Genomic DNA, 114,631 nt, shown 5'->3' on the forward strand with positions numbered 1-114,631 from the left:
GTGGAGGCGTTTGTCGTCCGCGTCGATCAGTTGCAGCGCCAGATCGAGCGGATCGCCGAGGTGCGCTTCGGCGAGGTTGAAGATCATCGTCTGCACCGTGAATAGCGAATGGCCGCCAGCGCGGTAGGCCTCGTCGATGCCGATCTTGCGGAAGAACGCGTCCGACTGGTCCCCGAAGACGAGGAGATAACAGGATTCGCTCATGTGCCCGTTGTAGTCGACCCATTCGCGCGGGACGGTCGGGCGGATCAGGCGCAGCGGGGCAGGGATCAGCTCGCCGGGCTGGAAGGGCTCGGCTGCCACGCCTTCGAGCGGGGTGGTGAGGCCGTGGGTCTTGTCATCACTTATGGGCGGCATGGTCCGGCTCCCTTGGGGCGCTCTTGCGGCCCTGCCAAGCGCAAACGCCGAGCGTGTCGCCCTGTGGCAGCGCGGCAGGTTGGACAAGGCCCGGCAGCAGCCGGGCGTGTCCCTGCGCGCAGACCAGCGTCTTGCCGCTCTGGCCAGAAACATCGAGCAGGAGCTGGTCCCAGTGGCGATACTGCACGTCGTGGCCTTCGCCCGGATAGCGGCGGAAAGTGACCTTGCCCGCGACCTTGCCGGCCCAGAATTCGCCTTGCGCGGGCGGGACCAGCTTGTCTGCCTCGCCGTAGTAGAAGAACGCCGGGGCCGGAAAGGCCGCTACGGGCGCGGGAGCTTTGCAGAAGCTGCGGTACTCGCGGGCTACCGCGCGCGCGTCTCCGCGCTGTCCCGCGATGAAATAGGCGTGGGCGCCTTCATCCGCCGCGCGGTCGATAAAGCCGGGGACTCTGGCCGCGACACCATCCGTCGGCATGGCCCAGAATTCGCGCGGAGCACCGACCTGCTTTGCCAGCATGCCCTCCAGCGCGGCGGGATCGGCGGTGCAGACCGGGTTGCTCGCCGGTGCGGAGGCGATGGCCGCGAGCATGTGCCACGAGGTGATCCGCTCCGGCATGGCCGCGGCGATGTGTCCGGCATAGGCCCCGCCGCCGGAGATCGCGACAAGTGCAAACTTGCCGATGCCAAGATGGCCGAGCACTTGCTGCACCTCGCTGGTGTAGTCGGCGAAGGTCCACGCCGGGTCATAGCCGGTGTCGCCAAGGCCATTGCGCTCGACAGCCACGATCCGCACCTTGAGGCGGCGGCGCAGGGTATCGAGGAAGGCGACCAGTTCGGGCGCACGGGCGCTGGTTCCCACACCGCCGATGAACAGCATCGGGCGCCAGCCCGCCTCGCCGGTATCGGTGTAATGGACCGTCCGGCCCTCGCGGGTCTTGAAGCCCTCTACAGGCGTGCCGATCGGATCGAACCGGTCTGGAAAAGCGATGGGCTTCGCGGCCGCCGGAGCGGCCAGCACGATCAGCAGCAGCGCCAGGATGCGGCGGATCACCGCACCGGCTCCGTTTCGAGATTGCGGTCGAGCTCGGGGATCATCGCCAGTTCTCTGGTCAGATCGAGATTGCGGCAGAGCAGGAGGTAGACGGCGGCCGAGACGGGCAGGCCGACCAACATCGACACATCCGCCCCGCCCAGCGCGCGCGCCACCGGGCCGACAAAGAGCTCGGTCTTGAAGAAGGGGATCATCGCCACGAAGCCCACTGCATAGGCGGTGAGCCCGCGCCAGTTCCAGCGGCCGTAGATGCCGTCGGCCATGAACATGGCGCGGATCGAATAGTGCCCTTTCCGCACGAAGAAGAAGTCCGCAAGGTTGATCGCGGTCCACGGCGTGAAGAGGTAGACGAGCACGCCAAGAAACGCCTCGAACCCGTGCAGCACGTTGCCGCCCATGCCGAGCGAGAGCGAGAGCGAGGCGATGAGACAGACGACGAGCGCGGCAAGGCGGGCAGGTGCGCCGAGCGGAATGGGCTTCACGCTGTCGATCACGCTGAGCAGGGTGAGCGAGGAGCCGTAGAGATTGAGCGAAGTGATCGTGATCAGGCCGAAGAAGCTGGCAGCGAGCATGAACAAGCCGAACCCGCCGAACATCGCGTCCGCGCTGCGGCGAAGCGCCACGACGATATCGGGATCGGTGAAGGTTGCCCCGGCGAAGGCTCCCACCAGCATCATCCAGGTGCCGCCGATGAACGCGCCGCAGAAGGTCCACAGGAAAGCGGATTTGATGCCGACTTCGCGCGGGAGATAGCGCGAATAGTCCGATACGTAGATCGACCAGCTGAGCTGATAGCCCGCCGCCGCGAAGAACTGGACAAGGAACAGCGTGGGCTTGAATTCCCCGGGCTTCAGCAGCGCGCCAAGATCGAAGGCGGTGAAGAAGCCGACCGTATAAACCGCGAGCGCGGCCAGCATGATGTAAGCGAGCACGCGCTGGGTGCTGTGGATCACGTCATAGCCGATCCCTGCCACCAGCGCGGCCACCAGCCCGAAACCGATGATCGCGGGTGCCTCGGGCAGGCCGACGAGTTCCTTCAGGGTGCTGGCCGCCAGCGACTGGTTGAGCGCGTTGAAGCCGATGTAGGTGAACAGCGCCACGATCCACACCAGCAGCGCGCCGATATAGCCGAACTGCGGGCGTGACTGGATCATCTGCGGTAGGCCGAGGTGCGGCCCTTGCGTGCAGTGCAGCGCCATCAGCACCGTGCCCAGCGCGCAGCCACCGATCACCGCAAGGCTCGACCAGAACAGGTCGAGCCCGCCCACCACGCTGATCGCGCCGGTGGCAAGCGTGGCAAGGTGTGCATCGCCCATGAACCACACCGGCCACAAGTGATGCACCTTGCCGCGCCGTTCGGCGAGGGGGATGTAATCGATCGAACGGCTTTCAACCAAGGCCATGCGGTATGCGTCTCCCCCCGAAGTGCTGTGCGGCGCTAGCCCGGCATCCTGATCTGGCGGCCCATGCCTTCCGGCGCAGGCAACTGGGCCTGTCCTTCGACAAGTGCGCTGGCGGCCTGCTGCATGGCTTCTGGCGCGGGGACCGATTTCTCGGCCGCTGCATTGACATGGACCAGCATGTGCTCGGCCGTCGCGATCACGACAGCGTCGGGGCCGCGCACCATTTCGTGGAACAGGTGGAGCCGCTTGCCATCGCAGCCCAGCACGCGGGTGCGCACTTCAACGCCGTCACCCAGCCGCGCCTGCCCGAGGTGGCGGATATGCGTTTCGACCGTGTACCAAGAATGGCCCGCCGCGACGTAATCCGCACCCGCGCCGATGGCGGCGAGGACGACATCCGTCGCATCGCCGAACAGCTTGAGGTAGCAGTATTCGGTCAGGTGCTCGTTGTAGTCGATCCATTCGGGCTGAACGGCGCATGCGATGGTGAGCATCCGCCCGTCGCCCATCAGCGAACCGATGGCTGGGGCAGCGCCTGCCTTCTCCGCCACCAGCCGCGCCCGGTGCGCGCGCGCGACCTGACCCGAAGCGAAATCGTTGCGTTCCAGCGCGTGGGTGAGGTCGACAAGGCAATCGTCGCGCAGCTTTTCATAGGTGCGCAAGTCGATCCCGCCGGCCTGCTCGTCGCTCTGGCGGGAAATGGTCTCGATCAACTCATCGGTCAGCTTGGGGCCGATCAGCTTGGTCCAGGGCCATTCCATCGACGGGCCAAACTGGTGGAGGAAGTGGCGCATTCCTTCCTCTCCGCCCGCCAGCCGGTATACGAGGAACGTGCCCATGAACGACCAGCGCATGCCCGCGCCGAACCGCACGGCGTCGTCGATCTCGGAGGCGGTCGCGATGCCGTCGTTGATCAGCCACAGTGCCTCCCGCCAGACGGCCTCCAGCAGGCGGTCGGCAATGAAGCCGTCGATTTCCTTGCGTACGTGAAGGACCTTCATGCCTATCCGCGTGTAGACGGCGGCGGCGATGTCCTTGGTCTGCTGGCTGGTCTGGTCCCCGCCGCAGATCTCGACGAGCGGCAGAAGGTAGACCGGATTGAACGGATGGCCGACCACCAGCCGGTCAGGCCGCGCCATGCCCGATTGCAGCTTGGTGGGGAGCAGTCCCGAGGTGGATGAGCCGATCACCGCATGGGCAGGCATCGCCGCGTCCATTTCCGTCAGTAGACGGATCTTGAGATCCTCGCGCTCGGGCAGGCTTTCCTGAATGAAATCAGCTTCGCGCACCGCGTCCTGAAGGCTGGCTGCGAAGGTGACGGTGCCTTCGGCGGGCAGCGCATTGCCGAACAGGCGGGTGAGCGCGCGGCGCGCATTGGCGATCACCGCCGTGGTCTTGCGCTCGATCTCGGGATCAGGATCGTAGATCGAAACATCGATCCCGTTGAGCACGAAGCGGGCGGCCCAACCGGCACCGATCACGCCGCCGCCGACGATGCCGACCCGGTTGATCTCTGGGCGAATGTCAGAGGTCATCGTCGGTCCCTCAGCGCTTCTGCAGCTTGAGCTTTGTGCGCACTTCGGCGGGCGTCAGGATCCGCGCACCCATGCCGGTCAGGATCTGCACTGCACGCTCTGTGAGCTGGCCGTTTGTGGCAAGCTGCCCCCGCCCGAGATAGAGGTTGTCCTCCAGCCCCACGCGCACGTTGCCGCCCGCAAGCGCTGCCATGGCGACGAACGGCAGCTGGTTCCGCCCGATCGAGAAGCCGCTGAACACGGCACCCGGCGGCAACTGGTGCACCATCGCCATCGTCGTCAGCGGATCGTCCGGCGCGCCATAGGGGATGCCCATGCACAGCTGGATCATCACCGGATCATCGAGCAGCCCGTCACGAATCAGCTCCTTCACGAACACGAGATGCCCGGTGTCGAACACTTCAAGCTCGGGCCGCACGCCAAGGCGCTGCACTTCGGCAGCCATCGTGCGCAGCATGCCGGGCGTGTTGGTCATCACATAATCGGCTTCGGCAAAGTTCATCGTGCCGCAATCGAGCGTGCAGATCTCGGGCAGCAGTTCCTGCACATGGAGCAGCCGCTCCATCGGGCCGACCATGTCGGTGCCGGCTTCATCAAGCGGGAAGGGATTTTCGCCCGGTCCGAACACGATATCGCCGCCCATACCGGCGGTGAGGTTGATCACCACGTCGGTGTCCGACGCGCGGATGCGTTCGACCACTTCGCGGTAGAGCGCCACATCGCGGCTGCCCTTGCCGAATCCTGGGCCGGTTTCGGGATCGCGGACGTGAATGTGCGCGATCGCGGCGCCTGCCTTCGCTGCCTCGATCGCCGCATCGGCGATCTGCGCGGGGGTGATGGGCAGGCCCGGATGCTTGTCGGCGGTGCTGCCCGAGCCGGTCACGGCGCAGGTGATGAACGTCTCGAAATTCATGGGGCTCCCTCTTTCATCCCTGCGCGCGACCTTAGTGGCGGCGCACCGGATTGGAATGCCGAAATAGGCATAGCTGCAAACAAGTGAGGAATGCCGCGCCCGGTCAGTTGCCGCGATACGTGGAGTAGCCGAAGGGGCTGACGGCGACCGGCACGTGATAGTGCGCCCCTGCATCGGTGACGCTGAAGGTGATCACGATTTCCGGAAAGAACGGCACGGAGGGCCCGGCAGCATAGCGGGTCATGTCGAACTGCAGCCGATAGGTGCCGGGGATAAAGCTTTCGCTCGGGCCGAAGCTGCGCACGCGTCCGTTGGCATCGGTGCTCGCCTCGGCAACCTTGGCCCATGCCCCGGCGGCATCGCGCCGCACCAGCGTGACCGGAACATTGGCGCCGCCGTTTCCTCGCGCCAGATCGAGGATGTGGGTGGAGATTTCGGCGGCGGACGAGGGCGAGGCGCCAAATGTGGTGGCGAACAGCAGGATCGGGGTGAGGCGGTTCATGATGGTGTTCCAGTCCTTTCGCATCTCAAACTCGCAGCAGGCGCGCGATTGCGCTGAGGAGGTCGCGGGTAAAGGCCTTGGCGGCAGCGGCTTCGGTCACCGCGTTGAAGGCGTGGATCGCGCCGGGGTAGGAGTGAAGCTCCACCGGCACGCCCGCCTTCACCAGACGCAGCGCGTAATCCAGGTCCTCGTCGAGGAACAGGTCGAGGCTGCCGGTGCCGATCCATGTTGGCGGGAGGCCTGCAAGGTCATCGGCGAGCGAAGGCGAAAACCAGCCCTTGTGCGCATCGTCAGCGGCGTAGTCGCCGCGCAGGGCTTCCCAGCCGAAGCGGTTGTGCGCACGGGTCCAGACGAATTCGCCGGTGGTCGGGTTGCCATAAGGGCAGGGATCGCTGCCGGTGCGGTGATCGAGCATCGGATAGGTGAGGATTTGCGCGGCGAGCTCCGGGCCGCCAAGATCGCGCGCCATGAGCGCGGTCGCCGCCGCAAGCCCGCCGCCAGCGCTTTCCCCGGTGATGCCGATGCGCGTGGCATCGATGCCGAGTTCGTCGGCGCTGGAAGCCAGCCACTTGAGCGCGGCGTAGCAATCCTGCTGCGGGGCGGGAAAGGGGTGCTCGGGCGCAAGGCGGTATTCGACCGAGGCGACAGGTATGCCGAGCGCTGCCGCGATGCCGGAAGGCCCCTGCTGCATCGAGCGCGCGGAGCCGATGACCATGCCGCCACCGTGGACATGAAGCAGGGCAGCGCGGCCTTTCGTTCCGGGGGCCTGATCGTACCAATAGACCTCCAGCGGACCGCCTTCGCCCTCGATCACCTTGACCTCCGCCGCGATGGGAGGCGCGCCGACGAAGGCGAAGCGGCCTTCGGATTCGATGCGGATGGTGGGCAAAGCCTCGCGCGTGAAGGCATTGTCGGGCAGCAGATCGATCAGCGGCAGGAGTTCCGGATCGACCAGATGGCGGGTGTTCATGCAGGCATCCTCGTACGGTTGGCTTTGCGCTCTCGCCCTCTTCATTGCGGGGCGGCTGGCACTCGGCAAGGGCAAACTGCAGGTGCAAGGCGCCCTCGCGTTTCGCACCGTGGCGCAGCGCATCGCGGCGGTTGTTTTTGCGCGGGCCGGGGCGCACAACCGGCATGTGGCCGGGAGGCGCCACGTCCGGGAGAGACCATGACGACCGTTCGCGAGGCGACTTTCGCCCTGCTTGAAGCCTATGGAATGACGACGATCTTCGGCAATCCGGGATCGACCGAGTTGCCGATGTTCCGCGATTTTCCGGAGCATTTCCGCTACGTGCTGGGTCTGCAGGAATCCGTCGTGCTCGCGATGGCCGATGGCTATGCACAGGCCACTCGCAACGCAGCGCTGGTCAATCTGCACAGTTCGGCTGGCACCGGGCACGCGCTCGGCAACCTCTTCACCGCCTACAAGAACCAGACGCCGCTGGTGGTGACCGCCGGCCAGCAGGCGCGCTCGATCCTGCCCTACGAGCCGTTCCTCTTCGCCCAGCAGGCGACCGAGTTTCCCAAGCCGTTCGTGAAGTGGGCCTGCGAGCCGGCGCGGGCGGAAGACGTGCCTGCCGCAATCGCGCGCGCGTATCATGTCGCGATGGAGCCGCCATGGGGCCCCACGTTCGTCTCGGTGCCCATCGACGATTGGGATCAGCCCTGCGAGCCCATCCCCGCGCGCCGCATGTTCGCGCGCAATCCCGGCGATCCGGCAGCGCTCGCGGAAGTGGCGGCAGCGCTGGCGAAGGCCGCGAGCCCGGTTATCGTGGTGGGTGCGGGGGCCGGACGTGACGGGGCTTGGGATCAGGTCATCGCGCTCGCCGAGCGCCACGGTGCTGGCGTATGGGTCGCGCCGCTAGCCTCGCAGTGCAGCTTTCCCGAAAACCACCCGCTGTTCCGGGGCTTCCTGACCGCCGGGCGCGAGGCGATCGTCGAGAGCCTTGCCGCGCACGATCTGATCCTCGTGCTGGGGGGGCCAATGTCGCTCTACCATGTCGAGGGGTTCGGGCCGCATGTGCCGGAGGGCGCAAGCCTCTGGTTCATTGGTGATAATCCGGTCCATTCGGCATGGCTGCCCGAAGGCAATGCCGTGGTGGCCAATTGCCGGCTTGCGCTGGATACGCTGCTCGCCGCCGCCGCGCCGGTGCGGCGCGATGTGCCGCCGCCGACTGCGCCGCTGCCGAGGCTGGATGGCAGCGTGATGACCGATGCCTACGTGCTGCAACAGATCGCTGCGCTGCGCCCTGCGGGCTCGATCATCGTGGAGGAAGCCGCGTCCAGTCGTGGCGCGATGCACGAACGCCTGCCGATCACCGAACCTGACACGTTTTACACGACGGCCAGCGGCGGTCTCGGCTACGGCCTCCCCGCCGCAATCGGCACCGCACTTGCACGCCGCGGCGACAAGGTCGTCGCGGTGCTGGGTGACGGCGCCAGCATGTACGCGATCCAGGGCCTTCATGCCGCGGCGCAGCTGGGCACGCCGGTCAGCTTCGTGATCATCAAGAACGGCCGTTACGAGGCGCTCCACAGCTTCGGCCGCAAGTTCGGCATGCAATCGCTGCCGGGTACGCAGCTGCCGCATCTCGATTTCTGCGCGCTAGCGCAGGCGCAGGGCGTGGCAGCGCGGCGGGCGGACACGGCGGCGGCACTCGACGAGGCGCTGGCGTGGTCGTTTGCGGCTGATGTCCCGACCCTCGTGGCGGCCGTCGTCGACTAATTGAGGGAGAGTGCCATGTCAGTGCCTAGTGGAGCGTTCATTCAGGTCTGCCACGTGGTGGACAACCTCGAGGCCGCCTGCGCGCGCTACAACAAGCTCTTCGGCATGGGTCCGTTCATCGGGGGCGGGCAGGGCGTGCTTTCGGACCATGTCTATCGCGGTGCGCCGGCAGAGCCGATCCGCATCCGCGGCGTGTTCGTGCAGAGCGGTGACCTCAATATCGAGCTTGTGGAGCTCGTTTCCACCGGCCCGAGCGCGTTCCACGACATGTATCCGAACGGTCAGCAGGGCATCCACCACATGGCGATGTTCTGCGAGGACTACGAGGGCACGCGCGACCGCTATGTCGCGGCGGGGATGCCGGTGGCGAGCGAGTTCGTGGTCAGCTTCGGTGCGCAGATCTGCTATATCGATGCGCGCGCCACGATGGGCCACATGATCGAACTCTATCCCGAGAGCGAGATCATTCGCGGGATGTATGCAAGGGCCCGCCATGAGTCCGAAAACTGGGACGGCAAGCAGCTGATCATCCCCTGGTAGGGCTGCCAGTCGTCATTCCTGCCAGCAGCCTTCGGCCAGAAAGCGCGCCATGCGGGCCTCGTCGGCGCTGACATCCAGCCCCTGCGCGCGCAGCCAATCGTCGCTGTAGAACGTGGAGGCATAGCGCTCCCCGGAATCGCACAGGATCGAGACGATGGCCCCGTCCTCGCTGCGCGCCGCCATCTCGCCCGCGATACGCGCGCAGGCGACTAGGTTGGTGCCGGTGGAGCCGCCGACCCGCCGCCCGAGATGGCGGGAGAGCGCGCGGGCCGCGCCAATCGAGGCGCTGTCGCTGACCACTTCCGCACGGTCGATCACGCTGGGTACGAACGAGGCTTCGACACGCGGCCGGCCGATACCCTCGACATGGCACGGCTCGCCGCTGCCGGCGTGTCGCGTGCGGTCGAACCAGTGGCGGTGGAAGGCGGACGATTCCGGATCGGCAAGGCACAGGCGCGAGGGGTGGCGATAGTAGCGCAGGAAGCGGCCGATGGTGGCCGAAGTGCCGCCGGTCCCCGCGCCGCAGACGATCCAGGTCGGCACTGGATGCGGTTCGCGGCGCATCTGCTTGAAGATGCTCTCGGCAATGTTGTTGTTGCCGCGCCAGTCGGTTGCGCGTTCGGCAAAGGTGAACTGGTCCATGTGGTGTCCGCCGCATTCGGCGGCGATGCGGGAGGCGACCGCGTGGACGGTGCCGGGATCGGTGACGGGATGGCAGGTGCCGCCCAGCGCTTCGATCGCCGCGATCTTCTCGCGCGCCGTCCGCTCGGGGATCACCGCCACGAAGGGCAGGCCAAGCATGCGCGCGAAATAGGCTTCGGACACCGCAGTCGAACCCGATGAAGCCTCGACCACCGTCGTTTCCGGCCCGATCCATCCGCTGCACAGCGCGTGGAGGAACAGCGAGCGGGCGAGCCGGTGCTTGAGGCTGCCGGTCGGGTGGCTGCTCTCGTCCTTGAGGTAGATCGCAATGCCCGGCAGTGCGGCAAGCGGCACCGGGAGCAGGTGCGTATCGGCAGATCGCGCATAATCGGCCTCGATGCGGCCGATCGCCCAGTGGACCCAGGATTGATGGGCCGACGGCTGATCCTGCCGCGCTTTGGGCATGGTTTGCGGGGCGTGCATTCTCGTTCCTTCTGCCAGTTCCAGCGCGGGCTGGCTTGGGCGAGGGAGCTTAGGCGAGGGGTGGGGGCGGCTCAAGGCCGGTGGCGGCTTTCCACGCCGCGCGCAGCGTTTCCGGATCGCCCGCGCCGAAGACATGGCGGTCTGGCCGCACGAGCACAGCTTCGGCGTCGTGCCTGTCTAGCCAGCTTCCCAGCTTTTCGGCAAAGGGGGCGAGGGCTTCTCCAGCAAGCTCGCTGCGGCTTATCAGCCAGGCGCCAGGGCCAAGGCGGTCATCCAGTTTCGCCCCGTCGCGCGCGATGGACTGCGGGAAGTAGCGGCCAGCCCCCGGGCTGCCCGCGAGGATCGCGCCTGCCGAAATCGGCGGATAATCGGGCGGCGTGGTGGGCAGCTTGCCCAGCGCGCGGCCGATGCGCATCTTCGTGTCGCGCAAGAAGGCGCCCCAGCGGCTGGTGGTGCAGACCATGCGGCCCATCATGATCGCCATCGCGATGGTCGCGCGCAGGTTGGGTTCGCGCTCGGGCTGGTAGCTGTCCAGCAGGCTTTCCGGCGCACCGTCCTTGATCACCGCGGCGAGCTTCCACGCGAGATTGGCGGCATCGCGCAGGCCCGAACACATGCCCTGTCCGGCAAACGGCGGGGTCTGATGCGCGGCATCGCCGGCCAGGCAGACGCGGCCTTTGCGCCAGACGCGGGCAATGCGGGCGCGGAAGGTATAGACCGCCTTGCGCTCGATGCGCACCGCACCTTCGACATTCCACGGCTTCATCAGCCCCGCAATGAAGGCATCCTCGCTCACCTGTTCGGGCGTTTCGCCCGGCAGGATCATGAATTCCCAGCGATGCCGCCCTTCGCCCATCAGCACGCAAGTCGTCGGGCGCTTGGGATCGCAGATCTGAAGATTGGCCGTGGGCAGCCGCGAGGGATCGTCGACCAGAACATCGACCACCAGCCAGGGTTCCTCGAGATCGAGATCGTCGAAGGCAATGCCCATGGCCTTGCGCACCGGCGAACGCGCGCCGTCCGCGCCGATCAGCCAGCGCGTGCGGATCGTGCGCAGGCCGTCAGGTGTGGCGATCTCAGCCGTCACGCCCTCGGCATTCTCGGCAAAGGCGCCGAGCTCCCAGCCGCCGTGAAGCGCCGCTTCTGGACAGGTGGCGAGGCTGGAGCGCAGCGCCCGCTCGACCGAGGGCTGGTGGATCATGTTGGCGCCCGGCCAGCCGCCGGGGCCAGTGCGGTCGGAGCCTTCGAAGCACAACAGAACCTCGCCCCGCGAATTGCGGAATTCGTAACGCGAGGCGCGGCGGCTGGTGGCCATGACGGCATCGGCTGCACCGGCTTCCTGCAGGATGCGCATGCCTTCGTGGTCGATGTGCGCCGCGCGGGGGAGCGGGTAAATCTCCGCTTCCCTCTCCGCGACGATCACCTTCACGCCGCGCTGTGCGAGGAGGATCGCCAGCGTGACGCCGGTCGGCCCGCCGCCGGCAATCAGGACGTCGCAATCGAAGGCCATGGCCTTACCCTTCCGCGATCATGGTGCCTTCGATGTGGCCGAGACCGTCGATCTCGCAGCGCACGACATCGCCCGCCTGCAGGAACCGGCGCGGGTCCATCGCGGCTCCGACACCGCCGGGGGTGCCGGTGAAGAGGCAGTCGCCGGGCTCCAGCGTCATGCCGACGGAGAGGTGCTCGACTTGCTGGCAGATGTTGAAGACGAGGTGTGACGTATTGGAATCCTGCCGCTTTTCACCATTCACAAAGCAGCGCAGGCCGAGCGCGTGGGGATCGCCCACTTCATCGGCGGTGACGATCCACGGGCCCATCGGGGCGTGGGTGTCAAAGCTCTTGCCCAGCGACCACTGCGGCGAGGCATGCTGCCACATGCGTTCGGTCACATCGTTGCCGACGCAGTAGCCGAAGATCGCGGCAGAGGCGTCAGCGGCGGACACATGCTTGCCGCCCTTGCCGATCACCGCGACAAGTTCGACTTCATAGTCGGTGGTCATTTGGTCCTTGGCGATCTCGATCCCGGCATAGGGGGCATTCACGCTGGTCTGCGCCTTGGTGAACCACACCTGCCGTTCCGGTGTCTTCATATTGGATTCAGCAATATGGTCAGCATAGTTGAGGCCGATTGCGAAGATTTTGCCCGGCCGCTGGACTGGTGCTTCGAGCGTTACATCGGCCAGCGGAATGCCGCCCCCTGCGGCTGCCTTTACGGCCAGATCGTCCTTCACTGCATCCCAATCGCGGATCAGGTCGATCATCGTTCCGTCGATACCGGTGTCGATGACCTTGTCGTCCACGACGATCCCGGTGCGGGTGCGGCCGGCGGCGGTAAAAGTGGCGAGCTTCATGTGGGGGTTCCTTCGGGTTTGCGGCGGAAAAGGCGAGCCAGGCGCAGGCGCAGCGCCATGAGGAAGCCGACGAGGCCGGCCGGCGGAGCAAGGCGACCGGCCTGCATGGGATGCGGCGAGCCCCACTGTACTGCAAGCAGCGCCTGAAAAGTCTGCTTCTGCGGCGGATCGGCGGCGGTGAAGAGGTCGCCGTCGGTCCAGTGCTCAAGCTCGTTGCCGAACGGATCGATCCAGTAATCGAAGATCTGGCTGCCCATGATGTGGCGGCCCACGCCCCATGCCGGTTTGCGGCCCGCCGATTTGAGGTGCTGGTGGCCGAGCATGAGATCATCGAGGTTGGCGACTTCGAACGCTGCGTGAAGCAGCCCCGGCGGGCCGGGCAGTTCGGCGAGGAACAGGGTGTGGTGATCGCTGGGCACATCGCCGCGATCGCAGCGCAGGAAGGCGCCCAGAGGGACGCCTTTCGCCGCCTCCACTTCGTCCGAAGTGATCAGGCCGAAGCGCGCCTTGTACCACGCCTCAGACTTACGGAAATCGCGGACGCGCAGGACGGCATGGCCAATGCGCTGGATATGGGCCGGCGCGTTCCTGAGCCGCAAAGGTGCGCGAAGGCGAGGCTTGGCCGCCGCCGTATTGCGCGGCGGATCGGTGAAGGGCGGTGCGGGGGGGCGGACGTCCTGTCCGGCTACGACTTCGACCCGGTGGCCGTCCGGATCGACCAGCCGAACGACATGGCCGCCCCCGGGCTCCTCCAGCGCCTCGACAGGCACGCCTTCGGCGCTCGCAAGCGTCTCCAGATCGGCGAGGGAGGCAGCGCGCAGGCCCACGGCAAGGAAGCGCGCCTCACCGGGCTCGGTCACATGGACGAAGGCCCGGCCATCGCAGCCGCGCCCATAGAGCCGTCCGCCCTCCTCGAAAGTCTCGAAGCCGAAGTCGTTCAGAAAGCCGCGCATCATGGCGAGATCGGGCGCGGCGAAGCGGACGTGTGCAACGTCCACTATTCTGATGATCGGCGCGATCACCGTCATGGCGTTCTCTCCCGGCTGGCTCGCGCATGGGCTCCACGCGAGTCGCAGTTGACTATATGGTCAAATAACTTGCTTTTGACCATATAGTCAAGTATACAGGGGCATGGCATCGCATCCCGCCCCTTCGCCCCCAACGCTGTCCCCCAGGGCTGCACGCACCCGCAGCGCGCTGATCGCCGCCGGCTTTGAACTGCTGGCCGAAAAGCCGATCGATGCAATACCGATCGATGAAGTCGTGGCGCGGGCGGGTGTGGCAAAGGGAAGCTTCTTCAACCACTTCGCGGACAAAGCTGCCTTCGCTTCTGCGATTGGCGACGAGGTACGGCTTGAACTTGAGGGGCGCATCACTGCGGCCAATGACGGCATTGCTGATCCGCTCGTCCGGATTGCCGGCGGCATGCGCACCGGCGCGATCTTCGCGCTGGCCGAGCCCAAGCGCACGATCGTGCTGCTGCGCAGCCACGCGAACTCGACGCTCAGCAGCCACCCGCTCAATCGCGGACTGGCGGGCGACATGGCTGCGGCCATCGCTGGCGGACTGGTGCGCGAAGAGGCCCGGGAGGGCGGCGTGCTCTATTGGCTGGGCCTGTGTCAGGTGCTCATGGCGAACCTGGTGGAGCAGCAGCCCAGCCCTGAAGCCGCGCGCAGGGCGCTCGGCGCGATGCTGGTTCTGGGGCTCACCGGGCTCGGTGCGACGCCGGAGCGCGCAAGGGAGATTGCCGTGGCGGCCTGCCGGGGGCTCTAGGCAGGCTCGGCTTTGGCCACATCGCGCAGCACCACGGTCAGGTGCACCTTGAGCACCTCAGCCGGATCGGCGTTGGCAAGCCCGCGCGCAATGTCGAGCGGGGCATGCCAGTAGTCACCCGCGGCGACCGGATAGGTTTCATCACCCAAGGTCGCGAGGCCGCGGCCCGAGATGACGTAGTAGAATTCCTCGTAGGCGCCGGTCCCGTTGCGATCATCGGCATAGTGGACATGGCTGCCCTCGGCCGCGCCGGGTGGAATTTCCAGAATCAGGAAGCGCGTCGGCGCGCCCTTGCCCTCAAAACGGAAGTGTCGGACGATGACGCTGCCGGGGCCGCCGCGCATGTGCTCCAGGGTTTCGCGGGCCTCACGGTCGCTCTCGATCGGACCTTCCGGCATCCTACATCGAACCGAGCTTCATGAAGAACGACCAGCGATCCTGGCGCAGTTCGTCTGCTGTCATCGAGGTGAGGTCCTGCAGTTCGGCCCGCAGCGCGATGCCGAGGCGCTTGATCGTTTCGGCATGGTTGCGGTGTGCGCCGCCGACCGGTTCGTAGATCACGCGGTGGATCACGCCGAGTTGCATGAGATCGGGCGCGGTCATCTTCATGGCCTCGGCCGCATCAGGCGCGCGATCATTGCCGCGCCACAGGATCGAGGCGCAGCCTTCGGGCGAGATGACCGAATAGACCGAATGTTCGAGCATCAGCACTCGGTTGGCCGAGGCGAGCGCGACTGCGCCGCCCGAGCCGCCTTCACCGACGATCACGGCAACCAGCGGCACGCCGATTTCAAGGCATTTCTCGGTGCTGCGCGCGATGGCCTCGGCCTGCCCGCGCGCTTCCGCATCGACGCCGGGGAAGGCACCGGGGGTATCGACCAGCGTGATGACTGGCAGGCCGAAGCGGTCGGCAATTTCCATCAGGCGGATCGCCTTGCGATAGCCTTCGGGCCGGGCCATGCCGAAATTGTGCCTGAGGCGCGTGGCGGTGTCCTCGCCCTTGGCATGGCCGATGACCATGACTGCGCGCCCACCAAGCCGCGCGAAGCCGCCGATGATGGCCTGATCATTGCCATAAAGCCGGTCGCCGCCCAGCGGCAGGAATTCCTCGAACAGGCCCTGCATATAGTGGATGAAGTGCGGCCGGGAGGGATGGCGCGCCACTTGCGTGCGCTGCCAGGGCGTCAGGCGTGCGTAGAGATCGGCGAGCTGGCGATGCGCCCGCTCGTCGAGCATCAAGGCTTCCGCCTCGCCGCTTCCGCTCTCGCGCAGCGCAGCAGCGCGCTTCGCGAGAGCTTCGATCGGCTTTTCGAACGACAGGTATTCCATCAAACCGTCCCGGTCACACTGTCATCGACATCCCGCGATAGATGCGCGCACGATAGCGTGAATCCTCGGCATCGGGGAGGGGGGTGCCGACAAGCAGCACGGCGCGGGCAAACCGGCGGACCTCTTCGATATGCTCGTCAAGGTCGCGCGGTTCTTCCGAGCGAACGCGGCGGGTGAGGTTGATCTGGTTGACCGGCGCGCCGTGGACCAGACGCTCGTTCTCCACCGCAAGCGTGGCGGTGAACGAGTGCAGCGTCGTCTTGATGAAGTTGGCGAGCGCGAAGGCCGGGCTCTTGTCACCCATCGGCACGTCGGGCGAGACGAGGACAAGCTGGCAATCATCATAGAGCGAGGCCTTGCGGGCGACGCGGAAATGATTGGTCAGATTGTCGCCCACCAGCCCGCGGAATTCCTCCGGCGTGAGCAGCGCATCGGTCGCGAACAGCCGGTTCGGCAGCGGCTGCATGGGGGTCGAGACGATCGTGGTGGGATGGCCCCACTGGCGGAGCGCCTCGTCCATCGCGGCCTCGATGCCGCCTTCAAGTCCGACGTATTCAAGCGGCGGGTTCTCGATATCGTCGAGCTGGTCCTTCAGCGCGGTGAAGGCGCCTTCGGTCCCGGTCATCATCACCACGCGCGCGACATGGCAATCGGCGATGAACTGGCGCGCGGTCTCGGCGAGATAGTCTGTGAGGTGCTCACCGATCATCCACACGGTGCGGCCGCGCATCTGATCTAGCCGTTCCTGCTTGGGGCTTCCGAACAGCTCGCGCTCGGTGGTCGAACGTTCGACGCTGAGGCCGCCCGAGGGCATGAACGTTTCGCCCGAGACGGCGCGGTCGGCGAGGAAGAACACCGTCGCCTGCGCCACGTCGGTCTCGGTCGGCATCTTGCCGAGGAAGAGCTGCGAGAGCACGCCGGTGCCGACCTTCTTGGCCTCGACCGCGATCTTGTCGCCGGGGAGGAAGGGCTCGTCTTCCGGCGGCGTCTTGAGCAGCCAATCGCGGTTTGCCTCTGGCGTATCGGGCCGCTCGCCCCATTCCGGAGAATCGAGGAAGTAGCCGGCCCCGCGCAGGCGCGAAACGAGCTTGGCGGCGATATCCGGCGTCATCAGATACCGGTCCCAGGTGCACACACCGTCACCCTCGCGCGCGCAGGCCAGCGCCAGCTCGCGGATTTCGCGCGGATTGTTGGTGTCGTGCGACATGCGCACGGTATCGTTGCGCGCGAGGCGGCTGAGCAGGGCCTCCACGCGCACCCCGCGCCGGAGCGACTTCACCGCTGCAGCATGGATCGCGTTGAGACGCTTGTTGGCAAGGATCAGCTTGCCGCGCCGCTCGAACAGGCCGGGCTTGCCGCCGGTGCCGGCAAGGCGGTCGCCATCGACGGGGCCGGGGGCAATCGCGTTGAACTGCACTTCGGGCCCGAGATAGCGGGCCATCGATTCCACCATCGCGCGCTGGCCGGACTTGGAGACGGCATAGTCGGCGCGGTTTGGATAGGCCACGGCGAGGTACTTCTCGCCGCCGAAGTATGACGAGACGTTGAGCACGTAGCCCGACCCTTGCGCCTTCATGATCGGCACGACGTGGTGCATCAGCACGAAGTTCGAAGTGAGGTTGGCGTCGAGCGTGTAGTTCCAGGCATCGAGGCTCATGTCGACGACCATCTCTTCCGCGCCCGCAACGCCGGCGTTGTTGATCAGATAGTCGATTCGCCCGAAAGCCTTGATCGTGGCATCCACCGCGGCCTTGAGGCTGTCGAGATTGCTGACGTCCATGCCCGCCATGGTCTGCACGCGGCGCTCGACCCCGGCGAAGCCGATGTCCTCCAGCTCGCTGACGATGCGCGCGCGGGCGACCGCAAGCTCGCTTTCGCGGCGCGCCACCATCATGACCTTGCCGCCCGCGAGCGCGAGGAGCCGCGCGACCTGGCCGCCGATCCCCGCCGAACCGCCGGTGATCAGCGCCACCTTGCCGAGGTGCAGGCCGGTGATGTTCTCGCTGAAGCCCGCCATTGCCTTGCGCGCGCCGGTCGCCTCGCCAATGCTCTTTGGTACGTAGAGCGTGACTTCGGCGATCTTGCTTTCCTTGATCAGCACGCGTGCGGCGTGCCCGGCGGCGAAGCGGGTGTTCTCGCTTTCCGCATTGGAGAAGCGCACGATCTGGTTGCCCCATTCGCCCTGACGGCGGCGGCCGTGGGCGACATCGATCTCGCTCTCATCGCGCCAGATTCGGATCAGCTGCTCGATCGCAGCGCGCAGCACGTTGGCGTAGACGTTGTCCTTGCCGTCGCTGGCGTTCGACATGAAGATGAAGCGCGGCGGCTGCAGCAGCGAGCCGTGGCGCTTCCAGTAGCGGCTGAGAGTGCGGGCAAGCGCCATCGCGCCGACGAGTTCGACATCCATGAAGGTGTCGATCATGTCGTCCTCGGCATCGACGAGGCGGCCGCCGAACTCGCCCGGGCTGAACACAGGCAGGAAGATCGCGCCGGTGATCGGCGTGTTATTCTCGGTGTAAGCGGCAAGCGCGGCCTCGATCGTGGCGGGCTCGGTGCGGTTGAAGCGCACGATGGTGAGCGCCTCGCCAATGCCTTCCGCCTTGGCGCGGGCCTGCGCAATGGCGACGTCGGCCTGCCGCGGCACGCCGAGCAGCACGTTGGTGCCGCAATTGATCTGGATCTTGGCGATCTCGAGCGCCTCCTCCCAGCCTTCACCCGCCGCGATGAGGATCGCAAGGCCCGCGCCATCCATCGAGCGCATGGTCGGGCGCGCGAGGTAGGTCGAGCGCTCTTCCTTGCGCACGGTCATGCCGTGGGTCACTTCGAAATCGTGGCCGTTGTAGGCGGCGGATTCGTCGCTGCCGAGGAACACGCAGGTCGTCGCGATATCGTCCGGCACCGGGAAAGTCTTGGCCTTGGGCGCGCCGCCTGTGCTGCGCTCCAACGACATCATGTCGAAGAACGTGTTCGCGGTGGTGCCCTGCTCGTCGCCGCGCATCGTGTCCATCGCGGCGAAGACGGTGCGGATCCGCTCGCTCTCGATGGGGCCGGGGAAGACGAGATTGACGCGGATGCCGCGCGGCCCGAGCTCGAGCGAAAGCTCGCGCGACCAGGCGTTCATCGCCGCCTTGGGGACGACATAGGCCGCGCGCGCATAGTAGGGCGTGCGCGAGAAGATCGTCGAGACGTTGATGATCGAGCCGCCCTCGGGCATCGCCGCAGCGACGGTGCGGGCAAGGTTCCACGCGACGCCGAAGATGTTGCGCATCGCGGCGGGGACGGTCTCGGTATCGGTCGAGCCGCGCTTCTGGAGGCCGGCAAGCTCTTCCTCGTCAAACGGAAGCTGCTCGATTGGCTGCTTGGGGCCAGCCGAACCTGCATTGTTGACGAGGATGTCGATGCGGCCGAACCGCTTGACGACATCGGCCACGCCATCACGCACGGACTGCGGATTGCCGCCGTCGAGAATGACCGTGGCAAGGCGCGTGGCATCGACGCCACTGGCCGCGCGCATGGCCTCGGCAGCCGCCTCAAGGCGGGCCTGGGTGCGACCAGTCATGACGACGGTGGCGCCCTCGGCGAGGTAGTGGCGCACGATATAGCCGCCGAGATTGCCGGCAGCGCCGGTCACAAGTGCGATCTTGCCTGCCAGCCTGCCAGAGGCGAATTGCGCTGCGAGCGGCGCGGTGGCGATAGTCTTTGCCTTGGCCATGTCACTCTCCTGAAGAATGCGCGCGAAGTGCTGCGCCGGTTTGAGGTGGTACTGGGCCTGGGGAGGGCAGCTGGAAGTGGGAACCGCGCTAGTGCGGCGCGGTCGATCGTTGCGGTCGGTCAGCCATTGGCGGCCTCCGCTTCCTGAACCGCCCAGGCTTCAAGCAGCGCATCGCGGCTGCGCAGGCCCATGGCGGGGAGGGCGTGGTTGACGACGTAAGTCGCACCAGAGTGGCGGTTGTCCCACATCGACTGGTGGGCTTCGGGCAGGCCGTCCCACGCGACAACCTCGGGCTCGGTGACTTCGAGCAGCCCTGCCGCGATCATGTCGTTCATGCGCGCGACTTCGAAGGCATTGCAGAGGTGCGTGCCGAGGATCGACGCGGTGGGCATGAGGATCTTGCGCTGGCGGGTCCAGACCTGCGGCGCATAGAACGTGAAGGGGCTGCCGGTAAGGTCTTCGGCGAAGACGACGCGGCCGGTAAAGGGCTTCACCAGCGAGGTCGAGACGCCGAGCGTGTCCTGTCCAATGCGTTCGAACACCAGATCCGGCGCGCCGCGCGGGTTATCGGGCGAGCGCAGGATCTTGCCGATGGCCGAGCCGAACGGCTTCATCACGCGGTCCTGATAGTCGCGCACAGCCGCCTTGAAGACCTCGATATCGGCCTTGGCATCGGGCAGGCGCGGCATCGTATCGGGCCAGAGGAAGTTGTCGCCCTCGCGCCGACGGATGCTTTCGAGGCTGACGATGCCTTCGATGGCATCTTCAAGGCCGAGCGAGCCGAGGAATTCGCGCTGGCCGTCGGTGGTGGTGGCGACGACGCTGCGGGCGTTGAAGCGGCGCGCGGCTTCGATGATTTCGAGGCCCATGTCATCAAGCAGCGCGTCGGAGCCGGGACCGTAGTAGATCAGCACCGCTTCGCCGCCGCGCAGTGCGGCACGGCGCAGCATCTCTTCCGGGCTCGCCTTGCCGGGCTTGCCCATGAAGCTGAAGTGATAGCCCGAGGACGCGCCGTAGAAGGCCAGCGTGCCGTTTTCCGCCAGAAGCTGGAAGCTGCGCGGGAAGGCCGTCTCGCCGGCATGGCTGACGACGTAGTCCGCCAGCTTGCCGCCGTTGAGCGCCTTGTATTCCTCGACCAATGATGCACCGGCGGATTCCCAGGCGCGCGCGGCCTCGGCGTCTTCCGGCACCGTGGTGTAGAGATCGGCGAAGCGCGGGTCCTTGCGGTTGATCGCGCCGACTGCACCTTGCTGGCCGGTGATGAACGCGGCGCGGTCAGGGCTGGAGACGAGGCCCGTCACCTGCAGGCCCGTACGCACGGACGAGCGCAGGGCATCGAGCCCGGTGCCGGTGGCGGCGCCTTCGACAAAGAGCGTGCGGCCGGGTGCGATCTGCAGCGTGGTGAACAGGCAGCGCGAGATCGTGCCGAGGTTCAGCACATAGCTCCCCGCCTGCTCCAGCGTCAGGTTCGGCGGCACCTTGTGCATCTGCGGCGCCTGAACCGTCAGGAACTGCGCGTGGCTGCCCGTTTCGGTCTCGTAGCCTTGGATCGAGAAGTCCGCGTACATCGGATCGTTGCCGACCGCGGGCGAGAGCAGATCGTTGGTGCCCGAATAGACGGTGACGAGATCGCCGACCTTCACGCGGCCTTCCGAGCGCGTCTCGCTGCCGAGCGCGGCGACGAGCGCAATGCCGCCCGAGCCGGTGATCTGGACGTCTTCCTCGTGGCTATCGAAGGGCGACACGGGAATGCCCGTTAGCGCCCAGATATCGTTGAAGTTGACCTCGCTGGTCAGCATGTAGAGCAGCGCTTCGTTGGGCGCAGGCTCTGGCACCTTGACGATCAGCTCGCGCTCGTGCGTCGAGGGCGGGCCGAAGCGCGGGGCGCCGGTATCGGGATCGCGGGCGATGCCGAAAGCATACTGATAAGGCGGGATTGCGGTGATGCCGGGGTAGAACGGCGCACCCACCGGGAGCAGATCGCCATTGGCTTCCAGCTCAGCCGCGCGCGTCTCATGCTCGGCGTCGATCCACACGCCGTCGCGCCGCACTGGGAGCGGGGGCGCGACCTTGTCCATGAACTGGCGGATGCCGGTCTTGCCGCCTTCGGGATCGATGATGGCTTCGGCGAACAGTGCTGCCTCACGGGCGAGACCAGCGGACATGCCGGAGGCAAGGCCGGTACGCACCGCATCGAGCGCGCGGGCACCCGCTGTGCCGCGTCCTGCCCAATCGAGCTGGCGCAGGATGCGCTGCAGGAAATCGTCCTCAAGCACGGTATCGAGATCGACTGTGGAGGGCTTCTCCCACAGCACGGTCGCTTCCTCGCGCGCGGCGAAGGCTTTGCCCAGCGGGCTTTCCGCGCCGCGCTTCACCCATTCACGCACCATGGCGTGGGCTTCGGCAAGCGCATCGTGGTGGCCTTCGGCCAGCGCATCGACGAGACCAATCTCCTGTGCCTGCGCCGCATCGATGCTGCGCCCGCCGAGGATGAGATCGAGCGCATCGCGTACGCCGGTTGCACCGTGGCGGTCTGCCAAGAGGCGCGGCAGGCGCTGTGTGCCGCCATAGCCCGGCAGCAGGCGCAAGCGGATTTCGGGCTGGCCGAAGCGCGCGGTGGTTTCGGCCACGCGGACGTGGCACGCCAGCGCGAACTCCATTCCGCCACCGAGCGCGACGCCCTGAACCGCCGCAATGCACGGCTTGCCCATCATCTCGATCTTGCGGAAGGCGAGCTGCGCGTTGTTGGGCAGGACCAGCGCTTCGTCGTGGCTGTGGATTTCCTCCAGCATCTGCCGGATATCCGCGCCCGCAACGAACGAGGACGTGCCTTCGCCGGTGAAGACGACCGCGACGACATCGTCCTTGCGGCTGAGGTGCTCCACCACGATCACCAATTCGTCGATCGCGCGTTCGTTGAGTGCGTTGACCGGCGAATTGGTGACGGTGACAGTGGCGACCCGCTTACCGGGGGCTACTGCATTGTACTGGATCAGGAAGTAGCGGTAGCGCTCGAACAGCGATTGCTCCTCCGAAAGCCGCTGCTGGCGCTGCCAGGCGTCAATCGCGGTCTTGAGTTCGGTCAGGCTTTCCGGGTTGCGCAGGGTGGTGACGTCACCCAGTTCGCCGCCCTCGACGAGCGCGCGGACCATGCGGCGCATGTACTTGCCCGAACGCGTTTCGGGGAACTGGCTGACCTCGATGAAGTCCGCCGGCACCGCGACCGCGCCCTTCTCGGTGCGGACGAGGTTGAACAGGCGCTGGCGGTCTTCCTCGGTCAGCTTGCGGCCCGCGACGGGAACTACGAAGGCGAGCGGGGTCAGCCCCTTCTCGCGGTGCGGCGCGCCGACGACGAGGACGTTGCCGACCGGCGAATTGGGATCGAGCGCCTTGTCGCGCAGCACAGCGCCTTCGATTTCCTCGGTGCCCATGCGGTGGCCCGAGACGTTGATGACGTCATCCGAGCGGCCGTGGAACGAGAATGAGCCATCGGGATGGGCAATGGCGAAATCGCCCTGCGTATAGGCCCATGCGCCCTGCCAGCGGCTCCAGTAGCCGGACTCCCAGCGTCCGGCGTCGCCCTTCCATTCGCCTTGAACGGTGCCGTCCTTGACGTTGAAGTTCAGGGCATCGCCCCAGATCGTGCGGGCCAGATAGGGGTAGGGGGCGGCGATGACGATCTCGCCCTTTTCGCCCGGTTCGGCGCGACGCCAGGCGACACCTTCGCTACCGGAGCGGGTAAACGGGCTCTTGCCGGGCGTTGCGGCTTCGTCTTCCACCCAGACTTCGCCGACGATCCACGGCAGCGGGAAGGCGTGCGCATCGGCCTTGAGCGGGAAATCGGCGTTGCCGTAGAAATGCGTCCAGGCAATGCCGCCGTGCTCGGTCGCCCAGTAGCTGTTGATGTATTGCCGGGTCACATGCTCCATGCCGAAGGCCTGCACGGAGGGACTGGTGGGCTCGGCGCAGAAGGTCGCGACACGAAGCGCGCTCATGTCATAGCGCTGCACATCCGCGAGGTTCGACGGATCGGACATGATCGATTTGAGGAAGGTGACGCCCGCCTTGAAGATCGTGATCTTGTGGCGCTCGATCATCGAGGCGAAGCGGCCCGCATGGGGGAACACCGGTGAGCCTTCGGAGACGACCGTGGTGACGCGGCTGAGCAGCGAGGCGGAAATCTGGTAGCTCTGCCCGGTGATCCAGCCCGGATCGGCGACCACGAACATCGTGTCACCCGGACGCGCATCGAAGGCGACCCGCATCGATTCCGCGATGCCGGCGGTGTAGCCGCCGTGAACGTGGACGATGCCCTTGGGTTTACCGGTCGAGCCCGAGGTGTAGATGAAGAACAGCGGATATTCGGAATCGACCGGAAGCGGCTTCGAGCTGGCCCAGATCGCCCGGACAAACTCTGCGTCAGGCAGCGCCATCAGCGCGTCTTCGCTCGCAAGGTTCGCTTTTTCGAGGATGGTTTCGAGCGCTGCGTCGGTCAGCTCGTGGCTCCACCGATCGCGCTCGGTGCGCCAGACGATATCGGGCTGTGCGGTGTGGCGCACGACAATCACGGTATCGACGCGCGGCGGCAGGGTGACGAGGCTGGAGGCAATCGCAAGGCGCACGCGCGCGGCATCGCTCGCGCCGATGCGACCGGATTCGCCGAGCTTGATCAGCGCACGGCCAACACCGCGCATGACGTCGGAACGTTCGACGGTGACTTCACCGGCAAGCGTGTCGGCAACGGTATCGGTGATGACCGCCGCGTCCGCCGCATCAAGGCCGAGGTCGGTGGCGGCAAGAACGGCAAGCGCGGTGCTCACCGGCACGTAGTTGTCGAGCGCCGGGTCGGTATAGGCCGTCTTGAAGGCGGCAACCTGCGCGTTGCGGTAGCTGCCGTCAGAGGTGACGATGACGCGCGCGCCGGCGTCTGCAATGCGGTCCGACAGGGTCTTGTCGCTGAAGCCGCCGAAAACGGCTGTATAGACGATGCCCAGCCGCTTGGCCGCCTCGGTCCAGAAGATCTGGGGCACGATGCTCGGCATGTTGAGCGCAATGCGATCGCCTGCCTTGAGGCCGAGGCTTTCCAAGGCGACGGCGCACTTGGCGACTTCGAGCAGCAAGCGCTTGCGGCTCACGGTGAAGGTATCGACCGGCGCGCCGCGCCCGCCATCTGCCGCCATGTCCCAGCGGTCGCCCTCGAAGATCAGCGCGGCTTCGGCGCCGTGTCCCGAAAGGACATGACGGTCGATCTCGTTGAACGCGGCATTTGTGCGCGCGCCGGTGAACCAGCGCCAGTGGGGCGGGGTGCTGTCGTCGAACGCCTTGGTCCAGGGAGCGAAGGTTGCCGGGAGTTCGGGGGTGACGGGCGCGCCGGTGGCGGCATCCCATCCTGCCCAGGCGCCTGCATCGTCCTTGGTGAGCCACGCGCCGTCAGGCCCGCAATTGGCAACGAACCAGTGGATGCGCCGCGCGGCGATGTCGCCGTGGAATGCGCCGGGATCGGCGAGTGCAGCAGCGCGCATGGCTTCCCAATCCGCGCGGGTACGCACCGGATTGATTTCGGCCTGCGGGGCCCTCTCGATAACTTGGCCCTCGGTCATGACCGAATCGCCTCTCCCTTTTTGGTGTTGAACCGACAGGGAGCCTCAACATCGCAGTCTTGGCAATATCATCACTCGGGCACACGCGAACGCGCAAGAAACTACGAAAATCTGGACTGAATGCGAAATATCGTTTGTTTCTCGCACCATGCCCGAAACAGGGGAGTTGAGTACGATGGTTCGCGGGCGCGACCATGAAACATCCAAATGGGTTAATTGTTTGAGGTTGCGACAAGCCCTTCGATAAGGGTTATCCACAGGATAAGTGGCGCAATTTTTCCCGAATGTAACTTTCCGTTATCCCTTCGCCGACCCGCCCACTCCGACCGTCACGCACCGAAATCGATGATTGCGGTTAGAAATGGCCCTCAGGAAATGCCCCTTGGGGCATGTGCGGTGAACCGGGCGAATTACGCCGTCTGTTGCAGCATAGACGCACATTTGCGCGGTTTCAGCGGGCGGAAAGTCCGAGCTCAGCTTCCATCATGCGGCGCATCTCGAACTTCTGCGCCTTGCCCGTGACAGTCATCGCGAAGCTTTCGACCACGCGGACATGGCGGGGGACCTTGTAGTGCGCGATGCGGCCGCGGCAGTGGCCAAGGATGTCGTCCGGCCCAAGCGCGGCACCTGCGCGGGCGATCACCCAGGCGCAGACTTCCTCGCCGTACTTCTCGTCGCTCACGCCGAAGACCTGGGCGTCGGCCACATGCGGGTGGGTGAGGAGGAACTCCTCGATCTCACGCGGGTAGATGTTCTCACCGCCGCGAATGATCATGTCCTTGATGCGGCCGGTGATGCGCACATAACCTTGGGCGTCCATCGTGGCGAGATCGCCTGAATGCATCCAGCCATCGGCGTCGATTGCCTCGGCGGTCTTGGCCGGATCGTCCCAGTAGCCGAGCATGACGGCATAGCCGCGCGAGCAGTATTCGCCCTGCTCGCCGATCGGCAGGGTCTGCCCATCCGGCCCGACGATCTTCGCTTCGGCATGGGGATGGACACGCCCGACAGTGCCGACGCGCTCTTCCAGCGGATCGTTGCGAGCGGTCTGCGTGGTCAGCGGACTCGTTTCGGTCATGCCGTAGCCGATGGTAACCTCGCGCATGCAGAGCCGGTCGATCACCTGCCGCATCACCGTTACGGGACAGGGGGAGCCTGCCATGATGCCGGTGCGCAGGGTGGAGACATCGGTCGTATCCAGCGCAGGCTGGCCGAGCACCGCGATGAACATTGTCGGCACGCCATAAAGCGCGGTGCAGCCCTCGGCTTCCACGGCCTGCAGAACGGCCGCCGGATCAAACGCCTCACCGGGATAGACCATCGCCGCGCCGCTGGTCAGCGCCGCCATATTGCCCAGCACCATGCCGAAACAGTGGTAGAGCGGCACCGGAATGCAGATACGGTCCGCCTCCGTCAGCGCGATGGTCTGCGCAGTGAAGTAGCCGTTGCCCAGGATATTGCGGTGGGTGAGCGTGGCGCCCTTGGGAAAACCGGTCGTGCCGCTCGTGAACTGGATATTGATCGCGTCATCAGCACCCAGGCCAGCGCCCGCTGCGGCAAGCTCGTCTGCATCGGCTGTTGTGTCGAGCGTATCCCACGGCAGGAAACCTTCATGCGCGTCTGCGCCGATGGTCACGATATGCCGCAGATGGGGCAGCTTGGCCGGGCCGATCTCACGCAGCATCGCAAGGTAATCGCTGGTCTTGAAGCGCACCGCGGTGACGAGCAGGCTGCAGCCGACCTTGTTGAGCGCGTATTCGATTTCGTTGACCCGGTAGGCCGGGTTGATTGTGACGAGGATCGCCCCGATCCGCGCGGTGGCAAACTGGATCACCGTCCATTCCGCGCAGTTGGGGGCCCAGATGCCGACACGGTCTCCCGCCGTGACCCCGAGCCGTAGCAGCCCCGTCGCGACGCGGTCTACCGCCGCATCGAGCTCGCTCCAGGTCCAGCGCAGACCCTGATGGCGCGATACAAGGGCCAGGCCATCGGCCCAGCGCTCCGCCGCGTGGCGCAGCGCCGTGCCGATGGTGGTATCGAGCAGGGGTACCTCGGTCGGCCCCTTGGCATAGGACAAACCGAGCACGCCCGCTGTCCTCAGAACTTAACACCTGCGGTTACGCCGTACATCCGCGGATTGCCGATGTGGTTGTAATCGAGCCCGAAGCCGGTGAGATCGATGCGCGAAGTGAAGTAGAACTTGTTGCCCAGATTGCGCGCCCAGGCCGAGAGGCTGTAGCGCCCGTCATTGCTGTTCCAATCGATGTGGCCGCCGAAGAGTGCGTAGGATTCCTGGCGAAGGCGCGGGATGTTGATGTTTTCGAAGAACTGGCTCGCCTGATAGGCCACTTCGGGGTGGACCGAGAACGCGCCGAAGCCGCCCTGTACCACGGTCCAGTCGAAGCTGGCGTTGAAGGTCAGCGAAGGCGCATTGGAGAGTCGGTTGCCGGAGACGTTGACGCCGCTGACGATGCCTTCCTTGATCTTCGTCGAAAGCAGGCCAAGCCCGCCGTGGAAGGTGAAGGTATCGCTGGGCCGCACGGTCAGCTCGGCCTCGGCGCCGTAGAGCTCGGACTTGGGAATGTTGAGCAGCTGCTGCGAGGCATCGGCCGGGTTCACGTTGATGAACTGCTGGTTCTTGTAGGTGTAGTAGAACGCAGCCATGTTGAGCGTGATGCGGCGATCCCAGAACTGGGTCTTTGCACCGGCCTCGAACGCGGTGACCTGTTCGGCCTTGGCGACGCCGAGTTCGGTCGGCGTGAAGAAGGCCTGCGCGTTGAAGCTGGGCGCACGGTAGCCGCGACTGACGCTGGCGTAGAGCAGATCGCCGCTTGCCAGCTTGTAATCCAGCCCGATCTTGCCCGAGAGGTTGTTCTGCTTGAAGCGCAAGTTCGAGAGCGGGATGAGGTTCGCGACGAAGCTGTCGTCAACGCCCAGCGCATCGGACGAGAAGCCGGTCTGCTCGCCATCATCATGGGTATAGCGCAGGCCGCCGCGCACGGTCAGTGCATCGGTGAGCTTGTACTTGAGATCGGTGTAGAGCGCGAAGCTCTTCTTGACCTGATCGAACTGGTTGCGGACCTTGCAGGCCACCGGCAGGGCATCAGCGCAGTCCTGCGCGTTGATCACGCCGTCCTCGTTCGCGTCGGTGCCGTTGAACACTTCCAGCGTGGTCTGGTTGTAGACCTTCTCCCGGTTGAAATAGGCGCCGAGGATGAAATCGAAAGGCCCGCCGGTATTGCTGGTCAGGCGCAGGTCCTGCGCAAACTGGCTGGCCCGGTCGAAGTAGGGCACTTCGAGGTTCTGCGCGCGGATGCCGTCGGTGTCTTCCTTGAAGAACAGCGTGCCCTTGTCATAGCTGGTGATGCTGGTCACCGCGAGGGTATCCGATACCTCGTAGTTCACGGTGAGCGCGACTGAAGTCGTGACCGCGCGGCGCTTGTCGCGCACGTTGGAATCGATCTGGAACTTGTCGAGGCCGGGGCGGTTCACGGCTTCGGGCTGGGCGTAAATCCCGTAGTTCTGCGGGTTCTGGAAGCTGTGCGAGGCGCGCAGCGTGATCTTCAGCTTGTCTGTGGGTTCAAGCTTGAGCGTGCCGCGCAGGCCCCACTCATCGGTGCTGGCGAGATCGGGAAAGCCGGGGTTGACGTTCTTGAACCAGCCATCGGCCTTGGCATAGGTGCCTGCAATGCGCAGCGCGGCCTTCTCGCCCAGCGGCACGTTGACCGCGCCGTTGAGATCGACGCGGTTGTAGTTGCCGTAGCCGGCGTTGAAATAGCCGCTGGTTTCGCCGAGCTTGGCATCGCGGCTGATCAGGTTGACCGCGCCGCCGGTGGTGTTCTTGCCGTAAAGCGTGCCCTGCGGCCCGCGCAGCACCTCGACGCGCTCGATATCGTAGAGCGCGATGCCGAGGAACGCGAAGTTGCCCTTGTAGACTTCGTCGTAATAGGTCGCGACCGGGCTCGACTGGTTGAGGCTGAAGTCCGACATCGAGACGCCGCGCAGCGCGAAGATCGGGGTGTTGTCACCCACGGTCGAGGTCAGCTGGAGGTTGGCGACCTTGTTGACGAGGCTGTCTACGCTGGTGATGCGCGACTTGGACAGCGCTTCGCCGCCGATTGCCGAAACCGAAATCGGCACGGACTGCAGGTTTTCCGAACGCTTGGCGGCGGTCACGACGATTTCGCCGGAGTCTTGCGCCTCGGTGCCGGTCGTCGCCTGCGCGGCCTGCTGAGCGTGGGCGGGTTGCACCGCCAGCATCAACGCCATCGGCGCGGCCAGCGCGGCGCTGGAAAGAAATACAGTCCTCATGGGTTTTCCCTCGCTTCTTTTCAAACTTCGCTGATTATTGTGATTGATGCTCATGCGTCTTGGCAAAACCGGCCACCAGACGCGCTCTCATGGCGGCGCGTTCCAGGCGGAGCGGGTTTTGGCGCAGGCGCCCGATTTCCTCGGCCGTGTAGGGCTGGAAATTCTGCGGCACATGCGCCGGATCGAACCGGAACAAGGTCCAGTTGACGAGATTGGCCAGGCGGTCATCGGGCAGATCGACCGTGGCGACACCCGGCACGCGGCCGATGAATTCGCGCCCGCCCGGCACGCTGAGGAAGCGCGCGACGATGCCGCGCATCGGCGGGTTCGAATGGTCATCGCCGCCACCATCCGGGCGATGGCAACCCTGGCACTTGAGTTGATAGTCGGTGCGGGCCTGATAGGCATCGCGCACGCCGGGAATGGCCGCCTCATCCGCTTTCACTGCCGCGCTTGCCGCCAATCCAAGGCCAAGCGGAAGGCCAGTGAGAAGGGCAAGGCGGCCGGGCTTCATTGGCCGCCCGCAGCGGCGTGGAGCTTGCCGACATCTTGCGCTGAAAGCGAAGCGCCGCCCGCCCGGATTGTCGCCACTTCGGCTTCGGCGAAGGGCCTGAAGGCGGGTCCGGTCTTGGCAATCTCGGTACCGACATGGTTGAGCACCGCCGCCACCGAAGCATCATCGAGCGTCGCCTGCGCGGGCATCACCCCGGCATAGGGCTTGCCGCCGACCTTGATCGGGCCGCTGACTCCGCGCGTGACGACGAGCGCGAGATAGCGGCGCCCGGCATCGCTTGATGCCATGACGCGGAAGTCCTCGCCAAGCGGCGGGAAAACGCCGGGCACGCCTGCACCGGTCTTGGTGTGGCAAGCTGCGCACCGGCCATAGATCGCCGCGCCATCTGCAGCCGCGTGGACCGGCAGCGTCAGGCCTGCAAGCGCCGCAGCGCCGCCAGCGACGAGGGCGAGGGCGGCCGCGCGTTTCACTTGGCCGCCGGTAGCGCTACGCCGATGACCGCCGCCACCGAGCAATTGTAGACCGAGCTCTCCGAGCCGAGGCACCAGTTGTAATCGTTGTTCGATTGCGGCCGGACCTGCGGGCGATCACCTTCGTTGCGGTTGCACAGGCACTGCCCGCAAGAGGAGGTGCCGCAGCAATCGTTGTAGCTGATGACATAGGCGCGGCCATCGGCTGGGTTGGTGCAGGTGCCGATCCAGGTGATGGGCGACATTTCGGTGCCCGGCGGGCAGGTGTTGACCGAGCCGCCGCAGCATGAGCAGAGGAACCCGTCGATGGCGCAGTAGCGCCAGTAATCGCAAGAAGACTGATCGCCCGGATCCTGTTCTAGACCGGAGACAACGGCAGGCCGGGCAGCGCCTGCGCCGTGTGCGCCGTGCGGCGCTTCCGGGGCCGGGGTTGCCGCGCGGGCAACGGGCAGGAGCGGGATGGAGGCCGCGCCGGTCATCCCCGCGCCCAGAAAGGCGAGCAGCGAACGGCGCGAAGTGCCACGGGCAATCCCGCGCGCGAGGTTTTCAGTGAGCTTGTCGAAACGCGCCATGGGTCAGGCCTCCTGATGGTTGTGCGCCTGGCGGCGAGAGAGAAATTCCTGGATCGAGGCGACGCCCCGTTCCTTTGCCTCGAACAGGCTTTCCAGATGTTCGCGGCTATTGATGAGGCCGAGTGAGGCGACGCGGCCTTCCTCGTCGAGAAGCACGGCATAGGGCAACTTGGAAACGCCAAACGCGCGGCCCAGCGCTTCGGACAGAACCATCGGCAGTGCCTCCAGCCCGTGTTCGCGCGCCATTGCTAGATAGCCAGACTTGCTGCCGTCGCCCGCCAACACGATATCGAGCCAGCCAGCCTCGGCGCGCGCGGCGCTACGCACCACGGGGAGCAGCGATTTGCACATCGGGCAATCGGGCGAGGCGAAGAACAGAAGCTGACTGCGACCATCGCGCGTCCCGCCAATGGCAACGCCTGCGCCGTTCACGTCTGCCAGCGTCATCGGTGTGGCCTTTTCGCCCACCGCCACTTTCTGGTGCAGCGTAAGCGCGCCGGCCGGGGCGATGCGTTCGTGGAGGATGCCGACCTGACGCGCGAGCGCGGCGATCAGCAGGGCTTGGCCGATGACCGCCGCCCACAGGAGGATCTGGCTTGTCAGCATCAGGCTGCTTTCCATAGCGGCGCCGGGATCGCGAGAAGTTCGCTGGCGCCAAGGTAGAGTGCAAGGAGCCCGGCCGCCGCGAACGGGGCATCGAGCGTTAGCGGCGCGTCCGGAAACAGGGCAACGCCTGCGGCCAGCAGCGCGAGGCCGCCCGCGCGCAGCACTTGCGCCGTGCTGACGGGCTTGGGGCGCGCTGCAAGATCGCACCCGCAATCGAGCGTTTCGCCGCGGCGGCGGGCAAGGGCGAGGGCATATGTGCCCCAGACCAGCGCCGCGATGACCGCGCCGGCAAGGCGCAGCGGCGCTGCCAGCAGGCAGGCGGCTGCCACAAGTTCCAGCGTCCCGGCAAGTACCAGCAGCAGCTGGCCCGGAACCGCGCCGACGCCAACGAGCCGCGCGGTCGCCTCAGCCAGCCGATCACGGGCCAGAACCTTGTGCAAGGCCGAGGCCGCGAGCAGGCCCGCGCAGAAGAGGACCAATGCGGCCATCAGGGCACCTGGATCACGATCGGATTGGCCGCGACGGTGGCCCCAAGCGTGCGCACGAACGCGCCGGTCGCCGCATCATAGATGTCGATCGCGCCGCCGGCCTGTGCGACCACGAGATGCGGTGTCGCCTCACGCGTCACGGCAATGGCGACAGACTGGCCCTTCAGCGCAATCCGCATGGTGCGGGCCTTCTTGGCCGGATCGACCACCCACACTTCGCTGCCGCCGTCCTTGTGGCTGCCTTCTTTGCCGTAGGGGCTCATCAGCACATAGAGCTTGCCCGCGGCATCGGCGTTGATGACCTGCCAGCCGCCGGGACGCCATTCCGGCGATCCGCCATCGGCTGTGCCGACGCTGAAGCTGCCGGGGAGGGGCTTGGCCACCGTCCCGGAGAGGTCGAAGCCCTGGATCATTCCATGAAAGCTGACGAACCACGCTGTCGTGCCGACCATGGCCGGGGTGCCGAACAGCGCCTGGTTGTCGATATCCTGCACCTTGGCCACCGACTTCGACGAAGCGGCGGCGCCATTGGCATCGAGCGCCACGCTGAACAGCGAGCCATCGGCGCAGAGGCTGGTGAAGCCGCGCTCACCGGTGGGATAGATCTGCGAACAGCCGGGCAGATCGATCTCGCCCAGCACCTTGCGCGCGGCCAGATCGACCACGGTGACGGATTGGGCTGGCGTGAAGTTGGCCACGAGTGCCCATTTGCCGCCGTTGGTCAGCTGGAACAGGTGCGGATAAGTAACCGATTGCTGGCGCTTGCCGCCGGGCAGCACGATCTCGCCCTTGGGCTGCAGCGTCGAGGCATCCCAGATGGTGATCGCGTCGGTGCGCTCACCGCGTGTCAGGCGGGTGTAGAACGTCTCGGCGGTGTAGAGTTCGCCGCGATCCTTCGCGATGAGGAAGTTGGCAAACTGCGACGCGCGGACGAGGCCCTTGAGCGGCTGGACCGTATCGGCCGTATCAACCACCGCGATGCGGCCATCGATGATCGCGTTGAAGTGGAAATCGTGGATCGTGACCCAGCTTTGCGGCCATGTGGCAGGCAGCTTTGCGACGCTGGGGAGGGTTTCTTCGGCCAGTGGCTGCGGGAAACGGTTTTCTGCCGCCGTGACGGGTCAGGCCAGAACAGCGGAGAGGCACAGCGCAGATGCGAAAACGGGTGCGATCAATCGCATTCTATTTCCCTTTCAAAACGGGCGGACCCCGCTGTCCCGTCTGCAAAATGGCCCAAGCAGCATAAAATTGTCAACTGTCCTAAATTGGACGATGGACATAAATTCAACCTGGGTTAGGATGTTCACATGGCACTTCGCCATGCCGGAGACTGATATGGACGGTATCCCGAAGCTGGTGACCGACCTCATGATGCCCGATCGCGACGGCGGATATGCCAAGGGGTATGAGACCCGCGAACTCATCCTGCGCACCTCGCTGCATATCCTGATCGAAGAGGGCTACCGCGCCATGTCGATGCGCCGGATCGCGGCGGCTTGCGGCATGCGCCTCGGCAATCTCACCTATCACTACCCGACGCGCGAGGATCTCGTGCGGGAATTGCTCAATGCGGTGATCAGCAGTTACGAGGTCGAGTTCGGCGCGATTGTCCATGCCCCTGGCCTCGCGCCCGAGGAGCGTCTCACGCGGCTGTGCAGTCTCATCATCGAGGATATCGGCAGCAAGAAGACGACGCGCCTGTTTCCCGAGCTTTGGGCGCTCGCGAACCACGATGCCTTCGTCTACGAACGCGTCCACGAACTGTATGACCGCGCCCGCGCGCCACTGGTCGAAATCATCGCGGAAATGCGCCCCGATCTGCCGGAAGTGGCGCGTCTTGACCTTGCGCTGTTCATCTCCGCCTCCATGGAGGGGCTTACCGTTTTCGCCGGGTATCAGATGCCGTTTGCGCAGCGGATGCCGGCGGTGGAGCGTATCGCGGTTCGCTCCTTCATCGATATCGTGCGCAGCTTCGATCCGGCCTAGGCGACGCTGCCCTCAAGGATCTGCAGCGTCTTGAGGTCCGAGTGGAAATCGAGCGCATAATCACCGCCCTCGCGCCCGATCCCCGAAATGCCGATCCCGCCGAACGGCGCGGTAAGATCGCGCACCAGGAAGGTGTTCACCCACACCGTGCCCCCGCGCACGGCCCGGCCAACGCGCTGGGCACGCTCTTCGCTGCCGGTGTAGACGATGCCGGAGAGGCCATAGGCGGTCGAATTGGCGAGCATCACACCTTCGGCTTCGTCCTTGAACGTCTGGAAGGTGAGGACGGGGCCGAAGACTTCGCTCTGGACGACTTCGCTCTGGTTGTCCTTCGGCACGATCAGCGTCGGCTCGATCCAGTTCGCGCCCTCCTTCCAGCGTTTGCCGCCGCGCACGATGGTATCGCCCGCCGCCCGGGCGCGGTCGATGAAACCCAGCACGCGCTCCGCATGGACGGGATGGATCAGCGCGGACATGGTGGTTGCTGGATCGCGGCTGTCGCCCATCACATGCACGTCGGTGTAGGCGTGGAATTTCGCGAGGAATTCGTCCTTCACGCTGTCCTCGACAATGATCCGCGTGCCAGCCATGCAGACCTGCCCGCTGTCATCAAACTGGCCCGCCGCCTTCTTTGCCGCCGCATCGATATCGGCGTCCGCGAACACGAGCAGCGGCGATTTGCCGCCCAGCTCAGCGGTGAAGGGGACGATGTTCTCCGCCGCCGCCTTGCCGATGATCCTTGCTGTCGGCACGGAGCCGGTGAAGCTGATGCGCTTGATGCGCGGATCGGACGTCAGCGCATTGCCAAGCTCTGCGCCAAGGCCCTGCACGATGTTGAACACGCCCGCTGGAAAGCCCGCTTCCGCGATCAGGTCCGCCAGCACCGATGCGGAGAGCGGCGACCAGTCGGCGGGCTTCAGGATGACCGTATTGCCCGCCGCGAGCGCGGGCGCGCACTTCCACGTGGAGAGCATGAACGGCGCATTCCAAGGGGTAATGATCAGCGCAGGGCCTGCCGGCATGCGGATCACGCGGTTGAGCGTACCGCGCGAGGACCACACGCGTTCCTCATGCGCCGTCGCCAGATCGGCATAGTTGCGGAAATTCGCCGCGCCGCGCAGGATCACCCGCAGGCGCAGGCTTTCCAGCAGCATGCCCATGTCGAGGCATTCGATCGTGGCCAGCTTTTCGACATTGGCCTCGATCAGGTCCGCCAGCCGATGCAGATATGCGCCCCGTTCAGCCGCGGTCAGTGCTGCCCAGACTGGAAATGCTGCGCTCGCCGCTTCTGCAGCAAGGGCCGCCGTCTGCGCATCGCCGCGCGCCATATCGGCCAGCTTGCGGTCCCACTCGAACGGACAGCGCGTCTCGAACGTTTCAGCCGAGCTGACCCGCTTGCCGCCGATAAAATGGTCGGGCGAGACGGCAAAGCCGCCGATATCGATGCGTTCGCGCATGGCGCTTCCCGTCAGATGTAGTGGAGGTAGTAGGCGAGCTGCTCTTCGGCCGACTTGCCTTCGAGAATGCGCACTTCCTCGCGTTTGATGGCGATGAAGTTGTCGACCAGTTCCTGCCCGATCGCGCCGGACAGCACGGTGTCCGCCTCGAGCGCATCGAGCGCAGAGCCGAGATCGTGCGGGGTGTGCCGATCGGTGCTGATCGTCTCCAACCCGTCGTTCACTTCCTCCGGCGGCAATTCGTAGCCGTTGTCGAGACCCAGCAAGCCCGCCTGCAGCATCGCCGCCATCGCGAAATAGGGGCTGGCGGCGCAGTCTGCCATGCGGTGCTCGATGCGCGCGGCGGGGCCGGTCTCTGCCGAAACGCGCACGGTTACGCTGCGGTGATCGATGCCCCAGTTAGCCCAATAGCCGGAAAGGCTGGCGGGCTGGAGCCGGGCATAGCTCTGGGTGAGCGGCGCCATGATCGCGGACAGCGCCTCATGGTGTTGCAGCATTCCTGCGATCGCGCCCTGCATCGTGGGCGAAAGCGAGCCGCTCGCCACATCGTTCGCAAAGGCATTGCTGCCGTCCGCCTGCGTGAAGCTGAGGTTGAAATGGAGCCCGCTGCCGCTCTTTTCGGCGAAGGGCTTGGGCAGGAACGAGAGCAGGTAGCCGCGCTTGTAAAGCACTTCGCGCGCCATCTGGCGGAAGAGGAAGGCATCGTCCGCCGCCTTCATCGCATCGGCATAGCGCAGGGTAAGCTCGAACTGCGGCGCATCGAATTCGGCATTGATGGATTCGATGGGGATGCCGCAGGCCGCCGCCGTCGCCCAGACTTCCTCGATCAGGCCGGCCGGATCGGCGAACGGGCCGGTGCCGTAAACGAACCCGCCCGGCGTGTCATAGGGCACCCAGGAGCCGTCCGGTCCGCGCTGGAAGACATAGGCTTCCATCTCGATGCCCACCATCGGATCGAGCCCGCGCGCCCGCCACGCCTCGATCGCGCGGGCGAGCGCAGAACGACCGCACAGCGCGAACGGCTCGCCCTTGAACCGCAGCGCGCCCAGCGCGATCTGCGTATTTGCCTCCCACGAGGGGCGCATGTCCGCCGGATCGAAGGTCACTTCCATATCGGGCAGACCCGTCAGCAGCCCGCCGCCCGGTGCTGCCACCAGCGCCTTGTCATAAGTCACCGCAAAGGTGCCGACGCACATGCGCGCATGGCCCTTGGCTGCCTCGCTCATCGGCACATATTTGCCGCGCGCGAGATTGAGCTGGTCGGCGAAGAGAATCCGGCATCTTTCGAAGGCTTTGGGTTCGAAGCTCTCGGCGCGCACCTGGCTGGGTTCGATCCTGGACATGCGGTTCATCTCTCTCCCCTTCAGCGCGCTTTTACGCGTACCGGCAGATGCTTTATGCCGTGAATGAAATTGCTGCGCAAAAAGGCATGATCGCGCACTTGTTCGATGGCGGTCAGGCGCTTGGCCAGTTCCTGCATGACGATAGCGACTTCAAGCTTGGCAAGCCACATGCCGAGGCAGATATGCGGGCCGCCCTGGCCGAACGAGAGGAACGGATTGCGCTCGCGCGTCAGGTCGATGCGGTAGGGATCGGCAATCGCCGTCTCGTCGCGGTTGCCTGAAATGAACCACAGCAGCACCTTGTCGCCTTCGCGCACCTGTTTGTCATGGAAGGTGAAATCGCGCGTCGCGGTGCGGCGGAAATGGGTTGTGGGCGAGGCGTAACGGATCATTTCGTCTGCAGCCGCTTCCCAGCTGTGAAATTCGCCGCGCTGCAACTGGCCAAGCAGCGCCGGATCATTCGCCAGCGCATGGATCGTGGCGGAGATCGAGTAGCGCGTCGTGTCATTCCCCGCCGCCACCAGCAGGCAGAAGAAGTTGCGGAACTCGTCGCGCGACATTTGCGCGCCGCTGTTGGTCGGCTCGCGCACCAGATTGAGCACGCCGATCTGTTCGCCCGCATCCATCCGATCGAGCAGCTTGTTGGCATAGTCGAACAAGTCCATCGCCGCCGGCGAGCGGAACGGGAGCATGCGGTAGGCATCGCTATCGAGCTGGTCGACGACGAAATCGGTGTAGTCCGGATCCGCATTGGAAATCAGCGCATCGCCCTTTTCGACGAGCCACGGACCGTCTTCCTGCGGCACGCCCATGATCTGCGCGAGCATCTGCATGGGCAGGCGCCGCGCGATCCGGTCCACCGCGTCGAACTCGCCTTCCTCAAGCGCGACATCGAGCAGTTCGGTCACGATCTTGCGGATCTGGTCCTCGAACTGGGCAACGGTGCCTTTGGCAAAGGCCTTGGAAACCAGCGCGCGAAAACCCCGGTGGTGCGGCGCGTCGGTTTCCTGAAAGGTCTTGCGCGCCTCGACTTCCTCCATGGTCTGGTCTTCCATGCGGATCCCGCGCGCTGAGGAGAGGAGATCGGCCTGCCGGTTGAGCTCGAGCAGATCGGCATGGCGCGTTACCGACCAGAAGCCCTTTTCGCCGCTCGCCATTTCGGACCACGCCATGGGAGTTTCGCGGCGCATGCGCGCGAAAGTTTCGAAGGGTGCGCCGTCGTTGAAGGCATCGAGCGAGGACAGATCGACGTGCGCGTCAGCCTGGCGCGAGAATGCAAATGGCATGGGAACCTCTCCTGTTCGATTGCCGTGCTAGTCCCACCTTGGGCCGAGGGACTTGGCATAACCGGACAGAGTGCGCTGTGTCCGGCTTGGGGGCCTTCTTGTCCGCGCGCAGCAGGCCTATTGAGCGCTCATTGCAGCACAAGGAACCGCAACATGGGTGAGATCATCGGAGCAGGGCTCGTTGCACACGCGCCGACCATCATGATGTCCGAGGCGGACCGCTATGAGCTCAACGAGGGCAAGGAAATCAGCCTCGTGCCCGGATTGCGGCGGCTGAAGAGCGAAGTGCTTGATGTGCTGAAGCCCGATGTAATCGTGCTGTTCGATACGCACTGGTTCACCATCGTGGAGTTCTGCATCGCCGCGCACGCGCGCCGGACGGGGCTCTTCACATCGGACGAACTGCCGCGCGGCATGAAGCAGATTCCCTACGATATTCCGGGCTGCCCCGAACTCGCTGCCGCAATGGCGCAGCGCGCGACCGAGCACGGGGTGCGTACCACGGCGAACGATGACCCCTACCTCCCGATGCACTATCCCACGGTCAATCTCTCGACCTTCCTGCAAGGCGAGGAAAAGTGGATTTCGGTCAGCCACGCCTATTCGGCTGAGCCGCACAATTTCCTCGGCGTCGGCGCAGGGATCGGGCAGGCGATCCGCGAATCCGACAAGCGCGTGGTGCTCATTGCCAGCGGCTCGATGAGCCATCGCTTCTGGCCCTTCGACCAGATCGCGCAGCACGAAGCCTCCGATCCCATCCACATTTCCTCATCCGAAGCGCGCGAGGCGGATCTTGAGCGGTTGCGCTGGTTTGCCGAGGGCAACCATGCCGCCGTGATCGACACGATGCCCGACTACCTGCGCCACGCGCCTGAGGCCCGCTTCGGCCACTACCTGATGATGGCGGCAGCATGCGGCGGGCACGAGTGGAAGGCGAAAGGGCGGCAGTTTTCGGACTATGAGAACGCGACCGGGACCAGCCAGGTGCATGTGTGGTTTGATATGTAGGGTTTGCCGTTTGGCGCCGCGCACCCCCACCCGGCCTCCCCCGACCGGGGGAGGGGAAGAAGGAGTGCGGCTGTTGGATTTGGCGGCGCGGCGTTGTGCTGTTCGGGCAATGGGGAGCGATCGCGCGACCGGTGCGGCACCTGCACAGGTGCTGCGGGAGGGGCGTCGTATTCCGCCGGGTGCGAGTGGCCGGACTGCGGAAGAGGTCCGGCGCAGCCATTTGTGTCGATCATGGCCCGGGACCGGGGTAGCGGCTCGCAGGCGTGCCGGTCTTTGCTCGCGTCCGGCAGAAGCGGGACGGGAGCCATGATCCTGTGCTGGCGCGGTAAGTGCCTGGCCAAGGACTTTGGGGAAACCACCCCACCTTGAACCCGCAGCCCGCACCGGTCGCGTTGGCCTGTTACGGCCAAAGGAGCGAGGGCGAGGCCGGCCAAGCCTGCTCCCGATCTGGGCGGGGCTTATAACCTATATGGTTCATTTTGTCAAGGGTTGTGTGCCTCCGGGATCGCGGCGCACCTCCACACACCTTCGTCATTACCGCGAAGGCGGGAATCCAGAGCCCCAAACGCCGCGCTTGCCGCTCTGGATTCCCGCCTTCGCGGGAATGACGAAGATTTGGATGCTAGCGGATTGGTCGATTAAAGCACCTTGGCCTCGATCCACGCGAGGATTTCCGCGCGGCGGGTGCGGTTGTCCAACACATCCTCGTCAACGCCAAGCTGCCAGGCGAGACCGGAATTTGCCGGATCAGTCGCCAGCGCCGCCAGCTTCTCGCGATAGACCACCAGTTCAGCCATATCGGCAAAGAACCCCTGCGCGACCATGTCCTCGGCATAGAGCGTGTAGAGCTGGACAAGCTGCCCGAGATCGAACTCCGGGTGATACTGCACCGCCCAGACTTCGCTGTTGGCCAGCGGGATCACCGCCGCCTGAATTTCGCTGTGCGCGTTGGACGCCAGCAGCGTCGCCGTCTCGGGCAGGCGGATCACTTCGTCATAATGGATGCAGGGCGCATCGAACACCGGCGCCTTGCCCTTGAACATCGGGTGCGCGCGGCCAGCCTCATTGAGCAGGATCTTGCGCGCAAAACCCACTTCGCGGCCCTTCGGGTTGAAGGCGACTTCGCCGCCCGCAGCGACCGCCGCTATCTGCAAACCCCAGCACGATCCGAAGATCGGCAGGCCCGCCTCCGCCGCCTCGACCAGCAGCGCGATCTGGTTGGTTACGGCAAACTCGGCATCATAGGCATGGAGTGCCGAGCCGGTCACGACGAAGCCTGCGTAGTCGGACCACGTGCGCCCACCGGGGATCGTCTCGCCCTCATCCGCACCGTTCAGCACGTCGAGTGCAATATCCGGATAATGCGCGGCAATCGCCTCGATATAGATCTCGCTCGAGGTGCGCACGCCGAGTTCATGGGCGCGGGCGCGCTTGGGCGCGGTGTTGCCTTCAAGCAGCAGCAGTCGGGTCATGGTCTGTCCTGAAAATCAGTGCGCCGTGCCGGCCAGGTTCGTCCGGAACGCTTGCGGGGAAAGTCCGCTCCAACGGTGGAAAGCACGGGTGAAGTTGCTGTGTTCGGCATAACCCAGCCTTAGCGCGATCTGCGCGATCGACAAATCGGGCCGCACGCGGAATTCGAACACGGCCTGCCGCATCCGGCATTCATCTAGCACTTGCTGGAACGATGAGCCTTGCTCGGTCAGCTTTCGGCGCAAGGTCCGGCTCGACATTCCCATCTCGCGGGCAAAGCGTTCCTGCTCGATGGCGCAGGAATTGAGATCGCGCAGCACCATCTGGCTCAACCGGTCGACCAGCGGGGTCTCGCGCCGCTTGGTCACGATCGAGCGCGTAAGCTGGCGCACGTCGGCCACCGGCGGATTGGCCTGCGCCGGAAGTGCGAGGTCGAGCAGCGCGGCGGGAAAGCGGATCTGATTGGTATCCGCGCCGAAAGTGCAGGGCGCGCAGACCACCTTGCCAATATCGCCGCGCATTTCGTGGCTTTCCGCCTCGAATGCGAACTCGATCTTGTCCCAATGCCCGCCCAAGTGGCCATGGAGCCCGCGCTTCAGGATCTGGCTGACGATGCCCAGCGTGAACATGGCATCATGGTGGCGCGGCCAGATATCGGGATCGAGGATGCGGTAGCTGACCGAGGCCATGTCGTCCTCAAGCCCCAGGCGGATATCCGTGCAGTCCTGCAGCAGCGAAAAGTAGTCCACCAGCCGCCGCAAGGCCGAACCCACGCGGCCTGCCGAGTTGATCGCATCGCCCAGCGGCCCGAGCGCGGCGAGATCGTAGTTGCCCCCCGCCAGCCACGGGATTGCCACATCGCGGGTGCGGGCGACAACGGCTTCCGAGAAGCGGACAAATTCCGCCAGCGGCATGGATTCCGGCGGCATTGAATCCGGCGGCGGGCCATCGCCCAGCACGGGCGCGGCGGCGCGGTCTTCCAGAAAGCTCTCCCAGCCGTTCATTGCGGCGGCGCGTACGGTCGCTGGTGCCATGCTGTCTCCCCGGGGGCACGCGTAGGCGTGTTCTTGTGATGCGAGGCTAAGCGATTCGCAGCTTACGGATATTGATCCAAATCATCAAATCATGATCAAAAAAGTCGTGGGCGAGGGCATGGACGCGGCGGCCGGAATGTCCGATCCTGCCAAGCGGGCGCGCCCCTGCCATGCAAGGGCACCGGGGATAGACGGGGAGACAAACGGCAGATGGCGAACGCAACGCCCGCGCGGCGCGACATTGACGTCAATGGCTGGCCGGCGATCCTCTGCGCGGTGATCCTCGGCACGATCGGCGTCCTCTCGTTCATCATCCAGCCGGGCGTGGTGCAGGGCTATGTCACGCAGCTTCATGTGGACGAGGCGACTGCGGTCAACCTCGCGGGCGTCGAGATGCTGGGGGTCGCGCTGGCGACGATTTTCATGGCATTGTGGGGCACGCGGATCAACTGGCGCTGGGTTGTGGCGGCAGGACTGGTCGTTGCAGCGCTCGGCAACTTTGCCTCGCTCGGTGCCCCGCAGGGCGGCCCCTTCGAGATTGCGCGCTTTGTCACGGGGCTCGGCGAGGGGACGATCACCTCGATCAGCTTCACCTTCGTCGGCGTGACCATTCGCGCCGAACGCAACCTCGCACTCTATCTCACGTTGCTGCTCACCTATGGCGCTTTCGGGCTGTGGTATCTCCCGGAATTCCTGGGCAGCCATGGCCTTGACGGCATGTTCATCGGTTTCGCGGTGCTCTCGCTGGCTTCGCTCGCGACCCTGCCGTTCCTGCCGCACGCCTATTCGCCCGAGGAAATGGTCAATCCCGAAGCCCGCCAACTGGCGACGCCGATGCTGGTCGTCGCACTGGCCGGGGTGCTGGCCTACAACATCGCGCAAGGGATCGCCTGGGCGGTCCTGTTCCTCGTCGGCATCGGCGCAGGGCTGGCCGAGCAGTCTGTGGCAGATGCGCTGTTCCTCTCGCAGATCCTCGCCGTTGGCGGCGCGCTCGCTTCGGTGTTTCTGGCGGGCCGCATCAGCCGCAATGGTGCCATCGCGTTCGGCATCCTTGCTGGTGCGGCGAGCATCACGCTGCTGATCGGCAAGCCCACGCTGATGCTCTTCGTGGTCGGTGTCTGCGGCTTCAACGTGCTATGGAACTTCGTGCTGCCGTTCATCCTTGGCCGCGTCTGCGATTTCGATGAAAGCGGGCGGATGATGTCGTTCGCGATCATGATGCAGATGATCGGCCTCGGCGGCGGTCCGCTGATCGCGGCGCAGCTGCTTGATGGCAGCGGCTACCGCTCGGCAGAATTGCTTTGCGTGGCGCTGTTCATCGTAAGCTATGCACTGTTGCTGGTTCCCATTCGCAAGCATCAGGCGCTATCCGCGCTGCCAACCTGATTCCGTTTCAAGAGGAGCTCATGCGTGTTTGAAACCGTGCCCGAAGGCACCGGCCTTGCTGTCCATAACCCGGCGACCGGCGCGCTGATCGCCACCGTGCGCGACTATGCACCCGCCGAGATCGCCGCGATCATCGATGCCGCCGATGCCGCACGCCCCGCCTGGGCAGCCGAAACAGCCAAGGCGCGCGCAGCCGTGCTCCGCCGCTGGTACGGCCTCATCATGGAGCGGCAGGAGGAACTCGCCGCGCTCATCACCGCCGAATGCGGCAAGCCGCTCGCCGAAGCGCGCGGCGAGGTGGCCTATGGTGCCTCGTTCATCGAGTGGTTCGCCGAAGAAGCCAAGCGCGCCTATGGCGAAACGGTGCCGACCTTCGCAGCCGGCAAGCGCGTCCTCACCATCAAGCAGCCAGTTGGCACTTGCGCCGCGATCACGCCGTGGAATTTCCCCATCGCGATGATCACCCGCAAGGTTGGCCCCGCGCTCGCCGCGGGCTGCTCGATCGTGGTCAAGCCCGCCGAGGCGACGCCGCTGTCTGCCCTCGCGCTGGAAACACTGGCGCGTGAGGCAGGGGTGCCCGCAGACCTGTTCCGCGTCACCCCCTCCAACGATCCGGCGGGCGTCGGCACCTTGTTCTGCCGCCATCCCAAGGTGCGCAAACTAAGCTTCACCGGCTCGACCCGCGTCGGCAAGATCCTGATGGCGCAGGCGGCGGAAAACGTCACCCGGCTCAGCCTCGAACTCGGCGGCAATGCGCCGTTCATCGTGTTCGATGATGCGGATCTCGATGCCGCCGCCGATGGCCTGATGGCCTCCAAGTTCCGCAATGCCGGGCAAACCTGCGTCTGCGCCAACCGCGTGCTGGTGCAGGACGGCGTCTACGATGCCTTTGTCGAGAAGGTGCGCGCGAAGGTTGCCGCGCTGGTTGTCGGCGATGGTGCGGCCCCCGGCACGACCATCGGCCCGCTGATCAATGCGGCCGCGGTGGACAAGGTCGAAAGCCTTGTCGCCGACGCGCTGGCGAGCGGCGCCACCGCGCTGATGGGCGGCAACCGCTCGAACGCCGGGCCCGGCTTTTTCGAGCCGACGCTCCTCTCCGGCGTGCGCGGCGACATGGCGATTGCCAGCTCCGAAATCTTCGGCCCCGTGGTGCCGCTGATCCGCTTCGCCGAAGAGGATGACGCCGTTCGCCAAGCCAATGACACACCCTTTGGTCTCGCCGCCTACTTCTACGCGCGCGATCTGGGCCGCGTCTGGCGTGTGATGGAAGCGCTCGAATACGGCATGGTCGGCGTGAATGATGGCATCATCTCGACCGAAGTTGCGCCGTTCGGCGGCATCAAGCAGTCCGGCCTTGGCCGCGAAGGTTCGCGCCATGGCCTCGATGAATATCTCGAACTCAAATACTGCCTCATGGGGGGAATTGGCCGATGACCAACAATCAGGACCTCTGGGCCCGCCGCGAAGCCGCCGTGCCGCGCGGGGTCTCCTCGATCCACTCGCGCTTCTTCGAGCGCGGCGTGAATGCCGAAGCGTTTGACGCTGACGGCAACCGCTATATCGACTTCGCGACCGGCATCGCGGTGTGCAACACCGGCCATTCCGACCCGCGCATCGTCGATGCCGTGAAGCGCCAGCTTGACCAGTTCTCGCACTGCTCGTTTCAGGTGACGCCGTACGAGAGCTACATTTCGCTGGCCGAGCAGCTCAACGCGGCGGCGCCCATCGAAGGCCCGGTCAAGACGATTTTCCTGACCACTGGCGCGGAAGCGCTGGAAAACGCGGTGAAGATCGCGCGCATGGCGACCGGGCGGCGCGGCATCATCACCTTCCAGGGCGGCTATCACGGCCGCACGCTGCTCACGCTGGCGATGACCGGCAAGGTGCTTCCCTACAAGGCCGGGTTCGGCCCGCTGCCCGGTGATGTGTTCCACACCCGCTTCCCGATCCCCTACCACGGCTTTGACGAAAAGCAGGCCGTAGCCGCGCTCGAAGCGCTGTTCGCCTCGACGATCGAGCCCGCCGCAGTCGCCGCCATCGTGCTCGAGCCGGTGCTGGGCGAGGGCGGGTTCTACACCGCCTCCTACGCTTTCTTCCGAGCCCTGCGCGATATCTGCGACAAGCACGGCATCCTGCTGATTGCCGACGAGGTGCAATCGGGCTTCGCGCGGACGGGCCGCCTCTTCGCGATGGACTGGGTGCGTGAGGCGACTGGCGTGACGCCCGATATCATGACCATCGCCAAGGCCATGGCGGGCGGCTTCCCGATCTCGGGCGTGATGGGCCGCGCCGATATCATGGACGCACCCGATGCTGGCGGCCTCGGCGGCACCTATGGCGGCTCGCCGCTCGGCTGCGTGGCGGGGCTGGAAGTGCTCAAGATCATCGCCGAAGATGGGCTTTGCGAACGCGCGGTCACCATCGGCAACACGATCAAGGGCACCCTGCGCGCGCTGCAGCAGGGCGGCATGCGCGTGATCGGCGATGTGCGCGGCCCCGGTGCGATGATCGCAATGGAGCTTGTCCACGATGGCGATCCGGACCGGCCCAATCCTGAGCTGACCAAGGCGATCGTCCAGGAAGGCGCGAAGGACGGCCTGCTGCTGCTCTCCTGCGGGATGCGCGGCAATGTCGTGCGCTTCCTGCCGGCACTGACCATGCCCGATGATCTGCTGAACGAAGCCATGGACCGGCTGACCGGCCTGATGCGACGCGTGGCTGGATAACCAAATTGGAAATAGGGACTGGCCCTATTTTTGCGCCCTATTTTTGCGCGGCGCCTTCGCCCTTCCGGTAGCGCCCCGGCGGAATGCCGAAATGGCGGGCGAAGGCGCGGGTGAAGCTCGCGCTCTCGGCAAAGCCAACGTCGAGTGCGATCATGCTGACATTGCGGCGGCTGGTGCGCAGCAGGCGTGCGGCGGTTTCCATGCGGTGTTCGTGCACCAGCTTGCGCCAGCCGGTGCCCTCTGCGGTCAGGCGGCGGTGCAAGGTGGGCACGGAAAGGTCCAGCCGCCGTGCCGCTTCGGCAAGGTCGGGCGGTGCATCGAGCGGTGCCTGCTCGATCATCGCGCGGACCTGTTCCGCCAGCGATGCCGCCGTCCCGCGACCGGCCAACCGTTGGAGATGTTCCTCGAGGATCGGATGGAGGCTCGGGCTCAGCACCCGGCCGCGCGCATCGAGATAGCGCCCATCCATCGCAATCGCGTTGCAGTCCTGCTCGAAGAACACGTCGCAGCCGAAGAAGTCGCGGTAGCGCGCGTAGTCTCCCACCCGTTCGTGCTCGAAGCGCACCTCGCGCAGCTCGATCTCGCCGCCGGTGAATTGCCGCGCAAGGCTGACCATCGCGCCTATCGAGTATTCCGCATCCTGCCGCCGCCGGGTGAGCGACTGGTCGAGCACGCCGTAGGAAAACGTCGCCCAGCCGCCTTCATCAGCGAAGTGGTTCCGGCTCGCCTGCTGCATGGTTGCAAGGTGGCGGGTAAAGCTGGTGAACGCGGTGCGCAGGTCTGGCGCGCTGAGGAACAGGAAGCTGAGCGGGCCGAGGCTGTCCGATCCGGATAGCCGCCCCGCATGCAGCCCGAAGTGCGGGTTGCGCACCAGCTCCGCCGCGTCCTCGAAGAACGAGACGAAGCTTGCGAGCGGGATCAGCCCGTCCGGATCTTCCAGCACCTCACGCGTCACGCCGATGCGCGCCAGCAGCCCCGCCGCCGAATGGCCGGTCAGCTCGACACAATTGGCCACGTGGCGCAGGAACTGCGCGGCGATCTGGGGCTCGGCCATGCGGCCTAGCCTATCAGCCGCACCCGTGCCAGCATAGCGCTGTCACTTTGTCTCGAGCGCCGACTCATAGAACGCCGCGCCCTGGCCGCCCGCTGCGCGCTTGCCGCGGAATTCCCAGTCGCCGCCCATCGCGGTGGAGATCACTTCTTCGGACTCGGTCGGCTGCGCGCCGCAATCGTCGCGGATCGGGGTGGGGCCATGGACGATGGTGTTGGTGAGTTTGCCGAGCCCTTCGACTTCGACCTCCACCACATCACCCGGCTGCACCGGGCGGCTGTTGGCAGGCGTGCCCGAAAGCAGCACGTCGCCCGGCTCCAGCGTGATCGTGCGGGCAATATCCGCGACGAGGTAGTGCATGTCCCACTCCATCTCGCTGGTATTGCCGTCCTGCCGAACTTCGCCGTTGACGATGGTGCGGATCTGCTTGTTGCGGAAATCCCAGCCGGTGACGAGGCCAGGGCCGATCGGGCAGAGCGTGTCAGACCCCTTCACCCGCAGCATCGAGCCTGCATCAGTGTCGCGGAAATCGTGGAGGCCGTAGTCGTTGGCGACCGAGTAGCCGAGGATGTAGTCGGCGGCCTCATCCGGCGAGATGTTGCGGCAGCTCTTGCCGATGACGATGGCGATTTCGCCTTCGTAGTTGAGGTACTTGCAGCGTTCGGGGCGCACGACCGCGCCCTTGTGGGTGTTGAGCGCGGTCAGCGGCTTCTGGAAGTAGGTCGGCGCGGCGGGGAGCTTGGTGATGAACTCCTTGACCCGGCTGATGTAGTTCAGATGGACGCAGATGATCTTGCTCGGGTTGCAGGGCGCTAGATGTACCGCTTCGTCGACGCCCACGCTGCGCCCGTCCTTGGTGACAAGTTCGTCGCCGTGGCGCGTGGTCAGGATGGGATAGCCATCGAGCAGGATGCGGCGGTATTCGGTGGTCATCGTGAGGCCCTCGTTTCCATTTGTGATAAGCCTTAGCGTCCTCACGCGCCACAGGCATTGGCCGCTGCGGCCAAGCTTGGCGGGGCGGGGGCGCTAGAAGCGAGTGACAGCATCGAGACGAGGTAATGATGAGCGACCTGAAGGGCCTGTTCTATCCCCGCACGCCGAGCGGCAAGGCGAGCATCGTACCGCCGGTGCCGTGGCACTATTCGGGCGAGCTCATCACGCTGGAATACCGCACCGACCCTGCGAAGATCGCGGCGCTGCTGCCCGAGGGCTTCACGCTGGCCGAGGAAGACCCCGGCGCTGTCGCGGCGATCTGGGCGGATTGGCAATCGACCTCCGACGATCCCTTGCAGATCCTTGATCCGGTGCGGGTGCAGTACAAGGAGATGTTCATCGTGGTGCGGTGCCAGTTCCAGGGCAAGACCTGGTCGCGCTGCGTCTATATCTGGGTGGACAAGGAATTCGCGATGCTGCGCGGCCAGCATCAGGGGTATCCCAAGAAGCTCGGCTCGATCCAGATGAGCCGTCCGGTCTACGTCGGCAAGGCTGGCCCGCGCTTGCAGCCGGGCGGAACCTTCGGTGTGACGCTGGCGGCGTTCGACCGGCGGCTGGCCGAGGGGCGCTTCACCATCACCGAGGCGGCGGAGAAGCCCGGCTTCGTCAACGGCTTGCCAATGGTCCACAACCGCTGGATGCCCGCGATCGAGACCGACGGAACCCAGAGCCTCGACGAAGTGGTCACCATGTCGAGCTACGACGTGGACTTCGGCCGCTGCTTCAAGGGCGATTTCGACCTCACGTACTTCGATTCGCCGGTCGAGGAATTGCTCGATATCACGCCGCAGGAGAAGATTGCCGGGTACTGGCACGAGGTCGGCGTTTCGTGGCGGGCAGGCACCACGCTGGCGCGGAACAACCTCGTCTGATCACCGGACCACCGCACCTCCCTTGATCACCAGCTTGATGCGGGTGAGCGCGGAAAGATCGCGCGTCGGGTCGCCCTCGACAGCAATCAGATCGGCGAGCAGGCCGAGCTTGACCGCACCGCGATCGGTAAGGTGGAAGGCCTGCGCATTGCCCGAGGTGGCGGCGATGAGGACGGCGGCGGGGCTCATCCCGGCGGCGGCCATCGCGGTCATTTCGCGCACGTTCTCGCCGTGGGCGAAGACGCCGACATCGCCGCCCATGCAGATCGGAACCCCGGCGGCGAGCGCGGCGCGGAAGGCGGTACGGCCCTCGGCGACGCCGGCGGGCGGGTGTTCGGGATCGGTCCAGCCGCGGTAGCGCGCGATGGCTTCCCCGGCGGCGAGCGTGGGGCAAAAGGCGATGCGCTTGGCGGCCATGGCCTTGAACACGGCGGGCGTGCCTTCATCGCCGTGCTCGATGGTATCGACCCCGGCATTGATGGCGCGGCGCATGCCTTCCGCCGTTACGGCATGGACCGCGACCGTGCGGCCCGCATCGTGCGCGGCGGCGGTGGCGGCGTCCATTTCGGCCTGGCTGAAGGTGGGCAGGCTCGGCTCGCCCGGGCGGTAGTGGTAATCGGCATAGAGCTTCACGACGTCTGCGCCCGCCGCGATCTGATTGCGGACGGCGCGGACAACGCCCTCCACACCGCTCGCTTCCTCGGCGCCCTGCGGGACGGCGACGCCGGGTTCGAAGCCCTTGGGGCCATAGGCGCCCTGCGCGACAATGGCGCGGGTGGCGACGAGGAGGCGGGGGCCGGGGGTGAGGCCGCTGTCGATGGCTTTCTTGAGGCCGACATCGGCATAGCCCGCGCCTTCGGTGCCGAGATCACGCTCCGTGGTGAAGCCCGCGCGCAGCGTGGTTTCGGCGGCCTTGGCGGCGCGGATGGTGCGCAGGGCGAGGGACTCGTGGAGCACCTGATCGTCCCACGGGGTTTCATTGTAGGGGTGGAGAAACAAGTGGCCGTGGCCCTCGATCAGGCCGGGCATGAGGGTCTGGCCGGGGAGGTCGATGGTGGCGGTGCCCGGCGGCACGGTGAGGTTGGGGCCGACGGCGGCGATCCTGTCGCCCTCAACCAGCACCTGCCAGCCGGGATGGGGCGCGGGATCGGTGCCATCGAACACAGCTGCGGGGCGGAGCAGGGTGCGTTGCGGTTCGGCAGCGCCTGCGGCGACGGGGAAGGCGAGGACAAGCGCAAGCGCGGTGGAGAGAAGGGCCTTCATGCGCGGTGCGCTCCGTTTGAATTCAGGTCAGGTTGACACAGTTGACACAGTCCAGAGGCGAAACTCCCGGGGGCATTTCCGGCGGGGGCGCTGGCGGCTGGACGGGCCGAGCGGGTGGCGGAATTGCGGGGGTTTCTGCTCATGTGCGGAGTGTATCGCAGAGCGGGCCTGTAGGACAGGGGCGCCGGGCAGGCTTTGCTGTCCTGCCTATGGGGGTGAGGTCGGCTTTGCGGTGTTTTTCTGCAAATGCTGCCGTTCTGTAGGCGACCGCAAAGCGGACGTTCGTCAAACCCTCTCCAGACCCAAGAAGCGGACGCATCTCGCTGAAATTGGGATGCGGTTATGGGATCAAGACTGTGTTCTATATTAATGCAAACTGATACCTTTGCACGCCCAAGGCAATGAGACCGTCATTCGTCGGCCTCATCCCGTTCGTCAATCTCGGTCCATGAAAGCCCGCTCAAAATCTCCCATGCTGCTAGGAAATGATCATGGGCCATGTAACCAAATTTCGGAAGGTCATCAGAGAAATAAAAGTCGTCCATGCCAGTCCGATAGCAATGCGCCATATAGTCCGTAAAAATGGTCCGCAGAAGACCGCTTAGCTTGATATGCATGTTGTGGCAGATGACAGCTTCGATCATGCTGGTCTTGAAGCCCAGCCAATCAGGCACGCTGATTTCGGGACGAATGGCAACGCCATTCTCGCTGATAAAGAACTGTTGAAACGCGTCCTGCATGATGCGTATTGCTTGCCCCATAAACGCCGAATGCAGGCTTTCCAGCCAATATTCATTGTCAGCCACTTGATCGACGATGGCTTGGACAGCATCCAAACGCGACTGATCGGATGCGCCGAAAACGGTCCCGTCCGAGGATGAGGCTCGAAGCGGGTTGAATGGATTTACAACGCACAGAACAAGTGTGTTTGGATATGGGAAAGCTGGGCAGGCTTCGGCCCAATACTGCCGGGCATATACCAAGCCATGCAGCCCGTCGGCCTCAAGCCGTTGAGCAATTAGGCTGGTCATCGTTTTGAACGCCTCTTGCGTGTAGTGCGGCGGCGCACCTCCAGGCTCGCCAGCATCAATCCACCCATCAATCAGTGGGAACGATGCCGTCACAACAGTCATTGAGCTGTCGGCAAGGATGTTGTTTTCGACCCAGCGATAATAGAGATCGCTTGGGTAATACGCTTTAAGCCTGATTTTCTCGCCGTCAATTTTCGGAATGAACGCAAGCGTGTTCTTGTCGTTAATTATTAGCTCTTGGGCCAGAGCGTCTCTCACGCCTCTTCCTTCCATCGGAGCTATCAGAATTGTTTGCAGGCTCGACTCGGACAGCGGCGGAAATAGGGTGCAGAAATGATTGGCGTAGCCCAAAAGTTCGGTGAAAGCCTGCCGTTCTGTCTGGTCTGATTTTTTCAGTTCGATGATGACTAAATCGCCGGAGTCTGCGATGCTCCCGAGTAGGTCAACGCGGGTTGTCGAGTCATTATGTCGGACCAGCCGAACCTCTTTCCCATCCAATTGAAGGGTTTCGAGATTCTCGATCATCTTATTTATTTTGGTTTCGGTCCGATGTTGCAATAACTGAGCAATGCTGGGGAAGCTGTCTGGCGGCAAGGCAACCGGCTGCCGCGTTTCAACGATCAAGGAATGGATATCGGACCTGTGATGGTCGAATAGCAAATCCCTCATTTCGTTTTCGGTCATGTTTGGCCTGTGGCTGATAATTTGGGATTTAAAAAGCTTCGGCGTCAGAATACTGCCCTGTCTATCAAAATCGCAGACAGGTTATCCGCCCGCTTAGCTTCAGGTCGACTTGCAGAAGGAAGGGCAGATTGCCGAACTTCGCAATCAAAGAACCGCCATTCTGAAAACCACCCAATTGCTGCCACCTGCACTCCCCAAGGCTGTCCCCGTTAGCTGCCATTGCACGAGAACCACGGATGGCCCGGTGCGGGAATTGGGGGAGGGCTGCGAATGAAAACACAAGCCCCGTGTCGAGCACGGGGCGACGGGGAGAGATGACGATGGCGGGGGAGGTCTGGACTTCCGCCCTTAGTGCCTGTGGACCGCACCTTGAAGCGGGGTGACAAATTCGGCGGGGGCGGTTAGCTGATCGAGGTGACCGTACTAGAACTCCAGAAGCCCGCCGAATCCCTCATCGAGCCCACTGCCGCTGCGCCGATTGATCCGCGGCAGCTCGCGCGCGATTTGCAGGCCTTCCGCGATCCGGTCCCCATACGCAGCGGGTGGGAACTGGCGATCACGCTGGTGCCGTTCATGGCCTTGTTTGCGCTGATCGCGATGGCGGTGAAGGCGGGCTATTGGCTGGCACTGGCGGCGACTCCGCTGGCCGGGCTGTTTCTGCTGCGGCTGTTCATCATCCAGCATGATTGCGGGCACGGTGCCTTCTTGCGCAACCGCACCAGCAACGACTGGATCGGTCGCGCGCTGGGCGTGTTGACCCTTACGCCCTATGATTGCTGGCGGCGCTCGCATGCGCTGCACCACGCGGGCACCGGCAATCTCGAAGCACGCGGCTTCGGCGATGTGGATATGCTGACGGTGCGCGAGTATCGGGAGCGTAGCTGGCTGGGACGGTTCGCATATCGGCTCTATCGTCATCCGGCGGTGCTGCTGGGACTGGGGCCAGCCTATCTGTTCCTGCTGCGCCACCGGTTGCCGATCGGCCTGATGAACGAAGGCTGGACTTATTGGGTGAGCGCCATGGCCACCAATGCGGTGACCGCGCTGGTGCTGGCCTTGCCGCTCTATTTTTTCGGGTTTGGTGTGACGGCCCTGGTATTCTTCCCTGTGCTGCTGTGTGCGGCATCGCTGGGGGTCTGGCTGTTTTATGTGCAGCATCAGTTCGAGGACGCGTACTGGAAGCAGCGGGCGGACTGGTCGTTCTACGATGCTGCATTGATGGGCAGTTCGTACCTTGAATTGCCACGCATTCTTGGCTGGTTTACGGGGTATATCGGGATCCACCATGTCCATCATCTATCGAGCCAGATCCCCTTCTATCGCTTGCCTGAAGTGCTGAAACAGCATCCGGCCTTGCGCGATCTGAACCGGTTCAACGCGTTGCAGGCGTGCGCGACACTGCGGCTGGCGCTGTGGGACGAGGACCGGCGCGGGATGGTTTCGTTTCGCGAGGCGGCGGGCTCTGTGTGATCCGCGAGCGCTGCGCGGCTGCCCACCCCAGTCCCCTCCCGCAGGCGGGAGGGGCTTTTTCGTACTAGCGCTGCTTAAGGAAGCGGCCCGTCCGGCAGGCCGAGCGCGGCGCGGTCTGCGGTCGCGCCGGCAAGGTCTATGCCAGCAAGGGCCGCGCGGGCCTGCGCATCAAGGAGGCGGACGCGGGCGTCGGTTGCAGCCTCTTCACGCATGTTGAGCAGGAAGAAATCGCTCGCGCCGAGATCGAAGCGGCGGCGTTCGGCGGCGGCGAGGTCGTCGGCGAGGCGGGCTTCATCATCTGCAAGGCGGGCGGTCTTGGCGGCACCGTCGACGGCGATACCGATGCCCTTGACTTCGACCGCGATCTGTTCGCGCACGAGCTGCTGGCGGGTGCGCAGGCCATCAATTTCGGCGCGGGCCTCGGCGATCTTGCCCTTGGCGCTGCGGCGCTGGAGCGGGACGGTGAGGCGCACGCCGACGATGGCTTCCTCGCCATCGCGCGATTTGCCGCCGGGGCCGGTCCTGCCCAGATCGTAGGATAGCTCGCCGCGCAGATCGAGGCGCGGTTTCAGCTCGTTTTCGGCGAGCGCGAGCTTGAGTTCGGACTGGGCGAGGCGGGCGCTGATTGTCTGGACATCGGGGCGGTCAATCGGCTGGCCGGGGCGCGTGGGGCGGAAGCCGGGGAGCGAGGCTGGCAGGCGTTCGGGGCCGGGGAGGATGCGCTCGCCATTCTCGTCACGGTAGAAGAACGAGAGCGCGTTGGCGGCGGCGCCGAATTCCTGTTCGGACCGGACGACGAGCGCGCGGCGGCGGACGATGTTGGTATCCGCCTCGGTGAGGAGGATGGCAGGGCGCGCGCCGAGCTGGACCTGACGGGCGATGCCCGCGCGGCGCTGCTCGGCGAGATCGAGGAGGGCCTGATAGGCCTTGAGGCGCAGGCCGGCGGCGACCCAGTTCTGGTAATTGGCGGCGGCGCGCGCCTGGACGCCGATCGCGACCATCTCGCGCTCGAGGCGCGCAGCATCGATATCGCGTGCGGCCATGGCAATGCGGCCGCGGCGCTCGTCGATCGCGCGGTCGCGCATGAGCGAGAACAGGCCGCCGATTTTCAGTTCGCCGAGGCGGTCGGTGTAGGCCTTGTCCTCGTAGATCGGGAAGGTGCCGCTGCTGACGCGGTAGCCGCCGTAGATCGAGCCGCCGTTGTCGGTGAGGGGGCGGGTGGCCTTTCCTTCGAGATACGTGCCTGAATAGTAACCGAGCACTCGGCTTGCCGCATCGACATCGAACACGGTGTCGAACGCGCCTTCGGCGGAGAGCGCGCGGCCTTCCGCCTGGCGGACGCGGGCCATCGCCTCAACGATCTGGGGCGCCTGCGCGGCGGAACTCGCCAGGATTTCGCCCAGCGTGAGGGGACCGGACGCGGGGCTCGCCGCCGGTGCCGGATCGGCGGGCAGCTGCGCGGCGAGCGGCCATGCGCAGCCGAGCGCAAGCGCGGCGAGGACAGGTCGGATCAGGCGCATGTTAGCGGGCCCCTGTCACTTGGGCTTGCCCGCCTTGCGCACGGTGGCATCGTCGTCCTTCGAGACGCTGTCTCCATCGCCGCCCTTGGCATCCTTGCCGCTGATCGAGGCCTTGATGTCCTTGCTGAATTCGAGCGGGAAATCGTTGAGCTGACGCCACAGTTCGTAGCCGACAGAGACAGTCTCCATCTGGATCCAGCCGCGCACCTTGGCGCCGAGCTTGGTGAAGCGCAGGTCGGGCCAGGGGCGCTTGCCGGGTGCGGGATCGATGAGGACGCGGAACAGGCCGCCCGAGCCGGAGGTGGGATCGACGGCGCGCACGCGGCCATCGAAGATGCCCTGCGCGACCGAGGGCCAGCCGCTGAACTGGATCGCCGGCCAGCCTTCGAATTCGAGGCGAACCTGCTGGCCGGGGCGCACCAGCGCGATATCGCGGCCATCGATGTAGAGCGCGACGGCGCGGGTCGCGGTTTCGGGCGCGATGGTGGCGAGCACCGAGCCGGGCGAGACGACGCCGCCGCTGAGGCCGGCGTTGACGGTCTGCACCCGGCCGGCGCGCGGCGCACGCACGAGCTGGCTGGACTGGCGGGCAAGCTGCACGTCGATGCGCTGGAGCTTGGCGCGCGATTCCGCGAGCTTGGCGCCGCCTTCGGCAACCTTGATCTGCGCGAGTTCGACATCGCGCCGGGCGATCAGGCCTTCGCGGAACAGCGCTTGCGCACGGTTCACATCGAGCATGGCGGTGGCGCGCGACTGGGTGACCGAGCCGATTTCCGCTTCGATCTGCGCGCGTTCGGCGGCGAGACGGGTGAGGTAATCAGGATCGAGATCGACCACGCGGGCGATGGGCTGCCCGGCTGCGACCAGTTCGCCGTCCTTGACGTACCATTCGGTGATGCGCCCGCTGACGAGCGCGGAGACGTCTGCCGAGCGGTCATCGGGATTGAGCGCGACGACGAGGCCATCGCCATTGGCGGTCTGCACCCAGGGCACGAAGGCCATGACCAGCGCGGCGGCGGTGATCGCGAGCGCGACCATCCACGCGGTGATGACCACCACGCGCGGCGCCTTCATGCCGGCGAGCGTGGGGAAATGTTCGAGGTGTTCAAGCCGATAGGGCACGTGCGGCCTCCCGTTCTTTCACATGGGCCTGCAGTTCGGCGGCGGAGGCAAAGCGGAGCTGTTCCTGCTTGCCGAGCCAGAGCCAGCCATCGAGCGCTAACGAGCCGGGGCGCGATGTGCACAGCATCACGGTGGTGCCGGCGGCCTTGAGCCGTTCGAGCACGCCGAACAGCTGCGCGGGCGGCATGACATCGAACACCGGCGCGAGCACGAGCACCTTGGGGCAGGCAAGCAGCGCGTTGGCGAGCTTGAGTTCCATGACCTCGCCCACGGTGAGCGGCCAGCCCGAATTGGCAAGCGGCGTGTCGAGCCCATCGGGCAGGCTGGCGATGCGTTCGCTGAGGCCGACTGCATCGAGCGCATCGAGGATGCTTTCCGAGGTTGCATCGGAGATCGCGAGATTGAGGTACTCGCGGATGGTGACCTCGACGATCGTTGGCCGGTCAAGCACGATGATTTCGGAGCGCAACATGTACATGTTGAGCCCGCCAAGATCCGAGCCGCCGACAGTGACAAGGCCGTGATCGGGCGCGACATGGCGCTTGAGAAGCATCGAAAGCGTGCGCTCCACCCCGGCTTCGGGAACGGTGACGACGCGCTCGCCGGCGTGAAGCGAGAAGTTGAGGTGCGTTTCGCCGAGCTTGACGTCGCGCAGCGCAATCGCGCCGTCGCGCGGGCCCTGGGTGCTGGGGATCGGCAGCTTTTCCTGCGTGATGCCATAGAGCAGCGAGAGTTCCTCGCAGCTGGCGACGAGATCGTAGAACGTATCAAGGTACCAGCCGAGCTGGCCGACCCCGTAGAACACGCTGGAGAGAATGAGCTCGGCGCCGACGAGCTGGCCGATGGTGAGCTCGCCCGCAAGGATCAGGTTGCCGCCCAGCGCAAGGAGCGCGGCCGAGGCAGTGGCGTAGAGCGTGAAGAACGCCAGCGTCTGCGCAAAGCTGTAGCGGAAGTAGCCCTTGTGCTTGGCGATGTAGTTGGCGGTCATCGCCTCCGACCGGTCCATCGCGAAGCCGACATGGCGGCTCGACTTGTAGAATCCGTTGGAGCCGCCGACGCTTTCGAGCCAGCGCGCGGTATCGTGCTTGGCGTGGCTCAAGGCGACCGCGCTAGTCATCGAGCCGCGTGACCACAGCAGCCAGATCACGAGGAGCGCGAGCAGCAGCACCACGTTGAAGGCGAGGAAGAACGGGTGATAGAAGCTGGTGACGATCAGGCCGACCGCCGATTGCAGCACGATGGTGAAGCCGCCGATCAGCAGGCTCGGCACCGATTTCTGCACGACGGTGAGATCGAAGAAGCGGTTGAACAGATCTGCCCGCCGCGCATCGCCGAAGAAGGGATCGCGCGCATGGACTGCGCGGATCGTGATCTCGGCAACGATGCGGGCAAACAGGCGCCGCTCGAACAGCGTCATGATGTAGACGCGCAGCGCCGAAAGCATCGCGACGACGAAGAGGAGTGTGAAGAGGAGGACAGCGAGCGTCCACAACTGCGCGGGCAGTGCGGTGTAGGCGACGCTGTTGATGAGCAGCTGAACTGAAATGGGCGTTGCGAGCGACAGCAAGCCGATGGCTATGCCGTATACCGCTGCCAATCGCAGATAGCCGGCATCTGGCCCGATGATTTCGGCCAGCCAGCGTATTGCATCGCGCAGTTCGACCCGCGTTGGTGCAGCCATGAAATTCCCTGAGAGCTCTGATTTTCCGAAACGGTGATGCCTTTCTAAGCCATTGTGCAGCGCAGCGCCAATTACAACTCTTGTCTGGAGACTATAACCTGTGGTTATGGTCTGCCATGACGACTATCCGCCAGTTGCAGTATCTCGTCGCGCTTGCGGACGAAGGCTCGTTCGCCGAGGCAGCGCGGATCAGCCATGTGTCGCAGCCGGCGCTGAGCCAGCAGGTCAAGGCGCTGGAGGAGCGGCTGGGGGTGCGGCTGCTTGACCGGTCCACCACCGGCGCGATCCTGACGCCGATCGGGCGGAGCATCGTTTCGAAGGCGCGCGGGATCCTGGGCGAAGTGCGCGGGATCGAGGAACTGGCGCGCAGCGCCGCGACGGGCCTCACCGGAACCTTGCGTCTGGGGACGACGCCGACGCTGGGGCCCTATCTGCTCTCGCCGATCATCGCCGACCTCCACCGCGCGGCACCGGGCCTCAGGCTCTATGTGCGCGAGGGGATCCCCGACGAGCAGGCGCTGCAGGTCTCGCGCGGGGAGCTTGATGTGATGCTGGGGCCGCTACCGATCCGTGGCGACGATCTCGAGATCGAGCCCTTGTTCCGTGAGCCGCTCGATCTGGTGGCGGCAGTGGACAGCCCGCTGGCGCGCGGTCCGGTGGAGTCTTCGGCACTGGCGGGGCAAGTGCTGCTATCGCTTGATACGCGGCATCACCTGCACCGCGAAACGCGCGAGATTGCCGAGACCCATGGCATGGCGCTGAGCCCGGACTACGAAGGCACGAGCCTTGATAGCCTGCACATGATGGCGGCCTCGGGCCTTGGCCTCACGGTGCTGCCGCGGCTCTATTTGCAGAGCGACGTGGGCGGACTTTCGGGGCTGAGCGTCGTCGATGTGGAAGGCTGGAAGGCGCACCGGTCGGTGGCGCTGGCCTGGCGGCGGGGGACTAGCATGGAAGCGGCGTTTCGCGTGATTGCGGAACATGTGCAGCGTTCGGCGCGGCGGATGCTCGAGCGCGAGCTGGGTTGAGCCGCTCTGGATTCCCGCCTTCGCGGGAATGACGAGGATCAGGGGGCGGTGCTTGCGGCCTGCCAGCCGCCGCCGAGGGCCTTGAACACGCTGATCTGGGCGTCGGCGCGGTCCGCTTCGGCCTGGGCGAGCGCGGCGCGGGTCTGGGCGCGCTGGCGTTCGGCGTCGAGGAGTTGCAGGAAGCTGTCCGCGCCGTAGTCGAAGCGGGTGCGCGAAAGGCGGGCGGCATCGCTGCTGGCGATCATCGCGCGGCGCAGCGCATCCTCGCGGCTGGTGGCACCGCCGGCGCGGGCGAGGGCCTGTTCGGCTTCCTTGAGCGCGTTGAGAACAGCGGCATCGAAGCGGGCGAGCGAGCCTTGTGCGATCGCCTCGCTCTGCCGGACGCGGGCGCGCGCGGCGCCGTTCAGCGGGAAGTTCCAGCTGATCAGCGGGCCGACCGAGTAGCCGACCGAGCCTGAATTGCCGAGATTGCTGAAGCGCGTGGCGCCGAGCGAGACGCTGCCGAGCAAGCTGATCGAGGGATAGAGCGCGGCGGTGGCGACGCCGATGCGCGCGGTATCGGCGGCCAGCGTGCGTTCGGCCTGGCGCACATCGGGGCGGCGCGCGAGGAGGGCCTGACCATCGCCGACGGGGAGCGGTTCGTTTGCTGCGGGCACGGTGCGGCACTTGGCCGCCGCGCTGTCCAGGATCGCGGCGGGGGGATCGCCGGTGAGGACCGCAAGGGCATAGAGTGCGGAGCGGCGCTCGGCTTCGAACACGGGCACCTGCGCGCGGGCCTGCTCGACAAGGACAGTGGCCTGATCCACTTCGCTGCGCGTGCCTCTGCCGGCGGAAAGACGGCGCTCGGTGAGTTCGAGCGTGCGGGCCTGAAGCGCCTCGGTCTCGCGTGCGACGTCGGCCTGTTCGCCGAAACCGCAGGCTGAAGCATAGGCGCGCGCCGTTTCAGCGGCGACCGCCACGCGCGCGGCATCGACGGCAGCCTGCGCGGAAGCCGCATCGGCGCGCGCGGCTTCGATCGAACGGCTCACCCCGCCGAAGAGATCGGCTTCGTAGGACGCATCGAAGCCTACCGTGAAGAAATCGTTGGTGATCGCGCGGCCGAAGGCGGGGATGACCTGGCGGCTATGGCTGTATTGCGCGCTGGTGGTCGAGGTGGGCAGGCGCGCGGCTCCCACTTCGGAGAGCGCTGCGCGGGCGCGCTGGAGATTGGCGGCGGCGACGCGCAGATCGGTGTTCTTTGCCAGCGCCTGCATGACGAGCCGGTCGAGCTCCGGATCCTTGAACAACTGCCACCACTGGTCCGGTAGCGGCGAGGGCGTGACCGTGCCGTTTTCGAGCGCTTCGGTGAGGCGCACTTGTTCGGGCGGCAGCGCGGCGGGGCGCTTGTAGTCTGGCCCCACGGCGCAGGCGGCAAGGAGCAGCGCCGGGATCAGCGCGGCGAGACGCTTCATGCCTCGCTCTCCGGAGCGGCTGGAAGCTCGTCAACTGGCTTGGGCTTGCGGCGCAGCATGGCGCCGACCCGTTCGCCGAAATTGCGGCTGATGATGTAGAACGACGGGGTGAAGAGGAGGCCGAAGCCGGTCACCCCGATCATCCCGAAGAACACTGCGATACCGAGCGCCTGGCGCATCTCCGCACCGGGGCCGGTGGCGATGACGAGCGGCAGGGTGCCGAGGATGAAGGCGATCGAGGTCATCAGGATCGGGCGCAGGCGCTGGTGCGCGGCGCGTTCGGCGGCGGCGCGGGCCTCAAGACCATCATCCTCGCCCTGCCGCGCGAACTCGACGATGAGGATCGCGTTCTTGGCGGCGAGGCCGATCAGCACGACGAGGCCGATCTGGGTGAGGATGTTGTTGTCACGCCCCATGATGCCGACACCGACGATGGCAGCGAGCAGGCACATCGGCACGATCAGGATCACCGCCAGCGGCAGCACGAGGCTTTCATACTGCGCGGCGAGCAGGAGGAACACGAAGATCACCGCGAGGCCGAAGACGAGGCTGCCGGTGTTGCCCGCCTGCTGCTGCTGGAAGGCCAGTTCGGTCCATTCATAGGTGAACCCGGCGGGCAGGTTGGCCTTGGCTAGCTTGTCCATGGTGGTGAGCGACTGGCCCGAGGAGAAGCCGCGCGTGGTATCGCCCTGCAATTCAGCGGCGGGATAGAGGTTGAACCGCACGACGCGGTAGGGGCCGCTGTCGTTCTTGAGCGTCATTACCGCAGCGAGCGGGACCATCGTGCCCGAGGCCGAGCGGGTCTTGAGCCGCAGGATATCGCCGATATCGTCGCGGTAGGGCGCGTCTGCCTCCGCCGTCACGCGGAAGGTGCGGCCGAGGAAGTTGAAGTCGTTGACGTACGTGCTGCCCAGATAAGTGCCGAGCGTGGAGAACACGCGCTCGACCGGCACGCCGATCTGCTCGGCGCGTTCGCGGTCGATGTCAGCCTTGAGGCGCGGGGTCTTGGTGTTGAAGGTGGTGAAGACCGAATTGAGGCCGGGTTCCTGATTGGCGGCCATCATCATCTTGAAGGCGGCACCTTCGAGCGCGGCGTAGCCTGCGCCCGAGCGGTCCTCGATCATCATCTTGAAGCCGCCGCCAGTGCCGATGCCGCGCACGGGCGGGGGCGGCACGACGAGGACGTTACCCGCGGTGATCGCGCCGTAGGCCTTGCGCAATTCGTTCGCGACCTGATCCGACGAGGCGGTGCGGTGGTCGAAATCCTTGAGCGTGATGAAGATCGCGCCAGCGTTCGGCGCGGTGGTGAAGGTCGCGCCGTCGAAGCCGGCAAACGCGATGGTGGTCTTCACCGCCGGATTTTCTCGCGCGATCTTGGCGGCCGCTTGCACGATCTCGTCGGTGCGCTGGAGCGAGGCGCCCGGCGGCAGCTGGACGACGCCGATCAGGTAGCTCTGGTCCTGCGCGGGGATGAATCCGGTCGGCGTTGCATAGAAGCGCCAGCCGGCGATGGCAAGGAGCAGCACATAGGCGATGCCGATCATGCCGAGCGCACGCACCAGCCGCGCGGTCAGCTTGCCATAGCGCACAGACAGGCGTTCGAAGCGGTTGTTGAAGCCGCGAGCAAAGCGCACCGGCAGGCCGCGCCAGCCTGCCGGGGGTGCGGTTTCCTCGTGGCTCTTGGGCTTGAGGATCAGCGCGGCGAGCGCCGGCGAAAGGGTGAGCGAGACGAAGGCGGAAATCGCGGTGGCGCTGACGATGGTGAGCGCAAACTGCTTGTAGAACGCGCCCGAGATGCCGGGGATGAAGGCGGTGGGGATGAACACCCCGCACAGCACCAGCGCAATGGCGATGAGGGCGCCGGAAACCTCGTCCATCGTCTTGTGCGCGGCGGCGCGGGGGGCGAGGCCCTCTTCCATCAGGCGCTCGATGTTCTCGACCACGACGATGGCGTCGTCGACGACGATGCCGATGGCGAGAACGAGGCCGAATAGCGAGAGGTTGTTGAGCGAAAAGCCGAACGCCGCCATCGCCGCGAAGCTGCCGACCAGCGAGACCGGGATCGCGATGATCGGGATGATCGAGGCGCGCCAGCTCTGCAGGAACACCAGCACGACCAGCGCGACGAGCACGATCGCCTCGAACAGTGTCTCTTCCACGGCGGCGATCGAGGCGCTGATGTATTCGGTCGGGTGGTAGGGGATGGAGTAGATCAGGCCGGGCGGGAAGGCCTTCGACAGCGCTTCCATTTCCGCCTCGACCGCAGCGGCGGTCTTGAGCGCGTTGGAGCCGGGGAGCTGGGTGACGGCGACGCCGATCGACGGGTAGTTGTCGCGATAGGCGTTGGTGCCGTAATCCTGCGCGCCGAGCTCGATGCGGGCGATATCACTCAGGCGGGTAAGGCGGCCATCATCAGAGCGCTTGATGATGATATCGCCGAACTCTTCGGTTGTGGTGAGGCGTCCGGTGGTCTGGATGCCGAGCTGGAAGGCGGTGCCGCCCTGGTTGAACGGCGGCTGGCCGACCGAGCCGGCGGCAACCTGCGCGTTCTGGGCGCGGATCGCGGCGATGATCTCGTCAACCGTGAGATTGCGGCTGGCGGCAGCATCGGGATCGATCCACACGCGCATGTTGTAATCGCGCCCGCCGATGATGCGCACGCCGCCGACGCCGGGCACGCGGCTCAGCCGGTCGACCACCTGCAGGGTTGCATAGTTGGCGACGTATTGCTGGCTGAGCGACTTGTCCGGCGAATAAAGGTTCATCACCATGAGCAGGTCGGGCGAGTTCTTGCGCACCGTCACGCCGATCTGGCGGACTTCCTCGGGCAGGCGCGGCTCTGCCGTGGCGACGCGGTTCTGCACCAGCACCTGCGCCTGATCGACATTGGTGCCAGCCTTGAAGGTGACGGTGATCGAGACATTGCCGTCGCCCGTGGAGGACGACTGCATGTAGATCATGTTCTCGACGCCGTTGATCGATTCCTCGAGCGGGGCGGCGATGGTTTCGGCCAGGGTTTCGGCGGTTGCGCCGGGGTAGTTGGCCGAGACGACGACGGTGGGCGGGGCGATTTCCGGATACTGGCCGACAGGCAGCGAGGGATAGGCGATTCCCCCGATGATGACGATCAGGATCGACAGCACCGCCGCGAAGATCGGACGGTCGATAAAGAAATGCGGCAGGCGCATTACTTGGCCGTTGCCTCGGCCGCAGCAGGTGCCTTGATGGCGTTGGAAGCAGGCGAATCCGCCGCCGCGCGGGGCTTCAGCGGGATGACCTTGGCATCGACGTCCATGCCCGGCTGGAGCCGCGCGAGGCCATCGAGAATGACTTTCTCGCTGGGCGCCAGGCCTGTCTTGATCACGCGCAGGCCTTCGACGAGCGGACCGGTTTCGACGTTGCGCTGGACGGTCTTGCCATCCTTGCCGACGACATAGACGAAGCGGCGGGTCTGGTCAGTGACGATGGATTCATCGGGCACCAGCAGCGCGCTGTAGGTGCCCGACCCCAGCAGGCGGGCGCGGCCGAACATGCCGGGGACGAGGAAGCCGGTGGGATTGTCGACTTCGGCAAAGGCGCGGATCGTGCCCGAATTGCGGTCGATCGCGTTGTCGACGAACTTCATCAACCCGTGCCAGCGATAGTTCGTTTCATCCGCCAGCTTGATGTCGACCGGATTGGGAGCATAGCGCGAGGATTCGCGCTCGCCCGATTGGGCCTGGCGGACATATTTGAGGTAGAAGGTTTCCGCGCCTTCGAACGCGAAGCGGATCGGATTGACGGTGACGACGCGGGTCAGCACCGTCTGCCCGGCGGCAACATAGGTGCCGATCGAAACGCGCTTGTCCGAGATGCGGCCGCTGATCGGTGACCGGATCGTGGTGAAGGACAGATCGAGCGACTTCGCCTCAAGGTTGGCGCGGGCCGCCCCGGCTGCGGCCACGGCGCTGCGCAGATTGGCTTCCTTGGTCTCGAACTCCTCGCGGCTGATCGCCTGCGCATCGACGAGTTTCTGCGCGCGGGCCAGCTCGGTGCGGGCATTGGTGACGAGCGCCTGCGCCTTGGCGAGATCGGCGCGGGCCTGCTGCGCGGCGGCGCGGTAGGGGCGCGGATCGATGGTGAAGAGCACCTGGCCCTTGGACACCTCCACGCCTTCGCGGAAGTTCACGCTATCGACCGCGCCGGAAATACGCGGACGGATCTCCACATCCTGGACCGCCTCGAACCGGCCTACATAGTCATCCCAGTCCACGACCTGACGCTTGAGCGGCACGGCAACCGAGACATGAGGCTTGGGCGGCGGAGGCGGGGCTGAGGGGGAGCAGGCGGCGAGCGCCGCAGTTGCGAAAAGCGGGGGGAGGATGATTCGGCGCACGCCTTCAAAGTATGGGCATGCCGGTTACAGCGCAACCGTTGCTGCGGTGCAGCGAGGACCCCCAGCGGGTGGAGCAATTCCGACATACTTGGGGAGGGGCCGTGTTGCCAGTGGCGCAGGCTGAAATCCGTTGCTAAAAGCGACCTATTGCGACACGCAACGCAGTGATTGCTTCCAGGGGAGTGGTAAATCGTGGCTATCGAGGCAAAGGTTAACGGAAAGCCGGTCAGCTTCGCGGTCGAGCCGGATACGCCGCTGCTCTGGGCCATCCGCGAGGAGCTGGGGATGACCGGCACCAAGTTCGGGTGCGGGATCGCAGCCTGCGGTGCATGCAGCGTGCATGTTGACGGCGAAATCACCCGATCGTGCAGCGTGCCTGTAAGCGATGTGGCCGGGAAATCGATTACCACGATCGAGGGGCTCTCCGGGGCAGAGGGCACGTTGACGGCCTTGCAGCAGGCGTGGATCGCGCATCAGGTGCCGCAGTGCGGGTACTGCCAATCGGGCCAGATCATGGCGGCGGCGGCGCTGCTCGCCAAGACGCCCAAGCCTACCGACGCCGATATCGATGCGGCGATGACCAATATCTGCCGCTGCGGGACCTATCCCCGCATCCGCGCGGCGATCCACGATGTGGCCGGCACGGCCGCGGCTCCGGCCACCGTTGCCACGCCCGCGACCACCCCCGCAACCCCCGCCTGAGGAGCAAGCACATGGGCATGATCCGCAGAACATTCCTGATTGGCGGCGCGGCACTGGTTGGCGGCGGCATCTTCGCAGTCCAGTATGGCGATAGCTCGGCCAAGTCGCAGGCGGCAAAGCTGACCGACGGCACTGGTGGACACAATTTCGGCACCTGGCTGCGCATCGGCGAGGACGACACCGTCACCATCTATTCGCCGCACACCGATATCGGGCAGGGTTCGAACACCGGCCTTGCGCAGATGCTGGCCGAAGAACTGGATGCTGATTGGAGCAAGCTTTCGGTCGTCTCCGCGCCGGCGGAATCGGCGTTCGCCAACGTGGTGCTGGGCAAGGGCTTCCTTTCCGAAATGAGCGGCTATCCTGGAATCATCGGCGCGATGCCGATGTCGCTGCTGGGCATGGTCGCGCGCCAGCTCAACCTGCAGATCACCGGCGGCTCTTCGGCGCTGCGCTTCACCGGGCAGCAGGGGCTGCGCGTGCTCGGCGCGGGCACGCGTCAGGCGCTGATCGAGACGGCAGCGGGGCGCATGGGCGTTCCGGCTGGCGAGCTGACGACGGCTGACGGCAAGGTGCTCCACGCCAAGTCCGGCAAGTCGCTGCGCTATGGCGAACTGGCGGCGGAGGCGGCGACGCGGAGTCTTTCCACCAAGGTGGCGCTGAAGGACCCCAAAGACTTCAAGCACATGGGCAAGTCGGTCCCGCGCTTCGACATTCCGGCCAAGGTCAACGGCACCGCACAATACGGCATGGACGTGGTGAAGCCCGGCATGCGGGTGGCGACGGTGATCGCCGCGCCGGTGCGCGGCGGCAAGCTGCTCTCGGTCGATCCGGCACCGGCCATGGCGATTGGCGGCGTCGAGAAGGTGATCAGCCTTGAAAGCGCCGTCGTGGTCGTTGCCAAGGGCTACTGGCAGGCGCTGAAGGGCGCCCGCGCGCTGGCGCCCAAGTTCAGCGACGGCGGCCATGGGCTCATCACCACGGCCACGATCTTCGCCGAGCAGGACAAGCTGCGCGCCGAGGGCAAGCCGACCAAGACCGCAGGCGAAGGCGATGTCGATGCCGCGCTCAAGGCTGACGGCGTGAAACTGCTCGATGCCGACTACAAGATGCCCTTCCTCCACCACGCGATGATGGAGCCCTTTGCGCTGACGGCGCATTACAAGGACGGGCACCTCGATCTGTGGGGCGGGATGCAGGACCCGCTGGGCGCAAAGGCGGCAGCGGCCACCGCGGCGGGCCTCGGCGCGGACAAGGTGACGTTCCATCCCATGCTGATCGGTGGCAGTTTCGGCCGCCGTCTGCCGATGTACATGGAGATCGTCGATCAGGTGGCGCGCGTTGCCATGCAGGTGCCGTTCCCGGTCAAGCTGATCTGGTCGCGCGAGGAGGAAGTGTCGCAGGGCGCATACCGTCCGCAAAGCTCGGCGAAGTTGACCGCAGCGCTCGGGGCCGATGGCAAGATCACGGCGTGGCGCAACGATTTCGCGCAGCCGGAAGACGGCCTGCGCGAAGTGCCGTTCTTCTATGATGTGCCGGCTGTGGCGCGGCGGCATTTCAAGCAGGTTTCCAACCAGACCGTCGGCGCATGGCGTTCGGTCAACGCCACGCAGCACGGTTTCACGACCGAGAGCTTCATGGACGAGCTTGCGCATCTGGCGGGCGCCGATCCGGTGGAATTCCGCCTCAAGCACTTGAAGCCCGGGCGGCATCGGACCGTGCTGGAAGAAGTGGCGAAGCGCAGCGGCTGGGGCTCACCGCTCGAGCCGGGCCGCGCGCGCGGGGTTGCGGTGGTCGAATGCTTCAACACGATCGTCGGGCAGGTGATCGAGGCTTCGCTCGCCGAGGACGGTACGCCCAAGGTGCACAAGGCGTGGGCCGTGGTCGATTGCGGCACAGTGGTGAACCCGACCGCCGCCGAAGGGCAGATCCTCGGCGGGCTGGTGATGGGGCTTTCGTCCGGCATCGGCGAGGCGATCACGGTGGACAAGGGCGCGGTGCAACAAAGCAACTTCAGCGACTATGAAGTGCTGAAGCTGGCCAATGCGCCGACGGTCGACGTCCACTTCATCAACAGCGGCGCGGAAATGGGCGGGATCGGCGAGCCGGGCCTGCCGCCTGCGACGCCTGCGCTGGCGAACGCGCTGTTTGCGCTGACGGGCAAGCGGGTGCGCAGTCTGCCGATCAGGGATCAGGCGAAGGCTTGAGGGGACGGTTAGCGGGACCCCGGCGCAAGTCCGGGTGTGCCGCTCCCTCCGTTCGTCATTCCCGCGAAGGCGGGAATCCAGGGCGGTTGGCGCTATGGTATGCCGCTCTGGATTCCCGCCTTCGCGGGAATGACGAGGGTGGGGAGGTTGTCCCTCACGGCGCGATTTTCACCTTGCCATCGGGCGTGTTCCAGCCTCGGATCGCAATGCTGGCAGGCTTGGCGCTGGCTGGCACCCGCACCGTGATCATGCGTGCTTCGCCTGGTATCAGCGAAACGTAGTTGTCCTCGAAATAGGCGGGCAGGACGCGCGCACCGGCCTTGTCGAGGACGGTGAGCTTGATCGCGAGCGCGGGGGTCTTGCCGGTGTTGGCGAGGGTGAGTGTCAACGGTCGGTCGGCGCCTTGCAGCTGGCCCGATTGCGCTTTCATGCTGATGGCGGCAGCGGGCATTGAGCCGAGTTCGCGGTAGGCAGATGGATCGCGGCCGCGCCAGTAGAGGTTGCGGCTGAGGACGGCGCCCTTCGCATCGATCAGTTCGAGCGCGACGAGGACCATGCCGCCCTTGTCCATCAGTGGGGCTAGATCGACCGTGCCTGCGGGTGTGGCGGCGTTGGCGGGCGCCGCAAGTGTCTGCTCTTTCTGCAGCAAGGTGCGGCCCGCAAGATCGGTGACGCGCACTTTGGCGGTGAGGTCCGGCAGATCGCCGCGCGTGGTATTGATCACCATGAGCTGGTTGTCCGGCAGATTGAGCTGCACATGCACCGGCTCGGCCCCGGCGCGGGCGCCGTAGTAGGCGGCGTGGGTGTCCATATCCGAGCTGTAGAGCTGCCAGGCGTTTGACGGCCACGAGGGGTGGGTCATCCAGAACAGGCGGCCGGAGTTCTTCGTCCACAAGTGGCCGACGAAGCCCTCCATCATCGCCTTGTGCGTTTCGAGGTTCATCATCTGCGCCTTGCGCTCGAAATCGGCGAGGCTGGTTGCTGGGCCGAACATCTGGGCCAGCGTGTCCATGAACGTGCGCGTGTCGCCGTTCCCGCTGAAATGCCAGTCGTGGTAGGCCATCGTATCGCCGAGCGGCCAGCGGTCGGCGGTAGGGACGCTGGCCTCGATCGCTTCGCGCGTGGCGAGCGAGGGCGTGCCGGTTTCGACCGAGAAGCCCGAGGCGAGATCGGTGAAATAGCCTTCGGGCGGGCGGTAATTGTAGGGGCCGGAGCCCTGCAGGTTCACGACGTTGGACGAGCCGGTGTACCAGCGGGTGCCATCGAGCTTCGTGACCAGTGCATCGAGGCCTTCGTTGAGCGCGGGGTAGGGCACGCCTTCGTTGCGGCCGAACCAGACCACGATGCTCGGGTGATTGCGATAGCGCGCGATGGTGTCTGCTGCGTTGGCGAGGAAAAGTTGGCGGTCCTCGGGCTCGATCTGGAAATCCTGCGTGGACTGCCAGAAGTCGTTGAGGATCATCATGCCGTTCTCGTCGGCAAGGTCGTAGAACGCGGGTTCGGTGTTGTTGCCCATCCAGTTGCGGATCACGTTCATGTGGGCTTCCCGCTCAAGGCGGAAATAGGGTTCGAGTTCGGCGCGGCCGAAGCGCTTCATCGCATCGTCCATGCCCCAGCTGCCACCGCGCGCGGCGATGCGGACGCCGTTGACGCGCAAGGTGAGGTGCGGGAGCGCGATGGAGGGCGGGACGGGGCGGACGGCGGGGGAGTGCTCGCCGCTGGTGGTGAGGCTTTGCGCCCAGCCTAGCGGGGTTTGCTTGATGGCGGCGTGGCGCACGTCGATCAGCGGGAGTTCGCCGGGTTTGGCATCGGTGGGATCGACTTCGACGCGGTTCAGGCGGCCATCGCTGCCGAACAGAGAGAGTTCGTAGCTGATTTCGCGGATGCCGAAGCGAAGGGTTCGGGTGTCTGACGGCGCGCTGTTGGCGGCGGCGCTGATGGTCAGACTGTAGAGCGCGGGATCGCCGTAGCCGTTGGGCCACCATAGGCGTGGATGGGCGATGTGGAGCGCAGGATCGGTGGCGGGCGAGAAGGTGACGGTGGTTTCGCCGGGGGCGGCGGTGAGCGCGCGGGTGAGAGTGATCTCGCCGAACTTTGCGGTGACGGTGAGCGGGACGGGCTGGCTGGCCGTGTTGGTGAGAGGCACCGTGATCGTGATGTCTGCGCTGTCGGTGCGCGGCAAGGGCAGGTCGGTGACGACATGGGGATCGCCGAGGCGCACCGGGCCGGTGGCTTCCAGCGTGACGTCCTGCCAGAGGCCGGTGTTGCGATCGCGGATGCCGGGGATCCAGTCCCAGCCTTCGGTGGCGACGAACGTCGGCCCGTCGATGGCGAGCTGGCCACCGTTTTCACCGACGCCGCCTTTGACGGACTGTTCATGCGGAATGCCGGGGTGCGGCGGCGGGCTGACGCGCACAGCGACGACGTTTTCGCCTACTGCGGGCGTGAAGGTAAAACGGCCGCGGGTGAACGCGCCTTTGGTTGAGCCTTGCCGCGCGCCGTTGATCCAGACTTCGGCGGCGTAGTTGATGCCGTCGAAGCGCAAGCCGAGGGCCTTGCCAGCGGCTTCCGCAGGGACCGTGAAGCTGGTGCGATACCAATAGTCCTGCCGGGCGAGGCTTTCCGGGATCGCGAGGTTGTTGAGGCCGTAATAGGGGTCAGGATAGATCCCGCGGTCGACCATGGTGGCGAGAACAGTGCCGGGGACGCGGGCGGCGAGCCACTTGGCGGTATCGACGCCTTGGCGGGACAGGGCGACACCGTCAGCCGGGCCTAGATCGGGGGCGGGGATCAGTTTCCAGCCATTGACCTGCCACTGGCCGGGGGCGGTAGGAACGAGTGCGGGCAGGGGCGTGATGGGCACGGCGCGCGGGGCGCTGGGCGGCGTCTTGGCATGTGGGAGCAGCCAGGGGTCCTGCTGCTCGGTGAGGCCGATATTGGCCTTGCGCTGGAACGGCCAGCCGACCCCGACATCGCGGAACTGGATGGTGGCGAAATCCGGACGGGCGGCGAAAAGCGCGGCGGGATCGCCGAGCGCGTCATCGATCTGCGCGGCGGCGAGGGCTCCGGCGAAGTGCGGCTTGCCGGGCAGCGGCGGGGCAATGGCGATACGCGGTTCGGCGGCGGGGCTGGCGGCGGTTTGCTGGCCTGCGAGTTTGCCGTCGATGAAGAAGCGTGCCGTCTTGCCGTCATAAGTGGCGGTGAGTTGGCTCCAACGTCCGGCGGGGAGGGCGGCGGCGGCGGCCAGCAGGGCTTGGTCCAGCCGCAGGGCCGGGCGGCCATCGACGAGGACGAGGGCGCGGCGGCCCTGCTCGATCAGGGTGACTTCGCCGGGCTGGAGGCGGCTGGGCTGAACCCATGCGGACAGCGTGAAGGGGGCGCCCGCTGCGAGGACGGGGCTGGTAGCGGGGAGTTCGCGCTCGATCCCGATGCCGCCTTCAAGGATGCGGACGTTGTAGGGGCCGCCGTTGTCAGGCACTTCGGCGCAAAGCGGCGCTGCGGTGAGCGCGCTCGCAGCAAGGAGGAGCGGTGCCAGACGGCGCTGGGTGGTGGGCATGGTTCGTCTCTCTCTCCCCTGCACCCGGGTTGGATGGGCCTGGGTATCTGACAGCGCAATCAATTCAGTGCGGCACAGGAAATTTAAAATGCATAATGCATGCATTATTTTGCGGCAGGTTTGCATCCTGCGAGGATATCGCCTCTGGTGCCCAGCGTCACGCTGGCGAGCCCGAACGAGAGCGAGCCGCGCGTGGTGAGAACGAGGGGGCTGGAGACGGCCTGGCTCGTCGATCCTGTGGGAAGCAGGCACTTCAGCGGGACGGCGAGGGTCTGCCAGATACCGAGGGGCATGGCGGCGAGTTCTGGCAGCGGGACGGGCGCGCCGCAGGGGCCGCTGCCGCAGCGCGCGGACACGCTGACTGGCGCGCCGGGCCTTGCATCGAGCCGCAGGTTGATCAGCAGCAGGACATCTCCGTTGGTTTCCCGCGCAAGATCCTGCGGCGTGGCGGCCTCTAGCGCAATCGTGGCGGGCTGCGCTCCGGCGGCGAGCGTGATGCGGCGCGCGCCTTCCTGCACATCCTTGTCGATCGCGGAGATGGTGAGGCGATTTCCCGGGGTGGACGCAGGAACAGGGCCTACCGTGTGCGGCGCGGCGGCCGGATCGGTCAGCACCAGCGACCAGCCGGGGGCGGCCTGCCCGCGCTGGACGAAGACGCCGGGCACGGCCTCGGCAGCGACGCCAGCATCCTCGGGCAGATCCGTCCATGGTGCAGGGCCGCCGGCCATCGACAGGCCGTAGCCGTAAGCGAAGAGCGGATCATCGCCGGTGCGCGCGGTGCGCGGCCAGGCGGTGGGGAGGCGGCCGGTGAAGTCCGCGCCATCCTTTGCATAGAGCACATCGGCGACGCCGCCGCCTTCCGAGCCCGGCAGCCAGGCGACCACAAAGGCATCGGCGGCGTTAAGCTCCGGGTTCACGAACAAGGGCCTGCCGGTGAGCATGACCGCGACGACGGGGATGCCTTGCGCTTTCAGAGCCTTCATCGTGGCAAGCGGGCCGGTGAGATCGCTGCGCAGCTGGAGCGAGCGGATATCGCCCTGAAACTCGGCATAGGGCTGCTCGCCGAAGACCACGATGGCGGCATCGGGCTCTTGGGTGAAGCGGCCATCGGGCGCGAGCTGGGCGCTGCCGCCAGACGATTCGGCCGCCGCCTTGAGGCCCTCCCACAGCGTCGTCGCGCCGGGGAACTGGTCACGCGTCAGGCCGGTGCCCTGCCAGGTGATCGTCCAGCCGCCGGACTGGCGTGCGACGTCGTCCGCGCCGTCACCAGCGACGAGGAGGCGGGTGCCCTTCTTGAGCGGGAGGACGCCGGTGTTTTTGAGCAGGACCAGCGACTTGCGCACGGCTTCGCGGGCGATGGTGCGGTGCTCGGCGCTGCCGAGGAGGTTCCACTCGCCCGCCAAAGGCCGAGTGGAAGGCGCCCCCATCTCAAACAGGCCGAGGCGCAGTTTGACGCGCAGGATGCGGCTGACGGCGTCGTCCAGCCGGGCCATCGGCACGGTGCCATCCTGAACCTGCTTCAGCAGGCTGCCATAGAGCGGCTTCCAGCTATCGGGCGCCATGTACATGTCGACCCCGGCGAGGAGAGCCTGCGGGCAGCTTGCATTGGTGCAGCCGGGGATCTGGCCGTGCGCGTTCCAATCGGTGACGACGAAGCCGCCAAAGCCGAGGCGGTCCTTGAGCACATCGGTGACGAGGCCCTTGTTGCCGGCGATCTTGACCCCATTCCAGCTGGAGAAGCTGGTCATGACGGTGGCGACGCCGTTTTCGATCGCGGGGAGATAGGGCGCGCCATGGACGAGGCGCAGCGTGGTTTCGTCGATCTGCGCATCGCCCTGATCGTGGCCGTCCTTCGTCGCGCCATCGGCGAGGAAGTGCTTGGTGCTGGCGATGACGTGGGGGCCTGCGAGCACGCGGCCTGTCGTCGGCGGGCCCTGCAAGCCGCGCACCATCCGGCCGACATAGCTCGCGACGAGCGCGGGATCGGAGGAATAGCCTTCGTAGGCGCGGCCCCAGCGCCAATCCTGCGGCACGGTGACGGTGGGGGCGAAGGTCCATTCCTGCCCGGTGACGCGGATTTCGGCGGCGGTGGCGGCGCCGATCTTCTCGATCAGATCGGGATCGCGCATCGCGCCAAGGCCGACATTGTGGGGGAACAGCGTGGCGCCGATGATGTTGCTGTGGCCGTGGACTGCATCGGTGCCCCAGATCACGGGAATGGCCGGGCAGCCGGGGCGGCCGCGAATCGAGGCGGCGTAGAACTTGTCCGCAAACTTCAGCCATTCCGAGGCGGGCGCGAGGTCGTTGCCGCCCGGCCCCGAATTGCCGCCATTGAGCACCGAGCCGAGATTGTAGCGCGCCACGTCCTCCGGCGTGAGGCTCGCGATATCGCCCTGGATCACTTGCCCGACTTTGCAGGCGGCATCCATCTGCTTGAGAAGCGACGCGATTTTTACCTCGTCCGCGTCCGTGACGACCTTGGGCCAGGCGATTCGCGGCCATTGCTCCGGATGGACGCTGGCGGCCGAGTCGCTCGCGGCAACGGAGGGCGCTGCAAGGAGTGCGGCCGGCGTGAGACAGGCCGCGATGGCTACCGCCCAGGCTGTCGCTGCAATGTGGCCGTTCCGGTGCGAAATCCGCTTCATTCCTTGGCTTTCCTCTCCGTTTCCCGGGTCTCGTCAACGTTCTCGGGGCAATTCAATAATACATTATGATGACGTAATATGAATGACAACGTTGACAATACGGCGAAGATGATCGTATTTCAACCATGCCACACGCCTCCGGCCAAATCCGCACTGCGGGTAGCCGGATAATCAGAAAGGCGGCAGCACCCCGTTCAAAGCGGGGGCTGCCGCTCAACTTGCAAGGGGAGAGACCATGTCTGATCGCATCGCACGTCCAACGACCGTGCTGTCTAAGAAGGGGCTTATGGGCGCCGCGTCGATCATGGCGCTGCTGGTTGCGGGCAATGCCGCTGCGCAGGCTGCCCAAGGTTCGGGACCGCAGCAGGCCGATACCGCCGCAGCCGATGAGGGCGCCGCGCCGATCGTCGTCACCGGCTTCCGCCAGTCTCTGGCTGCCGCGCTTGATGCCAAGCGCAATTCCAACCTCATCATCGAATCGGTGAGCGCCGAAGATATCGGCAAGTTCCCCGACCAGAACATCACCGAATCGCTGCAGCGCTTGCCGGGCATCCAGATCGACCGCGAGAACGGGCAGGGCACCAAGGTGCGCATCCGCGGCCTCGAGCAAAACCTCACCGTGCTCAACAACGAGCTCTTCGTGACCGGCCAGGAAGTGTTCAAGGTCGGCGAGGGCAACTTCACTCGCACCGACAGCCTTGAAAGCGTGCCTTCCGAACTGATCGGCGGCGTCGAGGTGTTCAAGTCGCCCAATGCCTCGCTGCTGGAAGGCGGCCTCGGCGGTATCGTCAATCTCAAGACGCGCAATCCGCTCGATCTCAAGAACGGCCTCACCGTGGCGGGCAACGCGCGGCTCAACAAGGCCAACGGCATCGATGGCTGGAAGCCGACCGGCGCGGTCGTCGCGAGCTATAACTTCAACGACAAGTTCGGCATCATCGTCTCGGGCAGCTATAGCAAGACCAACGGCCACTACGACATTCTGGGCGGCGAGAACCGCGGCAACTGGGCCTTCGGCGCGGGCCGCCGTGATACCGCGACGGTGCCGACCAACTACTACGCACCCGAATACCGCTACGTGACGGACCGCGACCAGTACCGCACGCGCTGGGGCGTCTCGGTGGGCCTCGCCTATCGTCCGACCGATACGCTGAGCATGGACCTCCAGTACTTCCACTCCGATCTCAAGGTGGACACGCGCGAAGGCTCGGTGAAATTCCCGTTCGGCCAGGGCGAATCGCTCGGGCTCCTGCCGGGCTACAAGATCAACAGCAACGGCGTGCTCGAGAGCGGCACCATCCGCGCGCAGTCGGCCGAGGCCATCTCGGTGGTGGACGAGTCCAGCATCAAGTCGGACAACGTGCAGTTCGGCACCAAGTTCGACAACGGCTCGAACTTCCGTGCCAATGTCGAGGCGACTTACTCGACCGGCAGCCTCTTCCGCGACGTTGCCAACAACGACGTGCGCTTCACCAAGTATACCGTGCGGCAGGGTGCGGTGGGCGGACCGCTGCAGGACGGCGTGGCGCTCAACAGCGCGGCGCCTGCAACGTTCGACTTCACGTACAGCAACGGCGCTTTCCCCAAGTTCGGCATCGCGCCGGGCAGCCCGCAGGATCTGTTCAGCAACCCGGCCAATGGCTTCTTCAAGTCGCACTGGGCCTTCGGGGACCGCTCCAAGATCAAGGGCCACTCGATCCGCACCGACCTTGCCTGGGATGTCGATCCTTCGGAAAAGGGCAAGATCACGCTGAGCGCGGGCTTCCGCTATGGCCAGCGCACGGTGGACTTCACCTCGGGCCGCTATCTGGCGGACTATTCAGGCAAGGGCGAGATCGACGCGACCAAGATCCCGCTGGCCGAGCGCGATCCCACGTTCAACTACAACTACACGCCTTATGGCTACTTCCAGGACGGCGCGATCGGCTACAAGATCTGCGACCTGCCGGAAGCAAACAAGCCCGCCGCCTTCGCCGGGTGCAGCCGCTTCGGCAATTCGCCCGCGCTGATCACGCCTTATGACACGTTCACCAGCAATGCGGGCCGGGTCGAAACCTTGGTCAATCCCAACGTGCCGGGCGGCAAGGTGCTGATCCAGAACCGCGCGCAGATGGTCAATGCGCTCAAGTGGATCCAGAACCTCTATCCGTCCACGCCGTTCAGCTTCTTCGAGGATCCGCTTCAGACCTTCTTCGTGAAGGAGGAGACCAAGACCGGCTATGTCATGGCCGATATCGGCGGCAAGGATGACAGCTTCCATGTCAACGTGGGCCTGCGCATCGTCAACACCCAGCTGAAGGTGGACCAGAATCAGGGTACGGCGAACCCGACGTACTACGGCACCGACAGCTGGAACGGCGTGGTGAAGGACTTCGACACATCGAGTGTTCAGCGGTCCTACACCGACTTCCTGCCGAGCGTGAACGTGGTGGTCGATGCCGCGCAGGACATCAAGGTGCGTGCCTCGGCCGCCCGCGTGACCTCGCGCCAGCCGCTGTTCGATCTGGGCCGGGGCTTTGCCACCGACTTCACCCGCGATGCGGCGACCGACAAGTTCCTGTTCACCAGCGGCAGCCGCGGCAACGCCACGCTCGATCCGTTTCGGGCCTACCAGTTCGACCTCGGCGTTGAATACTACTTCGGCCGGCAGGGCCTGCTTTCGGCGGGCGTGTTCTGGAAGGAAGTGGACAGCTTCGTCGTGACGCAGACCGTGCCGGTCTTCGTGAGCGACCAGGCAGGCGGGCGTGTCGGCCCGGTGTCGCAACCGGTCAACGGCAAGGGCGGCCGGGTCAAGGGCTTCGAACTGGCGGCGCAATATGCCTTCCCGTTCGGCCTCGGCTTCACCGCGAACTACACCTTCTCTGACACGAGCACCGAGTTCAGCAACGACTTCGAGACGGGTCTGCCGCTGCCGGGCGTTTCGAAGCACTCGTTCAACGGGCAGGTCTATTTCGAGAAGCACGGGTTCGCGGCGCGCGCGTCCTACTCGTGGCGCTCGAAGTCCTACCTCGGCAATTTCGGCTTCGGCGATGGCGGCGTGACGCGCACGCTGGGCATCTACCAGAAGCCCTATGGCCAGCTCGACGGGCAGATTTCCTATCAGGTGACGCCGAACTTCAACGTGTTCCTCGAAGGCATCAACCTGAACAAGGAAAACACCAAGACCTACCTGCAGTTCCCCGAGCTGCCGTTCCGGTATGAATCGGGCTCGCGCCGCATCTTCGCCGGTGTGAAGTTCAACTTCTGACCTTAGCTCCACCTCCCTCGGAGCCTCTTGGGGGGAGGGCCTTTGCGGGCCTTCCCCCCCCTTTCTTGTTAGGCGCATTCCAGGGAGATATTGTGTTGCGGCCGGATGACCGCCAGCATCGGACCGGACCTATGATGACCCCTGAACCCTTGCGTTCGATTCTGATTGTCGGCGGCGGCACGGCTGGCTGGTCGGCGGCGGCGCTGCTTTCCGCCGTGCTCGCGCCCGCTGGCTGCAAGATCACGCTGATTGAATCGAGCGACGTGCCCACCGTCGGCGTGGGTGAGGCGACGATCCCGCCGGTGTTCGAGTTTCTGGCGAACTGCGGCGTGGATGAGATTGATTTCATTCGCCATTGCCAGGCGACGTTCAAGCTGGCGATCCGCTTTGATGACTGGCTGGAGCGGGGCCATTCCTACTGGCATCCCTTCGGCAATCTGGGCGTGACGATCAACCAGCGGCCGTTTCACCACTACTGGTGGAAGAACAAGGCGGCGGGGCATGGAGAAAGCTTTGCCGATCTGTGCCCGGCGATTGCCTTGGCGGAAGACGAGAAGTTCGCATTCCCGCCACCGGACGGAAGCTATCCCGGCGGGGCGCTCAATTATGCGCTGCACTTCGATGCGGGGCTGGTGGCGCAATATCTGCACCGGCATGCCGCCGCGCGCGGGGTGGAGCATATCGATGCGCGGATCGCGGGCTGCGAACTGGCGGATGATGGCGCGATTGCAGCGGTCAGGCTTGAGGACGGGCGGCGGATCGCGGCCGATTTCTTCATCGATTGCTCAGGGTTTCGCGGGCTGCTGATCGAGGAAGCGCTCCACGCAGGCTACGAGGATTGGACCAAGTGGCTGCCCTGCGACCGCGCGGTGGCGATGCCGACTGCGACTGTCGGGCCGCCCGCGCCCTATACCGTTTCCGCCGCGCACGAGGCGGGTTGGCGCTGGCGCATCCCGCTGCAATCGCGCGTGGGCAACGGCTATGTCTATTCGAGCCGGTTCATTAGCGATGACGCGGCGGCGGATACGCTGCGCGGCGCGGCCTTGGGTGAGGCGCTGGCGGAGCCGCGGTTTCTGCGGTTCACGGCGGGGCACCGCAAGGCGATGTGGGTGAAGAACTGCCTCGCTGTCGGGCTTTCGAGCGGGTTTCTGGAACCGCTGGAATCGACGAGCATTCATCTGATTCACACCGCGCTGAACCGGCTGCTGGACTACTTCCCGGACCGGCACTGCGATCCCGCGCTGGCGACGGCGTACAACCGCGAGGCGGCGGACGAATATGCGCATATCCGCGATTTCCTGCTGCTGCATTACGTGCCCAACCGGCGGCATGGCGAGCCGTTCTGGGATGAGATCAGGGAGGGTCCCCTGCCGGACAGCCTTGCCGAAAAGCTTGACCTTTTCCGCCGCACCGGCCGCATCGTTTCGCGGCGGCGGGAGCTGTTTGCGGATATCAGCTGGTTCTTTGTCGCGGCAGGCATGGGGATCGTGCCGGAAGCGCTCGATCCGCTCGCCGATGCGGCGCCGTTCGGCGACGTGCGCCGCGTGATCGGACAGATCAGCGACGTGATGGGGCGCTACCGCAAGGCCGCGCCGACGCATGGGGACATGCTGGCGCGGCTGCTCGATCCCGCGCTCAAAGGACGGCCCAATTTCAAGCAGACCTGGGGCGGGGCATGATTGCTGGCCTCGAACTGGGCGGCACCAAGTGCGTGGCCACGCTGGCGCGGGGGCGCGAGGTGATCGATCAGCGCCGGGTGCCGACGCGCGATGCAGGCGCGACGGTTGGCGATCTCACCGCAATCCTCGATGAATGGGTGGCCGCGCATGAAGTCGAGGCCATCGGCGTCGCCGCCTTCGGGCCGATCAGTACCGACCGGGCGGCGGCTGATTTCGGCACCTTCCTCGCCACGCCCAAGCCGGGCTGGCAGGGTTTCAGCCTCGCGGCGCATTTGCGGGACCGATACGGCCTGCCGGTCGGGCTCGACAGTGATGTGAATGGCGCCGCACTGGCGGAAGGACGCTGGGGCGGCGCGGTGGGCATGGCGAATCATGCCTACGTGACCGTGGGCACCGGGGTCGGCGTGGGGCTCGTGGTGGGCGGACGGACCATGGCGGGCCGCGCACACAGTGAAATGGGACACATTTTTGTCGACCGCATGCCGGGGGACGAAGTGCCCGGGATATGCCCTTTTCACGGGGGCTGCGTGGAAGGATTGATCGCCGGACCAGCACTTGCTGCGCGGGCGGGGGTGGCGGGCGAGGCACTGGACGAATTGCATCCGATATGGAATCCGTTCGTGCATGTTCTTGCTCGGCTCGTCCATACCATCGTGTTGACCGGGGCACCCGAGCGCGTGGCACTGGGCGGTGGAGTCCTGACAAGCCGGCCCGAACTGGTGGTGCGGGTCGATACTGCCGTGCGGGAAAGCCTGAGCGGCTATGCGCAGGCTTCGTTCGGCGTGGGGGCGCCGGTGCTCGGTGATCAGGCGGGGCCACTGGGCGCGCTGGCGATCGCGCTCGATGTGCTGGAGGGCGGTACGGCGTGAATTTGGGGCTGACGCGCAGCGGCTATCGCGGCGCGACGATCGAGGATGCAGGCGCGCACAACACCCGGATCGTGCTGCGCGCAATTCGCGCGCAGGGCACGCTGACCAAGGCGGAACTGGCGCGGCAGACAGGGCTTGCGCATCCCACCGTCACCAACATCACCCGCCGCCTGATGGAGCGTGGCCTGCTGCGCACCGCCGGCATGCAGCGCGGCGGGCGCGGGCAGCCGGCGACGCGGCTGGTGATCAATGCCGAGGGCGCGCATGCCATCGGGCTCAATGTCGACCGCGATCACATTACGATGGTGCTGGCCGATTTTGCCGGGACGGTGAAAGCGCGGCTCGATCAGGAGATCGCGTTTGCGCTGCCCGAGCAGGTGCGCAGCTTCTATCGCCGCAATCTCGACAAGCTGCTGGCGATGGCGGGTGTGCGCGCAGCGGCGATCACCGGGATCGGGCTTGCGCTGCCCGATGGCCTCGGCGTGATCGATCTGCCGGGCATGCCGGGGGACTATGCGCAGTGGTCTGCCACCAATCTCGAGGCCTTGTTTGCCGAACCGCTGGGCCGGCCGATCTTCATCGAGAATGACGCGGCAGCGGCGGCCATCGGCGAGATGCAATTCGGGCGCGGGCAGAAGGAGGCGAGCTTCTTCTACATCCTCATCAGCTATGGCCTTGGTGGCGGGCTGGTGGTGGGCGGGCAATATGATCGCGGTGCGGACGGGCGCAGCGGCGAGATCGGCTTCATGAGTGTGCCGGGCGAGGGCCCGAACGGACAGGGCGCCATGGTGCCGCTGCAGTCGATCGTTTCGATTGCCGGCCTGAACCGGCGGCTGCAACAGGCTGACCGATCACCCTTTTCACATGGCGAGGCGATTTCGGGTGATGCGGCTCTGCAGCGGATCCATGATGAGTGGATCGAGGAATGCGCTCGCGCGCTGGTGCAGCCGCTGGTGGCGGTGAACCTGCTGATCAATCCGGGCGTGGTGCTGGTGGGCGGGCGCCTGCCGATGCCGCTGCTCGAACGGCTGACGCAGCGCATCAATCTCCTGCTGCGTAGCGGCGGGCGCGATGCCCCCGCAATTGCCCCGGTGATGGCGGCGGCGCTGGCAGAGGATGCCTCTGCGGTGGGTGCGGCGCTCCTGTCGTTCGACGATCTGGCGCTGGCGGTGGAGGCGGGCTAGCCCGCGCGCGGCGGGGCGGTGCTGCGGCGGATCAGGAGTTCGTGGGCGAGGTGGATGTCGCCGCCTTCGGGTTCGCCCTTCAGCACATGGAGCAGCATGTCCATCGCCTTGTAGGCCATGTCTTCCACCGGCTGGCGGATCGTGGTGAGCGGGGGCCAGACCACGCGCGAAATGTCGGAATCGTCGAAGCCGACGACCGAGAGGTCTTCCGGCACGTGCAGCCCGCATTCGCGCGCGGCGGCGACGGTGGCGGCGGCCATGTCGTCGTTCTGGGCGAGGATCGCGGTGGGCGGTGGATCGAGCGCGAGCAGGCGGCGCGCGGCGGCAAGGCCGGAATCGAAGGTGAACAGGCCGGATTCGATCAGTTCCGGGTGCAGCGTGAGGCCCGCCTTGGCGAGCGCCTGCATGGTGCCGACGAGGCGCGCATCGGATGCGGCGTGGCTGGGATCGCCCTTGATCACGCCGATGCGCTTGTGGCCGAGCGCGACGAGATGTTCGGCGGCTTCCTGCGCGGCGGCGACATCGTCCATCGCCACCGAGGGGCCGTTGCCGAGGAGGCGGGTGGGCGAGATGCGCGCAAACGGCATGCCCACTTCGCGCAGTTCGGCCATCAGCCCGGCGTGGTCCGAGGCGGGAGGGGCAAGCAGCACGGCATCGAGCGCTGCAGAACGCAGCAGCGCGATGATCTCATCCTCGCGCTCGGTGACGGATTCGACCGGCAGCACGACAAGGCGGAAGCGCTCGCCGTGGAGGCGTTCGAGCGCGCCTTTCTGCAGTTCGACGACGTAGCTGGGGCTTGGCTTCTCGTAAACGAGGCCGATCAGGTAGGAGCGGCTGCGGACAAGGCCCTGGGCCGAGACATTGGGGTGATAGCGCAGCGTGCGCATTGCCTCGCGCACGCGGGTTTTCACCGCTTCGGTGACATGCGGCTCGTTGTTGACGACGCGGCTGACGGTTTTGGCCGAAACTTCGGCCATGCGCGCAACGTCGACAATGGTGGCCCGTTTGGGTCTGCTCATGGGTATCGGGCCGCCTCGGTGTGTCTGCAAAAAATCTTCGCTGATCCTACACCGGGGCGGCCCGGAAATGCTAGGCCTTCACGACTTGGCTGTCGATCATGCCGAAGGGCGCGCGGCCCGAACTGCCCACCGCCGTCATCCGCACGGTATCGCCGAAGGCCATGAACGGTGTTTGCGGCGCGCCATGGGCGATGATCTCGATCGCGCGGATTTCCGATATGCAGCTGGAGCCGACTTCGGCGTAGTTGGCGTTGGAGACGGTGCCCGAGCCGATCACCGTTCCGGCGACAAGATCGCGGGTAAGCGCGGCATGGGCGACCAGTTCGTGGAACCCGAAGGCCATCGGGGCACCGTTGGCCCGGCCGACTTCGCGGCCATTCCAGTCGATGATGAGATCGAGACCGACGCGCCCGTCCTCCCATGCATCCCCGAGTTCATCGGGCGTGACGGCGAAGGGGGCCATCGAGCAGGCCGGCTTGGCCTGGATCCAGCCGAAGCCGGTCTTCATTTCGATGGGGGCGATGGCACGCAGCGACCAATCATTGATCTGCACGATCAGCCGGATGTGCTTCATCGCTTCTGCGGCGCTGGTGCCCATCGGGACGGCATCGACCACCACGCCGAACTCGCCTTCGAAATCGATGCCGTGTTCGATGGCGGGGAAGGGGACGGGATCAGCAGGTCCGTAGAACCGGTCTGACAGGCCCTGGTACATCAGCGGGCGGTCCCCTTCGTGGGGATCGTGCTTGAAGGCTACGGCCATGAGATCGCCGTGCGTGGTGAAGGCCGAGCCATCGAGCCACTGCCAGGTGCGCGGGAGCGGCGCAGCGAAGGTCACGTCGTCTGTCGGCTCACCTTCGCCGGCGTTGAGGCGGGCTTCGGCGTCCTTGAGCCTCGCTTCGGTCGAGGGCCAGTCCTCCATCGCGCCGAGGAGATGGCCGCCGACGCGCAGCGCACGCTCCCCGTCCGCCGAGACGAGCGCCAGCGCGCCATCGGGCGTGCCGTCGCGCAGGGTGGCGAGCCTCATGCCTTGAGCTCGGGTGCGAATTCGCCGTCGATCAGCACGAAGACGATGCGGCAATTCTTGTCGGAGCGGTTGGCCCAGCCGTGGTTGGTGCCGCGCTGGATCACGATGTCGCCAGGATAGACGGTGGTTTCACCCTCATCCATGATCAGCACGAGTTCGCCTTCGATGACAATGCCGTAGTCGATGGTTTCGGTGCGGTGCATCAGGGCGTGGCGCGCGCCTGCCTTGGCGGCGTTGGAGGCATGGCCTGCGCCGATTTCGGCGAAGTGCGCAGCAGCTTCCTCGGGCGTCATGGTGCGGATGCCCTCGCCTTCGGGCGGAATGTCGAGCACGCGGATGCGGGTGCCGTTTTTCGGCGGAGCGAGGACCACACCGGCTTCGGCGGGTTCGCCCGAGGCTGCGTCGATGGGTGCGGGGGTGGCCTGCGTGTTCCAGACTTCGTGGAACATCGGCCCGATGGCGCCGCCGACTTGCTGGACGCGGGGCGGGGCGCCGTCTTCCTGGATGATCGCGCGACCTTCCGCATCGTGGCCGGTGACAATGCGGCGCACAGGTTTGACGTCCATATAATCTCCCGCGATGGTTATCCATCTGTTTGACAGATGGGTTTAGTTCACTTCGGATCAACAATGCCTATGAAGCGGCGGCAGGTCAATCCGCTGCTGGCTTGCGCTCGGTCGCAAACAGGGTTGAGGGCAAGCGCGAGACGGCGAGCACCGCAATCGAGAGGAGCGCTGCGACCATGATCGCGCCGGGGACCAGACCGGCGAGCCGCGCCGCCGCGTCATGTCCCGCAACCGCAAAGTAGGCCGAGCCGACCAAGGCGATGCCGAGCGCGCCGCCAAGCTGCTGCGCGGTGCGCATCGTCGCGCTGGCGGTGCCGGCGTGGGTACGCGGAACTTCGGAGACGACGATGGGGCCTAGCGGGCCGGAGAGCGTGCCGAAGCCGATCCCGGCGAGCGCGAGGGTGGCGATGAGCAGCGGCCCGCCTTCAACCCGCGCATGGATCAGCGCGAGGGTGCTGACGATGCCAGCCGCCATCAGTACGCCGCCCGCCATGGGCAGGAGGCGCCCGAGCTTTGGCAGCAGACGTGGGACAAGCAGGGCCACTGCCACCATCACGCCGAGGCCGAAAGGAATGTGGATCAGCGCCGTCTTCAGCGGGGTGAGCGCAAGGCCCTGCTGCAGCGCGACGGCGAAGATCATCAGGAAGCCGACCGAGCTGCTGTTGAATGCCATCGCGGCGATCACGCCCCAGCGGAAGGTGGGGAGGGCAAAGAGCGAAGGTTCGATCATGGCCGGAAGCCCGGCCGCGCGGCGGGCGACGGAGCGGCGCCAGCCAAGGCCCACGGCGCTGATACCGCCGGTCAGGATCGCGGCTGCGGGCGCCAGACCCAGATCGTCGTGCGCCTGGATCAGGGCGAGGAGGATCAGGCCGAAGCCAGCGGCGAAGAGCGCGGCGCCGGGGAGATCGATGGCGAGGCCCTTGTGTTCCTCGCCCGTGCGCGGGAGCGTCACCCGGCCCATGGCGAGCGCGAAGAGGCCGACCGGCAGGTTGATCAGGAAGATCAGCCGCCAGCCGAGGCCGAAGAGGTTGAGCTCGATCAGGAAGCCGCCGATGATCGGGCCGATGATCGCGGCAAGGCCGATGATCATGCCGAAGAAGGCGAGGCGGCGCACCCGTTCGAGCGGGGTGTAGAGCAGCTGGACGATGGCCATGGTCTGCGGCCCCATCATCGCGCCCGCCCCGCCCTGAAGGACGCGCGCGAGGACCAGCACGCCCGGCGTCGGGGCAAGGCCGCAAAGCGCGGAGGCGGCGACGAAGCCCGCCACGCCGCCAAGGAACAGGTTGCGGTGGCCGAACGTATCGCCCAGCCTTCCGCCAAGCAGCAGGAGCGAGCCGAGCGTGAGCAGGTAGCCCGCGACGATCCACTGCATCGCGGGGGGAGAGGCACCGAGGCCGTCGCGAATGGCGGGCAGCGCGGTGTTGACGATGGTCGTGTCGGCCACTTCCAGCACCACGGCGGTGAGCACGGTGAAAAAGGCCAGCGCCCGCTGGCGATCATCGAGTTCATGCGGCAGCTTGCTGCCTGAGGCCGCAGCCGGTGCTGCCTGTTGCGCTGTCATTCGCGGTTGTCCGATGTCCCGTGCGCCTGCTCGTGGCGGCTATTGGTGCCGACCGGGATCAGCCGGTCAAATTAAAATCTTGCTTCTATTATGACCACGTCTCGCCTATGGTCAAGCTCAGCACGCAGGGTATCACGGGAATGACAGCCCGCCTGTGGGACAAAAATTGTTTGGGGAGAATATCTTGGCAAACACATCGACGGCCGCGCGCACCGCCGGGCCGCAAGCAGGTCTGGCGCAGGGGCTGACAGTCATCATCGCAGGCTTCCTGCCGATTCTGGCCATTGTCACGATGTTTCCGGCGATCCCCGCGATCATCGGCCACTTCGCGCCGACCGATCCGACCGCGCCGACCAAGGTGCCCTCGATGGTGACGGCACCCGGACTGACGATCGCACTGGTAGCGCTGTTTGCCGGGCTGATGGTCGACCGCTTCGGGCGGCGCACCTTGCTGCTTGTCTCGACCTTCTTTTACGGCCTGATCGGCGCGGCGCCGTTCTTCTTCGAAAACCTCGATACGATCTATGCCTCGCGCCTGCTGCTGGGGCTGTGCGAAGCGGTGATCCTCACCACGGTCAACACGCTGATCGCCGATTACTGGCCCGATGAAGGCCGCCGCAAGTGGCTGGCGTTGCAGGGGCTGGTCGGGCCGGCGCTTTCGTCGGTGATGATCTTTTTTGCCGGCACGATGACGGCGTGGCGGTGGAACGGCATCTTCCTGCTCTATCTCCTCGCGGTGCCGATCTGGGCGGCGATGGTGCGCTGGATGTTCGAGCCTTCGAGCGACGCGACCGTGCGCATGATGCTGGGGATGGACGAGAAGGATACGCAAGGGTTCCCGTGGAGCGCCATGCTCGGGATCGCGGGCCTCACGCTGTTTTCCTCGGCGATCTACTATGTGTTCATCGTCAATGGCGCGACCGTCTGGCAGGAACTGGGCGTGACCGATCCGCAGAGCATCGGCCAGATCACTGCGCTGCCCACGCTGTTCATTCTGGCGGGCGCGAGCCTGTTCTGGTGGCTTGGCGCGCGCGGGGTCGGCTCGCCAGTGCTGATCGCGATCTTCCTGAGCTTCCTTGGCGCGGGGCTCGCGGTGATGGGGCTGGCGTATGACTGGAAGGGCATGATCCTGGGCATGGCGCTGCAGCAGACGGGCGCGGGCATGGCGATCCCGACGCTGATCGCCTGGGCGCAGAGCCAGCTGCCCTTTGCACACCGCGGGCGCGGCATGGGGATCTGGACCGCGACGTTCTTCTTCGGCCAGTTCTCCTCGCCGCTGCTGGTGAGCGTGCTGCGCGGCGCGATGGGCACGATGCAGGGCGCGTTTCTCGTTGCGGGGATCGTCAGCGCGGTGGGGGCGGCGCTGCTGCTGGTGGTGCTCTCGGGTTCGGGGCGGAAAGTGGCGGCCTGACGTTCAGGCCGCCGCTCCCTCCTCCGCCTTGCGCCGCTGCATCAGCGCGCGGCGGGCGCGGATTGCGCCGGCGTCGGTCTTGAGGATGGCGGGGCGCGCGTCCCAGAAGTCTTGATTGCCGAGCGCGCGCTGGGCGGCCTCGATCATTGGCTCGTCTTCTTCGACGAAAACGCGGCGCGCCATTTCGGCGGCCTGCGGGTTATCCTCGTGATCGTAGAAGTAGTGCGAAGACGTTTCCGTCTCGGGCGTAATGATGTGCGGGTTGATCATCGGCGGGACGATCAGATCGGCGCGCTGCGTGCCCGCGCGGGCGAGGCCGACGGTGAGCGCCATCGCGGCGGGCGCGTGCCAGCGCGTGTGGAGCCACTGGTCGATCTTCTGGCCCGGCTCCAGCATCGGCTTGGACCATTCGGGCGCTTGCGCGTCGGTCATGTCCCAATTGTTCCAGATGGCGCCATCCTCGTCCTGGCGTACTGTCTGGGCTCCGTGGAAGATCGAGCCGTTGACGCCGAAGGTCTCGATATGGAGGAACTCGGCGTGGGTCAGGTCCATCAGGTTGTCGGTGATGAGCTCGTAATTGCCCTCGATCCGCAGACAGCCGCGATGCATGCCGCGATCCGCGTCAAGGAAGCTGAAATCGGGGATCTTTGAAGGGTCGGCTAGTGCGGGATCGCCGGGCCAGAACCAGAGGCCGCGATGCTTCTCGACGATCGGCATGGCCGGCGCGCTGACATGCGCGGGCGGACCATCGGGGAAGGGTGAGTGAACGCAGGTGCCCGTGCCATCGAAGCCGAGGCCGTGGTAGCGGCATTGCACCGTATCGCCCACGCGCTTGCCCATCGAGAGCGGCACGAAGCGGTGCGGGCAGCGATCGGCGATCATCGCGTAAGTGCCATCGCCGTTGCGCCAGATCAGCCATGGCTTGCCGAGCAGGGTGCGCGAGAACAGGGCGTCACCCGCGATTTCGTCGGTCCACGCAGCCATGTACCAGACGTTCTTCACATAACTTGTCATAGGGCACTCGATTTGAGGAGCGAGACCGCGTGGGCAGCGGCGCGGGCTGTGAGCGCCATGTAGGTGAGCGAGGGGTTCTGGCAGGCGGACGAGGCCATCTGCGCGCCATCGGTGACGAACAGGTTGGCCACGTCGTGCGCCTGGCTCCACTTGTTGAGGACGGACGTCGCCGGGTCATTGCCCATGCGCGCGCCGCCCATTTCGTGGATCGCGGTGCCGCCGGGGCCGGGGCGGTCGAAGCCGAACATCACATGGCCGCCCGCTTTGGTCAGCATTTCGGCGGCATCGGCCTTGGCCTGCGCCAGCGCGGCATTTTCCTCTGCGCCGAACGCGAAGTCGATGTGGAGCTGGGGGATGCCGTTGGCGTCCACCTTCGTGCGGTCGAGTGTGAGGCGATTGGTGGCGCGCGGCACGCAATCGGCAAAGCCGACAAGGACCATGCGCCACGGACCGGGTTTGCGCAGGCTGTTCTTGTAGTCCGCGCCGATCCCGGCTTCGCGCTTGCCGGCGGTCCAGGTCGATTGCAGCGCGCCGCCCTGGAACGAGAAACCGCGCGTGTGGCCCACGCCGTCCATGGTTTCCATGTTGCGGTAACGCGGGATGACCGCGCCGGTTGGGCGGTTGCCGAAGCTGGTCCAAGCCTCGAAGCCGGGCATGATTGCGGCGGCGGAGAGCGTGTTGGCGTGGTCCATGATGTGGGTGCCGAGCACGCCGCTGCTGTTCGCAAGCCCGCCGGGCATGGCCTCACTGGCCGAGTTCAGCAGGAGATGGACCGAATTGAATGCACCGGCATTGAGGAAGATCAGGCGCGCGGTGGCCTGATGCCGGGTCTTGGTCTTGCTGTCGATCCAGCGCACGCCGGTGACTTTGCGGGTCTTGGGATCGTAGTCCACGTGTTCTACCGCGGCATCGGTGATCAGAGTGAGGTTGCCGGTGGCTTGGGCTGCCGGAAGCGTGCTCGATTGCGTAGAGAAATAAGCGCCGTAGGAGCAGCCGCGCGCGCAGATCGAGCGGCTTTGGCACAGGCCCCGCCCGTCCTTTTCGGCGGTGAGATTGGCGGTGCGGCCGATGGTGAGGCGGCGTTCTGGCCATTGCGCCATGATCCGCTCGCGCACCGCCTGTTCGACGACATTGAGCGCGAAGGGCGGCTGGAACTTGCCGTCCGGGAGCTGGGGCAGGCCTTCCGCCGCGCCTGAGACGCCAATGAACTCTTCGACCTTGTCGTACCACGGGGCGATGTCGGCATAGCGGATCGGCCAATCGGTGCCGTGGCCGTCGCGTTTGTTGGCGCCGAAATCGTAGTCCGACCAGCGATAGCACTGGCGGCCCCAGGTGAGCGAACGCCCGCCGAGCTGGTAGCTGCGGAACCAGGTGAAGGCGGTGTCCGCGCCGGTCTGGTAGGGGTTTTGCGCGTCGTTGACGAAGTGGCCTTGCGTGAATTCGGTAAAGTGGCGGTTGAGGCGCTGCACCGCGTATTCGCGGGCATAGAGATCTGCATCGCCCTCGCCCCGGAAGGGCATATCCCACGGGGCCTTGACCTCGGTTTCGTAGTCCACCTGATGCTCGATCTTGCGGCCGCGCTCGAGGAGGAGGACCTTGAGGCCCGCCTCGGTGAGTTCCTTGGCCGCCCAGCCGCCGGTGATGCCGGAGCCGACGACGATTGCGTCAAAATGAAGAGTCTCGTCCATCAGCCGAAGTCCACCGCTGTCCAGTCGCTTGAATAGGCGCGTGTTTCCGCCGTGACGGGCACCTTGGGATCGAACCGGCCGGGGACCAGTTCGTAGTTCAGTTCCTTCGATCCGCCGACTTCGCTGGTGTAGTAGCCGGTGAGGATCAGGCCCTTGATCGCGCGCCATGGGGCGGCGCTTGCGTCTCCCTTGAAGGCGGCGGCATCGAGTGCGGCGAGCGCATCGTGGCGGCGGACGGGGGGCAGGGTGAGCCACTTGGGGCCGAGCTTTGCCTCCAGCCATGCGGCGTGATCGAGGCTGCCATCTGCGCGCATGAAGGGCGCGAAGGCAGGGTTTGCTGCGGGCGGGCGGCGCGTGCCTTCGAGGCCGTGGGCGAGCGCGACGAGGACGAAATCGCCGGTGCCGACTGCGCCTGCGCCGGGGGTATCGGTGGCGGGGATCACGTGATCGGCGACCATGCGCATGAACTTGCGGCGGCGGGGGGAGGGCGCGTCCTTGGGATCGAGCTTGCCCAGAACTGCCGCGCCGCCGGGCACTGCGGCCTGCAACGCAACGAGGGTGGCGGCGCCAAGAAAGCTGCGGCGGCTCCAGCCGGTCATTCGGCGATGCCCATGATGCGGCGATTGAGCGCGCGGTCAGCGCCACCGGCGGCGAAATCATCGAAGGCGTGTTCGGTGACCGTGATGATGTGCTTCGCGATGAAGGGCGCGCCTTCTGCCGCGCCGACTTCGGGGTGTTTCAGCGCGCATTCCCATTCGAGCACGGCCCAGCCGGCGAAATCATTGGCTGCCATCTTGGAAAAGATGCCGCCGAAATCGACTTGCCCGTCACCCAGCGAGCGGAAGCGGCCGGGCCGATCGACCCAGCCCTGATAGCCGCCATAGACACCGCTGCGGCCATTGGGGCGGAACTCGGCATCCTTCACGTGGAAGCACTTGATCCGCTCATGATAGATATCGATGAACTGGAGGTAATCGAGGCACTGCAGCACGAAGTGGCTGGGATCATAGAGAATATTGGCGCGCGGGTGGTTGCCGACGGCTTCGAGAAAACGCTCGAAGGTCACGCCGTCATGTAGGTCCTCTCCGGGGTGGATCTCGTAGGCGGCATCGACGCCGTTGTCCTCGAACACATCGAGGATCGGCTTCCAGCGGCGGGCGAGCTCGGCAAAGGCATCCTCGACAAGGCCAGCGGGCCGCGCAGGCCAAGGGTAGAAATAGGGCCAGGCAAGCGCGCCGGAGAACGTCGCGTGGGCCGTGAGGCCGAGGCGGCGGCTGGCGACAGCGGCGTTCTTGACCTGGCTGACGGCCCATTCCTGCCGGGCGGCGGGCTTGCCGTGGAGTTCGGCGGGCGCGAAGCCATCGAACTGCGCGTCGAACGCGGGGTGGACGGCGACGAGCTGGCCTTGGAGATGGGTCGAAAGCTCGGTGATCGCGAGGCCCTTGTCCGCCAGCATGCCGGTCACTTCGTCGCAGTAGGTCTGGCTTTCCGCGGCCTTGGTCAGGTCGAACAGGCGCGCGTCCCAGCTGGGGATCTGGATGCCCTTGTAGCCGAGGGCGGCGGCCCAGTCGGCGATGGCCTCGAGGCTGTTGAAGGGGGCGGCATCGCCTGCGAACTGGGCGAGGAAGATGCCGGGGCCTTTGATAGTTTTCATGGGGCGTGGTCCTCAGACGGTAAGCGGGGTCCAGCCAGAGCGGGCGGCGCTGGCGCGGACGGCGGTGTCGATGAAAGCCATCGAGCGCAGCCCCTCGGCCGCGCCGGGCAGCAGCGGGGCGCTGCCGCCGCGCAGCACTTCGGCGAAATCGCGGTAGAGGTTGGCGAAGGCTTCGAGATAGCCCTCCGGGTGGCCGCCCGGCGTGCGGGTGCGGCGCGCGGCATCGGGGCCGAGGAGGCCGGTTCCGGCGCGGATACTCTCACTGCGGCCATCAAGGTGGTGGAGCGTGAGCGTGTTCGGCTCCTCCTGCCGCCACACGAGGCCGCCCTTTTCGCCATAGACGCGGATGCGCAGGCCATTGAGTTCGCCGACTTCGATCTGGCTGGCGAGAAGCACGCCGCGCGCACCGTTTTCGAAACGGAGGAGTACGGAGCAATCATCATCGAGCTGGCGACCCGGCACGACCGCGCCGAGATCGGCGAGGAGTTCGGTGACATGGAGGCCGGTGACGAACTCGGCGAGCTGGAACGCATGGACGCCGATATCGCCGATGCAGCCACCAGCTCCGGCGCGCGCGGGATCGACGCGCCATTCGGCCTGCTTGCCTTCCGCCGGGCTGGCGAGCCAGCCTTGCGGGTATTCGACGACGACCTTGCGCACGGTGCCAAGCGTGCCTGCGGCAATCCGCGCGCGGGCTTCGCGGACCAGCGGATAGCCGGAATAGGTATAGGTGAGGGCGAAGGGGAGGCCCGCTTCGGCCACCGCGACGGCCAGTTCGCGCGCTTCATCCAGTGTCGCGGTCATCGGCTTGTCGCTGATCACGGGAAAGCCGGCGGCGAGCGCGGCGCGGGCCGAGGGGAGATGATCGTGGTTGGGCGTGACCACCGCGACGAACTGCGCGCCGTCCACCCGCGCGCGTTCGGCGGCGAGCATTTCGGCGAGGCTTCCATAAGCGCGGGCGGGATCGATGCCATAGGCGATGCCCCCGGCACGGCTGCGTGCGGGATCGCCTGAGAATACCCCGGCGACCAGTTCGATCTCGCGGTCCAGTTCTGCCGCGATCCGGTGCACGGGGCCGATAAAGGCACCCGGGCCGCCGCCGATCATGGCCATGCGCAGCCGACTCAAGACTGTTTCTCCCCGACTATTTGTAATGGCCGTTCTAATTTGTTAGAGATCAGTTTTCAAGCGTTGGATAGAACATCAGAAGGGAGAACGTGTCGATGGGTGGCTTCGAGGTGGATCGGCGTTCGCTGTTCGCGCTGGGCGGGGCGGCTATGACGGGAGCGGCCCTGCCGGTGGGTGTTAACGCTGCCGTTCCGGGGCGCATGGCCAAGACCGCGCCGCAGTGGGGACGGGGCATCGAGGGGCAACGCAAGGCGGATCTGGGCAATGGCTGGTTTCGCAATCCGGTGCTCGCGGGTGATTATCCCGATCCTTCCATCCTCAAGGACGGGGAGGATTACTACCTAACGCATTCAAGCTTCGATGCCGCGCCGGGCCTGCTTGTCTGGCATTCGCGCGATCTGGTGAACTGGGTGCCGGTGGGGCCCGCGCTGGCGCATCCAGCGGCAATCGGCTTTGCGGTCGATCTGGTGAAGCACGCCGGGCGCTATTTCATCTACATCCCCTTCATCCCCGCGCCGTGGTCCGACAAGGTGAAGGATGCGCCGCAGATCTGGGTGATCCATGCGGACAAGATCACCGGGCCGTGGAGCGAGCCGATCGACCTTGGCATTCGCGGCTATATCGATCCGGGGCATGTCGTGGGCGAGGACGGCAAGCGCTATCTGTTCCTTTCGGGCGTGGCGCGGGTGCAGCTTGCGGACGACGGGCTTGCCGCGGCGGGTCCGGTCAGCCAAGCGTTCGATGGTTGGAAGTATCCCGACGAATGGGTGACCGAGGCCTATGCGCTGGAGGGGCCAAAGCTGATGCGGCGGGGGGACTGGTTCTACCTCGTGACGGCAGTGGGCGGCACGAGCGGGCCGCCGACGGGGCATATGGTGACGGTCGCGCGGTCGAAGTCGGTTCAAGGGCCGTGGGAGAATTGCCCGCACAATCCGATCATTCGCACGAAGGATGCGAGCGAGGCTTGGTGGTCGCGCGGGCATGCGACGGCGGTCGAGGGGCCGGGCGGGCAGTGGTACTTCGTCTACCATGGCTATGAGAACGGCTATCGCACGCTGGGGCGGCAGACCTTGCTGGAGCCCTTTGCGTGGACGGCGGATGGCTGGCCCCGCGCGCTGGGCGGCGATCTTTCGCGCGCGCTGCCGATGCCGGGCGGGAAATCGGGCGCACCGCATGGGATGGCACGGTCCGATGCGTTTGCATCATCCTCGCTCGGCACGCGCTGGACGGCCTATGGCGCATCGCCGGATGAGGCGGCGCGGATCGCGATGGGGGGCGGGAAGCTGGTGCTGCCGGGCAAGGGCGGCGGTCCCGGCGATGGCAGCGTGCTGACGCAGATGGTGGGCGACCGGGCCTACGAGATCAGCGTGACGGTGGAACTGGAAGGGGAAGGCGAAGCGGGGCTGCTGTTGTTCTACAACCGGCGGCTGTTTCTCGGCATGGGCATCACCGGCTCCGGCATGACCAGCTATCGCGGCGGCATGCCGATGTATTGGCGCGAGCCAGCGCCGGCAGCGCGCACGTTGCATCTCCGGATCGTCAACGAGCGGCAGATCGTGACGTTCTTCTACAGCACCGATGGCGAGCACTGGACGCGCCATGGCGTTCGCTCGGAAGTCTCGGGCTACAACGCCAACACGATGGACGACCTTGCCAGCCTGCGGCCCGCGCTGTTCGCTTCGGGCAAGGGGCAGGGGGTGTTCCGGGACTTTCGCTATCGCGCGCTGGACTAGGCGTTCAAAGGCCGATGTCGGGGAGGCTTGCCGCATCGAGGTGCAGGGCAAAGCCCGCGTCCTGCGCATGGCGGGCGATGCGGATGTAGTGCGGGGCGGGAAGCAGTTCCCAGCCCAGCTCGGCCCAGATCATGAAACGGCGGCGCGGGAGCGGGATCGTGACGAGCGCGGCATGGCCAGGTTCGACCAGGACTTTGGCAAAGCCGATCAAGGTCGGCTCCGGGGCATCCCGGTAGACCTGCACCACTTCGGCACCAGCGCGGGCGGAGAGGTTGGTGACGGTGACCAAGACGCCCTCTGCGGTGACGACCGGATGCGACCATTCGAAGCGCGCGTAGCCTTGTCCGGCGCCCAGCGTGTGGCGCGCGGACTTGCCTGCTGCGATCACGCCGCGATAGCCGATGCGCGTGCCGTCGCTATAGGGCAGCGCGCCATCGTGCTGGGGCTGGAGGTCATAGCCGGGATAGTCCCCTTCGGCCTGCGCGATGGTGACGGGCATACGGCCGCCGGGTTCGCAGTCTCCGGCCAGTACGCCCGCGAGCGCAGCGGCGAAGCCTTCGCCGGGATACCATGTGGCAAGATGCGCAGTGGCGGCGTCTTCCCACGAAGCATCGTAGGCGTGGCCGACATTGGTGACCACGGCGACGCGGGTATTGGCGGCGGTGACGCGGGTGATAAGCTCGAGTTGACCGGGGGCGAGGCGGGTGCCTGCGCGGTCCTTGCTTTCAACCGAGCTGTCCGAGGTTTCGCCGACGATGAGGACGACCGCATCGGCTGCGCGCGCCGCGGCTTCCGCGGCGGCCAGCAGTTCCTCGCCGCTGCCGGGCGCGCGGATGCCGTACCACAGGCCGTGGACGCGCGCGGCGGCGAAGGTGAATTCTACCGTGACGGTGACGCACTGGCCCTCGGCGAGATCGACCGGGGCGCTGGCGCTGTCGCCCGCCTTGAGCACGCCCATGGTATCGCCCGGGGGGCAATCGGTGGTGGCAAGCACTTCGCGGCCATCGACCAGCATTCGTGAAACGCCGGTGGCGCCGAGGTGGAAGCGGTGCGTGCCGGATTTCTCCGCAGTGAAGCGCCCCGAGGCGCGGATCGAACCGCCTGCGGAGAAGCGGGCCTGATCGTGCATCCCCGCGAACCAGACGAGCGAATTGGTATCGCGCGTCTCGCAGGTGAGCGGCTCGCCGCTGCAATCGGGGCTGGCGAAGTATTCGAGGCTCATGCCGCTTGTGCAGCCGTCACCGATATCCTGCGCAGGGGCGACAGGCATGAAGGGCAGGCGCGGGGCAGGATCGACGCCGGGTTCGAAGAGGACCGTGCAATGTGCGCCGAAACGGGCGCGGATTGCCTCGATGGGGGAAGCAAGGTCAGGGCGGACCGAGATCTTGGCGAACGTGCCGCCCTGGAAGCAAGGCGCGGCGGCATTGGGGCCGATGACGGCGAGCGTCTTGAGGCGGGCTGGATCGAGCGGGAGCAGGGCGGCCTCGTTCCTGAGGAGGACCATGCCGGCGGCGGCGGCTTCCTCAAGCAGCGTGGTGACGGTGTCTTCGGCGAGGGGCTTGGACTTTGCGCCGGTCACGCGCCTGGCGGCGTTTGCGACGCGGGCGGCGGCATCGTGAACGCGGGCTTCGGCCAGCGCGCCTTCGGCAACCGCACCGGCGGCCTTGGCGCCGAGGAACCGCGCGGGGCCGGGCATTTCGAGATCGAGCCCGGCGGCAAGCGTCGGCGCGGTGGAATGGGTGCCGAACCAATCGGACATGATCACGCCTTCGTAGCCCCACTCGCCCTTCACGACTTCGGTGAGGACGTGGTGCTGTTCGGCGCAGTAGCTGCAGTTGACGCGGTTGTAGGCCGCGAGCATTCCGGCGCAGCCCGCGCTTGCGGCGAATTCGAAGGGGAGCAGGTAGACCTCGCGCAAGGTGCGCTCGTCGACTACGACGTTCATCGTGTCGCGCGCGGTTTCGCTGTCGTTGCAGACGAGGTGCTTGGCGCAGGAGCCGGTGCCGGTGGACTGAAGGCCGCCGATCCAGGCCGCGCCCAGCACGCCGGCGAGGAGCGGGTCTTCCGAGAAATATTCGAACGCGCGCCCCGCGAGCGGGCTGCGGGCGAGGTTGATGTTCGGGGCGAGCACCATGTCGATCCCGCGCCCCACTGCTTCCTGCCCGACCAGTGTGCCGATGCGGCGGGCAAGGTCGACATCCCAGCTTGCCCCCAGCGCCGTGGCGCAAGGAGAAAGCCGGGCGATATCGCGTTCATCGACCTTGCCGCTGGCAATGCCCATCGGCCCGTCGCTCATGGTGAACGATGGGATGCCGGCTTCGGGCACGGCGGGCGTTGCCCACATCGCTGCACCCGCCGTGAGCAGGGCGGCCTGATCGAGAGTAAGCTGTGTCATGCGCTCAGGCGGCCAGCGCCAGAACCTTGGTGTCCTTCGTTGTCGGCACGAAGGGCAGGTAGGACACGCGCATGCGGACGGCGAATTCGATCTTGTGATCGCCTTCCGGGAGACCGCCCGGCTTCATCGCGATGATCTTGGCCTTTTCGCCGAAGTTCCAGCGGTCGTCGTAGACCGTTTCCATCTGATCGAGCGTGTAGGTCTTGTCGCGAACGTGGAAGCGCACGTCGGCGCGGGGGATGAGGTCTCCGTCGAGGGTGATCTGGATATCCTCGATCATCGAAAGGCCGAGCCCGCGGTAGTAGGGGAGGCGGCCGTAGAAGGCGAAGCCCTTGTCGGAAGTTTCGAGGCTGCCCTCGACGATCATCTTGTTGTCCATCATGGCACTGGATCCTTTCAGGCTGCAGCGCGAAGCTGGGGGGCGGGCTCGCCGAGGAGCGAAGCCAGCATGACCTGCTGGCGGCGAACCTGCTCGACGCTGTCGGGCTCCATGAAGTCCTCGATCCAGCGGTTGCCTTCGTATTCGGAGCAGATGTAGCCCTCGTAGCCGCCCTGCTGCAGGACCTTCACGATCTCGTCGTAGGGGATCGAGGGTTCCACATAGTCTGCGGTCATCTCGTAGAACTTGCCGTGCACGTTGTGGATGCGCGGCATGTAATCGAGCATCCGCTTGGGCTCGAACGCGGCGTTGTGGCGCAGCGTTTCGGCCATGCCGATGGCGGGGCCGACGCCGCCCATCTGCTGGACGTTGAGGATGACGTATTCCGAAAGAACGCGGTCGGCGTAGGCTTTCTCGATGTAGTCGGCGATATTCTGCGGCACACCGATGCGAAGGAACTTTTCCTTCCACACCGGCGGGAAGGCGTGGAGGAACATGCCCATGTCGGGCAGGAAGCCCAGCGCATCCGAGCCCGATTTCTCGAAGGCTTCGGCGTGGCGGATGATCCACGGGTGATCGAAGTGCAGCGGTGCGTGAACCTCGATGAGGATCTTGATGCCCTTTTCCTCGGCATAAGGCGCGGCGGCGACTAGCACTTCGGGCGCGATCGAGACGAGCGCGCGGATGTACTTCATGCCGAGGCGTGCGCCGAACTCGATGTCCTTGCGCACGCTGGCGACCTGCTCGTCGAAGGGCATTTCGCGGCCCTTGTAGCGCTTGTAATCGAGCATGAAATCGTGGCTGACGGGCACGCAATCGTACTTGGCAATGAGCTGGTGCCATTCGGCAACCGCAGCATCCTCGACGCCGACTTCGGGCCAGCCCCAGAAGGTCTGCTCGCCGATGATCTCGATGCCCTTGGCGCCCATTTCGGCGCAAGTGCGGATGCAATCTTCAAGGGTCATCTTGCCCTGAAAGGTCTCGTTCTGAAAGCTGTACAGGCTTACGCCGCGTTGGATCGGCATCGTGCTGTCTCCCCTGGGCAGCTGCCAAAGCGCTGCCTTGATTGTGTTCCGGAACCGCGTGGCTGCCTGCGATTCCCATGAAAATATTAGAACGCTAATTCTATTAATGACCCTGCGAAGTCAAGGGGCCAAAGTGCCAAGCCGGTCGCGCCAGGTCCCGTCCATCGGCCAGAACCACACGACTCCGGCCTGCAGCGCGAGGAGCCCGCCGGCGACGAGGAAGTAGGCGCTGCGGATATCGCTGCGAGCGGCGTCACTCACCGCGTCGGGCTGATAGCCCGCCCAGGCGAGGACGAACGCGCCCAGCGCGCTGCCCACCGCCATGCCGACCTTGGTCGAGGTGCTGATGCCTGAGGATAGCAGCCCTTCGTGGCGCACGCCGAACAGCGCCTGATGATAGTCCGCCGTGGCGGCAGCCATCGAGAAGATCCCGGTGATCGTGACCGAGGTGACGATGGAAAAGGCAAAATAGGGCAGCAGCAGCGGCGGCACCGTGAGGGCGCCGATCTGCCAGTCCGCCGCATGATCAAGCCCGGCCATCGCGGCAAGAAGCGCGAGCGCGAGCACGACGGCGCCGATGCAGCCCTTGCGGATGCCGGTGCGCGCAAGGATCGGCGGGGCGATGAAAGCGGCGAGGAGCAGCCCGCCCGAAACCATCGGCAGCATGACCGGGATCAGCCAAGGCTTCTGCACCACGTCCTTTGCGTAGAAGATCGTGAGGCCGAGCATCGCGCCGAAGCGGATGAAATAGAGGAGGCAGAAGCCGAAGCAGACGGCCCACGCGCGGTTGCGCAGCATCTGGCCGATGGCGGGCAGCGCGCGGAAGGCGGATGCTGGCGCTTCATCGGCAATGCGTTCGCGGCAATTGCGGAACAGCATGGCCAGCGCGAAGAGCGAGAGGGCGCCGAACAGCAGCGTTACGGCGAAGAAGCCATGTGCCTCGTTGCCGCCACCAAGCGCGCCGACCAGCGGCATCGTGGCAGCGGTGCCGAGGATCACACCGACCGAAGTCCCGATCGAGCGCCAGCCGCCGAGGCGCAGGCGGTCTGCCGGATCGTCTGTCATCATCGGCATGAGCGCGGTATAAGGGATCGAGCCGAGGCTCATGATGATCCCGAGCGCCTTGAAGGTGAGGAAGGCATACACGAGCTGCGCGCTCTGGCTCCAGTGCGGCACGCTGAAGGTGGCGATGAAGACCGCGACGTAAGGCACCGCAGTGAAGAGGAAATAAGGTCTGGTTCGGCCCCAGTGGCTGCGCGTCTTGTCTACCGCAATCCCGACCAGCGGATCGATCACCGCATCGAGCAGGCGCGCGACGAGGAAGATCGTCCCCACCGCCGCCGCCGGAAGCCCGACGACGGTGGTGTAGTAGTAGAGCAGGAACGCGCCCGCCATGTTGTAGGCCAGGCTGTAGCCGAAGTCGCCGAAGCCGTAGCTCGCCCGCTCGGCGAGCGAGAGCCGGTCAGACACCGAGCGCCGCCCGGCTGGCCGCGAGCGAGGCCGCCGCGTCCAGCGTCGGCCGGTACTCGAGGCCGAGTGCGCCGGAATAGCCAAGATCGCGCAGGGTGCTGATCGCGGCCGGCCAGTCGATGGTGCCGGTGCCGGGCTCGTTGCGGCCGGGGCTATCAGCCACCTGCACATGCTCGACGAGGTGGATGCGGCCGGCGAGCACTTCGCGCATGTCCTCGCCCATCACGTGGCTGTGATAGACATCGTAGAGCAGCTTGAGGCGCGGGCTGCCCACGGCTTCGATGATATCGAGCGCGAGGGTCGTATCGACGAGATACATGCCGGGGTGCTCGACACGGTCGTTGAGCGGTTCGAGCACGAGGGTGACTTCGGCGGCTTCGGCGAGGTCAGCGGCGCGGCGCAGGACCTTCACGGCCTCGGCCTTGTGCTCTTCGGGCGAAATGCCTTCGCGGGTAAAGCCTGAAGCGACGATCAGCGGCGGCGAGCCGACGGCTTTCGCAGCGGCCAGCGTATCGGCGACAGCCTGCAGCATTTCCTCATGCTGCGCAGGGTCGACGATCGACCGGCGCGGATCGACGCAGAAGCCGGTGAGCGTGACGCCGGTTTCATCGAGCGCGGCGGCGAGGCCAGCCATATCCCCATCGACGAGCTTGTCGCGCCAGAGGTGGAATTCGGCGTGTGAGAGACCGGCGGCCTTCGCGGCGCGGACCCGGTCTGCAAGTGTGTCATTACCTTCGGCAAACTGCCATTCGATGCAGGCGGACAAATCCATGTCCGGTCTCCTTTTTCGATCGGCTGGCTGCCGGTTGTAAGGGGGCGGTCGCCAACCGCCCCCTCATAGGTACGTGCTTAGTACTTCACGCTCAGGCGGATGCCATAGGTGCGCGGCGCGCCGAACTGCCAGTTGAACACATCGTCCGGGCCGGCCGAAACGAAGCTGCCATAGGTCAGCGGGCGGTTGTTCTCGACATTCTTCACAAAGCCGATGACCGAGTACATCTTGTTCGCCGACTGGTATTCGAGGCTGAAGTCGCTCTGCGTGAAAGCGCTCTGCGTGCCATCGCGGTAGTTGTAGAAGTCGGTGAAGTACGACGACTTGAAGGTCGTGTCCGCACGCGCCGTCAGGCTGCCTGCACCGCCCAGCTGGAAAGTGTGATCGATCCCGGCGGTGATGATGAACCGGGGCGAGAACGGCGGACGGTTGCCCGCGAAGTTGGGCTGTTCGATGATGTCCTTCCCGTTCGCATCCTTGTTGCCAGGGATGAGATCGCCAATGCCATTCAGCGCACCCGTGGTGTCGAACACGTTGAACTGGGCGAGCAGCTCCTTGTATTCGGCGTTGAGGTAGTTGATCGAGCTGTGGAAGTTGGTGTTGTCGTCCAGCTGGATGCTGCCCGATGCCTCGATACCCCAGATCTTGGCCTTGCCCGCGTTGAACGTCTGGCCGCCGACCGTGGTATCCAGCAACACTGAAACCTGCAGGTCCTTGTAATCGTAGTAGAACGCGCCAAGGTTGAACTGGTGCTGGCGGTGATCGCCGAAGGTCTGCTTCCAGCCGCCTTCGAAAGCGGTGTTGGTCTCGGGCCGGTAGGTGCCGACGGCATCGAAGCCGCCGCCCTTGAACCCGGTCGAGGCCTTGACGTAGACCAGCGTGTCCGAATTGGGCTTGAAGTTCAGCCCGGCGAGCCAGGTGACCTTGTTGTCCTTGCTGCCGAGCGGCAGCTTCTGCGCGTTGATCGCGTTGAGATCCTTGCGGCCTGGGCCTGCACCCAGCAGCGTGAAGTTGGGTCCGGTGGGATCGAACGTGACACCATCGGCCTTGAACTTCGCGAACGGCGTGCCGTTGATATAGAGGGCGTCACGCTTGTTGTCGGTATAGCGCAAGCCGCCGACCGCGGTCAGCTTGTCACCCAGCGGCACTTCGACCTGCCCGAACAACGACTTGCTGTCGCTGGAGATCTTGCGGCCGAAGTACGACAAGTAAGTGCCCGCCGGCGGCGCGATCGGGCCGAGGAAGAAGCCGTTCTCGCGGTCCTGCTTCTCCTTGAAGTAGAATCCGCCGATCTGGTAGATAATCCCGCCGATCTTGCCGTTGAGGCGCAGTTCGTGGCTCTGCGTGTCGGCCTCGTCCTGGAAGGTGAAGGACTGGTAGATTACCGGCAGGGTGAGGCGGTTCTTGGGATCGCCCGAGAAGCTGCGGTAGCCGCCGATATAAGTCAGCGTGGCAGCATCGCTGAATTCATAGGCAATGCGCCCGCGCACGGCCCAGGTATCCTGCTCGACCCGCCCGATGCCATAGAGCGGCGCGGCGTATTCGTTGCGATCGATCTTTGACAGCAGGTTGGTGTTGCTGGGTACGCACAGCGTCTGCGGATAGGCCGGAGCAACGCGGGTGAAGCCGTTGCCGCAGGCCGCGCCGCTCGGGCCGTTGCCTGCGCCGTTGAGATCGGCCACCGCAAAGATGCCCGGGCTGAAGCGGCGCTTGGCATATTCGCCCGCCAGATTGATCGACAGCGCGGAAGAGGGATCAAGCCGCAGCGAGACACGGCCGCCGTAGGCGTTATTGTCGTCCGAACGGCCCGCGGCATAGGCCGGGAACACGAAGAAGCCGCCGCCGGCCGGGTGCTTGTTGTAGCCATCGCGGTCTTCATAGAAGCCCGAAACGCGGACCGCCGCCATGCTGCCCAGCGGCACATCGACGCCGGCATCGGCGCGGACGGCGTTGTAGTTGCCATAGCTGACCGTGGCATCGCCGCCGAACTCGCGGCCCGGCTTGCGGGTGATGAAGTTGATCGCGCCGCCGGTCGAGTTGCGGCCATAGAGCGTGCCCTGGGGGCCGCGCAGCACTTCAACGCGCTCCATGTCGAACAGCGACATGCCCATGACGTTCGGGCGGTTGATGTACTCGCCGTCGATGTTGATGACGACCGAGGTATCCTGCGCTTCGTCATTCGACGTGGTGCCCACGCCGCGCACGGTAACCTTGACCGTGCCCTGATCCTGATTGAGCTGGACGACCGGCGCGATCTTGTCGATGTCGTTGAGGTTGGAGAAGCCGACCTTCTTCAGTTCGTCACCGCTGATCACGTTGATCGCGATCGGCACGTCGTTGATCTTCTGCGAACGGTTCTGCGCCGTGACGACGATTTCCGCGGTGCTGGCTGAGTCCGTATCGGCCTGTGGTGCCTGCTGGGCATGCGCCGGAGCGGCCATGGCGATGATGGCGCAGGTGGCGAGCAGACTTGTACCTTGGATGAAGTTGCGCATGATCCCTCCCGTTATGCACCCTGCTTGAGCCGGGGTGTCTGGTTTGCGATATTCAACAAAGAGCCCATGTTCGAAATTCGGGCTGCCAATCCAGCGGGCCTTTCATGCGGTGCAGCATGGATCGGGCCGGAACTGGAATGGCGAATAAGAATGTCCTGCCTGATTGGTTCCATTAAGTGAAATAGTATGTTTTCATCAATCAGCATCCACGAAATTGATGCATTATCCCATTGGCGTCGTGATCAGGCCAGTGCCGGCATGACCTTGCGGGAAAGCAGGTCCAGTGTCTGGTTGCCCAGCCGCAGGCGTTCCTCGGTCAGCGGTCCGGTGGTCGTGCCGCACAGCACATTGCCTATGCCGAGCTCCTTGTACGGCTGCAGGTGTTCGATGACCGTTTCGGGCGAGCCATAGAGGCACCATGTGCCGATCCAGTCCTCGGTCAGCGCATTGGGGGTGCGGTCGGTCTTCTTGTTGGCGTCGTTGCTTTCGGCGCGGGCGTTGAACTCTGCCTCGCGTTCGACCGCCGCCTGATAGGCACGCAGGATCACCTCGAGCTCCTCGCGCGCCTGCTCGTCGCTTTCGGCCACATGGACGCACTGGTAAGTGTGCGTCGTCCAGTCGAGCGCGCTGGCAACGACTTCGTCGGAGTGGCCGGCTGCGGTCAGCATGCCGTGGTAGATGTCGAAGAACTTCTTCACGTGGACGAAGGGCTCGGTGCCGCCGATCTTGGGCGGCGTGAAGGCGGGGATGAAGGCGGGCCAGCCATGCGTTGCGGCGCGGCGGGCACTCGCTTCCTTCATCGCCACCGGCATCAGCCGCGCATGGCCCGGCGTGTAGGCGGCGGGCGCGATGCGCTGGAGCACGCGGCCCTGATGCGGACCGTTGGCGATTTCCACCGCGGGGCTGTCCATGGTCTTGGCCCAGAGCGCCTCGGCCAGCGCGAGGTTTTGTTCCGAGATAGCCCCGGCGTCCTTGTAGTCGACGCCGAAGCCGATCATTTCCTCTGGCGTCGTGCCGCTGCCGATGCCGACGAGGAGCTTGCCGTCCGTCAGCTGATCAAGAATGTTGATCCGCTCGGCAAAGCGCACCGGGTGGTGCAGCGGAACCGAGACGACCGAGAAGCCGAAGTGCATCTGCGGCATTTTCGCGGCCAGGTAGGCGGCGAACATGAAGCTGTCGCTCGCCACCGGCATGTAGCCATTGAAGTGGTGATCGGGGAGGAAGATGGCCGAGAAGCCGAGATCGCCCGCGCGCAGGGCGTGCGTCTCGAGATCCTTCATGAGCTGACGGTCGTCTTCGGGGCGCATCGTGCGCGCGTTGAGGAACACCGAGAAACGCATGTGCTTGTTTTCTCCCCCTTCGGCCTGCCCGCGCTTGCCCCGGTTGTGGGTGCGGAACGTTTTGGTACGTATCAGGCGAATCAAATTAGAATTGACGTTCCTGTTTTAGTAGGGTCTAGCAAAGCAATGTCAACAGCCACTCGTCACACCGAAGCGCTGGCGCTTCAGGCCCTCAGCCGAAAACCGCGCCAGGGGCGCAGCCTTGCCTCGTTCGAACGCATGATCGAAGCGACCAAGGCGCTGATGATCGAGACGGGGGGCGACAGCTTCACGTTGCAGGACGTGAGCGAGCGGGGTCAGGTCTCGATCGGCTCGATCTATCTGCGGTTCGAAAGCAAGGACCGCCTGCTGCACGCGGTGATCGCCGAAGAGCTGACCGCGATCCTCGCCAAGGAGCGGGTGATGATCGACGAGGTGCTGGCCGAGACCGATAGTCTCGGCGCATTCCTGCCGCTCTACATCAAGCGCTACAGCGCGTTCCTCGAGCAGAATGCGCCGCTGCTGCGTACGATCATGGCGCGGGCCGAGGTTGATCCGTTGGTTTCGGATCCGGGCAAGGAAACCGCGCGGCGTTCGGCCGAAATGTCGATCGCGGCGATCCTGACCTTCCGTGACGAAATCAAATCAGCCGATCCGGAAGCCAAGGCGCTGGCAGTGTTCCAGATCGTCTTCGCCACGATCGCGCGCCAGTTCGGGCTCGGCTCCACACCGGAATCGAGCGATCCCTTCCTGTGGGGCTTCATCAAGGACGAGATTTCCAAGATGGCGCTGGCGTACTTGCGCCACGCGGACTGAGCGTTGGGCTGCTAAGCTGGAGTGCTACCTACACAATCGTCATTGCGAGGAGCGCAGCGACGAAGCAATCCAGAGTGCTGTGCGGGACGCTCTGGATTGCTTCGCTGCGCTCGCAATGACGAAAGGGTGGGCGATGTGTGTGGGGGCTCTTAGAACGGCCCAGCGAGGCGGTGCAGCGCAGCGCCCATGATCCCGCCGATTTCCTCGCCCGGACGGCCGGCCAGCTGTGCTGCGCCAATCGAGACGCTGGTTTCCACCACGTCGCGGCAGCGTTCGTAGCGGCGTTCTTCGTAGGCCAGAAGCGCGGCTTCGGCGGTCCCGGCCCGCGCCAATTCCTCGCCTAGAACGAGCGCACTTTCCACCGCGATGCCCGCGCCCGAGGCGAGGTGCGGCGTGGTGGCGTGGACAGCATCGCCGAGCAGCACGATCCGGCCATCCGACCACGGGCGCGGCTGGATTTTCGCGGCGAGCGGGCGGTAGTTGACCCAGTCCTGCGCGCTCATCGTATCGCGCACCCAGCCGGCATTGCCGCCGAAATCGGCAAGGTGGGCCTTCATTTGCGCCACGAGGGCCTCGCCTTCGAGGCGCTCCTCGCCATCGTCGTGCGGGGTGAGCAGCCACAAGTAGATGCGGTCCTCGCCGCAGCGGGTGATGCCGACCATGTAGCGATGGCCGAAGAACATCTCGCCGCGTTTCAGCGTTGGCGGCTTCTTCATCGAGACGCGCCAGCAGCCTTGCCCGGTGCTCTCGGCCTCGCCCATGTGGGGGAACGCAAGATCGCGCACGCGTGAGCGGATGCTGTCTGCGCCGATCACGAGATCGTAGCGGCCGGATGTGCCATCGGAGAAAGTGACGTCAACGCCGCCATCGCGGTTGGCGAGAGTGTCGACTGTCACGCCGAGGCGCACCGGAATGCCGGCGGCGGCAACGCGCTGCTGCATCAGGTGGTGGAGGACGGGGCGCATGATACCGCCGGTGGCGGGAAGGCCATCTTCGATGGGGGGCTCATCGAGATCGCGCAGGTGTATGCCGTTGAACAGGAACATGCTTGAGCCTGCGACAATGGCGCCTTCGCGGGCGATATCCTCGACCATGCCGAGCCGCTGGTAGGCGCGCAGGGTGGGGCCGGTGATGCTGATGCCCGCGCCATAGACGCGCCATTCGGGATCGAGATCGATCAGCGTCACCGCCACGCCGCGCGCGGCCAGATCGATGGCAGCCGCCATGCCGCCGATGCCGCCGCCGACGATGAGGGCATTGCCGATGCTGGAAATGGTGGCGGGCTCAGTCATGCGGCTTGGTTCCTTTGGTTCCCATGGCCCAGGCGATACCTTCGGCCAGTAGTGCCGCGGCATGCGGCTCGTCATAGTTTTCCGGCCGGTGGCCGATGGCGGTGTAGAACATGCGGCCAGACCCGATGGCCTTGCGCCAGGCGATGGGATGGTAGCCCATCGCAAGACTTTCGCCGCGATAGCCGATCTGCTGGTAGTCCTTCTCGTCGATCGTCGCGACGGCGACTGCGCCGCCTGCCACCGGGTTGCGATCAAAGGAGTACCATTCCTCGAGCAGCGGGAAGGCCTTCGCGCCGCCCGCACCGATGGTGCCCTGCGGATCGACGAGGCTTACCGTGGCGGTCTGGAACTGCGGGCGGCCGGGATGACCGATGAAGCGCGCGCCGAGCAGGGTATCGGCGTACCAATCCCAGAACCACTGGGGATCGCCGCCGGCCCCGTGAATGCCGGCATAGCCGCCGCCGTGCTCGATATAGGCGCGGAAGGCGGCGCGCTGCGGCATGGTGAGCGCATCGCCGCTGACATTGTTCCAGACGACGACTGCGAAGCGGGCCAGGTCATCCGCGTTCATCACGCCGCCGTGATCGGTAAACACGATCTGCCAGCCGCGCGACGCGGCAATGGCCGTGAGGCGCGCGCGGGCGGAATCGACCGAAGGACTATCGCGAAAGCCGTTGATCTTCTCGAACACGAGGACCTGCGGGCGGCCATCTGCCGGGGGCAGGGCGGGGCGATCATGATCGTAGCGCGCGCAGCGGGACACGGTGAAGCCGTCGGTGATCGGGAGCGCCGCAAGCTTTGTGGCAAGCGCCGGGCGCAATGCTGCTCCATCGGCGCGTACTTCCAGCAGCGCGTTGACGCTGAGGATATTGGCGAAGCCGGGCGGCAGGTCGCCGCCGCCGAAGTTGCGGGTGAAACCGGACACGAGATCGGGCGCGACCGATGCGAGCGCGGCGGGTCCATCGGGATGCATCAGCACGTCCGACAGCGGCGAATCCACGCCGAGCGGCGCGCTCGCCAACGGGCAATCGCGCACTGGCTCCCCCGCAAGAGCCGGGGTGCCTGCAAGCAGCAGCAGCGCGGTGGCGAGCGCCCGCAGCATGATCACTGCACCGCCAGCCAGTTGATGTACTGGTCGATCCAGTGATCGCTCGTGGTGCCCTTGGGCATCATGCCAAAGCCGTGCTCGCCGCCGTAGTAGAGGTGGAATTCGACGGCATTGCTCTCCTTGAGCCAGTTGTCGACGAGCTTGAGCCCGCCTTGCTTGAACAGCGGATCGCCTGCGGCAATGGCAAGGAACAGCGGCGGGCGCGGGCCGCCGGTGACGGTCTGGGTCATCGGCGGGTAGATCAGCGCGGCGTGATGGAGCAGCGCGGCTTCCTTCCTCTGTTCGATCAGGCGGATGAGCGTGCGCGAGCCGGCGGAAAAACCGATGGCGCCGATGGCCTTGGGATCGATCTTCCATTCCGCCGCGCGGGCCGAAACCACCGAGATGGCCGCGGCGAGATCATCGACCGCCGGGGGCAGATCGGCGAGCTCGCCCTTGCCGAGCTGGCCGAACTTCGCCGCCATATCGGCCATGAAGCCTTCCGGCGTCGGCGGGGTGGGGTTCACCCGGTACTTGAGGACGAAGGCGGTATAGCCCTCTGCGGCGAGGCGATCCGCGACGCGGAAGCCCTCGCTGTCGATCGAGACGAACATGTAGCCGCCGCCCGGCACCACGATCACCGCCTTGCCATTGGCGCGGCCATTCTTGGGCCGGATCACGTAGAGCGTCGAGCGCTGGACATTGCGCGCCCAGACCTGACCGAACACGCGGTTCCACACTTCGCCGCCCACCGGCACGTTGTTGAGCACGATCTCCTCGCCGCGCACGGCGGGCACGGGATCGGCGGAGAAATCCGGCGCCTGCGCGCGCGCCGGGGCGGTAGCGAAGGCCAGCAGCGCGATCAGGAAGGCAAGGGTCTTGCGCATGGGTCAGGCTCCTGCCGTGTGGCTCTTGATGTAGTCGCGGTAGACGAGCGCGCTGGGCTTGGGCGTGCGCGCGAAGGTCTGGCGGTCGAAGCTGTGAAGGCCGAACCGGGGCTTGTAGCCGAAGACCCATTCGAAGTTGTCGATCAGCGACCAGTGGCAGTAGCCCTTGACTGGCACGCCATCGGCCATTGCGATGCGCAAGTGATCGAGCGCCTGGGGGATCATCCAGGCGCGTGTGGTATCGTCGTCGGTGCCAACGCCGTGCTCGGTGACCATGATCGGCACCTTGCTGACTTCATGGGCATAGCGCACCGCGCCAGCGAGCGAGGCGGGATAGACTTCCGCGCCGATATAGTTGCGGCGCGCATCGGCAGGAGCGGGAAGCTTGCCGGTCTTGCCCCAGAGCGCGCGTTCGTAGTTCTGGACGCCGAGAAAATCATCGGCCTGGGCAAGGCGCAGCCACGAATTGTAGAACTTCTCGCGCATGGCATCGCGCACCGATCCGCGCTCCGCTTCTTGATCGTCGATCATGGCGAGGCTGACGCCGACCGGGAGATCGCAGCGCACTGCCTTGATCGCGGCCTTGCCGAGGGTGTGGCCAGCCTGCAGATGGGCCTGAACCTTGGCCGGATCTGGCTGGTAGAGCGCGTTGCCCGCAAGGAACAGCGGCACGCCAAGCTTCTTCGCCGCCGCTTCGACCATGGCCTTGTCCTGATCGAGCAGACCCGGCGGCAGAAGGTATTGGAGCACGCCCGCCAGATTGGGCTCATTCAGGGTCGTCGCGTGGTCGATCCCGGCGGCGAGGTGGCGCGCGGCATGATCGCAGAAGCGGGCGAAAAGCTGCGGTGCCTCGTCGTTCATCCAGCCGCCGCGCGCGGCAAACCAGATCGGCGTGGTGAAGTGATTGAAGGTGACGATGGGCTTGAGGCCTATGGCGCGCGCGCCTTCGATCACCTGCTTGTAGTGATCGAGCATGGCGATGGAGAACTGGCCCGGCTCCGGCTCGATCCGCGCCCATTCGAGGCTGAAGCGATAAGCGTTGAGACCAAGGTTCTTTGCGAGTTCGAGGTCGGTCCGCCAGAGCTCGAAGCTGTTGGCGGCATCGCCCGAGGGTTCCGTGAATGCCGTGGGCTTGATGTTTTCCAGCAGCCAGCAATCGGCGTTGACGTTGTTGCCTTCGACCTGATGGCCGGCGGTGGCCGCGCCCCAGATGAAGTCGGCGGGGAAGGGGCCGGGTGCTGCAGCCTTCTTCACCGCCCTCGCCACGGCGTGCGGGGCCGCGCTCATCGCAAGGCCCGCAGCGGTCGCCGCCACGAACGTGCGCCGGTCGATTGCCATTCCATGATCTCCCATCTGTTTGATGCTGATCTGGGCGAAATCATCAATCAAGTAAAATTGTCATGATGCATCAAGTCGTATAGACAGAATCGATACATTGGCTGGCCGCGGGGCCGCAGGGGATTATGGCAGGATGCGCTACAAGGGTCTCGATCTCAACCTCCTCGTCGCATTCGACGCGCTGATGACCACCCGCAGCGTCAGCCGGTCGGCCGAGCGGCTGAACCTCAGCCAGCCGGCGATGAGCGCTGCGCTTTCGCGGCTGCGCGAGTATTTCGGCGACGAGCTTTTGCAGCTGCAGGGCAAGCGCATGCACCCCACGCCCTTCGCCGACGAGCTGATGCCGCAAGTGCGCGAGAGCCTGCTGGGGCTCGAGGTCATGCTCTCGCGCTCGCCCCATTTCGATCCGGCGACGTCGCAGCGCAGCTTCAAGGTGGTGACCTCGGACTATGTCTTCGCTTCGCTGATCGTGCCCCTCGTCGCGCAGCTGGCCGAGGAGGCGCCCGGCATCCGCATCGATTGCGAACTGCCGCAGCCGGGCACGGTGCAGGAGCTGGAGGAAGGCAAGATCGATATCACGATCACGCCTGAATATGTGATCGGCGGCAATCACCTCTCCTATATTCTCTACCACGAGCCGCAGGTTGTCGTGGGCTGGAGCGGGAATCCGGCGATTGCGAACGGCACGATCACCGAGGAAGCGTTCTTTGCGGCGGGGCATGTCGCGGTGGTGCTGGGGGGCGGAAAGACGCTGTCCTACGCCGATCGGACACTGGACCTGATGGGGCGGACCCGCACGATCGAGGCGACTGTGGCGATCTTCACGGCGGTGCCCTGGCTAATCGAGGGAACCAATCGCCTTTCCGTGATGCATTCGCGCCTGGCCGCGCAGCTCAAGGGGCGGTTCGCGATCACGAGCGCGCCGGTGCCGTTCGAGATTCCGGCGATGAAGCAGATGCTGAGTTATCACCCCGGTCGCAAGGACGATGCCGGGTTGGCCTGGCTGCGCGGGCGGATCGAGGCGATTGCGCACAAGGGCGAACTGGTCAATGCATAAATCCTATGGATATCCAAACATCCAAAGAAGCATTTTTACAGATTGATCGCGCGCCAGCAGAAGGGTGCCGGGAGAGAGACCGGGACATGCTGACACTAGCGCACGCACTCACGATTGCCATGGAGACTTTGGCGGAAGGCCGCCGCCGTGGTTTTGCGCCGCTGGCCTGCGTCGTGCTCGACCGCGGGGGGCACGTTCTGGCGCTGCTGCGCGATGAGAACGCCTCGATCTACCGGCCCGAAATTGCCATGGGCAAAGCGGCGGGCTGCCTCGGCATGGGCTTTGGCGGGCGCGAGCTCGCCAAGCGTGCAGCGGCGATGCCGATGTTCTTCAATGGCCTGCAGGCGGCTTTTCCGCATGGCATGTTGCCGGTGCCCGGCGGCGTGCTGATCCGCGACGCTGATGGCGCCTTGCTCGGCGCAGTGGGCGTGACGGGCGACACTTCGGACAACGACGAAATCTGTGCGCTTGCCGGCATCGCGGCGACGGGCCTCGTCGCGGATACCGGCGCATGACGGGCACGCTGTTCACCGATGTGATGATCTTCGACGGCAGCAGCGCGGCGCTGTTTCCGGGCGAAGTGCTGGTGCGCGGCGAGCGGATCGAGGCTGTGGCGCGCGGCGATGAACGCCTGCCGCGCGAAGGCGTGACAGCGGTGCAGGGCAAGGGCCGCACGCTGATGCCCGGCATGGTCGAGGCGCATGGCCATCTCACCTGGCCGACCTCGATCGAGCGCATGATCAACACGATGAAGCCGCTGCCGATCGAGCAGCACGTGCTGGTCACGGCGCAGAACGCGCGGATCACGCTCGAGGCGGGCTTCACCAGCGTCTATTCGGCGGGTTCTCTGGGAGAGCGGATCGAGCCGGCGCTGCGCGACATGATCGACGCGGGCTTCCTGCCCGGCCCGCGCCTGCGCGCCTCTGCGCTGGAAAAGGGCGCGGAAGGCGTGCTTGGCGTGCCGGCGGGGCATGACCCCACACACCAGCGCGATATCCCGCATTTGCGCGAGTACGTGGCGCAGAAGAAGGCCGACGGCTGCGACACGATCAAGTTCCTGATGTCGAGCGACGATGCTTTCCAGCCGGGCGGTTCGCAGACGCTGATGTATTCCGAAGAGGAAGCGCAGGCGATTGGTGAGGCCGCGCGCGAGGCGGGGATCTGGCTCGCCTGCCATGCGCAGGGGGCGGAAGCCGTGAAGCGTGCGCTGCGCGCCGGGTTCCGCGCGATCTATCACTGCACTTATGCCGATGAAGAAGCGCTCGATCTGTTCGAGGCCAAGAAGGACCAGACTTTCACGGCACCGGCGGTCGGCCTGCTCTGGGCGCGGGCCTATGAGGCGCAGGGCTTCGGGATTGGACCGAAGGAAGCCGCCGAACTCGGCGCGCTGCGCGGGATCGAACTGGGCCAGCAGGTTATCCCGCAAATGCGCAAGCGCGGCATCCGCGTGCTGCCCGGCGGCGACTACGGCTTCCCCTATAACCCGCACGGCCGCAACGCGCGTGATCTGGAGCACTTCGTCAACCTGTTCGGCTTCTCGCCCACCGAGGCACTGGTCGCCGCGACGAAGCAGGGCGGCGAACTGGTCGGCTGGGACGTAGGGCAGGTTCGCGCCGGTTATCTTGCCGATCTGCTGCTTGTCGAAGGCGATCCTACGGCCGATGTCCGCATCCTGCAGGACAAGCACAATCTTGCCGCCATCATGAAGGGCGGGCAATTCTACAAACCACTTGAGCGACATGAAAAGGGCTGAACTATGAGCCGCGTTACCGAAATCCGCTATGTCGGCTATGCCGTCACCGATCTGGCCGCCGAGCGGGCGTTCTATGCCGACAACTGGAAGCTCAAGGAGGTGCAGGAAGCGGACGGCATGGTCTATTTCGCCGCTGAGGGCCATGACGAGCTTTACGTGGTGCGGCTGCGGCCTGATGCGGTGCAGCGGATCGATGTGATCGCGTTGGCCGCCGACAGTGAAGCAGACGTCGATGCGCTGTTTGCCAAGGTGCGCGATTATGGCTGCCAGATCGTGTTTGAGCCCAAGGCGCTCGACCAGTTCGGCGGCGGCTACGGCTTCCGCTTCTTCTCCAAGGACGGCCTGCCCTACGAGATTTCCGCTGGTGTCGCGCGCGGCACAGCGCGCGCGCTGGCACCGCGTGAGGCGATCCCCGAGCGGATCAGCCACATCGTGATGCACTCGCCCCGCCACCATGAGGAACTGGCGTTCTTCATCGACGTCCTTGGCTTCAAGCTGAGCGACTGGCTGGGCGATTTCATGTGCTTCCTGCGCTGCAACGAAGCGCATCACCGGATTGCCTTCCTCCCCGGGCCGCCGTGCCTCAACCATGTCGCCTACGACATGGCCAATGTGGACGAGATGATGCGCGGTGTCGCGCGGCTGAAGCGCCAGCATATCGATATCCGCTGGGGGCCGGGCCGGCACACGGCAGGCAACAACACCTTCAGCTACTTCACCACGCCCGGCGGCTTTGCGGTGGAGTATACTGCCGAGCTCGAGAAGGTCGATTTCGAGGGCCACGTCGCGCAAGTGATCGCGCCTGCGCCCGAGATCATGGACCAGTGGGGCATCGGCGTCGGCGGTCCGCAGACCATGCCCAAGCCCGCGCCCGATGCGGCGCTGTTCCAGCCGGCAGGGGTCTGAGCCATGGCACTGTTCGAACCCTTTCCCAACTACATCTGGAACCTCTCGGTCGCCATCGCGATGGAGAACGGCGGGCGGATCGGCGAAATCGTCGACATGATCGAGCCGCTCCGCGCCAAGGCGCAAAGCGGGGCGGATGCCGGCACCGCCGATTTCATGGCCGAATGGGTCAAGATGGGCGACAAGCTGGTGAGCCTGGCTGAGGAAGACCTCGCGCTGGGGCGCGAATTTTCCGCCGGAACCAAGCTCAAGCGCGCAACGATCTACTACCTGACGGGCGAGCGCATGCAGGCACATGGCTCGGCCGGGCGCGAACAGACTTATGCCAAGGCGCTCGACAGCTTCCAGCGCGGCACGACGTTTTCGGCCGATCCGGTGGAGCGGGTGGAGATCCCCTACGAAGGCAAGACGATCGCCGCGTATTTCCACCGCGCGAACGTGGAAGGGCCGGCGCCATGCGTGGTCTATTGCAACGGGCTCGACAGCATGAAGGAAATGCTGTGGCTCGGCGGCTTCCCGGAAGCCTTGGCCAAGCGCGGGATCCACACGCTGTGCGTCGATCAGCCGGGCACGGGCGAGGCGCTGCGGCTGCAGGGGCTGAATGCGACGCCTTACTCCGAACAGTGGGCCTCGAAGTGGGTCGATTGGCTGGAGACGCGGGCCGAGGTGGACCCTGCGCGCATCGGCATGACCGGCATTTCACTGGGCGGGCACTTTGCGCCGCGCGCCGTGGCCTATGAGCCGCGCTTTGCCAGCGGGGCGGCCTGGGGCGCGAACCATAATTGGCGCGAAGTGCAGGACAAGCGCATGGCGCGTGAGGGCGAAAACCCGGTGCCGCACTATTGGGGCCACGTTTACTGGGTATTCGGCGCGAAGGACCACGAGGATTTCCTCGCCAAGAGCAATGACATGAACCTCAACGGGCATCTCGACCGGATCAAGGTGCCCTTCCTCGTCACCCATGGCGCGACCGACCGGCAGATCAGCGTTGACTACGCGCACCAGAGCTATGCGCAGCTCGTCAATTCGCCGCGGCGCGAGCTCAAGATTTTCACCGCGCGCGAAGGCGGGGTGGAGCATGTCGGCGCGGACAACATGAGTTTCGGCAATGATTACATAGCCGACTGGTTCGCCGAAACGCTCGGAGGGCACGCGAAGGCCTGATTTGCGCCATTCCCGAACGGACAGGCTACTATTGCCGGCCGGTTTCTGGCATTACCCTTTTGCGCCATTCGCGTGCGCAGGGGGAAATTGCGCGTGCCGGATCAGAAGACGCAGATCGTTGTCGTGGGTGGGGGTGCCGGCGGGCTGGAGCTCGTCCGCAAGCTCGGCGCCAAGTATGGGCGCAAGAAGCACGACATCATCCTGATCGACCGCAACCTGACGCATATCTGGAAGCCGCTGCTGCACGAAGTGGCCGCCGGATCGCTCGACGCCAATCTCGATGAAGTCGGCTATGGCGGCCACGCGGTGCGCTGGGGCTACCGCTTCTTCCAGGGCAGCATCGAAAGCATCGACCGCGAGCATCGCACCATCACCACTTCGCCGCTGCTCGACGAGCGCGGTGAGGAAGTGATCGGGCGGCATACGGTGCGCTACGACTATCTCGTCCTGGCGGTCGGCGGGATATCCAACGATTTCGGCGTGCCCGGGGTGCGCGAACATGCGATGTTCCTTGAGGACCGGCCGCAGGCGGACAAATTCCGCCAGAAGCTGCTCAACGCCTGCCTGCGCACCAACCATGCGCACCATACCGGCAACCCCGATGCGCGGGTGCGGGTGAGCATCGTCGGCGGCGGCGCGACGGGTGTCGAACTGGCCGCGGAACTCTACAACGCGGCCAAGGCGCTGCGGCATTACGGGCTTGAAGTGTTCGACGAGACCAAGCTGGAGGTCTCGCTGCTCGAAGCGGGACCGCGCATCCTGCCCGCGCTCGACGAGGTGCTGGCGGGGACGGCGCGCGATGAGCTGCAGAAGCTTGGCGTCAAGGTACTGGAGCGCACGCAAGTGGTGCGGCTGGAAGACCGCGCGGTCCATACCGGTGACGGCAATGTGATCCCGTCAGACCTCATCGTCTGGGCGGCGGGCGTGAAGGGCGCCGAGGAAATCAAGACGATGAGCGATCTCGCGCTCACGCGCGGCAACCAGATCATCGTGCGCCCGACGCTGCAGACCGAGACTGACGAGCGCATCTATGCGCTGGGTGACTGCGCATCCTGCATCCTGCCCGGCAAGGAGCGCCCGGTGCCGCCGCGCGCGCAATCCGCGCACCAGATGGCGAGCCTCGTGTTCACCAATCTCGTCCGTGCGCAGGCGGGGCAGCCGCTGAAGGACTTTGCCTACGCCGACCACGGCTCGCTGGTTTCGCTCAGCCGGTTCTCGACCGTGGGGAGCCTGATGGGCAACCTCGTCGGCGGGCGCATGCGTGTTGAGGGGCGGATCGCGCGGATGGTCTACATGTCGCTTTACCGCATGCACCTTATCGCCATTCACGGTTGGTGGCGGGGCATCACGCTGATCGTGATCGGGCACGTGAACCAGATCGTGCGGCCAAGGCTGAAGCTGCACTGATCGAGCGCGCATCACACCCTATCCGTTCGTGTCGAGCGAAGTCGAGACACTTAGCGCAAGGT

Annotated in this window: 86 protein-coding genes (1 of these 86 cut by a window edge); 26 read left to right on the plus strand and 60 right to left on the minus strand. The window is 65.6% G+C overall.

Going from position 1 to position 114,631, the window contains the following annotated elements:
• The 7 genes from ACODS2_RS11650 to ACODS2_RS11680 all read right to left on the minus strand — a co-directional run.
• Positions 1–357: the 5' portion of a thioesterase family protein gene (locus tag ACODS2_RS11650; protein WP_488998950.1), read on the minus strand. The gene continues 210 nt to the left of window position 1, outside the view; only the first 357 of its 567 coding nucleotides appear in the window; its start codon is at positions 355–357; its stop codon lies off the left edge, out of view.
• On the minus strand, positions 341–1,408 hold the full coding sequence (locus ACODS2_RS11655; RefSeq protein ID WP_488998951.1) for an alpha/beta fold hydrolase: 1,068 nt from the start codon (positions 1,406–1,408) through the stop codon (positions 341–343). The genes ACODS2_RS11650 and ACODS2_RS11655 overlap by 17 nt, the downstream gene beginning before the upstream one ends.
• Positions 1,405–2,811 carry a purine-cytosine permease family protein gene (locus ACODS2_RS11660; RefSeq protein WP_488998952.1) on the minus strand — a complete coding sequence of 469 codons (1,407 nt, stop codon included), beginning with the start codon at positions 2,809–2,811 and terminating at the stop codon, positions 1,405–1,407. The genes ACODS2_RS11655 and ACODS2_RS11660 overlap by 4 nt, the downstream gene beginning before the upstream one ends.
• A 35-nt stretch (positions 2,812–2,846) precedes the next feature.
• Complete coding sequence (locus ACODS2_RS11665; protein WP_488998953.1) at positions 2,847–4,346, minus strand: carnitine 3-dehydrogenase; 1,500 nt, start codon at positions 4,344–4,346, stop codon at positions 2,847–2,849.
• A gap of 10 nt (positions 4,347–4,356) precedes the next feature.
• On the minus strand, positions 4,357–5,259 hold the full coding sequence (locus tag ACODS2_RS11670; protein ID WP_298170387.1) for a beta-keto acid cleavage family enzyme: 903 nt from the start codon (positions 5,257–5,259) through the stop codon (positions 4,357–4,359).
• 103 nt (positions 5,260–5,362) lie between these two features.
• Entirely contained in the window at positions 5,363–5,761 is a 399-nt protein-coding gene (gene uraH, locus ACODS2_RS11675; RefSeq protein ID WP_488998954.1) for a hydroxyisourate hydrolase, read from the minus strand.
• Positions 5,762–5,786: 25 nt separating this feature from the next.
• Positions 5,787–6,731: an alpha/beta hydrolase gene (locus ACODS2_RS11680; protein WP_488998955.1), complete on the minus strand. Its 945-nt coding sequence runs from the start codon at positions 6,729–6,731 to the stop codon at positions 5,787–5,789.
• A 198-nt stretch (positions 6,732–6,929) separates the two neighbouring features.
• Between ACODS2_RS11680 and mdlC the strand changes: the two genes are divergently transcribed.
• Positions 6,930–8,486, plus strand: coding sequence for a benzoylformate decarboxylase (gene mdlC / locus ACODS2_RS11685; RefSeq protein ID WP_488998956.1), 1,557 nt, complete (start codon positions 6,930–6,932; stop codon positions 8,484–8,486).
• Between the two features lie 15 nt (positions 8,487–8,501).
• Positions 8,502–9,026, plus strand: a complete 525-nt coding sequence (locus tag ACODS2_RS11690) for a VOC family protein (RefSeq protein WP_488998957.1) — start codon at positions 8,502–8,504, stop codon at positions 9,024–9,026.
• 12 nt (positions 9,027–9,038) lie between these two features.
• Here ACODS2_RS11690 and ACODS2_RS11695 read toward each other — a convergent pair whose 3' ends face one another.
• The 4 genes from ACODS2_RS11695 to ACODS2_RS11710 are packed head-to-tail and all read right to left on the minus strand — an operon-like array spanning position 9,039 to position 13,533.
• Positions 9,039–10,151: a PLP-dependent cysteine synthase family protein gene (locus ACODS2_RS11695; RefSeq protein WP_488998958.1), complete on the minus strand. Its 1,113-nt coding sequence runs from the start codon at positions 10,149–10,151 to the stop codon at positions 9,039–9,041.
• 49 nt (positions 10,152–10,200) lie between these two features.
• Positions 10,201–11,661 carry a bifunctional 3-(3-hydroxy-phenyl)propionate/3-hydroxycinnamic acid hydroxylase MhpA gene (mhpA, locus tag ACODS2_RS11700; protein WP_488998959.1) on the minus strand — a complete coding sequence of 487 codons (1,461 nt, stop codon included), beginning with the start codon at positions 11,659–11,661 and terminating at the stop codon, positions 10,201–10,203.
• A 4-nt stretch (positions 11,662–11,665) separates the two neighbouring features.
• The gene (locus ACODS2_RS11705; protein WP_488998960.1) at positions 11,666–12,505 is read right to left on the minus strand and encodes a fumarylacetoacetate hydrolase family protein; all 840 of its coding nucleotides are present in this window, start codon (positions 12,503–12,505) and stop codon (positions 11,666–11,668) included.
• Entirely contained in the window at positions 12,502–13,533 is a 1,032-nt protein-coding gene (locus ACODS2_RS11710) for a VOC family protein (protein WP_488998961.1), read from the minus strand. Before ACODS2_RS11710 ends, ACODS2_RS11705 begins: the two co-directional genes overlap by 4 nt.
• A gap of 103 nt (positions 13,534–13,636) precedes the next feature.
• Between ACODS2_RS11710 and ACODS2_RS11715 the strand changes: the two genes are divergently transcribed.
• A complete protein-coding gene (locus ACODS2_RS11715; RefSeq protein ID WP_488998962.1) occupies positions 13,637–14,278 on the plus strand; it encodes a TetR/AcrR family transcriptional regulator in 642 nt (213 codons plus the stop codon).
• Here ACODS2_RS11715 and ACODS2_RS11720 read toward each other — a convergent pair.
• The 12 genes from ACODS2_RS11720 to ACODS2_RS11775 form a co-directional block, all read right to left on the minus strand.
• The gene (locus ACODS2_RS11720) at positions 14,275–14,676 is read right to left on the minus strand and encodes a cupin domain-containing protein (protein ID WP_488998963.1); all 402 of its coding nucleotides are present in this window, start codon (positions 14,674–14,676) and stop codon (positions 14,275–14,277) included. The genes ACODS2_RS11715 and ACODS2_RS11720 overlap by 4 nt on opposite strands.
• 1 nt (position 14,677) lies before the next feature.
• On the minus strand, positions 14,678–15,610 hold the full coding sequence (locus ACODS2_RS11725; protein ID WP_488998964.1) for an acetyl-CoA carboxylase carboxyltransferase subunit alpha: 933 nt from the start codon (positions 15,608–15,610) through the stop codon (positions 14,678–14,680).
• A 10-nt stretch (positions 15,611–15,620) separates the two neighbouring features.
• Positions 15,621–19,319, minus strand: coding sequence for an SDR family oxidoreductase (locus tag ACODS2_RS11730; RefSeq protein ID WP_488998965.1), 3,699 nt, complete (start codon positions 19,317–19,319; stop codon positions 15,621–15,623).
• A 119-nt stretch (positions 19,320–19,438) separates the two neighbouring features.
• Positions 19,439–24,919: an AMP-binding protein gene (locus ACODS2_RS11735; protein ID WP_488998966.1), complete on the minus strand. Its 5,481-nt coding sequence runs from the start codon at positions 24,917–24,919 to the stop codon at positions 19,439–19,441.
• A gap of 451 nt (positions 24,920–25,370) precedes the next feature.
• On the minus strand, positions 25,371–27,005 hold the full coding sequence (locus ACODS2_RS11740; RefSeq protein ID WP_488998967.1) for an AMP-binding protein: 1,635 nt from the start codon (positions 27,003–27,005) through the stop codon (positions 25,371–25,373).
• Positions 27,006–27,016: 11 nt separating this feature from the next.
• Positions 27,017–29,230 (minus strand): TonB-dependent receptor, encoded by a 2,214-nt coding sequence (locus tag ACODS2_RS11745; RefSeq protein ID WP_488998968.1) that lies wholly within the window; start codon positions 29,228–29,230, stop codon positions 27,017–27,019.
• Positions 29,231–29,264: 34 nt separating this feature from the next.
• Positions 29,265–29,693, minus strand: a complete 429-nt coding sequence (locus ACODS2_RS11750) for a cytochrome C (RefSeq protein WP_421838026.1) — start codon at positions 29,691–29,693, stop codon at positions 29,265–29,267.
• A 47-nt stretch (positions 29,694–29,740) separates the two neighbouring features.
• On the minus strand, positions 29,741–30,214 hold the full coding sequence (locus ACODS2_RS11755; protein WP_298170438.1) for a c-type cytochrome: 474 nt from the start codon (positions 30,212–30,214) through the stop codon (positions 29,741–29,743).
• Positions 30,211–30,786 carry a methylamine dehydrogenase light chain gene (locus tag ACODS2_RS11760; RefSeq protein WP_298170441.1) on the minus strand — a complete coding sequence of 192 codons (576 nt, stop codon included), beginning with the start codon at positions 30,784–30,786 and terminating at the stop codon, positions 30,211–30,213. Before ACODS2_RS11760 ends, ACODS2_RS11755 begins: the two co-directional genes overlap by 4 nt.
• 3 nt (positions 30,787–30,789) lie before the next feature.
• Positions 30,790–31,392, minus strand: a complete 603-nt coding sequence (locus ACODS2_RS11765) for a thioredoxin domain-containing protein (RefSeq protein WP_488998969.1) — start codon at positions 31,390–31,392, stop codon at positions 30,790–30,792.
• Complete coding sequence (locus ACODS2_RS11770; RefSeq protein WP_488998970.1) at positions 31,392–31,880, minus strand: MauE/DoxX family redox-associated membrane protein; 489 nt, start codon at positions 31,878–31,880, stop codon at positions 31,392–31,394. The genes ACODS2_RS11765 and ACODS2_RS11770 overlap by 1 nt, the downstream gene beginning before the upstream one ends.
• On the minus strand, positions 31,880–32,854 hold the full coding sequence (locus tag ACODS2_RS11775; protein WP_488998971.1) for an amine dehydrogenase large subunit: 975 nt from the start codon (positions 32,852–32,854) through the stop codon (positions 31,880–31,882). Before ACODS2_RS11775 ends, ACODS2_RS11770 begins: the two co-directional genes overlap by 1 nt.
• Positions 32,855–33,215: 361 nt before the next feature.
• Here ACODS2_RS11775 and ACODS2_RS11780 point away from each other — a divergent pair, with 361 nt between their 5' ends.
• A complete protein-coding gene (locus ACODS2_RS11780; RefSeq protein ID WP_488998972.1) occupies positions 33,216–33,866 on the plus strand; it encodes a TetR/AcrR family transcriptional regulator in 651 nt (216 codons plus the stop codon).
• Here the strand turns inward: ACODS2_RS11780 and ACODS2_RS11785 are convergent.
• Genes ACODS2_RS11785 through ACODS2_RS11795 form a run of 3 tightly spaced genes read right to left on the minus strand, consistent with a single transcriptional unit; the run spans position 33,863 to position 37,952 of the window.
• Positions 33,863–35,323 (minus strand): aldehyde dehydrogenase family protein, encoded by a 1,461-nt coding sequence (locus ACODS2_RS11785; RefSeq protein ID WP_488998973.1) that lies wholly within the window; start codon positions 35,321–35,323, stop codon positions 33,863–33,865. The two genes, ACODS2_RS11780 and ACODS2_RS11785, sit on opposite strands and share 4 nt — an antisense overlap.
• Before the next feature lie 11 nt (positions 35,324–35,334).
• Positions 35,335–36,675: a type I glutamate--ammonia ligase gene (locus tag ACODS2_RS11790; RefSeq protein WP_488998974.1), complete on the minus strand. Its 1,341-nt coding sequence runs from the start codon at positions 36,673–36,675 to the stop codon at positions 35,335–35,337.
• 11 nt (positions 36,676–36,686) lie between these two features.
• Positions 36,687–37,952, minus strand: a complete 1,266-nt coding sequence (locus tag ACODS2_RS11795; RefSeq protein WP_488998975.1) for a cytochrome P450 — start codon at positions 37,950–37,952, stop codon at positions 36,687–36,689.
• A 153-nt stretch (positions 37,953–38,105) separates the two neighbouring features.
• On the opposite strand from ACODS2_RS11795, the gene ACODS2_RS11800 reads away from it, so the two are divergent.
• Positions 38,106–38,960 (plus strand): 3,4-dihydroxyphenylacetate 2,3-dioxygenase, encoded by an 855-nt coding sequence (locus ACODS2_RS11800; protein WP_488998976.1) that lies wholly within the window; start codon positions 38,106–38,108, stop codon positions 38,958–38,960.
• Between the two features lie 638 nt (positions 38,961–39,598).
• Here ACODS2_RS11800 and ACODS2_RS11805 read toward each other — a convergent pair.
• Together ACODS2_RS11805 and qhpR are read right to left on the minus strand one after the other, a co-directional pair.
• Positions 39,599–40,432 carry a type 1 glutamine amidotransferase gene (locus ACODS2_RS11805; RefSeq protein WP_488998977.1) on the minus strand — a complete coding sequence of 278 codons (834 nt, stop codon included), beginning with the start codon at positions 40,430–40,432 and terminating at the stop codon, positions 39,599–39,601.
• A gap of 15 nt (positions 40,433–40,447) precedes the next feature.
• A complete protein-coding gene (qhpR, locus tag ACODS2_RS11810; RefSeq protein ID WP_488998978.1) occupies positions 40,448–41,464 on the minus strand; it encodes an AraC-like transcriptional regulator QhpR in 1,017 nt (338 codons plus the stop codon).
• A gap of 210 nt (positions 41,465–41,674) precedes the next feature.
• Between qhpR and ACODS2_RS11815 the strand changes: the two genes are divergently transcribed.
• Genes ACODS2_RS11815 through gabT form a run of 3 tightly spaced genes read left to right on the plus strand, consistent with a single transcriptional unit; the run spans position 41,675 to position 45,576 of the window.
• Positions 41,675–42,850 (plus strand): MFS transporter, encoded by a 1,176-nt coding sequence (locus ACODS2_RS11815; protein WP_488998979.1) that lies wholly within the window; start codon positions 41,675–41,677, stop codon positions 42,848–42,850.
• Positions 42,851–42,874: 24 nt separating this feature from the next.
• Complete coding sequence (locus tag ACODS2_RS11820; RefSeq protein WP_488998980.1) at positions 42,875–44,284, plus strand: NAD-dependent succinate-semialdehyde dehydrogenase; 1,410 nt, start codon at positions 42,875–42,877, stop codon at positions 44,282–44,284.
• The gene (gene gabT / locus ACODS2_RS11825; protein WP_488998981.1) at positions 44,281–45,576 is read left to right on the plus strand and encodes a 4-aminobutyrate--2-oxoglutarate transaminase; all 1,296 of its coding nucleotides are present in this window, start codon (positions 44,281–44,283) and stop codon (positions 45,574–45,576) included. The genes ACODS2_RS11820 and gabT overlap by 4 nt, the downstream gene beginning before the upstream one ends.
• Before the next feature lie 37 nt (positions 45,577–45,613).
• Here the strand turns inward: gabT and ACODS2_RS11830 are convergent, their stop codons facing one another.
• Both ACODS2_RS11830 and ACODS2_RS11835 read right to left on the minus strand, forming a co-directional pair.
• Positions 45,614–46,630, minus strand: coding sequence for an AraC family transcriptional regulator (locus ACODS2_RS11830; RefSeq protein WP_488998982.1), 1,017 nt, complete (start codon positions 46,628–46,630; stop codon positions 45,614–45,616).
• A 42-nt stretch (positions 46,631–46,672) separates the two neighbouring features.
• Positions 46,673–47,560 carry a fumarylacetoacetate hydrolase family protein gene (locus tag ACODS2_RS11835; RefSeq protein ID WP_488998983.1) on the minus strand — a complete coding sequence of 296 codons (888 nt, stop codon included), beginning with the start codon at positions 47,558–47,560 and terminating at the stop codon, positions 46,673–46,675.
• A gap of 128 nt (positions 47,561–47,688) precedes the next feature.
• On the opposite strand from ACODS2_RS11835, the gene ACODS2_RS11840 reads away from it, so the two are divergent.
• The gene (locus ACODS2_RS11840; RefSeq protein ID WP_488998984.1) at positions 47,689–48,492 is read left to right on the plus strand and encodes an acetoacetate decarboxylase family protein; all 804 of its coding nucleotides are present in this window, start codon (positions 47,689–47,691) and stop codon (positions 48,490–48,492) included.
• Here ACODS2_RS11840 and ACODS2_RS11845 read toward each other — a convergent pair whose 3' ends face one another.
• Together ACODS2_RS11845 and ACODS2_RS11850 are read right to left on the minus strand one after the other, a co-directional pair.
• Positions 48,493–49,755 (minus strand): metal-dependent hydrolase family protein, encoded by a 1,263-nt coding sequence (locus tag ACODS2_RS11845; RefSeq protein ID WP_488998985.1) that lies wholly within the window; start codon positions 49,753–49,755, stop codon positions 48,493–48,495. It abuts the gene before it with no gap.
• A 410-nt stretch (positions 49,756–50,165) separates the two neighbouring features.
• Positions 50,166–51,470: a hypothetical protein gene (locus ACODS2_RS11850; protein ID WP_488998986.1), complete on the minus strand. Its 1,305-nt coding sequence runs from the start codon at positions 51,468–51,470 to the stop codon at positions 50,166–50,168.
• A 414-nt stretch (positions 51,471–51,884) separates the two neighbouring features.
• Between ACODS2_RS11850 and ACODS2_RS11855 the strand changes: the two genes are divergently transcribed.
• Positions 51,885–52,940 (plus strand): fatty acid desaturase, encoded by a 1,056-nt coding sequence (locus ACODS2_RS11855; protein WP_488998987.1) that lies wholly within the window; start codon positions 51,885–51,887, stop codon positions 52,938–52,940.
• Positions 52,941–53,014: 74 nt separating this feature from the next.
• Here ACODS2_RS11855 and ACODS2_RS11860 read toward each other — a convergent pair whose 3' ends face one another.
• The 3 genes from ACODS2_RS11860 to ACODS2_RS11870 are packed head-to-tail and all read right to left on the minus strand — an operon-like array spanning position 53,015 to position 57,263.
• On the minus strand, positions 53,015–54,460 hold the full coding sequence (locus ACODS2_RS11860) for a TolC family protein (protein WP_488998988.1): 1,446 nt from the start codon (positions 54,458–54,460) through the stop codon (positions 53,015–53,017).
• Positions 54,461–54,475: 15 nt separating this feature from the next.
• Positions 54,476–55,534 carry an efflux RND transporter periplasmic adaptor subunit gene (locus ACODS2_RS11865; RefSeq protein WP_488999034.1) on the minus strand — a complete coding sequence of 353 codons (1,059 nt, stop codon included), beginning with the start codon at positions 55,532–55,534 and terminating at the stop codon, positions 54,476–54,478.
• Between the two features lie 31 nt (positions 55,535–55,565).
• Positions 55,566–57,263 carry an ATP-binding cassette domain-containing protein gene (locus tag ACODS2_RS11870; RefSeq protein WP_298170502.1) on the minus strand — a complete coding sequence of 566 codons (1,698 nt, stop codon included), beginning with the start codon at positions 57,261–57,263 and terminating at the stop codon, positions 55,566–55,568.
• 116 nt (positions 57,264–57,379) lie between these two features.
• On the opposite strand from ACODS2_RS11870, the gene ACODS2_RS11875 reads away from it, so the two are divergent.
• The gene (locus ACODS2_RS11875; RefSeq protein ID WP_488998989.1) at positions 57,380–58,291 is read left to right on the plus strand and encodes a LysR family transcriptional regulator; all 912 of its coding nucleotides are present in this window, start codon (positions 57,380–57,382) and stop codon (positions 58,289–58,291) included.
• Between the two features lie 38 nt (positions 58,292–58,329).
• On the opposite strand, the gene ACODS2_RS11880 is transcribed toward ACODS2_RS11875, so the two are convergent.
• From ACODS2_RS11880 to ACODS2_RS11890, 3 genes are read right to left on the minus strand one after another with little or no spacing between them, the layout of a single operon-like run.
• Positions 58,330–59,742 (minus strand): efflux transporter outer membrane subunit, encoded by a 1,413-nt coding sequence (locus ACODS2_RS11880; protein ID WP_488998990.1) that lies wholly within the window; start codon positions 59,740–59,742, stop codon positions 58,330–58,332.
• A complete protein-coding gene (locus tag ACODS2_RS11885) occupies positions 59,739–62,930 on the minus strand; it encodes an efflux RND transporter permease subunit (protein ID WP_488998991.1) in 3,192 nt (1,063 codons plus the stop codon). Before ACODS2_RS11885 ends, ACODS2_RS11880 begins: the two co-directional genes overlap by 4 nt.
• Positions 62,930–64,117, minus strand: a complete 1,188-nt coding sequence (locus ACODS2_RS11890; protein WP_298170513.1) for an efflux RND transporter periplasmic adaptor subunit — start codon at positions 64,115–64,117, stop codon at positions 62,930–62,932. The genes ACODS2_RS11885 and ACODS2_RS11890 overlap by 1 nt, the downstream gene beginning before the upstream one ends.
• A 192-nt stretch (positions 64,118–64,309) precedes the next feature.
• Here ACODS2_RS11890 and ACODS2_RS11895 point away from each other — a divergent pair, with 192 nt between their 5' ends.
• On the plus strand, positions 64,310–64,819 hold the full coding sequence (locus ACODS2_RS11895) for a (2Fe-2S)-binding protein (RefSeq protein WP_488998992.1): 510 nt from the start codon (positions 64,310–64,312) through the stop codon (positions 64,817–64,819).
• Positions 64,820–64,836: 17 nt separating this feature from the next.
• Positions 64,837–67,026 carry a xanthine dehydrogenase family protein molybdopterin-binding subunit gene (locus ACODS2_RS11900; RefSeq protein WP_488998993.1) on the plus strand — a complete coding sequence of 730 codons (2,190 nt, stop codon included), beginning with the start codon at positions 64,837–64,839 and terminating at the stop codon, positions 67,024–67,026.
• 154 nt (positions 67,027–67,180) lie between these two features.
• Here the strand turns inward: ACODS2_RS11900 and ACODS2_RS11905 are convergent, their stop codons facing one another.
• Together ACODS2_RS11905 and ACODS2_RS11910 are read right to left on the minus strand one after the other, a co-directional pair.
• The gene (locus tag ACODS2_RS11905; protein WP_488998994.1) at positions 67,181–70,582 is read right to left on the minus strand and encodes a glycosyl hydrolase 2 galactose-binding domain-containing protein; all 3,402 of its coding nucleotides are present in this window, start codon (positions 70,580–70,582) and stop codon (positions 67,181–67,183) included.
• 104 nt (positions 70,583–70,686) lie between these two features.
• The gene (locus tag ACODS2_RS11910; protein ID WP_488998995.1) at positions 70,687–73,227 is read right to left on the minus strand and encodes a glycoside hydrolase family 3 protein; all 2,541 of its coding nucleotides are present in this window, start codon (positions 73,225–73,227) and stop codon (positions 70,687–70,689) included.
• Positions 73,228–73,462: 235 nt separating this feature from the next.
• Here ACODS2_RS11910 and ACODS2_RS11915 point away from each other — a divergent pair, with 235 nt between their 5' ends.
• The 4 genes from ACODS2_RS11915 to ACODS2_RS11930 all read left to right on the plus strand — a co-directional run bounded on the left by ACODS2_RS11915 (position 73,463) and on the right by ACODS2_RS11930 (position 80,206).
• On the plus strand, positions 73,463–76,474 hold the full coding sequence (locus ACODS2_RS11915; protein ID WP_488998996.1) for a TonB-dependent receptor: 3,012 nt from the start codon (positions 73,463–73,465) through the stop codon (positions 76,472–76,474).
• A gap of 131 nt (positions 76,475–76,605) precedes the next feature.
• Entirely contained in the window at positions 76,606–78,153 is a 1,548-nt protein-coding gene (locus ACODS2_RS11920) for a tryptophan halogenase family protein (protein WP_488998997.1), read from the plus strand.
• Positions 78,150–79,022, plus strand: coding sequence for an ROK family protein (locus tag ACODS2_RS11925; RefSeq protein ID WP_488998998.1), 873 nt, complete (start codon positions 78,150–78,152; stop codon positions 79,020–79,022). Before ACODS2_RS11920 ends, ACODS2_RS11925 begins: the two co-directional genes overlap by 4 nt.
• Entirely contained in the window at positions 79,019–80,206 is a 1,188-nt protein-coding gene (locus ACODS2_RS11930; RefSeq protein WP_488998999.1) for an ROK family transcriptional regulator, read from the plus strand. Before ACODS2_RS11925 ends, ACODS2_RS11930 begins: the two co-directional genes overlap by 4 nt.
• On the opposite strand, the gene ACODS2_RS11935 is transcribed toward ACODS2_RS11930, so the two are convergent.
• From ACODS2_RS11935 to ACODS2_RS11950, 4 genes are all read right to left on the minus strand, one after another.
• On the minus strand, positions 80,203–81,225 hold the full coding sequence (locus ACODS2_RS11935) for a LacI family DNA-binding transcriptional regulator (protein WP_488999000.1): 1,023 nt from the start codon (positions 81,223–81,225) through the stop codon (positions 80,203–80,205). The two genes, ACODS2_RS11930 and ACODS2_RS11935, sit on opposite strands and share 4 nt — an antisense overlap.
• 70 nt (positions 81,226–81,295) lie before the next feature.
• A complete protein-coding gene (locus tag ACODS2_RS11940) occupies positions 81,296–82,252 on the minus strand; it encodes a fumarylacetoacetate hydrolase family protein (RefSeq protein ID WP_488999001.1) in 957 nt (318 codons plus the stop codon).
• The gene (locus ACODS2_RS11945) at positions 82,249–82,818 is read right to left on the minus strand and encodes a cupin domain-containing protein (RefSeq protein ID WP_298170540.1); all 570 of its coding nucleotides are present in this window, start codon (positions 82,816–82,818) and stop codon (positions 82,249–82,251) included. Before ACODS2_RS11945 ends, ACODS2_RS11940 begins: the two co-directional genes overlap by 4 nt.
• Before the next feature lie 85 nt (positions 82,819–82,903).
• Entirely contained in the window at positions 82,904–84,379 is a 1,476-nt protein-coding gene (locus ACODS2_RS11950; RefSeq protein ID WP_488999002.1) for an MFS transporter, read from the minus strand.
• A 184-nt stretch (positions 84,380–84,563) separates the two neighbouring features.
• On the opposite strand from ACODS2_RS11950, the gene ACODS2_RS11955 reads away from it, so the two are divergent.
• A complete protein-coding gene (locus ACODS2_RS11955) occupies positions 84,564–85,790 on the plus strand; it encodes an MFS transporter (protein ID WP_488999003.1) in 1,227 nt (408 codons plus the stop codon).
• A gap of 3 nt (positions 85,791–85,793) precedes the next feature.
• Here the strand turns inward: ACODS2_RS11955 and ACODS2_RS11960 are convergent, their stop codons facing one another.
• The 5 genes from ACODS2_RS11960 to ACODS2_RS11980 are packed head-to-tail and all read right to left on the minus strand — an operon-like array spanning position 85,794 to position 91,259.
• On the minus strand, positions 85,794–86,804 hold the full coding sequence (locus tag ACODS2_RS11960; protein ID WP_488999004.1) for a Rieske 2Fe-2S domain-containing protein: 1,011 nt from the start codon (positions 86,802–86,804) through the stop codon (positions 85,794–85,796).
• On the minus strand, positions 86,801–88,492 hold the full coding sequence (locus ACODS2_RS11965; protein WP_488999005.1) for a GMC oxidoreductase: 1,692 nt from the start codon (positions 88,490–88,492) through the stop codon (positions 86,801–86,803). Before ACODS2_RS11965 ends, ACODS2_RS11960 begins: the two co-directional genes overlap by 4 nt.
• Positions 88,492–89,091 (minus strand): gluconate 2-dehydrogenase subunit 3 family protein, encoded by a 600-nt coding sequence (locus tag ACODS2_RS11970; protein WP_488999006.1) that lies wholly within the window; start codon positions 89,089–89,091, stop codon positions 88,492–88,494. The genes ACODS2_RS11965 and ACODS2_RS11970 overlap by 1 nt, the downstream gene beginning before the upstream one ends.
• Positions 89,088–90,146, minus strand: coding sequence for a sugar phosphate isomerase/epimerase family protein (locus ACODS2_RS11975; RefSeq protein ID WP_488999007.1), 1,059 nt, complete (start codon positions 90,144–90,146; stop codon positions 89,088–89,090). The genes ACODS2_RS11970 and ACODS2_RS11975 overlap by 4 nt, the downstream gene beginning before the upstream one ends.
• 12 nt (positions 90,147–90,158) lie before the next feature.
• Positions 90,159–91,259 carry a Gfo/Idh/MocA family protein gene (locus tag ACODS2_RS11980; protein WP_488999008.1) on the minus strand — a complete coding sequence of 367 codons (1,101 nt, stop codon included), beginning with the start codon at positions 91,257–91,259 and terminating at the stop codon, positions 90,159–90,161.
• Between the two features lie 110 nt (positions 91,260–91,369).
• Here ACODS2_RS11980 and ACODS2_RS11985 point away from each other — a divergent pair, with 110 nt between their 5' ends.
• On the plus strand, positions 91,370–93,007 hold the full coding sequence (locus tag ACODS2_RS11985; protein ID WP_488999009.1) for a family 43 glycosylhydrolase: 1,638 nt from the start codon (positions 91,370–91,372) through the stop codon (positions 93,005–93,007).
• A gap of 4 nt (positions 93,008–93,011) precedes the next feature.
• On the opposite strand, the gene ACODS2_RS11990 is transcribed toward ACODS2_RS11985, so the two are convergent.
• The 7 genes from ACODS2_RS11990 to ACODS2_RS12020 all read right to left on the minus strand — a co-directional run bounded on the left by ACODS2_RS11990 (position 93,012) and on the right by ACODS2_RS12020 (position 102,883).
• Positions 93,012–95,402 (minus strand): glycoside hydrolase family 3 C-terminal domain-containing protein, encoded by a 2,391-nt coding sequence (locus tag ACODS2_RS11990; RefSeq protein WP_488999010.1) that lies wholly within the window; start codon positions 95,400–95,402, stop codon positions 93,012–93,014.
• Between the two features lie 4 nt (positions 95,403–95,406).
• Positions 95,407–95,784 carry a C-glycoside deglycosidase beta subunit domain-containing protein gene (locus tag ACODS2_RS11995; RefSeq protein ID WP_488999011.1) on the minus strand — a complete coding sequence of 126 codons (378 nt, stop codon included), beginning with the start codon at positions 95,782–95,784 and terminating at the stop codon, positions 95,407–95,409.
• Between the two features lie 14 nt (positions 95,785–95,798).
• Positions 95,799–96,806, minus strand: coding sequence for a sugar phosphate isomerase/epimerase family protein (locus ACODS2_RS12000; RefSeq protein WP_488999012.1), 1,008 nt, complete (start codon positions 96,804–96,806; stop codon positions 95,799–95,801).
• 120 nt (positions 96,807–96,926) lie between these two features.
• Positions 96,927–98,276: an MFS transporter gene (locus ACODS2_RS12005; RefSeq protein WP_488999013.1), complete on the minus strand. Its 1,350-nt coding sequence runs from the start codon at positions 98,274–98,276 to the stop codon at positions 96,927–96,929.
• The gene (locus ACODS2_RS12010; RefSeq protein WP_488999014.1) at positions 98,269–99,048 is read right to left on the minus strand and encodes a TIM barrel protein; all 780 of its coding nucleotides are present in this window, start codon (positions 99,046–99,048) and stop codon (positions 98,269–98,271) included. Before ACODS2_RS12010 ends, ACODS2_RS12005 begins: the two co-directional genes overlap by 8 nt.
• A gap of 77 nt (positions 99,049–99,125) precedes the next feature.
• Positions 99,126–101,543 (minus strand): TonB-dependent receptor, encoded by a 2,418-nt coding sequence (locus ACODS2_RS12015; RefSeq protein WP_488999015.1) that lies wholly within the window; start codon positions 101,541–101,543, stop codon positions 99,126–99,128.
• Between the two features lie 242 nt (positions 101,544–101,785).
• Entirely contained in the window at positions 101,786–102,883 is a 1,098-nt protein-coding gene (locus ACODS2_RS12020) for an LLM class flavin-dependent oxidoreductase (protein ID WP_298170582.1), read from the minus strand.
• A gap of 126 nt (positions 102,884–103,009) precedes the next feature.
• Here ACODS2_RS12020 and ACODS2_RS12025 point away from each other — a divergent pair, with 126 nt between their 5' ends.
• Positions 103,010–103,678: a TetR/AcrR family transcriptional regulator gene (locus ACODS2_RS12025; protein WP_298170585.1), complete on the plus strand. Its 669-nt coding sequence runs from the start codon at positions 103,010–103,012 to the stop codon at positions 103,676–103,678.
• Positions 103,679–103,827: 149 nt separating this feature from the next.
• Here ACODS2_RS12025 and ACODS2_RS12030 read toward each other — a convergent pair whose 3' ends face one another.
• The 4 genes from ACODS2_RS12030 to ACODS2_RS12045 are packed head-to-tail and all read right to left on the minus strand — an operon-like array spanning position 103,828 to position 108,282.
• Complete coding sequence (locus ACODS2_RS12030; RefSeq protein WP_488999016.1) at positions 103,828–104,970, minus strand: FAD-dependent monooxygenase; 1,143 nt, start codon at positions 104,968–104,970, stop codon at positions 103,828–103,830.
• On the minus strand, positions 104,963–106,072 hold the full coding sequence (locus ACODS2_RS12035; protein ID WP_488999017.1) for a ThuA domain-containing protein: 1,110 nt from the start codon (positions 106,070–106,072) through the stop codon (positions 104,963–104,965). Before ACODS2_RS12035 ends, ACODS2_RS12030 begins: the two co-directional genes overlap by 8 nt.
• Before the next feature lie 2 nt (positions 106,073–106,074).
• On the minus strand, positions 106,075–106,944 hold the full coding sequence (locus ACODS2_RS12040) for an alpha/beta hydrolase (RefSeq protein ID WP_488999018.1): 870 nt from the start codon (positions 106,942–106,944) through the stop codon (positions 106,075–106,077).
• A gap of 3 nt (positions 106,945–106,947) precedes the next feature.
• The gene (locus ACODS2_RS12045) at positions 106,948–108,282 is read right to left on the minus strand and encodes a glycoside hydrolase family 1 protein (RefSeq protein WP_488999019.1); all 1,335 of its coding nucleotides are present in this window, start codon (positions 108,280–108,282) and stop codon (positions 106,948–106,950) included.
• A gap of 133 nt (positions 108,283–108,415) precedes the next feature.
• Between ACODS2_RS12045 and ACODS2_RS12050 the strand changes: the two genes are divergently transcribed.
• The 6 genes from ACODS2_RS12050 to ACODS2_RS12075 all read left to right on the plus strand — a co-directional run bounded on the left by ACODS2_RS12050 (position 108,416) and on the right by ACODS2_RS12075 (position 114,569).
• Positions 108,416–109,339 (plus strand): LysR family transcriptional regulator, encoded by a 924-nt coding sequence (locus ACODS2_RS12050; RefSeq protein WP_298170599.1) that lies wholly within the window; start codon positions 108,416–108,418, stop codon positions 109,337–109,339.
• Positions 109,340–109,425: 86 nt separating this feature from the next.
• Positions 109,426–109,854, plus strand: a complete 429-nt coding sequence (locus ACODS2_RS12055) for a GlcG/HbpS family heme-binding protein (RefSeq protein WP_488999020.1) — start codon at positions 109,426–109,428, stop codon at positions 109,852–109,854.
• Positions 109,851–111,092, plus strand: coding sequence for an amidohydrolase family protein (locus ACODS2_RS12060; protein WP_488999021.1), 1,242 nt, complete (start codon positions 109,851–109,853; stop codon positions 111,090–111,092). The genes ACODS2_RS12055 and ACODS2_RS12060 overlap by 4 nt, the downstream gene beginning before the upstream one ends.
• 3 nt (positions 111,093–111,095) lie before the next feature.
• Positions 111,096–111,998 (plus strand): VOC family protein, encoded by a 903-nt coding sequence (locus tag ACODS2_RS12065; protein WP_488999022.1) that lies wholly within the window; start codon positions 111,096–111,098, stop codon positions 111,996–111,998.
• Positions 111,999–112,001: 3 nt separating this feature from the next.
• Complete coding sequence (locus tag ACODS2_RS12070) at positions 112,002–113,162, plus strand: alpha/beta hydrolase family protein (protein ID WP_488999023.1); 1,161 nt, start codon at positions 112,002–112,004, stop codon at positions 113,160–113,162.
• Between the two features lie 93 nt (positions 113,163–113,255).
• Positions 113,256–114,569 (plus strand): NAD(P)/FAD-dependent oxidoreductase, encoded by a 1,314-nt coding sequence (locus ACODS2_RS12075; RefSeq protein WP_298170622.1) that lies wholly within the window; start codon positions 113,256–113,258, stop codon positions 114,567–114,569.
• Positions 114,570–114,631 lie beyond the last annotated feature (62 nt).

The sequence above is a fragment of the Novosphingobium sp. FG137 genome, from assembly GCF_057809735.1.

What these genes read in the sequence shown, in the direction of transcription:
- ACODS2_RS11865 (WP_488999034.1), bottom strand. Translation starts at nt 55,534, where the DNA reads ATGAAGGCGCCGCGCGTGGTGGTCATCACCGCGTGGATGGTCGCGCTC.
- ACODS2_RS11785 (WP_488998973.1), bottom strand. Translation starts at nt 35,323, where the DNA reads ATGCGCGAACGCATCGATATCGGCGGCTTTGCCGTCTCGCCCGACCAT.
- ACODS2_RS11720 (WP_488998963.1), bottom strand. Translation starts at nt 14,676, where the DNA reads ATGCCGGAAGGTCCGATCGAGAGCGACCGTGAGGCCCGCGAAACCCTG.
- ACODS2_RS11965 (WP_488999005.1), bottom strand. Translation starts at nt 88,492, where the DNA reads ATGGACGAGACTCTTCATTTTGACGCAATCGTCGTCGGCTCCGGCATC.
- ACODS2_RS11990 (WP_488999010.1), bottom strand. Translation starts at nt 95,402, where the DNA reads ATGACACAGCTTACTCTCGATCAGGCCGCCCTGCTCACGGCGGGTGCA.
- ACODS2_RS11850 (WP_488998986.1), bottom strand. Translation starts at nt 51,470, where the DNA reads ATGACCGAAAACGAAATGAGGGATTTGCTATTCGACCATCACAGGTCC.
- ACODS2_RS11975 (WP_488999007.1), bottom strand. Translation starts at nt 90,146, where the DNA reads ATGAAAACTATCAAAGGCCCCGGCATCTTCCTCGCCCAGTTCGCAGGC.
- ACODS2_RS11880 (WP_488998990.1), bottom strand. Translation starts at nt 59,742, where the DNA reads ATGAAGCGTCTCGCCGCGCTGATCCCGGCGCTGCTCCTTGCCGCCTGC.
- ACODS2_RS11935 (WP_488999000.1), bottom strand. Translation starts at nt 81,225, where the DNA reads ATGAGCAGACCCAAACGGGCCACCATTGTCGACGTTGCGCGCATGGCC.
- ACODS2_RS11970 (WP_488999006.1), bottom strand. Translation starts at nt 89,091, where the DNA reads ATGACCGGCTGGAGCCGCCGCAGCTTTCTTGGCGCCGCCACCCTCGTT.
- ACODS2_RS11695 (WP_488998958.1), bottom strand. Translation starts at nt 10,151, where the DNA reads ATGCACGCCCCGCAAACCATGCCCAAAGCGCGGCAGGATCAGCCGTCG.
- ACODS2_RS11745 (WP_488998968.1), bottom strand. Translation starts at nt 29,230, where the DNA reads ATGAGGACTGTATTTCTTTCCAGCGCCGCGCTGGCCGCGCCGATGGCG.
- mdlC (WP_488998956.1), top strand. Translation starts at nt 6,930, where the DNA reads ATGACGACCGTTCGCGAGGCGACTTTCGCCCTGCTTGAAGCCTATGGA.
- ACODS2_RS12025 (WP_298170585.1), top strand. Translation starts at nt 103,010, where the DNA reads ATGTCAACAGCCACTCGTCACACCGAAGCGCTGGCGCTTCAGGCCCTC.
- ACODS2_RS12030 (WP_488999016.1), bottom strand. Translation starts at nt 104,970, where the DNA reads ATGACTGAGCCCGCCACCATTTCCAGCATCGGCAATGCCCTCATCGTC.
- ACODS2_RS11790 (WP_488998974.1), bottom strand. Translation starts at nt 36,675, where the DNA reads ATGAACCGCATGTCCAGGATCGAACCCAGCCAGGTGCGCGCCGAGAGC.
- ACODS2_RS11680 (WP_488998955.1), bottom strand. Translation starts at nt 6,731, where the DNA reads ATGAACACCCGCCATCTGGTCGATCCGGAACTCCTGCCGCTGATCGAT.
- ACODS2_RS11770 (WP_488998970.1), bottom strand. Translation starts at nt 31,880, where the DNA reads ATGGCCGCATTGGTCCTCTTCTGCGCGGGCCTGCTCGCGGCCTCGGCC.
- ACODS2_RS11875 (WP_488998989.1), top strand. Translation starts at nt 57,380, where the DNA reads ATGACGACTATCCGCCAGTTGCAGTATCTCGTCGCGCTTGCGGACGAA.
- ACODS2_RS11870 (WP_298170502.1), bottom strand. Translation starts at nt 57,263, where the DNA reads ATGGCTGCACCAACGCGGGTCGAACTGCGCGATGCAATACGCTGGCTG.
- ACODS2_RS11765 (WP_488998969.1), bottom strand. Translation starts at nt 31,392, where the DNA reads ATGCTGACAAGCCAGATCCTCCTGTGGGCGGCGGTCATCGGCCAAGCC.
- ACODS2_RS11670 (WP_298170387.1), bottom strand. Translation starts at nt 5,259, where the DNA reads ATGAATTTCGAGACGTTCATCACCTGCGCCGTGACCGGCTCGGGCAGC.
- ACODS2_RS11945 (WP_298170540.1), bottom strand. Translation starts at nt 82,818, where the DNA reads ATGGACGTCAAACCTGTGCGCCGCATTGTCACCGGCCACGATGCGGAA.
- mhpA (WP_488998959.1), bottom strand. Translation starts at nt 11,661, where the DNA reads ATGGCCTTCGATTGCGACGTCCTGATTGCCGGCGGCGGGCCGACCGGC.
- ACODS2_RS11910 (WP_488998995.1), bottom strand. Translation starts at nt 73,227, where the DNA reads ATGAAGCGGATTTCGCACCGGAACGGCCACATTGCAGCGACAGCCTGG.
- ACODS2_RS11715 (WP_488998962.1), top strand. Translation starts at nt 13,637, where the DNA reads ATGGCATCGCATCCCGCCCCTTCGCCCCCAACGCTGTCCCCCAGGGCT.
- ACODS2_RS11780 (WP_488998972.1), top strand. Translation starts at nt 33,216, where the DNA reads ATGGACGGTATCCCGAAGCTGGTGACCGACCTCATGATGCCCGATCGC.
- ACODS2_RS12045 (WP_488999019.1), bottom strand. Translation starts at nt 108,282, where the DNA reads ATGGCAATCGACCGGCGCACGTTCGTGGCGGCGACCGCTGCGGGCCTT.
- ACODS2_RS11760 (WP_298170441.1), bottom strand. Translation starts at nt 30,786, where the DNA reads ATGGCGCGTTTCGACAAGCTCACTGAAAACCTCGCGCGCGGGATTGCC.
- ACODS2_RS11985 (WP_488999009.1), top strand. Translation starts at nt 91,370, where the DNA reads ATGGGTGGCTTCGAGGTGGATCGGCGTTCGCTGTTCGCGCTGGGCGGG.
- ACODS2_RS12060 (WP_488999021.1), top strand. Translation starts at nt 109,851, where the DNA reads ATGACGGGCACGCTGTTCACCGATGTGATGATCTTCGACGGCAGCAGC.
- ACODS2_RS12070 (WP_488999023.1), top strand. Translation starts at nt 112,002, where the DNA reads ATGGCACTGTTCGAACCCTTTCCCAACTACATCTGGAACCTCTCGGTC.
- ACODS2_RS11925 (WP_488998998.1), top strand. Translation starts at nt 78,150, where the DNA reads ATGATTGCTGGCCTCGAACTGGGCGGCACCAAGTGCGTGGCCACGCTG.
- ACODS2_RS12020 (WP_298170582.1), bottom strand. Translation starts at nt 102,883, where the DNA reads ATGCGTTTCTCGGTGTTCCTCAACGCGCGCACGATGCGCCCCGAAGAC.
- ACODS2_RS11950 (WP_488999002.1), bottom strand. Translation starts at nt 84,379, where the DNA reads ATGACAGCGCAACAGGCAGCACCGGCTGCGGCCTCAGGCAGCAAGCTG.
- ACODS2_RS12010 (WP_488999014.1), bottom strand. Translation starts at nt 99,048, where the DNA reads ATGGATTTGTCCGCCTGCATCGAATGGCAGTTTGCCGAAGGTAATGAC.
- ACODS2_RS11805 (WP_488998977.1), bottom strand. Translation starts at nt 40,432, where the DNA reads ATGACCCGACTGCTGCTGCTTGAAGGCAACACCGCGCCCAAGCGCGCC.
- ACODS2_RS12055 (WP_488999020.1), top strand. Translation starts at nt 109,426, where the DNA reads ATGCTGACACTAGCGCACGCACTCACGATTGCCATGGAGACTTTGGCG.
- ACODS2_RS11795 (WP_488998975.1), bottom strand. Translation starts at nt 37,952, where the DNA reads ATGCCATTTGCATTCTCGCGCCAGGCTGACGCGCACGTCGATCTGTCC.
- ACODS2_RS11710 (WP_488998961.1), bottom strand. Translation starts at nt 13,533, where the DNA reads ATGACGGTGATCGCGCCGATCATCAGAATAGTGGACGTTGCACACGTC.
- ACODS2_RS11690 (WP_488998957.1), top strand. Translation starts at nt 8,502, where the DNA reads ATGTCAGTGCCTAGTGGAGCGTTCATTCAGGTCTGCCACGTGGTGGAC.
- ACODS2_RS12035 (WP_488999017.1), bottom strand. Translation starts at nt 106,072, where the DNA reads ATGCTGCGGGCGCTCGCCACCGCGCTGCTGCTGCTTGCAGGCACCCCG.
- qhpR (WP_488998978.1), bottom strand. Translation starts at nt 41,464, where the DNA reads ATGGCACCAGCGACCGTACGCGCCGCCGCAATGAACGGCTGGGAGAGC.
- ACODS2_RS11995 (WP_488999011.1), bottom strand. Translation starts at nt 95,784, where the DNA reads ATGATGGACAACAAGATGATCGTCGAGGGCAGCCTCGAAACTTCCGAC.
- ACODS2_RS11665 (WP_488998953.1), bottom strand. Translation starts at nt 4,346, where the DNA reads ATGACCTCTGACATTCGCCCAGAGATCAACCGGGTCGGCATCGTCGGC.
- ACODS2_RS11900 (WP_488998993.1), top strand. Translation starts at nt 64,837, where the DNA reads ATGATCCGCAGAACATTCCTGATTGGCGGCGCGGCACTGGTTGGCGGC.
- ACODS2_RS11660 (WP_488998952.1), bottom strand. Translation starts at nt 2,811, where the DNA reads ATGGCCTTGGTTGAAAGCCGTTCGATCGATTACATCCCCCTCGCCGAA.
- ACODS2_RS11980 (WP_488999008.1), bottom strand. Translation starts at nt 91,259, where the DNA reads ATGGCCATGATCGGCGGCGGCCCGGGTGCCTTTATCGGCCCCGTGCAC.
- ACODS2_RS12050 (WP_298170599.1), top strand. Translation starts at nt 108,416, where the DNA reads ATGCGCTACAAGGGTCTCGATCTCAACCTCCTCGTCGCATTCGACGCG.
- ACODS2_RS11860 (WP_488998988.1), bottom strand. Translation starts at nt 54,460, where the DNA reads ATGCGCCTGATCCGACCTGTCCTCGCCGCGCTTGCGCTCGGCTGCGCA.
- ACODS2_RS11705 (WP_488998960.1), bottom strand. Translation starts at nt 12,505, where the DNA reads ATGAAGCTCGCCACTTTTACCGCCGCCGGCCGCACCCGCACCGGGATC.
- ACODS2_RS11915 (WP_488998996.1), top strand. Translation starts at nt 73,463, where the DNA reads ATGTCTGATCGCATCGCACGTCCAACGACCGTGCTGTCTAAGAAGGGG.
- ACODS2_RS11735 (WP_488998966.1), bottom strand. Translation starts at nt 24,919, where the DNA reads ATGACCGAGGGCCAAGTTATCGAGAGGGCCCCGCAGGCCGAAATCAAT.
- ACODS2_RS11960 (WP_488999004.1), bottom strand. Translation starts at nt 86,804, where the DNA reads ATGACAAGTTATGTGAAGAACGTCTGGTACATGGCTGCGTGGACCGAC.
- uraH (WP_488998954.1), bottom strand. Translation starts at nt 5,761, where the DNA reads ATGAACCGCCTCACCCCGATCCTGCTGTTCGCCACCACATTTGGCGCC.
- ACODS2_RS11940 (WP_488999001.1), bottom strand. Translation starts at nt 82,252, where the DNA reads ATGAGGCTCGCCACCCTGCGCGACGGCACGCCCGATGGCGCGCTGGCG.
- ACODS2_RS12065 (WP_488999022.1), top strand. Translation starts at nt 111,096, where the DNA reads ATGAGCCGCGTTACCGAAATCCGCTATGTCGGCTATGCCGTCACCGAT.
- ACODS2_RS11835 (WP_488998983.1), bottom strand. Translation starts at nt 47,560, where the DNA reads ATGACCACCGAATACCGCCGCATCCTGCTCGATGGCTATCCCATCCTG.
- ACODS2_RS12040 (WP_488999018.1), bottom strand. Translation starts at nt 106,944, where the DNA reads ATGCGCAAGACCCTTGCCTTCCTGATCGCGCTGCTGGCCTTCGCTACC.
- gabT (WP_488998981.1), top strand. Translation starts at nt 44,281, where the DNA reads ATGACCAACAATCAGGACCTCTGGGCCCGCCGCGAAGCCGCCGTGCCG.
- ACODS2_RS12000 (WP_488999012.1), bottom strand. Translation starts at nt 96,806, where the DNA reads ATGCCGATCCAACGCGGCGTAAGCCTGTACAGCTTTCAGAACGAGACC.
- ACODS2_RS11840 (WP_488998984.1), top strand. Translation starts at nt 47,689, where the DNA reads ATGAGCGACCTGAAGGGCCTGTTCTATCCCCGCACGCCGAGCGGCAAG.
- ACODS2_RS11920 (WP_488998997.1), top strand. Translation starts at nt 76,606, where the DNA reads ATGATGACCCCTGAACCCTTGCGTTCGATTCTGATTGTCGGCGGCGGC.
- ACODS2_RS11885 (WP_488998991.1), bottom strand. Translation starts at nt 62,930, where the DNA reads ATGCGCCTGCCGCATTTCTTTATCGACCGTCCGATCTTCGCGGCGGTG.
- ACODS2_RS12015 (WP_488999015.1), bottom strand. Translation starts at nt 101,543, where the DNA reads ATGCGCAACTTCATCCAAGGTACAAGTCTGCTCGCCACCTGCGCCATC.
- ACODS2_RS11815 (WP_488998979.1), top strand. Translation starts at nt 41,675, where the DNA reads ATGGCGAACGCAACGCCCGCGCGGCGCGACATTGACGTCAATGGCTGG.
- ACODS2_RS11730 (WP_488998965.1), bottom strand. Translation starts at nt 19,319, where the DNA reads ATGGCCAAGGCAAAGACTATCGCCACCGCGCCGCTCGCAGCGCAATTC.
- ACODS2_RS11830 (WP_488998982.1), bottom strand. Translation starts at nt 46,630, where the DNA reads ATGGCCGAGCCCCAGATCGCCGCGCAGTTCCTGCGCCACGTGGCCAAT.
- ACODS2_RS11845 (WP_488998985.1), bottom strand. Translation starts at nt 49,755, where the DNA reads ATGAAGGCCCTTCTCTCCACCGCGCTTGCGCTTGTCCTCGCCTTCCCC.
- ACODS2_RS11905 (WP_488998994.1), bottom strand. Translation starts at nt 70,582, where the DNA reads ATGCCCACCACCCAGCGCCGTCTGGCACCGCTCCTCCTTGCTGCGAGC.
- ACODS2_RS11800 (WP_488998976.1), top strand. Translation starts at nt 38,106, where the DNA reads ATGGGTGAGATCATCGGAGCAGGGCTCGTTGCACACGCGCCGACCATC.